The organism is Desulfoluna sp. CLI2B, assembly GCF_056847375.1.
This window is the reverse complement of the sequence record NZ_CP186557.1, coordinates 3193630-3307192: the sequence shown is the minus strand read 5'-3', so window position 1 is coordinate 3307192 and position 113563 is coordinate 3193630. Positions and strand designations below refer to the sequence as shown.

Sequence of the window (113563 nt, the reverse complement as noted above, 5' to 3'; positions counted from 1 at the left end):
CGCGCCCATGCCGCAACCCATGCCCATGTATGCGGCCCCGGCCACCTGCCAGCTCGCAGACCCCAGAATGGGACTGCCGCCCTTTACCATTCTCTATGCCGCTCCCATGATCCGTGGCGGTGCGTCTGCACAGCCGTTGTACGCCGCACCCTCCTATACGCCGGTGCAGGCTTTGTACGCTGCGCCCATGGCACAGGCATCCTTTGCCATGCCCCCTTACGCCGCCCCCTGTAACCCCGCCACAGGTTGCTGCTGTTAACGGCTTTGGGCTGCAGTCACCGGGAGGACCCATGGCTGCAGCCTTTGACCCGGAACCCACATACGAAAAGGATCGGAGCATGGATTATTTGCCTGTTACCGCTGTCTGGGAAATCACCATGGGGTGCAACATGCGATGCGACCACTGCGGGTCGTCATGTGCGGAGCCGTTGCCGGATGAGCTGACCACGGATGAGGCCCTGGCCCTTTGTGACGACCTCAAAGCGGTGGGACTCAAGTGGATTACCCTGTCCGGGGGGGAGCCCCTGACCCGGACCGACTGGCCGAAGCTCGCAGGGCGCCTCACCGCCAACGGCATCAAGCCCAACATCATCACCAACGGCTGGCTGGTCAATGAAGAGATGGTAAAGACGGCCCAGGCCAACGGGGTGGAGACCATTTCCATCTCCCTGGACGGCAACCGTGAAACCCACGACGCCATTCGGAAAAAAGGGGCCTTTGACAAGGTTATCAGCGCCTTTCAGGTGCTTAACGCCTGCAAGCATGTGAGCGCCTCCAACACCACGGTGACCAAGCACAACCTCCACCAGCTCGACGAGATCAAAGAGATCCTCCTGGAAAACAACGTGGACCTCTGGCAGATCCAGATCGGCCTGCCCATGGGGAACATGGCCGAGGACCGGGAGTCCGTGGTGGAGCCTTCGGTCATCGAATACCTCATCGACTACTCCCACCGGGTTACGATGGAGGGACGCATCAAGGTTTTTCCCGCCGATTGCCTGGGGTACTACACCGAAAAGGAGAGCATCGTTCGCCAGATCAGCATGAATGTACCGACAGCCGTGCTGTGGCAGGGGTGCAACGCCGGTAAGCGAAGCTTCGGGATCCTTCACAACGGGGATATCCTGGGGTGCACGTCCATCCGGGATACCGGCATGATCGAGGGCAACATCAGGGAGCGCCCCTTAACGGAGATCTGGAACGCCCCCGATGCTTTCTCCTGGTCCCGCAGCCTTAAAAAGTCGGACCTCGGCGGCCTGTGCGGAGAGTGCGCATACGGCGACGCATGCCTGGGCGGTTGCCCCAACACCCGGTTGACCCTGAACGGTTCCATCCATGCGGAGAACCAGTACTGCGTCTACCACACCACCATGGAGGCCACCCGGAGCAAGCTGAAGGGCTACAACGATCCGGCGGAACTCATGGAGACGGCCTGGGCCTATGCCAACCAGCAGAAGTGGCAGCTCGCCTCCCTCACGTTGAAGCGCGTTTTGGAGCTGGACCCCCAGCGGGTGGATGCCCTGGAGCTGTTCGGGTTCGTGAGCTACAACCTGAACAATTTCACACAGGCCAAGGAGGCCAACGAAGAGGTCCTGAAGATGGATCCGCAGAACCCATACGCCCTCAAGGGCCTTGGCCTGAGCCTTCACCGGCTTAACCGCACCGAGGAGGGCATCGCAAGCCTGCTCAAGGCCACCGAAGCGGCCACGCCCCAGCACATGGATTCTTTTTATGACCTCTCCGTGGTTTACTCGGAACTCAATCAGCCGGGTAAGGCCCGGGAGATTCTGGAAGAGGGTGAAAAAAGATTCCCAGGTTACATCGGTCGGTTCACCGGCGCGGTTCAAGGGGTATACCCGGCGACCTGACGCCACCTGAAGTAAGCCATCAAAGCCTGCGGCATGCTGTTTGTGTGCCGCAGGTTTTTTTTGCTTCAGGGGAACACGGGGCGAGATGTTTTCTCTGGCGGAACATTTTTGAGATGGTTTTGGAGCACTATGACTACATGTGATGTTTTTGTGTGGCCTCTGGGCGGTAACTATTTGGATGGTCATATTAAATTTTTGACAGTACTTTTTGCTGTATAGTAAAACAATGTTGTTATTTTGCTTTTTTGGACGTAATAATGGGGGCGTTTGACTGGTATTTTTTCTTAGGGGAGGAGGTACGTTTCCCGACGGATGGAGATCCTAGGGAAGGCCGGGCGCTTTCGGCCCCTGTGAGGCGCAGGGTATGTCATGTGTTTTGCTTTGCGACTCGTAATTGGATGATGTGGAATGACGGAGGAGACGATGGACGAGCAACAGACAGAGACCACCCAGGAGACACCGATGGATCAGAAGCAGGCCATGGAGGCCATTAAGACGTTCAACCCCCTTACGTTTGCGGGTGTTGGCCTGATCCTTGTTTTTGTTATCCTCTGCTTTATCGGAAGCCTTTCCATCCGCTGGTGGCTGATGGTTCCTGTGGCCGTAGCGGGCGTGGCCCTGTTGATGAAGCAAAAAACCGAGAGTACCGGCCTGGAGTTGCAGGTCTGCACCTATGGTATCTGGGCCATGGTGGCTGTGTTTTTGCTGCGGGATATCATGATGGCCCATCAGGTGGCCACTGTGGTGGACGGCTTCAGCGACGTCATGAACAATTTTAATTTTTAAGTCGCAGCTCCGCACGCTTTTATGATCGCCGTGCACCATGGGAAACTCCATGGGCACGGCGTTTTTGTTTTGGCGGGAAAAATTCCGGACCCTGGCAATCAGCAATCAGCAAACAGGGGACCAGCAAACAGGGGACAGGCTCTTTATGCTGGGCACCCCATGGGGCCTCTTTAGAGGGGGAACAGCTATAACAAACTTTCAAAAAGCCTGCGGCATGGTTTGTACCGCAGGCTTTTTTATGCACGTTGCCCAGATAAGGCATCACCTTATTTAGTCATCAAAGGCAAAGACCAGGGTGGCCAACTCACCTGAGACAGTGTACCCGCCGTGGCAGGTGACCCGTGAGGTGCCTGTCTTCAACACCAAGGCGTTGTGGGCCTTGTCCGGGTCGGGCTGCATGAGGGGGCCGGGGGCTTCCCCGAAGGAGACCTGTTTTGCCATGCACAGGTCGTGGGTTTTCCGGTCCATGATGCAGAGGGTGCCCGAGGTGATGCAGACCTCGGGGCAGTTTCCTGTCTTCCCATGGGAAAAAGGCGCGGGATGCCAGCTGGAAACGGCGTCGTTGCTGTACCGGATTTCGCCAAAGGCCATTTTTCGGGTCTCTTTTTGAAAGATGAGACGGACCGAGGGGGTGCCGTTGGGCAGGGGGTGAACCAGGCTGATCGCCTTGTGCGGGTGGCTTGCATCGCACACCACGAGCTCTCCAGAAACAAGGTGGAGGGATCCCGGGGCCTGGATTTCCTCGATCCCAGGGGCGGCGGCCCCTTCCCGGATGATGCGCTCCAGCCCGTCGGGGGCGGCCGCAGGGGCCACCACCCGGAAGGTTTGCGTGAGAAGGGTCTGGGTGTTGTCCGTGTCCCTGATCTCGATGGTCCACATGCCCGGCACGCATTCGGCTGCCGTCTCAAAGGTCCAGCCAGCGAAGATGCGTCCCTGGCCCATACCGTTTTGAGCCCATTCGGTGCTGGTGACGGCTTTCTGTTCATCCGAAAGGGCGGGGTGGAGAATCCGCACGCGATGGGACAGCACCTCGGGGGCGTCCGCGTCGTTGCATGTGAACCGGATGCCGAAGCTGGTCCCGACCTGGGCCGGTATCAGGAGGGTCTCCTCCAGGAGCCGTGGGTTGTGAGCCATGACCGAGGCACCCGGTGCAGGGGTTTCGTCGCAGGCGTCAGGCTCCAGGACGTAGGGACCGAAGTCCACAAGGGTCAGCCTGGGAAAGGCTTGTGCCTCGGGGGCGGCTTTTTTCGCACGGGCCACCAGGTCACGGATTTTCCTTGAGCCATCGTCTTTAAAGGCCAGGAGAAGGGGCAGGGCCGAGGGCTCTTCGTCGATCAGCTCAAGGGCCTCAAGGCGTTTTTGGGGCTTGAGGCCTGCAAGGCAGGGGACCAGATCCGCTTCCTTTGCCAGTTCCAGAAGAGCCTTTGCCTCCCTGCAGTCCAGGATAAAGGAAAAGAGGCAATGCACAGGGGGATTCACCTGCTTGATGTAGGCGATATACGCGTCAAAGGACCCCTGGAACTCTTCCCAGCCCGCTTCAAGGCCTTCGGGGCTGGTCGCTGCCAGGAAGGTGAGGGCGCGGAGGCGCGTGGGCTCGTCCATGGTCCAGATGAAGTCTTTTATCCTGCAGTCGTAGTAACTCTCCATCTCGAAGGAGAGCTTCTCAATGGCGTGGGCGGCAATGGGGGCCACCTCTTCAAAGGGCTTTTCTCCACGGACATAGGCCAGGGCATCGTCGGCCATGGCGGCTTTGAAGGAATCCCGGGTCATTTCCCGGTGCAGGGTCTCAATCAGCTCAGGGGGGCAGGAGGCCGAGACCACCGCCACACGGGTGCTGTACAGGAAGGAGCCGTACCCCTGGGTCATCTCCCTGAAGAGGATGGGCACGATCCAGGGGCGGAGAAGGGGGACGTATCCGGTGTCGGTCTCCTGGAGGAGAAGCCATCGGTAGCCGTTGTCCCCCGGGTTGGCGGCCTCTTCCAGCGCGGCCTGCTTCAGGGCTTCGGCCTCGGAGGGGACGGGGCTCACCTTCCCAAGGATGGGGGCGCTGGCAGTTGGGTCTGCCACTGACAGGATGGCGCCATGGCTTCGGGCGCGGCTGACGAAGACGCTTTCCGGGCAGGTCAGGCTTGAGTTGAGCACGGTGGCGAGGGTGTCGAAAAAGAGTTCCCGGCCCAGGTCGAATCCGAAGTCGGGAAAGGCTTCCTGGGTGTCTTTGAAAAATTGAAGCTGTGTGGACTTGGGCAGAAGCCCGAGCCCGTCCCTGAGGTCCCGCTTGTTGTTGGCGTGGATTTTTCCGAAGAAGCTGCGGTCTTCCTCGGTCTCCCCTTCGGTGAACATCTCCATGAGGCTGTGGTAAAGGGATGCCTTGTCCTCGTTGTTTTGGCACCGCTCTACCTTCCATGCCCAGATACCGGGTTTTGGGAACTTGAGTCTCTCCAGGTTGTCCTCAAAGGTGATTTCGTCCGTGACGGTGTCCATGAACTCATCGCGGTAGGAGGCCCGGTGGATGAAACTCAGGTTTCGCAGGCTCTTTACCGGGGCCAGATCAGCCATGAGCATCAGGGCGCGAGAAGCGGCTTTGCTGATGGAAAGGGGCATGAGGGCCAGGAAATAGGCCGTGATCTGGATTTTCCGGATGTGGTCGGAGACGCCGGTGAAGAGTTCATAATGGGCCTGTCTGGCATGGCTTCGGCTTTCACGGACCCCAAGGCGGGTTTTCATGATCTCAAGGGCCTCCTCGTGGGTGAGGTGATCTGCCTTGGGGGGCTGGAGCTGGGCCAGCTCCTCGGGTGTGAGCCCCTCTTTGCCCACCTTCATGGCTTTCATGATGAGGTCCCTTGGAGGGGCCGCAGGCTTCACCCCGCAGACGTAGGTTTTGACTCGGTTCCAGTCTGCCAGGGCTTTTTCCAGCTTTTCTGCCTCTTCCTGTGTGGGGCGCATGTGCTCGGGCCGGTTCGGGTCACGGAGCTTTTGGGCTTTTTCTGCGCAGATAAAGCTGGAGTGGTCCTCCACCTCGTCAAAGAAAAAGGGGAGGAAATGGGTCTCCACGTAGGTGACGAGGGTATCGGTGAGGGTGTCGTGGGCGTTTTCGGTGAAGTCGGTGTGAAGCGCGCACGCGGCAAGGGTCATGAGGCCTGGATCTTTGTGGGAAAAGAGATCGGCCAGGAGGGACGTGGCGTCCTCCCGGTGCTCGCGCAGCAGCCTTGTACAGGCGGTGAGGTTTTTGCCGAAGACGTTGTCGTTGTCTCCGGTGAAGGCCTCGAGGTTCTGTTTGAAGGCCTGGCGCCAGTCTGAGCCGTAGCGGGTCTGGAAGTCCGCTTCGGATAGCATCTCCCATTCATCGGTGATGAAATCCACCGTGTCCATGGCAAAGGGCTGTTTACCGAAAAATCGGTGGAACACATCCAGAAATCGGAGGATGCACTGTTCTCCCCGGTCGATCTCTGCGGAGGTGAGGTCCTCGTCGCAGTGGTCGTAGACAAGGTCCCGGATGGTGTGGTGGAACTCTTCAAGGAGGCTGTCGAACCCTCCCACATACCAGGTAAAGGTTTTCAGGATCTTGTGATTGCCTTTTCCGGCCAGGTCCATGGCATCGCAGGGGGCAAGGGTGTCAAGGACCTCAGGTTTATGCCCGTGCTCAACATAAGCCCAGATGGCCTCCCCGTTGTCAAAGGCCCCTTCAATGAAAGATTGCCACTGTTCCGTGGCCTCTCCACGGTAGTAGTAACAGTCGTCGTCATCCTCTTCTTCGGCGGGTCGTGGAGAGACCAGGGGACGACCCAGGAATGCCTCGATTTCGTCGTGAAGTTCCGCTGACTCGTTGTCGGCCTGGTCCCGCACCCCTTTTCGGCTGAGGATTTCAAGGTGGTCGTCTTCATCGACATACTCTTCGCCGCTGGTGAGCATTGTGATGTAAAACGCGTCAATGGGGCGCTCCACATGGTCCCGCTCATCTTCGCTGTACTGAAGGAAAGGCTGGCTGGCAAACCGTTCCTTCATGGCCTCTTTGAAGTAGGCGTGGTCGTCGGGGTGCTTGCGAAGGTGCAGCAGAAGGTCGAGCTCTTCTTCCGATGCATCGATCATCATCCCTTCGGTGTCCATGCCGTGGGAGGCAAACATCATGGTTCGTACCTCGGCGTTGTCACAGTAACAGAAGGCCTTGATGAGGTCCCGGGTGATGCCGCACCGGCGTACGAGCATGGGGAGGTAGCCCAGAATGTAGTCGGCGTGCTCCGTGTCCCAGTAAGGGATGAAGTAGGCCCCCAAGAGATAAGTGTACTCGGGGAACCTGCGCGCAATGATGTACAGGATGTCCACACCGAACACGGCGACATCGTCAATCCACATGGCCGAGGTGTCGTTCTGCTTGCGGGCGTACTCCACGATGGCCATGGCCGCATCCAGGATTTCTGCCTTCAGCTCCGGGTGGTCACAGGCCTTGAGAAAGAGGTGGGTCTCGGAATAGAGAAACTCATCGAGGCGGGTGCTCTCCACGGGTGCGGCCGAGCCCCTTTTGAACCGGTAGACCTCCTCGGCAATGGAGGTGTTATCGATGTCCGAAAGGGTTATGGCCGTTCCGGACTCGGTTTCGACATATATGTTGCAGTAGGAGAACATGTCCTCGGTAAAGGCCTCTTCAGAGCGTATGAGGCGACCGTATGTCCGGAGGCCTGCCTTGATGGACCGGATGTCCTGAGGGTCGAAGGTGATTTTGTTTGTTGTATGAAACTGCTCCATGGAAACACTCCGCAAATGGGCTCAATTCAGATGGCATGACGGTGAGTCATGATGGTTTTTCAATCTCGGGGTAAATGTTTTTTGTGTTCTTCTTGGCAGGGGCTTTTGACCGTGGGGAAAGGGCATGTGAGATGCGTCCGTCAGGTATGGCTCCGGCAAAAAACGACGGACTATAGCAGAAATGAATCGGGGGAGCAAAAGAGAAAGGAAGGGAGTGGTTCATGTTATTTCGACTCCTGATTAAAATAATCCCTTCCTTGCAAATCTATAGAGATATAGCTTAAGTATTATCAGCGTAAGGAATGTGGGCTGGAAAATAAAGGTCCAGGGCTCGATGGCAAGGGCATTTTCAACCCGGTATGTGTGGCGGGGTGGGAATCCGCAGCACCAGAATGGCAGCTCACATCCACGGATTCCAGCCATTGTGTTGTGCCCGGGTCCTGATCATATCAACCTTCGGAGGAGCACATGGAAAAGATTCTGATTGTCGGTTGCAAGAAGGCCATGGATGATGTGTGCATCGGCTGTTCGCGATGCATGGTGGGGTTCAATCGCCGTGAAGGCGAGTTTCAACGGTATGAAGAAGACGCTGAGCTGATGGGGCTCTTGAACTGCGGGGACTGCCCCGGGGCCACCATCGTGACGCGGCTGGCCCAGGTGAACCTGTGGAACAAGCCCATGGGTGAGACCCCCACCAAGGTTCATATCGCTCCCTGTATCACCGACCACTGCCCCCACAGCGAGACCCTGATCAAAAAGATCAAGGCCAAGGCCGGGGTGGAGGTGGTTGAAGGCACGCACCCCTACAAGCCCAGCGATATCTTTTCCTGATTCGGGGCCTGGTCCGGGCGTCGCCCGCAACAACGGTTTGCGGGCGATGTGCTTCGCCTCTTTTCAGGGTGTGCCTCGTTTGTGCGGGGAGGCATCAGTAGTTGTCTTCGTCCATGGCATAAGATTCAAAGTCCTGTTCGATAAGGAACTTCGTGATCATGTCGCTCACCGCGTCCGCGGTGTCCACTCGGTAAATTCCCCTCTCATCTTTCCCGGTTTTGCGTTTGACGTTGGCAACAATGGCCTGCAGGGTGGCTGTGGTGATGCTGATGTTGGCGTTGATGCGCAGCAAATCTTCTCTGTCCGACATTCTGGTAATCCTTTTTCCTGGATGAATAGTATTTTTAGCGCCCACAACAGCGTGTGGGGCGGAACGTGCGCCGTGGCAAAGGAGTATACAGCATCCATGGAAAAAGTCATCCCCACAGGTCTTGGCCCGCAGGGTCAAAGCAGGCAACACTTCAGTTGCCTCCGGCGGGTCGCTTTTTGAAAAAAACTCCGCAAAAACGTTCCGGTAAATAAAAAAAGGTTGGCCCCCGGCAGGGCCGTCGGAGGCATCGACTATTGTTTTTCCTGACTCAGGGGCAGGGTCAAGATGGCCCGGGCGCCACCGTTGGTTCGGTTTTCAAGGGTGATGTCGCCCCGGTGGAGTTCGGCGATCTCTTTGACAAAGTTGAGCCCCAGGCCCGTGCTTTTTTTGTGGTCTTCGGGGCGCTGGAGGGAGAAGAATTTTTCAAAGAGCCGGTCCTGGGCATAGTCGGGAATGCCGGGGCCCCGGTCTTCCACCGAGAATGAGGCCAGGGAGCCCTTTCTGTTTGCAGCGATTCGGATGGTCTCGCCGTGGGCGCTGAAATCAAGGGCATTCTGGATGAGGTTGGAGAGGGCCTGCTTCAGGAGAAACGCGTCCCCTGTCACCGTGAGGTCCGTGTCGATGTCTTGGGCAAGGTGGATACTTTTTTGGGCGACAAGGGGCATGAGCCGTTCGGTGACGCTGTCCACGAGGTCTTTTACAGCCAATGGCTCAGGCTCTTTCAGGCCCTTCATGTTCTCGATGGCCGCCAGTTGGAGCATTCTGTCCACAAGTTGCCTGATCCGCCGGGATTCGTTTTGGATGTTGTTAATAAAGCGCTGGCGCTGCGGCCCGGGCATCTCCTCTTCCAGAAGCTCTGCGGCTCCCTGGATGGCTGAGATGGGGCTTTTGATTTCATGGGTGAGGGTCTGGACGTAGGTCTCCACGTATTTGCGCCCTTCAAGGGCGTCCTTCATGCTTTCAAAGGCCCGCCCCATTTCACCGATTTCACTTCGGTCCAGGGTAGGCAGGGCCGTTTTTTTCCCTTTTCGGACATCGTGGGCATACCGGGTGAGCCTTTTGATGGGCCGCGTGATGAAGAGGATAAGGAAAAAGCCTGCGAAAAGGGCTGCGGTGAGGGCGATGATGCTTCGTTTGATGATTTGCGCTTTGGCAATGCGCAGGAAGCTGTTGATGTTGGTGGTGGGTTTGCCCACGGTGAGGACCCCGGTGATCTGGTCTCCCATGAGGATGGGGGCGGCGACGTACAGCACGGTGGGTGCGTTCGGGTCTTCGCCTTCACGGGTGGACCGTGCCCCGTATTCTCCCTCAAGGGTCAGGGCGACATCCCGCCACCGGGAGTAGTCGGTGCCTGCCGGGGCTTTGTCCAGGGAGTCAAAGAGAAGGCGTCCCCGGTTGTCCGTGATGTAGACCCGCATGTCCACGCTGGTTTTGTTCAGGTGATAGATTTTGGAGGCAAACTCCCGGGCGTAGGCCTTTGTGAAGGTTGCCCGGAGCGTGTCCGGGGCAAAGGCGCCGGTTTCCATGTCTTGGGAGACCATGGCAGCCATGATCCGGGCTCCGTCCACCAGAGACTCTTCCACGCCTTCCAGGTAGCGAACCCGTATGCTCGTCAAGACATCGTGGGTAAGGTAGTAAAACCCAAGGGAGAGGATCAGGGAAAAGGCGATGAGGATCCGGGCCGCAAGTTTCATAGTGTCTCTTTCAGGGAGTAGCCGATGCCACGGTGGGTTTGGATGGGGTCGAGGTCCGGCCGGATTTTTTTCAGCTTGGCGCGGATGTTTTTGATGTGCACGTCCACGGTCCTGTCCATGCTCATGCCCGGTTCGTCCCAGACCCTCTCCATGAGCCTGTCCCTGGAAAAAATCTGGCCCGGGCGGGCAATAAAGAGGGACAGCATCCTGTATTCATATCTGGAGAGGTATAGGGGCTGTGAAAAATAGCTGATTTTATGCCGTGCGTCGTCCACCCGGAAGGCCGCGTTCCCCGATTCAGCTTTGCTTTTAACATCTGCGTCCGGTGTGGTGGCTGCCCCTGTCCTGCGGAGGACTGCCTTGACCCGTGCGGCCAGCTCCCTCGGGCTGAAGGGTTTGACCATGTAGTCGTCCGCCCCGATTTCGAGCCCCACGATCCTGTCCACTTCCTCGGACCGTGCCGTCAGGAAGATAATGGGCACCGTGCGGGTTTTGCGGATGGTTTTGCACAGCTCCATGCCGTTTACGTCAGGCAGGCCGATATCCAGGACGATGAGGTCCACAGGCGATTCATCAAGAATCGTCATCACCCCCATGCCCCCGGTTTCCCACAGGGTTTCGAACCCTTCCGTGGCCAGGGCGTATCGTATGTTTTCCGCAATGGCAGGTTCGTCTTCCACGATCAGGACAAGAGAATTCATACTCTTTTCATATCCACTTCATACTGGGTTCATGTCTCCGGGCGAAAAAGAGGCGTGTGAGGGCCCCGGGGCGACCGGGGATCTGCAAGGGGCCGGCGCATGCCTTCAGGCCTTGGTTTATAGCCTTGGCCGGGGATCATATCAATAAAAAAGCACTGCCAGGAGAATGGACCATGAATCAATTATTTCTGAAGAAAACCGGGATTATCGCCGCGTTGATCGTGATGCTGCTTGTGCCGCTCACCGCCATAAAATCGCTTGTGGGCGAGCGGAAAATACGGAGCAGGGAGGCCATTCGAGAGGTGTCGCAAACCTGGGGCGGGGCCCAGACGGTCACAGGTCCCGTTCTGACCATCCCCTTTGTGGACGAGGAGAATGCAACCCGCTACGTTCACTTACTGCCCGATGTCCTTGAAGCGGAAGGGGCCCTTGTTCCCGAAACGAGGCGTCGGGGAATTTATGAGGTGGTTGTCTATACATCGGAGGTTACGCTGAAGGGATCCTTTGCGCTTCCGGCTTTTTTTGAATGCGAACCGGCCGTGGCAAGGATTCTCTGGGACAAGGCGTTTTTGAGTGCAGGCATTTCGCAGCTTCAGGGTGTTCAGAGCAAAGCCCGGTTTCTCTGGCAGGATAAGCCGTGTCGAATTCGCCATGGCAAGACACCGGGGGCCCCTTTGCAGGGCCTTCACGCCTCGGTGCTACTTGAAAACAGTACCCTGGGACGGGCCCTGCATGCCCAGGGCTCCCCGGATGACAGCGTTCACCCCTTCTCCTTTGAAATTTACCTGCCCCTCCAGGGGGCCGGGCGGCTGAATGTGACCCCCGTGGGCAACACCAATACCGTGGATCTTCGTTCCACCTGGGAGCATCCCGGTTTTCAGGGCCGATATTTTCCCACATCCAGGGAGATCGGCCCGGAAGGATTCACCGCCCACTGGGATGTGACCAGTTACGACGGGACCCTTGCCCGGGCCTGGACGTCGGGCAAGGAGCATACATTCATCTCCTCATCGGCTCTGGATCCCCTTTCCTTCGGGGTGCAGCTAGTCCAGCCCGTGGATTTCTACACCAAGTCCGAACGCTCGGTGAAGTACGCCCTGGTGATCATCACCATCACCTTTTTGACGTTTTTTATTTTCGAGGTGGTGAAAAATCGCCGGATCCATCCCATGCAGTACGTTCTGGTGGGGATTTCCCTCTCCCTGTTTTACCTGCTCCTGCTCTCCCTTTCCGAGCACCTGGGCTTTTCCTGGGCCTACCTTGTTGCCGGGGCCGCGAGCATTTCATCCATCAGCGTTTATTCTGCCGGTTTTCTTTCGGGCAGAAAAGACTCTGCCGGGCTCTTCGCTCTGCTTCTTGCCCTGTTCGGGGTCTTTTACGTCATCCTGCAGCTGGAGCGTTTTGCCCTGGTCCTGGGGTCGGCGGGGCTCTTTCTGGTTCTTGTTGCGGTGATGCTTATTACGAGGAAGGTTGACTGGTATGGTGCCTTTGGCGGTGCCGATCCTCAGGGGTAAGGTTTTGTGGGAGCGGCAGGACGACGAATTTCTCCCCTTAAAGAAGGGTGCCATGCCTGTGGGATGAGTCCTTGCGACGGGGAGGGGGAGGGCGTGTTGAATTATCGTGAATAATGATATAGATTTATCTTTAGCTTGCCGGGTGAGGTATTTTGTGGCGGATTGTCGCAATGGTTCCTCGTCTCCTATTCTACCGGCCCCGTCTGTTTGCCACTTTACATGACACGTCTGTTTTATACCTCTCGTTCGCTTTTAGTCAGGATATGTCACGAAAAATCAGCGGCCTTGTCAAGGGAATACGCGGCCATTGCGGTTGGTTACTCGTGACATGGGTCAGGTCCAGCGTCAGGACGTATGCACCGTATTGCCCGGCATCGTGAATTGCTATCCAAAACATGGTCCGGACGTATTGTGGCCGGGCCATGTTGCGACGGATAGGTCTTTTCGGTTTGTCGAACCCTTAAAAAAGGAGAGTGACTCCCATGACGTTAAGAAAAAAACTGGCCCCGCCGTTTTTTGTGATGTCTGTGCTGCTGGTTTCCTGCTCATCCAAGTCAGCACAAGTCCAGCAGGTTCCCCTGTCGACAGAGGTAACGATCAGCGCCGAAGCCCAGGCCGAACGTGATGAGATTTATACCTTGACGGCCTACGGGGTTGTGCTCAATGACTGGCAAACCGGGGAAGGCGAGAAACGGGGACACAATATCGGATCAGTCCTCGTGAATCCGGAAGGCAAGATCGTGCGCTGGGCAAGAAACTGCAACAGCATCCTTTCCAATGGGACGCAGCATGGGGAGGTTCGCCTGATGATGGGGTATTTGAACGAAGCCGGTGGGTATTCCCTGAAGGGGTTTACGGTCTACACCACACTGGAACCCTGTGCCCAGTGCAGCGGGATGATGATCCTGACAAGTGTCCACAGGACCGTCTACGGCCAGACCGACCCCGGGTTTGGGGGCGCCCTGGAACGATTGGCCCTGGACAGCAAGAAATGGAACGAGAATGGGTTTGAGCCGTATCCGCGAAAGGTGATCTCGGATAAGAGTGAATCCGAATTTTGCGACCGCCTTGACGAAGCATATGAAGAGGCCGGAGGGTCTATTACCAAGTTTTTGTTAACGGATACCGCAAAAAAGATCTTTTCAGAGGCTGTGGAAAAGCTGAACAATTATGAGCTGAGATACCCCGAAGAGAACCGTGATATTTTGGCCCAGGCTCTGGAGACCCTGGCTGGGGTCACTCCGGGAGTTCCCCCTATCTGTATTGAGGCCAAGGCACACTAACCCGAACATTTCACGAGCCCAGTGCGCCCATATTCAAGTCATCAGATATACAGATGTAGTATTTTGTCTTAACGCTCTGATGACGCATAAAATGGGTGCATTAGGCTCGCCCGAAGTGTGACATTTTATTGATAGGGCCTTGTCATTTTCTCATGAAATATCCGGGCTATTCGTGTCCCATGGTTTGTTGCAGGTTGATCATCGACTGCTGGCCGACGGTGATGAGGCCGGACTGGGGCCGGTTGAGGTCCACAACGAGTGTGATAAGCACGGCAAAGGCAAGGGGCAGGGGGACCACCGTGATAATGCGCCGCTTGCCGGTCAGCCCGATCTGGGTCCCCAGGGTCAGCATGGTCAGGGCCGTGATGGCGGCAAGGGCAACCCAGACACTTCGTGGAATACGGTTGTGAAGGGCAACCGTTATCCGTTTTTCGTGCATGTCGATGACCTCGTTGGTGGCCTGAACCATCAGTGAGGTATTTGTGGTGGGGGCTTCCAGGGCTGCCTCTGCGACCTGTTCCCACAAGAGGTCATGGATTACCACGGATTTTTTCACCGCAATGTCGATGTCTTTGCCGCTTAAGGCGGCCTTTAACCGAATCTCGACATAGTTTTTCAGGAGCCGTTTTACTTCCATGCCATGTCGCGTATCAATGAGGTCGGTTCGCAGGTAGGCTGTGCCGATGGCGTTGGCTTCTTCCAGAACGTTTTGTTTTCGGTGGTCGTGCTGGGACAGGGCCATGGAAAACGTGAAGGCCAGAACAAAAGCAAGCATCCCGAGCAAGCCTCCCACCAGGGTCCCCAGGGAGGTCTGGGTGTCCTCCTCCTGGCGGCTTTGCAGGCGCATACCGATCTGGCAGCCGAGTTCGTAACACAGGATCATGAGTATCGCGGTGCCGACATAGAACCAATGGATTGGAAGGGTTTCAAATTGACCAGGGTTCATTTGGATCTCCCATGCTGTTTGTTGGCTGACGCCTGGGTGAGGAATCCTTTTCTATCGAGGAAGATTTTTGTAGAGCACCCGTTCAAAATCTGTCACCAGGGCCATGACGTTTTCATCGTAGTGGGGGAGCAGCTGGCATAGCAGAACGACTCCTATCTGGTGTGACGGATCGATCCAGAAGTGTGTGTTCTGGATTCCGGACCAGCTCAGGGAGCCTGGAGAACGCCCGTCCTTGCTTTTGCCTTTCAGTACCTGAAATCCCAGGCCGAATCCGTCCCGTCCCGCCCTTGCTGGAAACGGACGTGTCATGCCCGGAAGGGCTGCGGGTTGCTCCTCAATGGTGAAACCGTTCAGCTGGTTGCGAGACATCTCAGCAACGGAGGCGGGCGTTACGATTCGGGTCTTACCCAGTTTCCCCTGCCCGAGGATCATCTGGATGAATCGTCCGTAGTCGCGGGCGGTGGAGAGAAGGCCGCTGTCCCCTTGCTTGATGGGTTTGTAGTCTTTGGGTCGGGCTTGCCCTTCCAGTCCTTCGGCGGTTCGCTGGTAGGTTGCCACCAGTCTGTCGTGTTTTCTTGAGGGCAGCTTAAAGGCGGTGTCGTCCATGTCCAGGGGGCCGGTAATACGGGTATCGATGAACGCGGAAAGGGATTGCCCGGAAACCCTTTCGATGATCCAGCCCAGGTAGATGGGCCCCATGCCGTACGTCCATCGGGCTCCCGGGTCGTGGAGCGTAGGGTACTCGTGTGCAGGGGCCGATGTAAGCTGAGAGATGCGAAGCAGCTCGGGGCTGCAGAAGATGTACCCGATTCCTGACGTATGGCACAAAAGGTCCCGGATGGTTATGTCGCGTGAGGCGGGACGGGTCATGATGGTTTCATTTTTATCATCGATTCCCGTGAGAACTTCTAATTCCGACATTTCCGGCAGGTAGTCAGATGCCGGGTCGTCAAGGGAGAGGCGCCCCTCCTCGGCGAGAATCATGATCCCCAGGGATGTGACGGGTTTTGTCATGGAAAAGATGCGGAAAATGGCATCGTCCCGCATCTTTTTTTTACCTTGGGCATCCATGACTCCTGCGGTGCCGGTGTAAAGGATGTGCTCCGCATCGACCACCATGGCAACCACACCGGGAACGCCGTTGCTTTTCACCGCTTCCTGGAGCACCCCATCTAAGGCAGCCCGGGTATCTGCGTTCAGGCGGCTTAGAGGGGGAGGCTCGGTGCAGCCCGCAAGCAGGAAGATGGTGAGGACGAAGCAAAGTCGTTGCATAATCCCTCTTCTGTTCGGCATTGGCGGGTCGTTGCGGATCAGGCAAGTGAAAGGTGTTGCCAGCGTTTCGTTGGGATGGTGGCTCCACGGGCATGGGTGAGGCCGGTAACCCGTGGCTGCCGGAAAACCGGGGCGGGCCCTGGTGGACGAAATGCTGATTTTTTACGGAGAAGGTTGTATCGTGTTGAATGTAAACGAATAATATTGCTCATAGTATCACGGGCGATTCGTTGAAGGCAAGGCTGTTGGGCCGCATGGGCGGCTCTTGCCCGACGGCGGCCCGGTTATTTGCCTATGGAGGTTTCCCAGTGGGCGTGCAGGCCTGCTATATCCGAGGAGCACAGCAAGCCCATGGCGGCGTTGACCTGGGCGTCGCTCCAGTCCCACCATCTCATTTCCAGCAACATGTCGATTTGGTCTGTCGTGAACCGATACCGGATATGCCTTGCCGGATTTGACCCCACAACCGAGTAAGGCTCGACATCTCTGGTGACAACGGCCCGGCTTGCGATGATGGCGCCGTCCCCCACCTTCACACCCGCCATGATCATGGCTTCGGTGCCAATCCACACATCATTGCCGATCACTGTATCTCCGGACCTTTCGAAGCCGTCGACTGCCCCGGAGAAGGCCGGGTTGTCCTGGTAATAGAACGGAAACGTGCTTACCCAGTCGTTTCGATGCCCCTGGTTTCCGGCCATCATGAACACAGCCCCTGATCCGATGGAGCAGTAGCGGCCGATGATCAGCTTGTCGACGTCGTCCCGGTCCGGGATCAGGTACCGGGCACAGTCGTCAAAGCTGTGGTGGTGATAGTAGCCGGAGTAGTAGCTGTGGTCTCCGACAATGATATTGGGGTTTGTTACCTGGTCTTTCAGTTGTTTCCCCACAAAGGGGCTTTCAAAATAGTTCTTCACCGGGTGATTCCTCAAGGGGATTTGATCTATTGGTAAAGGGCGAAAATGGCCCGGCCGATGGACGCAATGGCTTTGTTTAGCTCCTCAAAGGAGGCCGTGGTCTGGGTTAGGTAGATACAGACCACAAGTGGTTCCTCCGGTGCGGGCCAGACAACGGCGGCAATACCTCTGGACCCATGGCCGCCTGACCCGGACCGGTCGGCAATGTCCCAGCTCTTGGGCAGGACCGAGCGAAGCAGGCTTCCTGAGACCTTGTTTCCCCTCATCCAATTTGTCAGCAGGGCCTTGGATGCGTCTGACAGCTCGTTTCCAAGGAGCAGGGCCCTGAGGTTACCCGCCATGGCGTCGGGGGTGGTGGTATCCCTGAGGTCTCCTTTGCGGGCTTCGTTCAGGTCTGGCTCCATGCGGTCCAGGCGCGTGACGGTATCGCCTATGGACCGCGCAAAGGAGGTCAACGCTTCTGGGCCTCCGGTGTGGGTCAGGATAATATTGGCTGCCGTGTTGTCGCTCATGGTCATCATGGCTTCACAGGCCTGTTTCAGTGAAAAGGCCTGCCCGACGTATCGGCTGGTGACGGGCGACCAGGTAACAAGGGCTGTTTTTTCTATGACGACTGAATCGTCGAAGGAGAGCGCCCCGGCTTCGATATCACGAAATGTTTTGGCGCAGGCCAGGGTTTTGAATGTGCTCATGAGGGGAAAACGCCGATCCCCATGATGGCTCCATGATTTTTTGGCTTGGACATCATAGATCGAGACGCCCACGGGGCTGCCAAGGGCCTGCTCGATGTCAGCGATTGTCTTTGTCAAAGATGTCACGTCGGTTTTATTTTCCAATGCGTTTCGGGAAACAGGCTCATGATGCCTTGCACCGATGCATCCCGATAGAATCCCAATAATCAAAAGTGACACGGTCAATTTTAGAATCTTCACTGATTTTTCCTTTGTGTGTCCTGCATATGAGAGAGGAGAGAGCTGCCGGGGAGGGGCCCGCACAGAGGGTTTTTGTTTGTCCCGATGGGGTGTTGGCCATTTTGATGTGCATGGCCCCGTAAAGCGAAAAGGCCCGGGCCAGAGCATATATGAGTAAATGGGTTTGGCATAGCCCGGATATATCACGAGTCGAGTGCGCCCATCGTCAAGGCATCAGGGCTGTAGGCGTCGTTCTCTCCTTCAACGCTCTGATAACACAGAAGATGGGTGGGGTCGGCTTGCCCGAAGGGGACGAAAAACGAGCCATAGACGGTAAATCACATGTTGCATTTATGAAATATCAAAATTTTTCCCAGTAACCAACAAAGATGACAGTTTGTTGGCTTCTCATGACCGTTTTCTCATGAAATATCCGGGATAGGGGCTGTTTTTTGACACGGTGGGCTCTGCATGTAGCGTGATGCTTCCGTGCATCCTGATTCTGTTTTGCATCATAACCATAACGGGTAGGCATTAAAGACTATTGATGTGAAATCGCCCTGCATTGCGATGCCGTGGCGCATCCGGAGCGGTGGGCATGCCATGGCTGTTCTTTTGATGGGTGAGGCTGGTGTGAAAGGGGGCTCTGTCTTCGACGGGGCTGTTTTTAATGGTGATATAGGAAACACTCTTTCTTTACTTAAGAAAACAATACGGCATGGCACAGTCTTTGGAAATATTTAAGGTGAGTTATTATTTTGCTGACCTGATTTGACTCGTGAGGGAACAGTTGCCCGGGGGAAACACGAGACTCTGAGACCGGATGAAAGGTAGACCTGCCATGATCAATGCAACACTGAACAAAAAGATCAGCTTTGCCGTTATTCCCATCGTTTTGTTGTGCCTTTTCGTCTTTGGGGGGACGACGTATGTCTATATGAGCAACCTGATACGGGGGGACTTGTCCGACAATATCCTGAAAACCGTGCAGGAGAAAGCCACGGTGGTGGACGTATGGATCAAGACACACCTCATCGAAACCGAGTCCATCGCCCAGACACCCCAGGCGAAAAACATCAACACGGGATTTGATGAGATCGATGCCTTGAACCGCAACCGGTATCTCTATTTGAAAAAGGCCTACCCCAACGACTATTCGGATATCTACTCCGCCAACAGCCAGGGCGTTTACCATACCATTCAGCAGGATAAAAACGACCAGTCCCTGAGCAGCTTTGTGGGCAACATTTCCAGCCGGGGGTATTTCAAGGACCTGATGGCAGGTGGGCCCTCCTTTGTCACCCCGCCCCTGATCTCCAAAACCACGGGCAAGGCCACGATTTTCATGGTTGCCCCCATTGCCGATGACCGGGGAACGCCCCAGGGTCTGGTGGGGGCCGGCATCCAGTTGAACTTTGTCTCCGAGACCATCGACGCCCTGGGCTTGACAGGCAAAAGCTACGGCATCGTCCTGGCCCAGGACGGAACCATCATCGTGCATCCGGACGCCTCCGTTGTCATGAAGGAGAAACTTGGCGAGATAAGCGGCGGCCGTCTTGGGGGGCTTGATGAATACATGAAGGGCAACCGCACCGGTATTTACGAGTTTTCGGACAGCGGAGAGAGCAAAATAGCGTTTTTTTCCAAGGTGCCGACCACGGGGTGGTCCATTGTGACGGTCATCGATGAGCAGGAGCTGCACTCCAAAGTCTATACCTTGCGGAATTTGCTGCTCGGGTTGACCCTGGCCACCATTGCCCTTGTGGGGCTGGTGATTTTCCTGATCTCCAGGTCCATCTCAAAGCCCGTCAAGCAGGTTGTGGCGGGGCTCAGGGACATTGCCGAAGGGGAGGGGGATCTGACCATGCGCCTGGTGGTGGACACCAGGGACGAAGTGGGGGAGATGGCCAGGTGGTTCAACCTGTTCATGGAAAAATTGCAGGCCATTATCAAGGATATCGGGGCCACAAGCACCAAGGTCGACGGCTCCTCGGATACCTTGATCGATATTTCCGGTAGGCTCTCGACAGGGGCGGAAAATACGGCGGATCGCGCCGAGGCCCTGTCGGGGGCAGCGACGGGCATGAGTGAGAACCTGGCCAATATTGTCGCAGCCATTGAGGAGTCGTCATCCAACAGCACCATGGTGGCATCGGCCGCCGAAGAGATGAGCGTGACCATCCACGAGATCGTGGACAACACGGCCAAGGCCCGGGGGATTTCCGATGAGGCGGTGTCACAGTCCAAAGAGGCCGCCGGCAAGATGGTGGCGTTGCGCCATGCCGCCGAAGAGATCGGCCAGGTCACCGAAACCATCTCGGCCATCTCCGAGCAGATCAACCTGCTTGCCCTCAACGCCACCATCGAAGCGGCTCGGGCCGGAGACGCCGGAAAAGGGTTTGCCGTGGTGGCCAACGAGATCAAGGAACTCGCCGCCCAGACGGCCGAGGCCACCGAAGGCATCAAGGGGCAGATCGAAACCGTCCAGGGCACCACCTCGGAAACCGCAGGGGAGATCGATCAGATCGCCGGGATTATCGAGCGGGTCAATGCCATTGTGGCCACCATCACCTCGTCCGTAAACGAGCAGTCCACGGCCACAAAAGATATTGCCAACAATATCTCGTTTGTCTCCCGGGGGATTTCAGACATCAACGAGAACGTAACCCAGAGCTTCTCCGTGTCCAAGGCCCTGACCGAGGATATCTCTCAGATCAATCAGGAAGCAGGGGACATTGCCGGATCAAGCGCTCAGCTGAGTTCCCATGCGGAACAGCTTCGGGAGATGGCCGCCCGGGTAAACGGAATCGTCGGGCGGTTTAAGGTGTAGCTGAAACGGCAGAACCCTTCAATCGGAAGCAGCGCCATTCCAAAGCCGCTATCATGCGCTCATGCGATCGGTGCCGTAGAGATTGAGGAGCTTTGTACGGGCTATTTTTGCGGCGATGGTTCGTTTGGTCTCCGGGGTCATCTCCATGTCACCCTGCCGGGATATCGGGCCATGGCCGTATGCCTGTTTGACGATCTCTTCATAGGCATGCCTCAACATCTCAAAGGAGTCTTCAACTTCAGGGTACTCCCCCTCCTCGCGAAAGGGCAGGCGGATGACGTTTTTGATCTCATTGTCCTTCAGGTAGGGCGCGCTTGGGATGCAGAGGTAGTGATACCGCTCCGGTACCCATGCCCCGGTCCGTTCATCTTCCCCGGGCAGGCAGAAAGGGCGACGTGCATGGGGGATGCGGGGTATGAGGCTCTTGACGGTCAGGGCATTGACGGCCAGCTCTTTTTCAAAGGGTTCCAGGGTGATGGTGTACGTCAGGGTGGGCCTGGAATTGCCCCTTTTTTTATCGATGCTCCATTGAATACGCACGGTTTTTTCCTTTTGGATTCAGTCTCATTTACAACTGGATAACGTCGCCGAAGGGCGCCCGGTTGTCGCTGTTGCCGGTTTTGACCCACAGCACCGGATAGGGCGGCGGCTGGGTTGGGTAGGAGAGGCACTCAAGGTCGGTGAGGTAGATCAGGCACGACGGCATGAGCCCGTTTTTGGCGACCAGCTCAAAGACCGGACGAAAATCCGTGCCACCGCCTCCTTTGGGGCGAAGGGCCACGGGCAGGTCGCTGCGGCTGAAGACGTCGTACCCTGAAACCTTTGCATCACAGTAAATCACATGGAGGGTGGCCGGGTAGCGCTCCATGATGTCGGATACCTCAGCGCTGAACTGGGCCAGCTCAGCCGGTTCGATGCTGCCGGAGGTATCCACGGCAACGACGATGGTGCTCAGCTCCTGGTTCTGGAGCGAGGGCAGGTAGAGCTCCTGGTGAATATACCGCCTGTTGGGGGAGACCCAGGAGTAATCCGAGCGCGCGGACTGCTCGATGAATCGTGCCAGCATCTCTCTCCAGTTGAGTTTCGGGTTGATCCGGCGATGGATGAACCGCTCCACTCCGGCAGGCAGCTTGCCCATGCCCCGGGCATTGACAAAGGCCTGGGTAAGGGCCTCATTCCAGTCTGTTTCAAGGTCCGGATCTGTTTCTCCTCCCGCAGGGGTGTCCCGGACTTCCCCTGATTTACCGGGATCGCCCGAGGGAGAAGCCTCCTGCGACTCTTCCTCTGATTCCTCCTGGCCTCCGGGGAGGGCCGATGCCTCAAGCTCGGATGTGTCATCTCCGGAGGCCGCCGAGTTATCTCCTGCCTCCGGATCTGATTCCTCTTCGCTTTGTTCCGAATCATCCAGGCCGCGCTCAAGAATGGTGTAGACGGCCTCCGCACTTTTTCCGTCATAGGCATCGTTCAGCAAAAAACCGTCGGGAAGGGTGAATCCGGACTCCAGCAGGATGCCGTTGACTGCATAATCACAGGCCCTGTTCCAGAGGTCGTGGTCCCGGTTCTGCCGACGGGTGTGGTGCCCGCAGGCCGGGTGCATCACCGTATGGGCGGTAAGCCCCTCCAGCTTGTCCGGCGAAAGGGCCCGGACATACAGGGGGTTGTAGCCAAACACCTTGCCATCGGCGGCGCTCGCCGCGACGTTTTCCCTGACCTAACAAGGCGGGAAGCAAAAACGGGTGATTGAGGTCGGCCCAGGGAGTCACGGCCCTCCAGATTTTTAGGAATACGCCATGGTGTCTTTGATCGGTGGGTTCGTGGTTGATGTCGTTATTTTTTCGCCAGGCGGTGGCTAAAAAGTAGTGTCATATTCAGCTTGCCTTCTATGGGTAAATTGGGGTGGGGAAACAGCCTCCGGCGGCCAGGGGATGATCCCCTGAACCCCAGGTTGCGAATGCTTTCCCCCTCGTTCCTCGGTGAAAAACATCCGCGAAGATAGTCATAAAACCACCCCAAACCTGCTTGTCAAACCCAACGCATAATATGGGTAAAGATTTGACAACCGGCAGGGCCGCCGGAGGCATCGTTAACTTGGCAGCCTCCGGCGGGTCGTTTTCTTTCAGAGAGTTACAGGTCTTACATAAGAACCTCTGCATGCTCTTCCGCCCACCGGGCAAACCCATCGGTTTCAACGATTCGATTGTTTGCGCGGGCCGCCTCTCGGATGAGCAGAACGCTGAATTCATCGGGCAACCGGGAGGCAAAGGTCAGCAAGGCATCCATGGTGCCGGAATCTGCCGACAGAGCAAGCATTTCGCACAGGGCAAACAGGACCGCTGGGTCTGTGGGGATATCCACAAGGTTGGGGGCGGATAAAATGCTCTCAGGGTCCGGGAGCTGGTGCCGGATGGTGACATACCCGCAAAACTCGGCAGCGGCGCCTTTGCCCACCGTGCCTGCCACCAGCTCGCTTAGCATGCTCTTTTCCATTCTCCCGCCCATGAGGCAAGAACGTCCAGGACCTGGGAGACGGAAAGGCCTTGTCTGCCCGCTCCGGGTCAAAATCGTGGAGAAGCTTGGGACGAAACCGGATAAAGGAGGTCACCTCCGGGGCGATGTCGTGTGCTTCAGCCCAGGTGAGCCACTCCCCATGGTCCACGCTGAAATCGATATGCACAAACCGGTTGGCCAGAGCAGACGGCATGCGGTGGGTCACCGCCCGGTCCTGCTCCCGGTTCCCGGCAGCGATGATGGCCCAGCCCTCCGGCAGGGTGTACTCCCCGAGCCGCCGGTCCAGGATAAGTTGGTAACATGCCGCCTGGACCAGGGGAGGGGCCGCGTTAAGCTCATCCAGAAAAAGAACGCCGGTTCCCGAACGGGGCAGAAAGGACGGCGCGCACCACGTGGACGTGCCGTCATCCCCGATGCGGGGAATGCCCCGCAAGTCCACCGGATCCAGAAGGATGGCCCGGATATCGATGAGTTCCAGTCCCATGGCGTCAGCCGTCTGCCTGACCACCTGGCTTTTACCGATGCCGGGAGGCCCCCACAAAAACGTGGGTTGACGAATCTGAATGAGGGTTGAGATGGCTGTTGCAATGTGGGACGGTTTCATGGGCTTCCTTTGGTTATTGTAGTGCTTGCGTCACGGTTATGAGATATTTTTTTGATAAATCATATATTTATTGTCTTGCCTTTAAATTTTAGGAAATCCTAACAAATCAGATACTGTGTGATTTTGCAATGCTTTTTTCTCAGGAAATCGAAAAGGGGTCCTGTGGGGTAAGCGCTTCAAGGGTGGGCTCGTCGAGCAGGAAACACGTTGATCCACTGCCTCGCCTGTATGGATCTCAATGCGGTTCGGCCTGGAATTGTGAAACGGACTGAGGGTCAGCGCTGGTGCGCCGCCTGACCCTTAAACCTGGTTCCTCGGTTCAAACCGCGCAACATTTGGCCTTTTTTTGTGGCGGACACGATGTTATGGCGCATGGTTCTGTTATGCCTTAAACGCCGCATAAAAAACTATCTCATTTTGGTAGTTTGCTGGGAGAAGGAAATATTCCGAGTCACCGCACAAAGGGGTTGGTTTGCGTGCGATGCTCGGGCAATGGAGGGCTGAGCCCTTGCAAGGTGGTGTCTGTCGTTATTTACGGAAAATGGGCTGTACGACTCCGATTAACCTTAGTTGGCAGCCTGTATTGTTGGCCTGGTTTTTCCGGTTGGGGCTATTGTCACCTGTCCTGCTATTCAATTCCCTGGGATTTCAAAAAATATTTTGCCAGGGTCGGAGACTCTTCCACCATGTTGTCCACATCCCAGAGAGGGATGTCGCTGGGATCGGAAAGTTTGGGGGGATCAGGAGGTGTTTCCTGACAGTTGTCGGGCATCTTCGCGCCTTTGATGAAATTGACGACTTTTGAACCGGTGGCCTTATTGAACCATGTATTTTGAATATTGAGTGTTTCCATATCAGTAGCCTCGCTTGACTCGGAGTTTGTAATAGCCGTCTGTAAAGCCTGTCAATTCGGTGTAAGAGAATGAGTCAATCTCGATTACATCCGGCATAATCGTGGCTTCTGCACCCACAGAGTTGTTAGACGACAAAAATCTGTCCCTGTGAAGCCTTCTTTTATAGATATCCTCCAAATTTCTTTTCCAAAATATTTCTACAGATATATTGCCTGTTTTAAACAGGTTCGGTAAACGGTACTTTGAATTAGCGCTTACAGGGAACCACGGCGTCTCATACTCATCACCGACTGGGGTAAGTTCCAGATCAACGATTAGACCATCTGTGATCGTGCAGCCGCCGAGCAGGAGCTTGTCGTTTTTCCAATTCTCAACATCCGTTACAAAGCTCTCCCTGGCGGTCAGGTCCAGTGAGCCATCACGGAGCAGAACAATATCGTACTCGCCGTCCGGTTCTGACTGCGGGTAGACAACGTTTGCAGTCTTGCCGATTATGGTGTCTTTGTTGCCATAGTCAGCATCGAACCCATCAGAAACTGTTGCTACAAATGGGTCTTTCTCTGTAGCTTTAATCTGTAAAGACTTTCCAGTTGGGAGTCCCCCTGTTTTTCCGAAAACCATAACAAGATATTCCGATGTATCCCCCCAAGCCTCCGGCAGACCAATTATAGAATCCGTTACAGTAGGTTGTGCAGAGGACGTATATGTATCTTCGGCATTCGAGCTCTGCAGTAGTGTAAATTTATCCCAACCACGGCTAACGCTTTGCGAATACCAGTTGCCACCTCCGTTTGTGTGCTTGAACAAAAAGGATTGGGGGTTTTCTATGCCGCAGTCAAAGCTCTGCCCCCCCTTGAGCAATACGCATGCCGTTGACCCACGTACTCCAGTCATACCGGGGTGAATATCACTGAGATCATCTCCAAACCAGCCGTAGAAAATATAATCTCCATTATTTCCATTTATCTGGGGGTTATCGCCAAGAAAAATTTCTGTTTGGGTAGCGAGCTTATTGTTAAAAGCCGAACTGCTGTGACTGATCTGGCTAGTATCATTAAGGATCAAATACTGTGTTCCGGCGAGTTTATCAGACTGAACCCACCACTGGCCTGTAGCGTTTATTTGTTTGAACCAACCCATAACCAATTTTTTGCCCATGGGATGCATCAGTGTTCTGGGTACACCGCCTTTTCCTCGATATTGGCACATGGCGAATCCGGTCGCAGGATTAATATGCCATGTCTGTGTTTTGTAATCTTGGTTATCTACGACATTCGATGCAGAGTGCTGGTAAAGCTGAGTCTCAAGGTACTGCCTTAAGTTACCCGTCAAATCATCATAAGTTTCCCCTTGAACCTTCGTTAGGACCTCGGAGGTGTATTGGACCTTTATACCTTTAACTCCTCCGTCCAAGGAGCTACCATCGGAATGATAATTGTTAATTCGTATTCCAAAAAATGTTCGTGGGGTGTTAAAAACGATAGTTAAACGCTGATTCTTGGTTTTACCTATAGTTGATACCCAACCACCATTAGCACTACCTGTTTTTGAGGTTGAAGTGTCGAATGCCGCACTTGGATTCTCAGTGTTCTTAGCACTGCTCGCATAGGCCACAAAGTCTGATGTTGTTAGAGGTAAAATATTTCCATTGATATCTAAAAACTCTACGGAACGTAAACCAAGTACGTTTTTTCCGTAGTTATCTTTACAGTCAAACGTAAGACTTCTTGCTGTCGTCTCAGGCGAAACGATATTAGTCGTTTGAAAGGCGAGGACGTTGTTACCTGCGGTAGAGTTTGTGTACGTGTTTGAACCCGCAATATAGCCGGTATCCGTAAAAGCAGACACAACGTTTTCAGATTCATCATCGGTCACAGAGCTTACTGTTGCGAGAAAATGAGAGGCCCCCCGAATAGAATCGATTACGTATCTATCCCCACGGGTGGTTGGGCAGCATGGCATAACCATTCCGCCATTTTCTCCACCAGCGAAGGGCATTCCCAAGTCAACTTGTAAATTAGCCTGATCGTTGCCCTTATAATCAACCGAATCCATCCCCTTCACCTCGGTCGCCTCAACCGAAATACCCTCGCCGTAAGACAAAACAGCCTGCCTGACCCCCGTATTGACCACTTTCTTTTCAAGCGTCTCCAGCGCCTCTTTCTGCACAGCGATCTCGTCCACAGTCATTTGGTGAGCCTGGCGGATATCCACATGGGCTCCATCATTCCGGTTATGCTCGGAGATGGCCGTTGTGCAGGCTTCCCGGATGTCCTGATGCGCCTGGCTGTCTTGGTTGTGGTCGGAAAGGGCTCCCATGGTGGCATGCACGGAAGGGGCAATGGCAAGGGAAATAACCGCCTCGTTGCTCACGACCATGGGTGCGGTGATGGTGTGGGTCATGGTGCCCTTGGGGGAGTCCTTGCCCACCTTTTCCAGATCCGGGTGTTGGCCGATGCCGATGACGGTGTCGCCCGCCAGAATGGCCACTTCGCGGATCATCCAGCTGCCGGTTTCGGGCTTTGTCTCGGGGATGCTGACGCCGAACTCCACGACTTTGCCCGAAGGGACGTCCGGGGCATCCACCATGTCAATGGTGTCAATGGGCTGGCGGTAGAGCTCGTTTACCAGCATGGTGCTGCCCGAATGGTCGGGCGTCTGGCCGCCGCCGTCCCCGATGGCGATGTGGGTGGCTTTGATTTTGGTTCCGGATGATTCAGCCTCTTGAATGGCCTGAAGCCCGGCAGGGGTCCATCTCAACATGGTCTTCTCCTTACAGTCTGATATGTGTTTTGACGCGAAGGCCGGCTGCCGCAAATATTTGGGCCGGTGTCTGTGTCCTGGTGCTCACGCGGGCGAGTTTGGCCGTGGCGGCCTTGGCCCCGTTGATGACGTCTCGGATGGCGTCGTATTTTTTCCTGTCCATGGGGGCATTTGCAGGAACCGACACCTCAAATTCGGCCCACCTGGTGCTGTCCACGGGTTTCATGGAAGAGAGGGTGCACCCTTCGTGGCCATAGTGGTCCAGGATGCGTTCCACGCCGCGGTGCCGGCCTGCCATGCGATGCCAGGCCCAGGCGTCAACCACCCGGGTCCGGTACTGGTCAAAGGTTTCGGCGGGGTGCTTTCGGATGCCCCTGGATTGTGCAAAGGCGGGCACAAGCTCGTCATCGCAGGTTTTGGGGTTCATCTGGTCCCGGGCCCACACGATGTCGGCGCACGCATCGTCAAAGGCTTTTGCCATGCCCTTGAGGATGACGGCCACCGGGCCGCCTGCAAGGGCGGGGCGGAAGCGGAGCTGGTTGCGTATGTACTTCCAGAAAAGGGCCATCTATGCCTCCGGTTCCGTTACATGGGCCAGGGCCAGGCCGGTGAGGATGGCCAGGCCGTTCTGGCCCACGGTGATGTTTGCGGTGGGGGCGAGCCACTCCACCTCTTTGATGTGGGGTGAGACGTTCATGATGGCCCCCACAACGCGGTCCTGGGTCATGTCTTCGCCCACGCCGAACATATAGTCCTCCTGGGCGCTTTCGTCCGGCTTGGCAAAGAGGGTGCGGACGGCTGATTCCGCCTTGGGCCGGATCTCTTCCCACACGGCCTCGGGCTTCAGGTGGAGAACAAGGGAGATGGCCACATGCACGGGGCTGGGGGCCAGGACCTGCCAGTCGTCGTTCTGATGGGCGTTGGGGGCGATGGCCTCCCGCACCTTGTCAAGGAGCTCGTCGGTGGGCATTCCGGCCATGCCCCGGATGACGATATCCACCGTGCCCTGGCCCCTGGGGTGCTGGTCGTTAACGGCCACGTCCAGAACGCCGGGAACAGATGTTGCCCACCTTTTGTAGGCGTTGGAGGAGTAGCCGTCGTTGCCTTTCCACTGGAGCCTGTAGCGCTCTTTGAGGCTGGTGTCGGACTCGGTGTCCACCCCTTCGGTGAGCAGCCAGCCGGACCGGTTGGTGACGGCATCCACCCCGGGAACGGGGGTGACGATGACGGAGATCTGGCCGGGGGTGACGTTTGCAGAGGCCCCGTAATCTTCGGACTCCACGGGCACGGCCACCTCGTTGTCTCCGTTTTGCATGACGGCATCTTCGGTGGTCACGAACCGGTGGACCTTGCCCGTGCCGTCGGGCTGGGTCCTGACGATGCGTCCTTTGGCAATGGAGACGTTGCCGCTGCTTGCCTCCCTGGTGAAGTGCACCATGCCCTTTGCCTTGCCCATGGCCTGGCGGGGGGCCTCAACCTGGTCGGCGTGGAGATCCAGCCACGTGCCGTGGGACTCTCCGGGAATCCCCAGCCGCACCTGATCGGCAAGGAGCAGGTACACCTGGTGCAGGCTCCAGCTCATTACCTCCAGGATGCCTCTCACCACGCCTTTGTTGAGGTTCATCTCCCGGGGAAGCCACCCCTTGGCGATGTATTCGTCGTGTACGTCAGATACCCTGCCGAGCATGGCAGCATGGTTTGAATGTTTTAGAAACTCGTGGAATGGGAACAGCCATCTTTGATCACTACCTCCATGGTTGCGGGATCGATTCCGATCACCAGATTGTTCATGTGGGACTGGCCGATCCATTGCCAGCTGGCTTCGGCTTCGATGCCTTTTTCGTTCCAGGAGCGGATACGGCAGGTTTCGCTTCCGGCCTCCACCCTGGGGTCGTTTCTTAAGATGCGCCTCACTTCCGCGGTGAAGCCCATGCGATGGGTTTCCGTGTTTTCGTCCTTGATCCAGTGGTAGATCCGGCCACCGTAGGTCTCATCGTAGAAGAGGGTTCCCACAGGGGTTTTCAGGGCCTCTCGGATATCCTGAAGGCCGGTGTCTACGTCCTCGGTGAGCACGAGTTCACCGTTTGCGGCGATGAGGGCATGGCCCTGGCCGTCCAGCTTGATGTCTTGTCCGAAGATATGTTCCATTATGCCACCTTGTATGTGCCGGCACTGGACCCGCCGCTTACCGTGACCTGGGCACTTGACGTGATGTGGGCCACCACGGCGTTTGCCACGGCCGTCGCCAGTTTTTCGGCCCAGGCATGGTCGCCTGCTACCTCGATTCCCTGGGCGGTCATCTCACCGACGATCAACCCTTTGAGTGCGCTGTTGCTCAGACTCATCTTGTTGTTCTCCTTATTTCCCGGCAAAAACCGTTGAGGACACATCCCCGTGGGGAAGGCCCGTAAAGTGGCAGATACAGGCTCCTGTCACCACGCCCGTACCCTGATTGAGCTTGATGAGCGGGGCATCCACGGTGGCCTCGCTCCCCGCCTTGACCGTCCATTTGTCCCCGGCCTCTGTCTCCACGCTGGCCGAGGTGAGGGTCACGATCCGCTTGTCCGCTTCGATCTCGATGGAGACCCCGGGTTCCAGCTGGATGATGAAGGCCCCCAGGTCGCATTGGGGGGCCTTGTTGCCCTGCCACCTGAAATTGCCGATGCGGGGAAAGTTGGGGTCTCCGTCGTAGTATGAAAGATCGCGGGTACCCGGGGCAGGGGGGCAGACCACGCCGCGTAACCGCCCAAAGCACCGGGATCTCCACCTTGGGGATCACCGGCTCGTCGGGGTCCGGGGTTTCATCGTTTAAGAGCGGTTGCACATCGGCCCAGTACTGCCCGTCGCTGGGATAGCTTCGGACCACCTCGGCCTTGCGCACCACCCGATAGAACTTGCGGAGGTTTGGCCGCACCAGCTCCACCGCCTTTTGAAAAAGCCGAAAGAAATCATCAACATTGGAAACGGTCATACGATCCTCCGTAGGAAAGAAAGGTGCGCACAGAGCGGGGACGAAGAACGTGTGTCACGGCGTCGGCCATGAACAGCCCCTGGACCCCTTTCCGGGTGTCGTTTAATTGAAACTGCATGCCGGGCTGCATCCAGGGCGTGAGGAAGGTTTCCACCTCGCTGGGCCCTTCGGTGCGTACCTTGTGGCGAATGATGCCCCCGGCCGTGGCAATGATCGGGACTGCCCCCTCCCTGGGGGCGCCGGACAGGACCAGGGCCCCGTTTTCAAGCCGCAGGTAAGACCGGCTCAGGTTCTGCGAAAAGCCGCTCTCCAAGCTGTGCATCACCCCCATGATCGCTCCCCGGACAGGGCTGCCGCTGACGCTCATGCGCGGAATGAGGGTGTCGGGCAGGTCCACATGCCCCACCGGAAGCCCGGAGGCGGCAAGTATGCGCCTGGCAAGGACATTCGCCGGTTCCTCAAACCACGATTCCGTGAGATGCGTGGTCAGCAGGGCGCGCTCCGGGCCGTCGGCATGGATCACCACATGCTCCCTGGCCGTTAAGGAGGGCGCCCATCGGGTGACGGTGCCGGTGAAAACCCCCGGGTCCCGGCCCCGATACCCGAACCGAACGGAAAGGGACTGCCCTTTGTCCAGGGCCTGATGCACCTCGCCCATGGGGTCGGGCACTGCAATGCTGGCCTGGGTCAGCACGGACCGCCGCGATGCGGTCACCACGCACTCCGGGCAGCGGGTGACCCGCTTTTCCCCAAGGAAGATGTCCAATTGGATGCCTGCAATGACTCCCATGGCTACCTCCCAACATTGATTTTAAGGGACAGTTCCGGCTCTTTGGCCGTGGTACCGGGCGTCTTGTTCTCCGCCTTTCCAGAGGCCCCTCCGGCTTTCGGAGGTTGGGCCTGGTTTTGGATGGGCGGGTTGTGCTCGGTAAACGACAAGGTGGCCTTGATCGTATCTGTTTTGTTGTCCTCGCTGGATTGCAAGCGTTTGAATACGGCATGGTCGATACCCCATGCCGAGATGTGGTGGTTGGCGATGGTAAATACCTTTGGGTTTTTCTTTTTGTTGGTCCCTTTGAAGACCGCTACGAGCTTTTTCAGTTTGTCGTAGCAGGTGCCGTTTTCGTCGCTCACCAGGACCAGGGACAGGGAAAAATCCGAGTCTTCCCATCCCATGGGGAGTTTGGTGGTGCCGGGTTTGCCCTCCTCTTTGGGTTCATCGAAGATCACCTCGCCCCCTATGGAGAGACTCGACAAAATCCCGGGGACAGTCACCCCACCCAACGACACCTCACCATCTGAAAATTTCAAATACCCATCCATCAGTCCTGTCCTCCGTAAGAGCTCACCAGTGTCTGCAGGGCCTGGACAAAAGAGTCCGCGTCCGACACATCGGGGAGCTGCACATGCAAATGTTCAATAACAACCCTGGAACCCTGGCTTCGCACCTCACCGCTTTCAGCGGCATGCTGCGGGCCGCTGGCACCTTCAGCCGCCTGTTCGTATGGGGTGGCAACGGCCGGAAGGGAGCTGATGCCGGACGTGTATTGCCCGGGATCGGCCATGGCTGTGCCGAGGGTAAGGCCAACTCCGACTGCCGCCCCAGCGGCCCCTTTCCCCAGTACCGACGTTGCGCCCCGGACTCCTGTGGACAGGGTATTCACCATTTGTGAGCCGGGAACAGTGAGCTTCGCCAGCGACCCCTCTTTGTCGTCCGAAGAGGAGAACCAGTTGCGAATTTTGCTGAATCCTCCCTTGATGATGGTAAAGGGCATCATGACGGCACGTTTGATGCCCGATGCCAGGGAATGCATAATCTTCACGCCGATTTCGGCCAGGTTGATGTTGGACAGGAAATTCTTGACGCCGTTAAAGCCTTGGATGATCCATCCTAAAGGCGTCAGGTTGAGAAATGCCCACTTGATGCCGTTGCCGATGGAAGCTGCATGCTCCACGATCCAACCGGCAGCGTTGCCAATGCCTTCCCCAAGCCAGACAAATGCCGAGAACAAATGGCCCACCACCTTGATGCAAAGCGTAAAGGGGCTAAGAACAAGACGAACGGCCCAGGCCAATACCTGAAAGGCCGAGCCAACCACAACGCCCACGATGGCACCGAAGGTCTGCCAGTTTGAAACGCTTGTGGACTCTGCCGCACCGAAAAGGGCGCTCGTCACGTAGCTGATGATTTTCCACAGGGGGCGGAAGGCACCCGTCACGGTATCGATGATGGGGGTAAATATACTCCCGATTCCTGCCATGGTGGTGACCATGGCGTCCCAGGCTGTGTCCCAGGCCACCTTGATGCGATAGATCACGCGACAGATCGTGGTAATCACGCCGACCAATCCGGCCGCCTGCACGTCCTTTGCCAGTTGGCCTTCAATGGTGCCGATGGTGCCTGATAAGCTTTTAAAAACGGAGATGACGCCCTGGACAATCAGTGTCAAAGGCTTGAAAAATTCGGCAATCTTGTCCCAGAAGGCAATGATCACAGCCCCCAGCGCGATAATGCCCATGGCAACCAGGCCGATGGGGTTGGTTAGAAGCGTTGCGTTGAAAAAGCCGAACGCTGCCGTAACCAAGGTCAGCACCCCGGGTAAGTACGCCAGGACGATGGCGACGGCGGAAAATCCGCCGGCCATCAGCAGGACCGCTTGTCCGATGGGGTGGGATGCCAGGGTCGTTAACCAGCCCACCACCGTGATAAGTGCGTCCGTTAAAACTTTTAAAATCGGGGTGAAGGCACTGCCCACCACGATGGAAAAGTTGGTGGTTGCTACCCCCAGGATTTTGAGGGACCCGTTGAGGTTGTTAAGTTTTGCCGTGGCCATTTCCGCTGCACGGCCTGTGTCGTTGTCCGCCGCTTTGCCAAATTCCTTGAGGCTGCCGATCCCCTCATTTAACAGGGTGTTGACAGGCTTAAGGGCTTCCTCACCGAAGATGGTTGTCAGCGTGGCGGCCTTTTCAGCCGCTTCCATGCCGGCAAGTGCTTTCTCAAGGCCCCCCAGCATATCCAAAAGATCTCCGCCGGATGCTGTGGGACTAAAATCTATTTTTTTGAGGGCTTTTGCTGCGGCATCTGTCGGCGCGGTCAGCTTTTGGAACATGGTGGAGGTTGTTTTGCCCACACTTTCCGCCTTGATACCGGCTCCGGTCATGGTGTTGGTGATGGCCGCAAACTCGGCAAAGCTGACCCCGGTTTTGCCCACCGCTGTCCCGGCATTGTCCAGAGCCGTGCCGAGCTTTGCGAGGTCCATGCCCGAGGCCGATAACGATGCGAGGGTATCGGCCACCTTGCCCGAGTCCTCGGCTTTTATGTTGAAGCGATCCATGGCTGCGGAACTCATCGAGACCGCTGCGCTCAGGCCGCACTGGGCCGCCGTAGCCAGGTTCAGGATATCCGGCAGGGAGCCGACGATCTGGTCGGGTTCGAACCCGCTTTTGCTGAGCTCCTCCTGGGCCGTCACGATTTCCCCGGCGGCAAACCCCGTTTTGGCCCCCAAATCCAGGGCGCTTTGTTTCATCAGGGCCATTTCGCTGGCGCTGGCCCTTGAGACGGCCCCCAGGCTCGACATCTGGGCCTCGAAATCGGCTGCCACCGAAATGGTGGGAGACAGGACGGCAAGGAACATCTTCGCTGCAAGGGCGAAGGGCATCATTTTTTTTGCGATACCCTTGAAGCCGTTTCCGAATTCCGTGCCCGCCTTTTTCGCCTCATCGAAGGCACTTTTTATTTCATTTAAGGAATTGACGGTGGATTCAGCCATTCCCATGTCTTGTAAAATGCTAAGCGCTTCCACTAACTGACTCCTCCTATTAGGCGCTGCAACGATTCAAGGTGTCTCTTCTCCAACCATTCTGCCCGGGCCACCTGGGAGGCGAAGGTCTCCAGGTCCTCCGCCGCCTCCTGGCCGAGCCAGTGGGAGATCATGGCCTCCCACTGGTCCATGGGGTCCAGGGTTTCCCGGGCGCGCCGGATCAGTTTCCCAGGTCACCTACTCCCACGGCCCCCATGATGGCGTTGCCGAAGGTGGCGGCCAGGCCGGGGTAGGTCTTGATGTTGGCGGCCAGGGCCTCTTTTTCGTCGGGGTGCACAATTTCGGATACGAAGTTGCCGAAGGCTTTCATGGCGTCTTTGCCGGCCCCTTTCTGGGCGCGGGAGATCTGGGGTCGGTTGGGGCGTTTGAAGTGGTGCCTGATGGTCACCTCTTTTCCGGCAAACCGGTCGTTGAAGGTGTGTTCCATAAGGGTGTAGCCTTCGTAGGAGGTGGATGCTTCGGGTGCGGTTGTATTGGGGTTTTCTGTGGTCATGCGTTGTTCTCCTTGGATGATGTAAAGCCTCAGCCTGCCTCCGGCAGGGCTGCCGGAGGCAGACATGGGCTGAATCGTTACCGGTTCGCCCCATGCAAGGGCATGGGGCGGTTGGGGTTAAAGGGCTGCATCTCCGCCCCACTTGATGGGGGCGAGGATCTTGAAGTCGAGTTTCACCTTGCCGGTGGCCGACTCGTCCTGCTTGGCGCTGGTGTCCTGTTTGGTGATTTTCACCTTGGGCAGGGTGTCGGTGACGGTGTCCATGCCCTCGTCGCCGTAGCTCACGCTGATGGGAAAGGGTTCACCCTTGTAGACGCTGCCGCCAAGCTTCTTGCGAAGGCGTTGAAACTCCTCCCTGAGAAGGCTCATGGATCCCGAGGCGCTGTAGTTCTTGCGTCCGTATTTCGTTGAAATGCTGCCTTTGCCGTAGACGAGATCGATTTCCCGACTGTCGTTGTAGCTGATCTCTTCGATATCGATTGCCGTCGTGCCGTTAAGATCAATGGTTACCGATTCCCAGTCATAGGTGTTTCCGTTGATGGGCATTAAGCCACCTCCAGTCTCGGATCCTGACGGCTGCCCGCGTACACGTACTGGGCAAAGAGTCGGATCTCTCGGATAATGGGCAGGCCGATGAGGGTAAACTCAACGGCAACCCCGTTGTTAACGATGTCCTGGCCGGCGGGGATCTCCACCTTGGAGGCGGCCAGCTCTTGGGGTCTTGCTGCGATCATGGTGCCGTGGGCTCCTTCGATGCAGGCTTTCAGATAGTTGAGGCCGCTGCCTCCGTTGTCCGCCAGGGTGGGGTCCCCGGCTTCGTCGTACATGCTCTTGAGAGCTGCCATGCGGGAGAGCCGCACCGCCTTGAAGACGGTTCGCACCACCTCTTCGTACTGGAAGTCGCTGGTGGGATCGGCCAGGGTTCTGGAGTCCCCCCAGTAGGCGGAGGAGAGGCCCGCATAACGCTTGGCCGTCAGGGCGCCTGCCTTTTCCAGGATCTTCTGGTGGGCTTCGTTGAAGTCCTCGTCCAGGGTCCCCTGGGAGATGCCGCCGTCTTTGACGCGGCCCGTGGCCCGGCATACCGGAATGGAGAGCACCCGACCTGCCTGGAGCCCGGCCCAGTTGCGCATCAGGCGCTTGCCCGAGGGGTCCGACACCTCGCCGTAGGCCGCGCACACCTGAACAAACCGGTGGGCGTAGCTGTCCAGCTCGGCCTTGCAGGCCGCGGTCCAGTCATCCACGGTTTCTCCGTCCTGGGGCAGGCGATAGGCCATCTTGAAGTAGGTGGGGCGGTGGAGGTTCCACAAGGCATCGGCCTTGGCACCGGCTGCCGCCCAATCGCTGCTGTCCGAGGGCCCCACGATGAGGACGAACTCCACGTCATAACGTTCCAGGGGTTTCTCAAGGGCCGCCATCACCCCGCTGATGCTGGGCACAGGGGGAGCCAGGCGGCAGGTGTACACCGTGCCGACGGTCATGTTCGAGGCGGGAACCGTGATGGTTACTCCCGTGGAACCGGCGGCAATCAGGCCGTCGGCGGGGAGGGTGCGTTCAACATCCCAGGAGTCGCCGCCGTCCAGGGAGAGCTGGTAGGTGCCCTGGTTCCGGCCACCGGCTTTGACGATCTTCAGGACCAGCTCACCGGCTGCCTTTACCGTGCCGGCCACATCGATGTCCGGGCCTGTGCCGACTTTCTCCACAGGGCCGATGGGGGTGCGCACGGTGACGCTGTAGGTGTCGCCCTCTTTTTGTTCTTCATCCGAAAGGACCAGGGTGGCCCCGGAGTCCCCCAAGGTGACCTGGCCGTTGGCCGGGGTGGCTTCCGCCGGGGCGAAGGTCTTGCCGCCGTCCAGGGAGAGCTCGCTTGTGGCCGTGCCCAGGGAACCGGCGGTTTTGATCTTCAGCACCGCGTCCAGGTTGCCTGCGGGAGAGCCTGTTGCCGTTGCGGAAGGTCCTGTGCCCGTGTGGCGCACGCTGCCGATGTACCCGCCGGAGAGGCCTTCAACAGGCACGGCGATGACCACAGGCTCCTGGCCCCCTGTTGCAAATACGTCCTTGAGGGTGTCCACCAGGGGGCCGACACCCAGGAGACCTTCGAGGTCCGAGTGCTTGCCGAGCAGGTAGGCCTTGCCCACGGTGCCCTTGGAGCAGACACCGGTCACAATGGCCGTGCCCGATACCCCGCCGGGAGCAAGGCCGCTGGCCCCGTCCACCAAAAATTCCAATACGTCGCCCATAATCGCTCCTTACACGATTCGGCCACCGCCCAGGGGGCGGTTGCGGAACCGTTTCAATGCGTCGTTAAACGCGGTTTCGGTAATCTGTTTGCCGGGAGCCCAGCCTGCGGCCTGCATCAGTCCTGCAAGCTCCCAGGACGGCAGGGCGCTTTTGTCTGCCAGCGCCGCCAGATCAAGCTCCTCTTCCTTTGCCTTTGTCTGTTGTTTTTTGGCCATTTAAGCCTCCTTGGTTTGGGGGGTGAACTGCACCTTGCGGATCAAGGGCAGGTCGGTCTCTTTACAGAGCATCCACTCAAAGGTGAGGTGAAGGCTGTTGCTCCGCCTCACGAACACCTCCGTCCTGTTGCCGGTAAAGCCTTCCCGCGTGGCCTTTTCCACGCGTATCTGTACAAGGTTGTTGTTTGCGTCCGTACGCTTGGGGGGCAGGGTGACGATGAACGCGTTGACAAATGCGTCCAGCCATGACTCATCGTCTGAGATCACCTCGACTCGCACGGGGAGCCGGCCCGTGTAGACCCGGTTGCGGACACGCTGATGGGTCCCTTCCGGCAGCGTCCACTTGGCAAGGGGCCGGGGGGCGTACATGAAGGTTTCTGCCAGGTACTCAAGCTCAATGCGCTTTTTGGGATCGATGGGGGACGGCTTGTTCGGCTTGGCCATCACGCTGTCTGCGCTGAGCCCGCACTGAACCGCCGCTTCCCTGATCCATGTTTCCGCCTGCTGTCTCATGCCACCCCCATGCTGTGCCTTGTTTTGTCTAAGGTGTTGAGTGCTTCCATCACCTGAACATCCTCCTTAGCTGCTTTGCGCCTTGGGGAAGGGATCAAGCTTGCCCTCGCGGATGGCAGCAAGATCGGCCTCCGCCCGGTTGCGCTCGTGGAGAAGGGGCAGCCACTCGTTGTCGGTGTCGGCCTCGGACGTCACCAAGGTTGTCACCGCCGCCACGGTTCGCCAGGCCGAAAGGGCCGCGGCAATGCGGCAGAGGGTGGCCGAGGAATCGGAGGCCGCATACCCGCCTGCAAGAAGGGCTTCGTCGATCTCTCCATTCACTGCATCCACGGCACGGTTCGTGACCCCGGGGCTTTTTTCCTCCGCCACCGACAGGTAAGCTTGCAAAACGTACAGGGTCAGGTCTTCCTGTGTGCACCAGGCCATGGCTATGCCTCCTTCTCGGAAATGTTGATTCGTTTCATGTCGTGCTCCTTCGTTGTTGACGCCTGTACTATCCCACGGGTGGACGGGGGCATGGGTTTCAAGCGTTTTACTCTTAATGCATGGTTCCGGCGGCAAGGGGCTATGCCCCTTGACCCCAGGTGCGCACATGCTCTGCACCTTCGTTCCTCTGGTGCGTCACATGTGCTGACGGGCTGCGCCCGTGAGTATTGGTCAGGTGCACTCTGTGCACCATGATCGGGTACCGTAGGTTTGCGGGATTACCGGGGCATCCGCGTTATGCCAGGCCTTCATTCCAGTGCACGGAGTGCACCCTACAAACCCCGGCACTCCGGGGGGTAAAGCCAACAAGGGCGGCGACTTTGTTTGTTACCGCACCAAATGGCCCACAGCCCGTGGCGGGGCACCGGAATTTTGGGGTGATGTGGTGAAATGCGCGGAGAGCAGGGGGGCTTTTTGTTTGCCAGGTCTGGAAGCGAGTGCCGAGGGTGTCCTCAAACCCGCTCCTTATAAATGAGGTAAAAGCGTGGCCCCCGGCAGGGCGCCGGGGGCCTTTTTCAATTTATGAGAATCGGTTCATCGTTTGCATCCATCGTTGAGGAGGTATTCCTGGATCATTTCAACGGTCCCTTTGACGCCGTCCATTTTCCCTGAGAGCCCGGCGACCTCTTCGGCCACGTCGTTGATGCGGTCGTAGACTGCCGCCAGGTCTTCGTGGGAGAGGGCATGGGCCATGTTTGTCTCCAATTTGGTGACACGCTCGGCAATGACCGACACCTCCTGATGGACCCCTTTGATTTCCCGGGTCTTGGCGTTGAATCGGCTGCCGAGCCACACGTACGCCCAGATGGCGAGGGTGAGGCCGTACTGGCCCGCGTCAAACCAGAACCGCAGGGCTGAATAGTCCGTCGGTTGTGTGCTCACCTTTTCTTCCTTTCATGCCGGGATTCGCAGGAGACGCACCGCACGCAGCCCGGCATGGCCTGGCGCCGTTTCATGGGGATAGGTTCACCGCAATCCACGCATTCGGTGAGGGATTCGGCGGCGGGGGACCGGACCATTGCAAGCTGGTTGGCTATGGCGTTGCGGTTCAGGTGGTCGGCGTAATCGTTTGCTTTGTCGCAGATATCCATTGCCTTACGCCCTCCCCAGCTTCAGGTTGCCTGCAAGGCCCTTGGACGCCATGCGGTCTCCGAACCACCAGGTGACCGCTGTCACCGTGAGGTACAGCACAATGTTGATGGTGTCCGAAAGGATGCCTCCGGCCATGGCCGGGGTCAGGGCGGGGCCGTTTACCGCTTCCAGGAGCTGCCACGCCTTTGCCGTGATCCAGGTGGAGACGCCCAGGAGGTAGGCGGTTATCCCGGGCCGGGCCATGGATTTAAAGGCATCGGCCAGTCCGAAGAACAGGGCCAGGAGCACCCCGAAGGGCACGGTGAGGCATTTTGCCCAGCCTGTCATGTCCAGGAGCCGGTCCATGTAGCCGCTGTCAAAGATGCGCACCTGGCCTGCTTTCTGGCTCTCGGTAAAGGCCGCCACTTCGGCCATCTCGATCTCTCCTGCCACCCGGGTGCGGGTGACCCTGATGTTGGCTTCGGCCTCGGCCATCATGGCTTCGCTCTCTGCCTCGACCATGGCCACGTCGTGTGCCCGCTGTCTGTCCCGGTCGTCCATCTCCAGGGCCTTGATTTTGCGTTGGTTGTACGAGGACCAGACGGTGCCGATAAGCCCGGTCAGTCCACCGAAAAGGGTCGTCAAAAGGGTTCCTTCAAGCATGGTTGTTTTCCCAGGGGTCGATGATGGTGATCTGGGCGTCCCGGCCCGCCATCAGGTTGTTGAATTGCCTCACCGTGGCCCGTGACACCAAGACGGCCCGCTGGCCGTTGAGCCAGCCCATGCGCCTTCCCAGCAGCACGCATCCCTCCACATGGGTCTTGAGCCCCTTGCGGATGTCCCCGGCATAATTGCCGGAGTGAACGAGGATATACGTGCGGTGGGGAACCTGGCGGATGTGGTAGGTGGCACGCCTGGGCGTGACCCGCCATGCCATGGGGTAGGTCCCGGGCGGGATGCACGACACGTTGGGTCGATTCTCCCGCCAGGGCAGCTCCAGGGTGAAGCAGGCAAAGCCAAGCTCGGGGACCGTCAGGATGCCTTCGGTGCCCTGGTCGGATTGGCGCAATCGGGTGAGGTATAGGGTGAGTGTTTTTTCCATGAAGGTATAAAAACACAGAAAAAACAGAGGGTGGGTTTAAAGGGTTTTAACGTATTTTGACTGGCTCCCAGGTGCCCCCACCTGGCCGCCGGGGGCAACTGAATGGTTCAGCGTTGGCCCTGGTGGGCGGCCCGGACAGGCCGGTATACCCATCTAATCAAAGGACCGCTTATGCTGGTCTCGATCTTTTCGCAGGGACCGCTGCTTGCTGATGATGTTGTAAATCTGTGCCGTGGTTAGCCCGGTCTTTCGGGAAAGCTCACGCTGGTTGCATCCGTCAAAGAGCCGGAAGATCATGGCATCCCGGATGGCCCGCTTTAACTTATCGTCCCTGGGAAGGTAGACGTTTCGCCCGCCCAGGTAGTGGGCAATGACCACGATGACGTTTTGGGACCACTCCAGGGCCTCCTCCGGCTCCATTTTGGCCCAGTCCTGGAAATGATCATCCACCACATCCACCAGTTCGGCCAGGAGGGTGGGCCACAGGCGCTGGTCATCCCTCACCGACGGGTCCAGCCCGCTCAGTACCTGCTTTGCATCCATGGTATTCAGGATCGATGGCTTGATTGTTCTGGCCTTTCGTTTCATCTCTCCTCCGTATTCTGCTGTCTTGCCAGGGCAGGTCATCCCGTCCTGCGATCTCCCGTACGTGTTTTTTTCGCCTATCCGCTACACCGCCGCCAGGGCCAGTGCCACAGGCTTGTAGGCTTCGGTCTCTTCATCCCGCTCATACACCCGCAAATAGGGTTTTGTGTCGGCCACTTTCATGCTGTCCGTGATGGCCTCCATGGCTTTTTTCCATTTGGGGTGTTCAATCTTCAGCTGGCGAAGGCCCAGGACGCGGGAGGTGCTTACCTTGCCTTCGGAGTCCGTTTTAAAGGCATGGTCCACAAGGGCCTTTACCTCGCTCCGGCTTCCGTCCGTCCATTCGTGGATGCACTCGTCAATGAGCTCCTTGGCTACCTGAAGGCGCTCGTCAAAGACGATGTAATCGGCCATGGCGCGTTCGACCCGGTACCGTCCGTCAAAGGAGTGAAGGGTGACGTTTCCTTTTTTACCACCGATTTTTACCCCGTACTTCTCACCGGAGAGCTGGACAAAGGCCGCCGTGTCCGCCATGGCCCTGCCCTTGAAGTCGGCCAGGACCTTCTGGGTGGCCTTGGCTCTCTCAACGATCTCTTTGACCAGGTCGTCCCGCATCAGGTCCAGTTCCTCTACCTGCTCCATGGGGACCAGGTGGCCTTTCATGTCCTTCATGTATCCTTCAGGTACCTGCATCACTCTTCACCTCCATTGATCAATTAGGTCTTCGGCCCGGTCCGGGGCCTTTCGGGCGGCGGCAATCTCTGGGAGCGCCTTTTGTCTGTACAGCGGCCAGTTCACACTCATCGTTTGATTCTATGGTGGTCGAATTGGATCTTCCACCAGCTTGGCCGTTGTGACGGAATACACTTTTGTGTTAGTGTTTCTTTGATTCGGTTACAATTTGACCTACACATGAAATGTATGATTGTGCAGGCTGCTGGGTTGTGTACACCGTGGGTTGATTTATCGCCCACAAAACTATTCATGTCAAGTGTATTTTTGGCGATGAGGTTTAATTTTTAGTGTACTCAAGGCCCCGGTATGTACATAATGAATAATAATTGCTGGTTACACTTCAGGTTTATTTTTGAGCGTGCCATTGCATCTTAAGTTTAAACGGTTGCAACCGGTTTGGAGGCGCTATGGATTCGGTAAAGGCCATTGATAGAATCATGGAAGCCACTGGTTTAAGCTCGCAAAGAGAGCTTGCGGATTTGCTGAATGTTTCTGTTCAATCTATTTCGAATCAAAAGAAGAAAGAGGGGATTCCGGCCCCCTGGCTCCTGACTCTCTGTGACAGCCATGACCTTAACCCCAAATGGATAAGGGATGGCGTGGGGCCGAAATATATTGGCAGGGACGGTAAGGATGGGAGCGCAGGCCATCAGCCTGAAGAGGAGTCACAGCAGGTCAAGCCGCCGTGCGTTCGCCAGGAAGGCCGTATTGAAGAGGATGAGAACGGGGAGCTGAAGGTCCCCGTCCTTGAAGCACCCGAGGTGGATCACTACGACTACATCCCCATGGTTGAGGCCCAGCTGTCGGCAGGGGGGGGCTCCTTCATGGCCAGCGAGCGGATCAGGGATTACTATGCCTTCCGCAAGGCTTTCATTGCCAACGTCGCCACATCAGTGAAAAAGCTTATCCTGATGCGTGTTTCCGGTGAGTCCATGGAGCCCGAGATCCGAAACGGGGCCACCGTCATGATAGATTTGGGCCGCAGGCACATTAAAAATAACTGCATTTACGCCCTGGGCCTGGAGGACACCATCATAATAAAAGAGCTGGAGCGTATCCCCGGGGGCCGTGTCCGCGTCATTTCCAAAAACCCCCAGTACCCCGCATACGAAGCCGATGCCAAGGCCCTGCGTATCATTGGCCAGGTGATCTGGGGTGATCGCATGTATCCCATCTAAACGACCATGCCTTGGGCATTGGAAAACAAAAAAGCGGCTCCGGGAAACTCCCCGGAGCCGCTTAAAAACGAGTTCATTACAGTCTGTAAAAAAACGGTTTTCCTACCTTCTTTTCCCGCCAATCCTTGGCCCGATGGCTGAAATTCAATGACTGTGCTTCCCGGTAGCGGGTTTACCTTTTTCCCGACCCCTTTGATTCCTGCTCCTGTCGGATTGCTGAAAGCGCGGACGAAACAATACCGGTTGGCACGGCAACCAGTCCCAGGCCCAGCATTAGAACAACAAAGGTAAACATCCGTCCACCCGTGGTGATGGGGTAAATATCCCCGTAACCCACCGTCGTAAGGGTTGCCACTGCCCACCAGAGGCAGTCAAAGATTGAGCGAAACACCTCCGGCTGTGCCTGATGCTCAAAGTGGTAGACACCCACCGCTGCAAGGTAAAGCATGACCATGCTGCCCACGGTGAAAATCAGCAGCTCTTCCTTGGCCAGGGCAATGGCCTTGCTGAACCGCAGGAGAGCGCTGTTGTATCGAGCCAGTTTCAAGAGCCTGGTCAGCCGGAGAAGTCTTAAAATCCTCAATGTCCGAAGGTCCACGGCCGGGGCAATATAAAAGGGGAAAATCGCCAGGAAATCCACAATGCCGTAAAAGCTGAAAATGAATTTCAGGCGATGCTCGGCGGTGTAGATCCTCCAGAGGTATTCGATGGTGAAAATGCCTACGACACATACCTCGGAATACCATAAAAATCGACGCATACCCGCAGATAAGTCCGGTATGGTTTCAATGGAAAAGCAGACAACTGAATAAAGGATAAGAAGGGTTATAAACAGGGATACGGACGGGGCATCCTGCTTGTGTGTTTCGGTGCTGCTTTCCACCGGAGCTATCTGCTGTGGCTTCATTCTTTTCCTCTGTAAGATTTCAAGACATGATGTTACTGATTGGGTCTTTGGCTGACGATGAATTATTTATCTTTGTTGTTTTATGAAAGATAATGGGCAGGGGCAACAACTAAATGAAGAGTGACTATGGTTTTGTGTGGGGTAGGATTCAGTGATTTGAAAATGCAAAATGTAAATCAGCGTTTGCTGTTTGATTTTCTCACCCTTCGGGCGAGCCGGTGGAGGGCGAAAGGTTTCGGCAGGCATCCGGGTCAGTGGATGTTGTTTCTACTGTTGTTGAAATGAATAAATACAGACCATTACGTTAAAAAAATGTTGACACGCAGGCGGGATGAAATTATGGTGAGTCGTAATAACTAGTTATTGTGGGAATCAAGAAGCGACCCGACAGGATGCTGGAACATCCTGCCAGGCCTGACCAGAACAACCTTACAAGGAGGTCGTCATGGCTAAGCGGTTTTTTACACCACCCCCCGATCCATTTCAAGTCGTATTTTCCTTTATGCGCATCACATCGCGCACCTTTTACCTGCACAATTACCGGTTCAAATGGCCAGTGAACACGTGCGTTTCTGACTGACGGCGGGGGAAGACGCCTCTTCGGAATTCTGCGCGTATTCGATCTGCGCTGGTGGCAGCGGTGCTGCGTCTTTTTCCTCATGTTCTCACCGAAGAGGTGTTTTCCCTTTTTCCTTTTTCAGGGCAAGCCTGTTCCCTCGCTGAGGGGCGGCTATTCCTTATAAAAAACATTTGTCGCGCGTTGGTTTGCCTTCCTTCGGGGGCGTGAACGAGCAAGACGCCACGGATGCGCGATGAAGGCGGATCGTGATGAGGGGATCAGGGGATGGTCTCTGCAACAGCCTGAAGATGCGGGCCCTGTCTGTTTTCCTCTCACCAGAATAAAAGGAGGTTGTCATGGCTTTAACCGATATGGACTCTTCTCCAGGGATGTTTGAGGGCACCGAAATTTCGGAATTGTGCGACTCCATCAAGGACATTCACCGCCTGCTGAGGTCCGTCGGATCCTTTTATGCGGAGCTGGATGCCGCGGAAGCGCCCGGGGGCAACGGCCTTCAGATCGATTTCAAGAAATGGGGCATCCGAACCATCACCGAGGACCTCCTGGCCCGGCAATATGCCAAGATCGATCGGATGGCGGCAATCTATAAGGAAGAGCAGGAGAGGATGATGGGTAGATAGGGCCCACACGCATCGAACAGGCCGGTGGCCAGGCGGAGTCAGGGAGATGGGCCGTATTGGCTTCTTCAGGTAAAAGATCGCAGGTTTCTGGGGGCGGCTGAAGCAGCAGGTCGCCAGCTTCACCGAGCCGGGGGATACTCGGTATGTCCACACGTACAAATAACACGGCCCGGCTATCTGGTTTTTGCTGTTTGCCTGGCTCCTTTGCTTTGTTTTTTGGGGGGAAGAGTTTCTTAGTGTTGAATAATATAGATATACTTTTTGCTCTTTGTTCTATACGCTATGTTTGAAAATGGTGGGTAAGGTTGTTTATAGTTTGAGGATGTTGAGTGATGTTTAACTTTGAAAAGTAGGATATGATGAAAACACTTCGGCTTGCTATTTTGACGGCTTTTATTCTCCTGCCCTCGCTTGTCTTGGCGGGAAACTGTGACAACCCAACAAATGATTTTGATGGCGTCTATTGTCTCACCAAAAATTATCTGGCCGTAGATACCCGGCTCAATGAAACGTATGGTGAATTGATTTCCTTTCTGACCGATGATCAGAAAAGACAGCTAAAAAAAGAACAGATCCAATGGATGAAAGAGAGAAATGCGACGTGCTCTATAGATCATGAGGGACGTTTTTTCATTGATCTCAACCTTGCCACGCAATCAACTCTATCTCGTTTGTCATATTTGAACAAAGAGCTTCAGCGATTCAAAAAATCGGGGGACGTCAGCCTTAGCGCTCCTTCCGATACCAGCAAACCATTGGACCCGCCTCCCTTGAATTTGCCACGGCCGTACAAAGTCAGCACCTTTTCAGCCATGTATTTTAACGGGACGGACCATGTGAGTTCCGAAACGGTCACGCATCCTTCCATTAATTATGAGAATGACGTTTTTTGTAAAATTCCTGCCAGCAGCTTTGAGGCCGTTTGGGAGGCGAACATTGACGCCCAGGAGGCATGCAGCCTGCCCATATCGTTCGCTTCGACAACACACGGTATGGCTGCCTTTTTTTTGGATGATGTGTCCATACCCAACGGGCTGGATTCCAATGGGAGCCTGTCCATTCCCCTTGAAACCGGAACGCATCGTCTGCGAATTGAGTACAAAAACCATGGGTACAGAGCAAATTTTAACGCAGCGGTGGTGAACTATCCCGGTGCATCCAGCAAAGGCGACCTCCAGGTATTTTTTGAAAAAGCGTTAAGTAATTCAGCCAAGTCCGTTCACATTTCAGGTGAAACCACCACCGATTATAACAATAATGTCCATGTATACTTACCCGACGAGGGCCCGGTTTTTTTTGTTCTCGAGAGCCAGACATCGATTAACTGGACTTTTTATAATCAGAGCGACGTCAGGGTAAGCGGTGTTCTTATCTGCTGTGATTCCGGAGCCTCCACAGTAACGGGGATCCGCGAAGACACACCTGTATATCACGTGGAAGCAATTGATCGATCCGTGTATCAAGGCATGCTCCCGGAAGCATTTGATTATGAGTATAAAGAGAAAAATATGCTTCGGGCTGATTTCTCGTATTGATGTGGCCGCTCCCCACTGAAAGCACGAGGTTTCAGTGGAAACGATGGATCATTTAAGCGTAAGCTGAAAGAAAAATATATGATGAGTGAAAATCAAAAAAAGGGATTGTTGGCCGTCCTGCTTGTTACCCTCTGCATCCTGCTGGTCCCTCAGTTCGTAAAATCAAAGGCTCCGGAAACCCCGAAAGTCAAACCAGAAACCGTGAAATCCGATCTGCGGACATACCTGGAAGGGTTGCAGTATGATAAAGGCTCTTCGGTTAAAGCGCTTGCCTACAACCCCACGTGCGGAATGCTGGGTGTGGGGTATGAAAACGGAATGGTTGAGTGGCATGATACCAGCGGAATGAAAGCACCTCAAAACTTCAAGGCACATGACATGCGGGTGAGCAACATCGCCATCTCAGATGACGGTGCCATGGGCTTTACAAATTCTTATTTTGACGATGCAACGAGAGTTTGGGATCTCAAGACAGGGTCTTTGGTAACCACAATTGCCGATGCGCGTATAGCGTCAATAATCTATGAGGAAACTAGAGATTATAAGGTCGTATTTGCATGCGGCACAGACCGCGTAAAGATATTTGACACCCGATGGGGTATTTATGACGATACTTATAAATTCGAGGCCTCTGCTACATCAATGGCTTTGAGTTCTGACAGACGCTGGCTCTCCGTGGGCTCTTCGGCGGGTGGTATTGATGTCTGGGAAGTGACGCGTCAGGGCGATAAACCTGTTCTTGTGAAACAGGGGGCCATACAACCCTATGAAAAAGGGAACTGGATCATCAGCGTTACATTTAACGATACATGCGACAAACTCTATACCGTGACACAAAAAGGCCAGATCGACAGCTGGCGTGTCCCGGGCCTTGAGAGAGAATATCATTTCGTGTCGGGTATCAAGCATGCCTATTCCGCCGTTCCCTTAGGGCGGCCGAACTCAATTATCCTGATGGGCTCTAAAGATAAATGGGGACAAGGATATAGCCACGGTGAGTTGATAGACTTGGACAAGGGAAGCAACAGGCTTGTTTTTAAACGTGTCGCATCACACTGCGTTCCACTGCTCTTTCCTTCCATAGCCGCGATGGTTGCCTCCGGGAAAACAAATCATCTTGTTCACGCTTCCCTTCTGCGTCAGGGTAATGAAGACGATGGCAGGCCGTCGGCGCCAGGCACAGGCCGGAGGGGCGATCGCGGCTGCATATACAGAAACAATCTCCGGATTGTTTTTGTGTTTTACCTGCAACCATGCACTGAAATGCCCCGAAGAGAACCGTGATATTTTGGAGCGGGTTCTGGAGACCCTGGCAGGTGTTTTTTCGGGTGTGCTCGTTATCTGCCTTGAGCCCAATACAGACTGATCTTGGAGAACAAATCCGGCGGGTATTATCCGGGCCTGCCGGGTTAGCCGCCGATGCTTCGCCTTAACCGGTTATCGCCTTCGTTTGCAATACGTTCAAACAGGGAATCGAGCTGGGGAAACACATCCCATCTGTCCTTGTGAAGGTGACCTGCGATAAGGTCAATGACCTTAAGCTCCAAGGCATCAATGCGTTTGCCTTTCCAGAGTGTGTCAGCCAGCGCAAGGGTCAGCTCTTCAAGGGAGCATTCCATTTTATTCCAGCGGCCGTGGGACAAACAGCACCGGGCCAGTTCGGAGACACCCCCTGGTCAGAGTAGTATTTTTTCACCCTGGGTATGTTTATGGTTGAACCGGGCGTCGACATCTCTTGGGGGTGGACGATTTTTCCTATGTCATGGATCAAAACCGCGGTCTGTACAAACTCGGAATCGACGGGAACGTTCAGTTTCTCAAATGTGGTCAGAAGCGCGTTTGCCGCTTCACCCACCAGCTTGGCGTGGGTGATGAGATGGCCGGGTGCTCCCATGGTTTTCAGCAGTTCAAATGCGTCTGTCTGTGAATGCAGCAACGAGGATTCTCCCGAAGTCGTTCGTTTAAGAGTGTAGCCAATGACGGTTTGCCTGTCTTTTACCCGTGGCTGCACGCAACGGCCTGGAAATGATGATACCCCTGCTCGTCCGGGTCTGCCATGGCCACCCAACCCTGGGGGGTGTTGGTGAGGCGGATGCGTGTTTTGACGGGCTGGCCGTCGGGGCGCGTGAGGTTGCACGGCCGGGTGGGTTTCATGGAGAGCAGGCTGATGAGCTGGGTGCGGGTGAGCTCCCTGCCGAAGAGGGTTTTCCAGATGACAAACCGGCAGCCGCCTTTGTCAGCAGGCCAGTTGGCGCAGCCAAAGCCTCTCTTGCCTTCGATGATGGTGCCGCCGCAGGCCGGGCAAGGGGGCAGGGGCTTCTGGGGGGCGTCGGGCCTGGGGGTTCTGGGGGCAGGTGGTTGCACCTGTTTTGGTTCGGAGGCAGGGCGCTCCGAGGCCCAGGGCACGGGGCCGTCGTTTTTTTTGCCGCTCTTTTTGGGCTTGGAGTCGAAGTCAAAGGTGGTTTGCCAGGTGCCCTCTTTCTGCACAAGAACGATGGCCGCGGAGAACCGCTTTTTCTTTTTGGAGAGAAAGCCGTTGTAGGGGCCGGATTTTTTCGTGCGCAGGAGGTGGCCCACCATGTTGGGGCTTAGCGTTTTGCCGGCCATTTTTTTCCAGATGGTGAAGCCGCAGGTGCAGGTGTAGTTTTTGTAGGCTTCAATCACCTCGCCCCCGCAGGCCGGGCAGCGGCCCACCACCTCGCCGGTCTTTTTGCGGGAGGCCGGAGCCTTGCCTTCCATGGCAAGGGTTTTCAGCTCTTCCATGGACTTTTCGACGAAGCCTTTGATGGCGGCAAGGAAGTTGTCGTGTGAGCCGTCGTTTTCCCCCAAGGCGATGCGGTTGAGGCTCATCTCCCAGCGGGCGGTCTCTTCAGGGGAGGTGAGGACCTTGCTGACGGCAGTCTTCTGGAGCATCTCCACCAGGTAGCAGCCCTTGTCCGTGGCGTTGAGGGTTTTGCCTTCGCGTTTTGCGTACTCGCGGGTGATGAGGATCTCTAGGATCTGGGCGCGGGTGGACTGGGTGCCGATGCCGATCTCTCCACGGAAGAGGTCCTTCATGGCCTTTTCCGATACGTAACGTCCCGGGTTGGTCATCTCCTTCAAAATCAGGGCGTCGGTGTAGGCCGGGGGTGGGGTGGTCTCCTTTTTTTCCGGGGCCACCTTCTGTTTGTGGGCGGGATCCCCCTTGGCCAGGGGCGGGATGTGGGCCTCTTCCTCTTTTTTTGCTTTCACCGGCCATGCCGCGCGCCAGCCCGGAGACAGGATGATCTTGCCCGTGGTCTGGAAGGTCTCCTGGGAGAACCCGGTGACGATCTTTATGTTCTCGTAGTGGCAGTTGGGGTGAAAGGCCGCGGCAAACCGCCGGAGCACCAGCTCAAAGATCTTGGCCTCGTCCGCCGATGCGCTGGGGGGCAGGTTCTTTAAGGGGATCAGGGCGTGGTGGTCCGTGAGCTTGGCGTCGTTGAAAACCCGCTTGTTGGAAAGGGAGATGCGTCCGTGGTCCACCCCTTCAAACAGGGCCGGGGCTGTCGGGGCGAGCTTTTCCACCAGCTTTTTGACCATGTCCAGGTTCTGGGTGCCCAGGACCCGGGAGTCGGTGCGTGGGTAGGAGAGGCATTTTTTGTCCTGATAGAGCCCCTGGGCCACGCTCAAGGTCTTTTTGGCCGGGAATCCGAACCGCTTGTTGGCCTCCTGCTGGAGGTCGGTGAGGGAGAAGAGAAAGGGCGGGGGCTCCGACTTTTTCTCCTTTTCCGCGGAGAGTACCGTACCCGGTGCGTTGTCGCCGGTGAGCCGCTCCACAAGGGCTCTGGCCGCCTCAAGATCGAAGAGGCGCGTCTCCTTGCCCTTGAACCAGGTGCCGATCCAGGTGCCCTTCTCGTTTTGAAAGTGAACTTTTATCAGAAGGTAGGGCTCGGGCTTGAAGTTCTCCCGTTCCCGTCGTCTCTGCACCAGAAGGGCCAGGACCGCCGTCTGCACCCTGCCCACGGAGTAAAGATCCCCCAGGCGCACGGTAAGGGCCCGGGTGCCGTTCATTCCCACCATCCAGTCCGCCACCTGCCGGTAGTACCCCGCACGCCAGAGGCGGTCGTAGTCGGTGATGGGCTTCAGCTTATTCAGGGTGCTTTTCACCACGGCAGGGGTCAGGGCCTGGCTTGTCCAGAACCGCATGATCCGCCCCTTGTCCGTAAAGCCCGCCTGCAACAGGATGGTCCGGGCGATGACCTCACCTTCGCGCCCTGCGTCCGTTGCGATGATTACCCGAGAGAGTCCCGGGGTTTTAAGGAGCTTTTTGATGACCGAGAGCTGCTTGCCGCTTTTTTTGATGGGCTTGTACTTGAAAGGCTCCGGCAGGATGGGCAGGGTGTCCAGGGACCATTTCTTGAAGGAGGGGCTGTAATCCTCGGGGGCGAACAGCTCCACCAGGTGGCCCACGGCCCAGCAGATCAGGGTGTCGTTGCCCTCGAAATAGCCGTCGCGCTTTGTGCGGACGCCCAGGGCCTTGGAGAAGTCAACCGCCACGGAGGGCTTTTCGGTGAGGATGAGAGTGGTCATAGAGCTGTCATAGCGTAAAATCCTGGAAGAGGGAACGCAAAAAGAAGGTGCTTAAGGTGGCTTTGTTGTGGATAGAATGATTTCTCGTCATCCTCCTTGATTGAATCGTGTTTCGTCTATTTCGCCGGTTCAAGGTCGCCAGGTCGCCAGGATTGGTCAAACCATGCCTCGGTTGGGCCATAGATACGGAACAAGAGGTTGAACCCCTTTCCCGGAATCGTCTGGATCCAGTTATTCTCCCATCCTTCAGGTGCTTTGGCTGCAAAATGAACAGTTGTGGTGCCAGTCTGCATTCATCCGGATCCCTTGCTTTTGCCATTGAAGCCTGCTTCTGGTGGCGGCCTGGTGGCTGAGCATGAAGCCTGTGACTGTGCATAGACATGAAGGACCAGAATGCTTTAGCGAACGCTTTCAGCAATAACGTCCAGTGGCTTCAAAGGGTCAGTAAAAGTTTCCCTTCATCACGGGTGCCCACTAGGTAGACCGACCCTTGCCCCACCTTGGTTGTGACCATATCCGGGGTAATGCCGGTAGCCATGAAGTGGAACACGGTACGCTCGGTAACCGAAAGCACACCGTTTTCATCTTTGAATTCATGCCCCTCAATGAGTGGGGTGAACCACTGGCGGTTGTCGTAGACCTTCACGTGGTCTGCCGGAAAGAAGTTAGCGCCGCGGGCTTCAGCGGTCGCAATTTTTGCCGCCTCTTTGAAGATGCCCTGCATCCTGGCATCCGGCTTAAATTCCACACCTTTTTCAATGCCAAGATCCTTTGCGATTCCAAGCCACTCTTCGTTCCAGAGGGCTGTGGGTTCGTATTGAATCAGAGCATTGATTTCACTGAAGAACTTATCGTTCATCGCGTGGACAGTATTGTATTGAATGCCCGTAATGTTAATGAACTCCGTTTTCTGCCCCGGCTTGTTATACGGGTACAGTTTCATAGTGTCCTTGAGCGCCTGGACATTCTTTGGGACATCGGCCTTATCACCGACAATGCGGATCAGTAGCCAATGCTGATAGCCTATACTCTCGATGGGAATGTAGCCAACCGGAATATTACCTTTATAGCTGGAGTGGTAGACAAAATATTTGCCGCCTTTGCCTTGGTCCTTTGGATGAGGAAGCCCGATGCGTCCTGTGAATTTAAAGGCCGCATTATCAAGTAAGCCTAATACGGGTGTGCCAACTTCAAGCACAACAGGGCCGTCTTTGACGTCTATCTCGCTGCTGACGTAAGGGGTCGTTGTGTTGGCCGTCAACCAAATGCTTTCAGCTGTCAACATGTTCTCGGAGACAGCGATAGTCTGGTTGGGCTTCATACCAATGCTCTCGTGCCCGACTAACAACCCCTGTATAGAAGCGATGGGAATGCCGGACAAAAACAGACGAACCGCGTTAGCCGTATCCACGAAATCACGGGTCTTGCTGTACGTCTTTTATATAGAGACGCCGTCTATAAGTCATTTCTCCAAGATATTCAGACACCACACGGTTAGGTGTGATGATTTCATCTGGAACTTTTGCTCTGTACTTTGGAGCCGCAGCCACCGTTACGGGCAACATCAGCAGGGCAAACATCACTGCTATCATCGTCTTCTTCATCTAAGTTCTCCTTTTCTTTGTCCGTCTTTTGAATTCTATGTTCCGTCATTTCGATGGGGTTGTGGTTTCTGCTTTCTCCTACAGCTAACGCTACACTTCACCGTAAATTTGCCAAAAACGTAGACATGTTAGAAGTAGAGGCTCCCAAGCACAATATAAATAGGAAACCCTAATGAAAACGTAATATTTTAACGAAATGTAAATCATTAAAATCTTCAACGAGGCGGATGCTGGTATTTCTCTGAGGTAGATTTGCCGCAAACAAGGTATCTCTAACCTGAATATTTCATGAGAAAAAGATCGCTTTGGTGATGTGAGAATTATTACAGTTGGTTGTCTATAAAAATGAAACATTTCAAAAATGCAAAATGTAATTCACCACTTTCTGCTCGATTTGCTAACCCTTCGGGCGAGCCGAGTGCACCCATCTTCTGCGTTATCAGAGCTTTGAGGTAAACAACTAAAACTGAAAATCGAAGTGCGGTGGTATGAGTGCTTCCGGTTTAAAGCGTATGAAAGAAATGAAGCAAGAGCTATCACAACTCAAGCGCATGTTCGCTGACATGGCCCATGAAAACTAGGCTCTGAAGGATCTGATTGAAAAAAGCTTTAAGGCCGTCGGAGAAACGGGAGGCTGTGAGCTACCTGATTGCCGCGCACCAGCTGTCCGTGAAGCGAAGTTGTCGTTGTCTATGGTTGTTTCGGTTGGCCATTTATAAAAACTTCAAGACGAAGCATCGCGATACCGAGGTCATTGAAGCTATTCATGCGATTATAGACACGCATCAACGCTGGAGCTTTTGGGAAATGTTCCAAGCCTTGCGCAAGGAGCACCGTTGGAATTACACGCAATTATATCACATTTTCCACTGTATCAGGATAGTTGTCGCCAAATTAATCATTGGGGGCGTTGAAGGTTGACATGTGTTATTCACAAATGTTCAGAGACAAAATGATCCGAAGAATGACCGGAACGACCGCTATCATTGAAGTCTTTTATAATCGTATAAGAATACAAAAACGGTTAGGGCATCGATCCCCAGTTCACTACAAAACCAGACAAGTTACAAAATGCGGCATAATTTGTGTCTGCTATTGCCAACAAGGGTCAGTGACAACTACCTTGACACCTGATGACTCACAATTTATTTAAGCGGTTCAAACAGATACTCCAGCCCGTTCACCTTGATCTCATAGACCAGCCCCAGCATCTCCCCCAGCTCCCCCTTGGGAAATCCCTCCTGGTGGAACCACACCACATAGGGCTCGGGCAGGTCCACGAGGAGGACACCCTGGTATTTTCCGAAGGGCATGGGGGTTCTGGCGACTTTGAGGAGCATGGTGGGGTCGAAGGTTGGGCTTTGCATGGGGTTGATCCTTATAAATATTAAATCTGATGGCTTCACACTATGAGTTACCGAAAATACCCCGGCTTTGGAAGGGCGTTGCGCAAGATGACATGAAAAAGCGCTCCCTTCAAGGGGCCGCGGCTTGCTTTCTGAAGGGCGCGCTGATAGATTTCCACCATCCATCATCAAAAGAGGGTGTTGGGCGGTTTTGTTGCAGGCCCATTCGGTCGGTCTGTTTTGGGTCACGGGCACAGCCGTGGGCTGTTTTTTATGTTTCGGGGTTTTCATCGTGTTTGATGCAAAGCGAGGTGTTCGGGTTTTTGTTTTATGGATGTGTGCGGTCGTGTGTATCGTGTTGCCCGCGCCCCGAGCCGAGGCCCAGGAGCCTCCCCACAAGAACATCCTCATCCTGCACTCCTTTCATAAGGGGCACGTCTGGAATGACAGCATCTCACAGGGCATCGACGCCGGGCTGGCGCGTGCGGACGCTTCGTCCATGGTTCTCAGTGTCTATTACGAGTACATGGACGCCGAACGGTTCGGCAACGCAGGCCAGGCGCGCCGCCTGGCCGACTTTCTAAACCAGAAATACCGCCAAATCCCCCTGGACGTGATCATCGCCACCGACGATTCGGCCTTCCGCTTTCTGTTGGATGAAAAAAAGAAGATATTTGCCGACACCCCGGTGGTTTTCTGCGGGGTGAACTACTTTGAAGAGTTCGAGATGTTCGGCCACGACCGCTTTACCGGGGTGGTGGAACGCATCGACATCCTGGAGACCGTCCGCACCGCCCTTCGCCTTCATCCCAGGACCCGGGAGATCCTGGTGGTGGTGGACCAGACCGACACCAGCATCGCCATCCTGAAAACCATCGTCACCTATTTCAAATTCATGGACGATCCGTCCCTTTTCCGTTTTATCCCGGCCATGAGTATAGAGGAACTCCAGGAGGAGGTGAGCCACCTGCCTGAAGACACGGTGGTCCTGTTTGTCAATTTCACCGTGGATCGCACCGGCCGGACCTTTTCCATGAAGGAGGGCCTCCGGCGGGTGGCCCGTGCCTCCAGTGCCCCCATCTACACCTTCTGGGACAACTACCTGGGGTACGGGGTGGTGGGGGGCATGATGGCCAGCGGCAGCGCCCACGGAGAGAAAGCCGCCGAAATTGCCCTGGGCCTGTTGTCCGGCACGTCGGTCCAGGCCGTGCCGGTGTTCAAGGAGAGCCTCAACCGCCATATGTTCGACTACACCCTCATGGAGCGGTTTCATATCAAAGAGGCGTCCCTTCCGGCCGGGACCGAGGTGATCAACGTCCCCTTCTCCTTTTACAGCACCTACAAAGAGCTGGTGTGGGGCATTGTCCTGAGCATCGCCGGGCTGGGTATGGTTATCCTGGTGCTTGTGGTGAACACCTTTAAGCGGAAGAAGGTGGAGACCTCCCTGACCTATTACTCCAACCAGTTGCGCGTCTTGAACTCCATCGACCGTGCGGTGCTGGACGGGAGTTTTTCTTCGGAGACGGTGCAGGATGTGCTTCGGTATGTGCGGGACCTGTATGACTGTCGCTGGGCCTGTGTGGTCTCCTTTGATTTTGAGAGGGCACGGGCCACGGTGGTGGCTGTGGACACGGCCTCGGGGCACGGGGTGCCCGAGGGGAGCGCCTATCCCATCGGGGAGTTCCATTCCGATATCCTGGCCAGGGGACGGCGCATGACCGTGGCCGGGGACGAGGCGGAAAAAAACGCCCTGCTTTCCGGTTTTCAGCAGTCGGAAGGGGGCACGGACGGGTATGTGAGCGTGCCCCTCATGGCCAACGAGGAGCTCATCGGGGCCTTGAACCTCTGCCGGTTCGACCAGCCCGGCCTGCCCATCGAGAACCTGGATATTGTCAAGGAGGTGGCCACGTCCCTTGCCGTGGCCATCCAGAGCGTGAATCTCATGGAGGCCACCCTGCGGCATGGCCACGAGCTGGAGCGGCTTTCGGCCAAGGTGTTTGAGATGCAGGAGACCACCTGCCGTAAGATCTCCTTTGAGCTCCACGACGAGATCGGCCAGGCCCTCACCGCCGCCACATTGAACCTTGCGGCCATGAAGAAGATGATCGCCTCAGGGGTCGGTGCCAACCTCACCGGGCTCCTGTCAGACACAGAAGAGATCGTCAATCGCCTGTATGAGCAGGCACACGACCTCTCCATCAACCTCTGGCCCCCCATGCTGCGGGACTTTGGTCTGGGGCCCACCTTAAGGTGGTATCTGAGCCGCATCGGGGAGAAGGTGGATATCCCCCTGATCCTTGACGCCCCGGACTTTTCGGAGCGGCCCTCCGAAGAGATCGAAGCCGCCGTCTACAGGCTGGCACAGGAGGCCCTGAACAATATCGTCAAACATGCCCGGGCCACCCGGGTGACCATCTCTTTGAAGCGCCGCACCGACGGGATGATCGTCTTTACGGTGGAGGATGACGGGGTGGGGTTCGAGCCCGAGGCCGTGGCCTCCGGGGGAGACATGAATCACAAACTGGGGCTTCTGGGCATGCGCGAACGCATCGCCTTTCTGGGGGGACGGTTCACGCTGTGGTCCAGCCCGGGCCAGGGGACCTCCATCACCACGGAGATTCCGTGGAAGGCAAAGAAGGAAGAGACAACATGAGCAACATCAAGGTGCTGGTGGCCGAAGACCATACCATCGTCCGCAAAGGGCTCTGTGCCCTGCTTCATGCGGAGCCCGACATCGAGGTGGTGGGGGAGGCGGAGAATGGCCGGGAGGCCGTAAAGATGGTGGAGCAGCTCGTCCCGGATGTAGTGCTCATGGACATTACCATGCCGGAGCTCAACGGCATGGACGCCACGCGCCAGCTGAAAAAGAAGTTTCCGGAGCTGAAGATCCTGATCCTCTCCATGCACACCAGTGAGGAGTACATCTTTGAGACCCTCCGGGCCGGGGCCTCCGGGTACCTGGTAAAGCGGTCTGCCACCACCGATCTTATCCAGGCCATCCATGTGGCCCATAATGGGGAGTCCTATCTGAGCCCGGATATTTCGAGCAAGGTGATCACCTACTACGTGAAGCAGAAGGAGGGTGGGGGAGCCGCTGAACCCGAGGGTCTCGACAAGCTTTCGGACCGGGAGCGGGAGGTGCTCCAGCTCATCGCCGAGGGGCACGCCAACCGGGACATCGCCGAGCAGCTCTTCATCAGCCCCAAGACCGTGGAGGCCCATCGCGCCAATATTCAGCGAAAACTCAAGATCTCTGGTACGGCCGAGCTGACCAAGTACGCCATTATCAAGGGGCTTGTGGAGCTGGGCCTGTAACAGAGTCTGGGGAGGGGATAAGAGTAGGCGCGCCGCACGATGGTATGGCGCGCCTCCGGGGCAGGGCCTCCGGCAGTGATGCCGGAGGCTTTTTTGCGTCTAAAGGGCCGCTGTGTAGATCCCGACGACGTCCTCAAGGGTGGGGCGCCTGGGGTTGGTAACACCGCAGGCGTCTTTCTGGGCGTTCCCCGCCATGATGGGCAGGTCCTCTTTTTTAACCCCAAGCACGGTGAGGTTTTCGGGGATGCCGATGTCCCGTGAGAGGGTCTGGATGGCGGTCAGGGCGGTTTCGGCTGCCTCGCGGGTGGAGAGGCCCTCCACGTTTTCCCCCATGGCAATGGCAATATCCACGTAGCGATCGAGCCTTGCGATGAGGTTGAATCGGGAAACATGGGGCAGCAGGATGGCGTTGCACACCCCGTGGGGCAGGTCGTAGTACCCGCCGAGCTGATGGGCCATGGCGTGGACATGGCCCAGGCTGGCGTTGTTGAAGGCCATGCCCGCCAGGTATTCGGCGTAGGCCATTTTGTCCCGCGCCTCGATGTCCTCGCCGTTGGCAACGGCCGGGCGAAGGTAGTCGGAGATCAGCTCGATGGCCTTGAGGGCGCAGGCATCGGTGACGGGGGTGGCGATGGTGGAGACGTAGGCCTCCACCGCATGGGTGAGGGCGTCCATGCCTGTTGCCGCGGTGAGGGACGAGGGCATGCCCACCATGAGGAGGGGGTCGTTGATGGCGATGGCCGGGGTCACGCGCCAGTCCACAATGGCCATCTTCACCTTCCGCGAGGTGTCGGTGATGATGCAGAACCGGGTCATCTCGCTGGCTGTTCCGGCCGTGGTGTTGATGGCGATGAAGGGGGGCATGGCCTGGGTGGACTGATCCACCCCTTCGTAATCGTGGATGGTTCCGCCGTTGGTGGCCACGATGCCGATGCCTTTGCCGCAGTCGTGGGGGCTGCCCCCGCCCAGGGTGATGATCATGTCGCAGCCGCTCTCCTTGAAGAGGGCCACGCCGTCTGCCACGTTCTTGTCCGTGGGGTTCGGGACGGTGTCGTCAAAGAGAACGACCTCGGAGCCGGTCTCGGTTTTGATGAGGTCCGTGATCTGCGCCGTAAGACCGGCGTCGGTGATGCCCTTGTCCGTGACCAGCAGGGGCTTTTTGGCGCCCAGGGTTTTGATCTGTTCTCCGAGTTGCTTATGGGAGCCTACGCCCATGAGGGTGACGGTGGGAATATAAAATCCGTAGACAGCATCTGATTGTGCCATGATGGATACTCCTTTGCGTGTGTAATGATGGCAGTTGGTTTTTTGACCACGCCTAGCGTGGTGATGTGTTGTACTGCAAAAGCAGGGCCGAAGTCTGGGTGTTTTTGCCCTGGTGGCCCTGGATTTGGCGCTGATTTTACACAACAGCGTGAATTCGCAGGGAACAGGCGTTTGAAAAAAATGTGGGCGTCGGTGGCGTGCAGAAGGGGGCGGGGTGGGAGCGGAAGAGGGGCTGTATCATTGTGACCCGATTGGATCCGGGCAGTGGGACAGTTTGATACGGCCGGGGGAACCCGGCCTCTTCCTTACAGGGCTTCGGCGTCCTTTGCCATGCCTTCGTCCACAATGGACTGGATTTTTTCAAGTATGCGCCTGGCCTCCATTTTCGGCATCAGGGGGCTGACCTCCTTGACCCAGAGCTGCTTGATTTTGATCACCTCGGGGAGCTTCAGCCAGGTGTCCACCTCTTCTTTTGAGGCAAAGGCGACCGAACAGCCGGACGCTCTCTGGGCTGCCACCGTTTCATCAAGCATGGGCTTATAGAGCGTGGCAAAGTGGCGTTTGGAGTTGGCCGAGGCCGTGAGGATGATCTCCTGGAGCTCTTGGGGCAAGCGATTCCACGTGTCGATGTTGATGGTAACATGGAAGGGGACGGGGTTCCAGAATTCTTTGAATACCAGGATGTTGGGTGCCACCGTGTCGAGGCCTACGCGGTGGATGGCGTCGATGTTGGTGTAGATGCCTTCCAGGGCATTGGTCTTCAGGGCCATGTAGGTATCTGCCCAGGGCAGGGAGACGGGGACGGCGCCGACACCTTCCAGAACCTTGAGAAGCCAGCGGCTGGATGCCCGGACTCTGCGGTTCCTGAAATCGCTGAGGGAAGAGACGGGCTCGGTAAAGGCCCCTGCAATGGGAAGCACGGAGTAGGTGTAGACAATTTTCTGGTGGTATTTCAGAAATTCGGCGTTGAGTTGGGGGATGTTGTCGTAGATGGTGTCGTAGACCCACATGCGGTTGGTGTAATCGGCAGGTCCCTGCTGGAACAGGGTAATGGCGCCGTTGACCACCAGGCGGCCGGGGTAATAGTTGATGTTGACGTGCCCCATGTCCACGGTGCCGTCTTTGACCCCTTCCAGGATCTCTTTGTCTTTGAGGTAGGATTGTTCCCAGAAGACCCGGATGTGGATTTTTCCCCGGCCCAGGCGTTCCACTTCATCCACAAAGGCTTTTTCTGCCATGCCGCGCAGACCCACCGGGGCGGTGTTGGTGGCGTAGGTCAGGGTGACGGCCCCTTCCCCGAAGCTGGGGAAAGGGCGCCCCAGGGCCACGGCGAGCAGGATGAGGATACCCGTCGCGACCTGTGTTGTCGTTGGCTTTTTGGCGGTGAAAAAAAGAGGCTTCATCGTTACGGCTCCATGTGGTGGTCATAAACACCCGGCGTCCCACGACCGGGCATTTACTATAGTAGATCCGTATTGTCATCACACCTTCTTTTTCAGGCCCACGGCTGATTTCTATTCCACGGACCCTCAAGGTAGGGGAAATCCACCCCGGGTGTCCATTGGGGAAACCCCTAAAAAGGTTGAGAGATTCCCCTATTTTGCTGATAATATAGATTTTTTATCAAGTTCATCAGTTTTTGCTTGCAATCATTCTCCATTCGGATAATGATTTTTCATGTCATCACATTTTCCATCCCACTGCGCACCCGAATAGTTCCCACGCGCCTTTGCAGGCGCTTCGATGCGAACCGGGCCTGCCAGGGCTCCGTCAGTTACCGGACGGGCCTTTGAAGCAGGCTCCCTGATTTATTCTATCCCACACGTCAAAGAGTTCGTGCCTGAACAGCCCGTGGGCGTTGCCGGTTTGATGCCGGTGCTTGGGTTCGGGTACGGGGTTCGGCCTGCACCGCCGAACGTATCCTGTCGCTTCGCGATGCACTACACTTAGGAGATGAAGACGTGAAATTGAAATTGTATCACAAGATTATCATTGGTCTGGTTGCCGGTTTTTTTGCCGGGATCCTGTTGGGAGACAAAGCTGAATACCTTAAGCCCATCGGGGATATCTTTATTCGATGCCTGCGGCTCATCGTGGTTCCCCTGATCCTCTCCACCCTGGTCACCGGCGTCACCAGCGCCGGGGACCCCAAGAAGATCGGTTCCCTGGGCATCAAGACCGTGACCTACTTCATCGTGACCACCTTTTTTGCCGTTGTCATCGGCCTGGTGGTGGCCAACGGCTTTCAGCCGGGCGCGGGCCTGGCCCTGGGTGAGGTGAGCGAGATCGCAAGGCCCGACAAGGTCTCTCCCATGCAGATGATCGTCAACATGGTTCCCCTGAACCCTGCCGAGGCCCTGGCCAAGGGCAATGTTCTCCAGATCATTATCTTTGCCCTGCTTTTCGGTGGCGCCCTCTCCCTTGCCGGTGACAAGGGCAAGCCCGTGGCCGATTTTTTCGCGGCCCTTGCCGAGGTGATGTTCAAACTCTCCGACATCGTGATCCGCATGGCCCCTTACGGGGTGTTTGCCCTTATTGCCTGGACCTCTGGCAAGTTCGGCCTGGCCATTCTCATGCCCATGGGCAAGCTCATCGTGGCCACCTTGATTGCCAGCGTTCTCCACGTGCTCATTGTCTACACCGGAGCCGTCAAGTTCCTGGCCCGTGTCAGCCCCATCCACTACTTTAAAAAAGTTTTCGAGCCCGCCCTGGTGGGCCTGAGTACCTGCAGCGCGGCCGCGGCCTTCCCCTTTACCATGCGTGCCCAGAAGCAGCTTGGGGTCCCCGAGCGTGTCTCCGGGTTTACCCTGCCCATGGCCCTGACCATCAACATGGACGGCACCGCCTTGTACCAGGCCGTTGGCGCCGTGTTTGTGGCCAATATCTACGGGGTGGATCTCACCATTGCCCAGCAGGCGACCATCGTCATGACCGCGGTGCTGGCCTCCATCGGCACGGCCAGTATCCCGGGCGGCGGCCTCATCATGCTGACCCTGGTCCTTGAATCCGTGGGGCTTCCCCTGGAAGGCATCGCCATTGTGGCGGGCATCGACCGAATCCTCGACATGTTCCGCACCACCACCAACATCTTCGGGGACAACTCCTCCGGTCTTGTTGTGGCAGCCCTTGAAAAGGATCTGGACCGTGAGATCGCGTCCACGCCCCTGAGTGACATGGAGATCGAGGAAGTCTGATAACGGATTCTGATTTCCGGGGTTTCCCAAAAAGCCCTTCGGTGCATGCCGCCGAAGGGCTTTTTTTATGGGGGCTTTTGCTTTGCTTTTACAGCGTCTATCTTTCCGGGTTTATGGTATAATAACACCGTAAGACCACACGCCGTCACATGCTTCATCCGGTCCTGCTTTGTTGACTGGGCTTCTCTCCTTTTTTTTCATGCTCCTTTCCCACAGGTTTCGACCCCTTGTGTGGCCATGAACCGTTCACCGGCCTATCGGGCGGGCCCTTCGCCCCCCGGAGAGGCCGAATGACGACCCGAAAGGAGGGCACATGTACAACAGCAAACAAATTTGCGACAGGATCCGCAGCTTTTACCCGGATTCCGGTGAATGCGACAAAGACCTGCGCATCACCTACAACAAGGAGGAGCATGCCTGGCTGGTGGAGGCTTCGGGGTGGAAACGGCCCATGAAGACCTATGTGGAAGAAGCGGACGTGGATGCCTGCCTGTCTCGCGGCCATTGTGTGGGGCTGAGTTTTCAGGTGGGACAGATGCGGGCAAACGCCGGGGGCGGAAACATCGACGAATCCTGATACCGGGCCTTTTCAGCATGTCCGGGAAGAGACGGTGGGTGGGTCTGAGTGCGGGCCATGACCCCGGACGCAGGATGCCCGGTGAAGGGAGTCCTGCGTCCTTTGGGTCACATTAATGTGACTGTGTCAGGATCTGGCTGAGGAAGAGCTGGGTGCGGTCGTAGGTGGGGTTGGTGAAGAACTCCTGTGGGGGCGCTTCCTCGATGATCTCCCCTGCGTCCATGAAGATGACCCGGTCGGCCACGGTGCGGGCAAACCCCATTTCGTGGGTGACGCAGACCATGGTCATGCCCTCTTCGGCCAACTCGGTCATGACGTCCAGAACCTCCTTGATCATCTCCGGGTCCAGGGCGCTGGTGGGCTCGTCAAAGAGCATGATGCGCGGGTTCATGCACAGGGCCCGCGCAATGGCGGCACGCTGCTGCTGGCCGCCGGAGAGTTGGCCGGGGTACTTGTGGGCCTGGGAATCGATATGAACCCGGGCCAGAAAGTCCATGGCCATTTTTTTTGCCTCTTTTTCCGGCATCTGCCGCACCCAGGTGGGGGCCAGGGTGAGGTTCTCCAGAATGGTTAGGTGGGGAAAGAGGTTGAACCCCTGGAAGACCATGCCCACGTTTTTCCGGATATCGGTGACGTTTTTCAGGTCCCGTGTGAGCTCGGTGCCCTCCACGGTGATGGTGCCCTGCTGGTGTTCTTCCAGGCGGTTGATGCACCGGATCAGGGTGGACTTGCCGGACCCCGAGGGGCCGCAGATGACGATGCGCTCTCCCTTGTGGACGCTCAGGTTGATGTGCTTGAGCACGTGGAAGTGGCCGTACCACTTGTTGAGGTCGTTGATCTCGATGACGACGGGTTGAGTCATGGTAAAAGCCCCTTTGCTACCAGGCGTTGTGTTTTTCAATGGATCGTCCGTACCGGCTGATGGAAAAGCAGATCACCCAGTAGACCAGGGCGCAGAAGACGTAGGCTTCGGCTTCGTAACCGAGCCAGTCCGGGTCCTGGGTGGAGGCTTTGATCATGCCGAGAAAATCGAGCAGGCCCACGATGATGACCAGGGAGGTGTCCTTGAACAGGGCCACGCAGCGCCCGATGATGGACGGGATGACGTGGTGAAGGGCCTGGGGCAGGACAATGAGGCGGGTGGCCTGCCACTTGGTGAGCCCTGTGGAGAGGGCTGCTTCCATCTGGCCGGGGGGAATGGCCTGGAGGCCGCCCCGGATCACTTCGGCGATGTAGGCCGACGAAAAGAGGATCACCCCGATCTGTACCCGGAGGAGGTTGTTGATGGTCACGCCTTCCGGGAGAAAGAGGGGGAGCATCACCGAGGCCATGAAGAGGATGGTGATGAGGGGAACCCCCCGGATGAGTTCGATGAGCCCCACGCACAGGGCTTTCACACCGGCCATTTCGGAGCGTCGCCCCAGGGCCAGGAGCATGCCCAGGGGAAGGGAGATGAGGATGCCCACCACGGCCAGTCCCATGCTGAGCATGAGGCCGCCCCAGAGGGACTGGTCCACAGATGTCAGGCCCATGCCCCCGTTGATGATCCAGAAGACGGGCAGGGGCAGGGAGAACCAGAGGATGGCCAGGGTGCGTGCGCTCACCAGCCTGAAGAGGGTAAGGATCACAACGCCCATGAGAAGCACGAAGGAGGCTACGGGTCTCCAGATATACTCCCCGGGATAAATGCCCACCATGAGCACGCGGAATTTTTCCACCACAAAGGCCCAGCAGGCCCCTTCCCGTGCCGCGCCGCAGGCGGCTTTCGTCACCCAGGACGCTTTGAATATCGCCCAGGAGAGAAGGTCGGGGATGGTGTTAAAGAGCAGGAGAAGGGCCAGGATGGTCAGGACCGTGTTGAGTTTGCCGTTAAACAGGTTCTGACGGATCCAGCCGATGGGCCCGGCCACGTCCAGTGGCGGCGCCTCCGCCGGTCTTGGGGTGAATGTTTTTATCGGTTCAGCTTCTGCGGGTATCATAATCACCACTTCTTTGTTTCTTAAACATGCACATAAACGCGCATTGACAAGTTGGGGCCCGGGGCATTTTTTCCTTAGCCCTTAGCCCTTAGCCCTTAGCCCTTAGCCCTTCAGCCATTAGCCTTTAACCCTTATCTCCCAATCAACTGCACCCTCGCGTTGAGCCAGTTCATGAACAGGGAGATGACCAGGTTAATGCACAGGTAGACGGACATCCACATGACGATGATCTCGATGGCCTGGTCGTTCTGGCCGATGACGGTGCCGCCTACGGAGACCATGTCCGGGTAGCCGATGGCCACGGCAAGGGAGCTGTTTTTCACGAGGCTGGCGTAATCGTTGGTGGTGGCGGGGATGGTAACCCGCAGGGCCTGGGGCAGGATGACCCGGCGCATGATAAGGCCTTCGGGCAGGCCCAGGGCGTGGGCGGCGTCAAGCTGGCCTTTGGCAACGGACTGAATGCCGCTGCGGACGTTTTCTGCGATAAAGGCGGCGGTGTAGAGGACCAGGCCGATGACCAGGGCGCAGAACTCCGGTCGGATGACGGAGCCTCCCCTGAAGTTGAAACCCTTGAGCACCGGCATCTCCAGGCTGGCCGGCAGGCCCAGGAGCAGAGCGGCCACAAGGGGCAGGCCAAAGGTCAGGGCCAGGCCGATGCGGACGGTGGGCAGGGCGCGGCCTGTCTCTTTGCGCCTTTTCGTGGCCTTTCGGTGGACGATGACCGAGGCGATAAGGCCTATGGCAAAGGCGGCGGGGATGAGCCAGAAGCCGCTCTCCGGAATGAGCTTGGGAAAGTAGATCCCCCGGTTGTTGAGGAAAAATCCCATGCCCCAGTGAAGGCTTTGCCTGGGGGAGGGAAGGGCCGCAAGGACCACCCCGTAGGTGAAAAAGAGGATCAGCAGCAGGGGGATGTTGCGAAGCACCTCCACGTAGATCTCGGCGAGCCGCGCCACGAGCCAGTTGCCGGATACCCGTGCCACGCCCACCACCACGCCGATGAGGGTGGCCAGCACGATGCTGACGGCGGAGACATACAGGGTGTTGAGGACCCCGATGAAGAAGGCGTAGCCGTAAGTGTCGGCCGGAGTGTAGGGCAACAGGGCGTCGCTGATGGGCATGCCCGCTTCGTAGGAGAGGAATCCGAAGCCGGAGGCGATGTTCCGGGACGCGAGGTTGGCCTGTGTGTTCACAAAAAGCATATGGCAGAACCAGAGAATCCCCCCCATGACAAGGAGCTGTATGAGGATGGTCCGGCCCTGCGCTTTGGACAGGGAAAGCAGTGGTTGTTTCATGAAAATGACATCTTTGTACGCTGGTGGTGATAACGATGGACGGGCAACGGAGAGCCTGGCTCTTCCGAAACCTGCAAGCCTCCGATGAACCGACACCGGAGGCTTGGGTGGTCAAGGGCTTGTCTTTGCCTTGACCCTGGGGCCGGGACAGGTCGGCAAGGGCCGGAAAAGGGAAAAACCCTTCACCGGCCCTTGATTTCTGTCGCGGACGCTGCGTTGTCAGGTGCAGATGCGCACCGGACTTATCGGATGGGCATGGCGTACTGCAGCCCGCCTCGCAGCCAGAGGTTGTTCACGCCCCTGGGGATGTCCAGGGGGGTACCGGGGCCGAAGTGGCGGTTGTAGATCTCGCCGTAGTTGCCCACGGCTTTGATGGCGCGGACCAGCCACTCTTTGTCGAGGCCGAGGTAGCTGCCCGTGTCCCCTGAGGTGCCCAGCATGCGCTTGACAACGGGGTTCTGGGAGGTGGCCTTGATCTTGTCCACGTTGGCGGCGGTGATGCCGTTCTCTTCGGCGGCCACAAGGCCGTTGATGACCCAGGTCACGATGTCTTTCCACTGGTTGTCCCCGTGGCGGACCAGGGGAGCCAGGGGCTCTTTGGAGATGACCTCAGGCAGGATGGAGTGGGCCTTGGGGTCTTTTAAGGTGGAGCGCAGGGAGGCCAGCTGGCTGATGTCGGTGGTGAAGCAGTCACAGCGGCCGGAGGCGTAAGCGTTGAGGGCTTCCTTTTTGCCGTCGAAGACCACGGCTTCCACCTTGATGCCGTTGGCGCGGGCAAAGTCGGCGAGGTTGAGTTCGGTGGTGGTGCCTGCGGTGACGCAGACCGATGCGCCATCAAGCTCCCGGGCGGACCTGACGCCGAGTTTGTTGGGGATCAGAAAACCCTGGCCGTCGTAGAAGACGACGTGGGTGAAGTCAACGCCCTGTTTGCCGTCCCGCTTGAGGGTCCAGGTGGTGGTGCGGCTGGTCAGGTCCACCTGACCGGAGGAGACTGCCACGATTTTCTGCTTGGAAGCCAGGGGCACGAATTTGACCTTGGTGGGGTCCCCCAGGACAGCTGCGGCCACGGCGCGGGCCATGTCCACGTCAAAGCCCACCCAGGTGCCGGTGGAGTCGGGAATGGAGAAGCCGGGAACGCCTTCGCTGATGCCGCAGGTCAAGATGCCTTTGGCTTTCACATCTTCCAGGGTGCCTGCGAACACGGAGGCCGACATCATCAGAACAAAAGAAATGATCGAAAAGAGTAGAGCTGTTTTTTTCATAACACGATCCCCAATAAGTGAATAAATAGTTCGAACCTGACACCGATAGTAGATATGGGAACAGCCCCTTAAATTCAATCCTAAATTAGGTTTTGAGTCATAATGTTCCTTTAAAAGCCGGGGAAGTGCGCTTGATGTTCCTTGAAAGGGAAGGTACTTGGCGTACCATTGGCGGGTCTGTTCGGGAGTACTGACTAGTTGTTCCGGTGACGCAAATGAGGGCGGGATCATGTGTGGAAGTCCGGGCCGTTTGTACGGGCCGTGAACCATTTTCATGTTCACGAAAACCAAAAAATAGGGTAAAGAGTTTAGACTGTCGAAGATTCCCAAGCAAACCGAAACAGCCGTTGGTGCGGCCCTGCTTCGTGTGGGGTGCATGCAGAAAATAGCGGCCCCCTGTGTCGCAGGAGGGGTGTTTTGCGGGGCGTCATAACCAATCCATCCTCATTAGGTAGGGTGCCTCACTTCGGTGAGGAAGAGAAGAATGCAGGTGTGAAATGGCTGACTACGATAAGTCTCCGTATGGCTGGAGTGAGGGCGACGGTGTCTCCCTCTACAACAAGATCAAAGAAGATCTCAAGACAGCTATGAAAACAAAGGACACCGCTGCCCGGGACACGTTCCGTCTGATTATGGGGGAGTTCCCCAAGCTGACGGTTGCCATCACCCTTGAGAGTGGCAAGAAGACCACCCGGGTGAAGAATCCCGATGAGATCACCGACGAGGACCTCCAAAACATCATCCGCAGCCTTGTTAAGTCGGAGAAGACGGTGCTGGAGGTCAAAGGTGAGGCCACCTCGGCCTACCTTGAGCTTCTTCAGAGATACCTTCCCCGCATGGCCGATGAGGCCGAAATCAAGGCATGGATCGACGCCAACGTCGATTTTTCATCCCTGAAAAGCCCCATGCAGGCCATGGGGCAGGTGATGAAGCATTTCGGCAAGCTGGCCGACGGCAATCAGGTAAAGGAGATTCTCAAGGAGATGTGCTAAATGAGAGAAAAGGTCACAGAGGTGATGCAGCGGATTGCCTTTCTGGAGAAGGACCTGGATCTCCAGAAGCACATCCTGCGTGCCTTGCCTGCCGATGAAGAGGCCCAGGGCCGGGAGGTCCTTTCGGCCATTGCCGAGATCAAGGGGAAGATCGATGCCTGTCGCCAGGAGATCAAGGCCCTGGATCCCGAGGAATACGATCGGATGATTCGGTTTGAGGGGGCTGCTGCGGCGTTTAAAAAGGCCGCCGAGGGTCGTGAGTTTGTCTCCGTCATCGATCTCAACACCCACGTGGAATGCCGTATCGAGACCGTGGATGGCTCGTCCATCGATTGCCTGGTCAAGGCCCGCGACACCACCGGAGAGTGGCTCATCATGACCGTGGACGGCGACGTCATGACCCTGGGGGCGGATCAGGTTCCGGAAGAAGGGGCCTAAGGCGGTTTTTTGGAGCACACGAATCGGGCGTCACCGACGGATTTGCCGGTGACGCCGATTGACGATGCCGTGGTGCGCCCCGCCATTGGGGGGCGGTGCCGTATGGAATCCGTCTGTGCGGGCGTTTAGTAATGGGGCGGCTTCTCGTTGGAAGGGGCGCGCTCCATGCGGGTGTCTGCGATCTGAGACACCTTGTCCAGAAGGAATTCCACCGCGTTTTTAAGCCGGTCGATCTCCCGCTGCTGCTCAATGACCACGCTGTTGAGCTCGTCAATGGTGTGCTCCTGAAAGGCCAGTTTGGTCTCGATGTCCATCAACCGATCCTCACTCATGATCGCCCCCTTTCATTTTGAGTTTTTTGCAAACCATAAGGTATGTTTCCCGCCTCGTTTGAGCCGTGCCTTGACGCGGACTTCCTCCACGGCAAGGCCGCACCCTTTGAGTCGCTTGGTAAAAACCGGGTCGGCGTGGGCCGACCAGACCCCCAGCACGCCGCCGGGAACCAGATGCCGTTTGGCAGAGAGAATCCCTGCTTTGCTGTAAAGGCTGTCGTTTTCGCTTCGGGTGAGGCCGTCCGGGCCGTTGTCCACGTCAAGGAGGATGGCGTCCCATGGGCCTTTTTCTTTGATGGCGTCAGCCACATCTCCCACAAACACAGAGGCCCGTGGATCGTTTAAGGGGTGTCCGGCCAGGTGGCCGTAATGGTCCCGGTTCCAGTCCACCACCTCGGGCACCAGCTCCGCCACGGTAACGGCGGCATCGCTTCCCGCATGGTCCAGGGCCGCTCGCAGGGTGTAGCCCATGCCGAGGCCGCCCACGAGAATCCGGCATCCGTCGCAGGCGCCAAGGCGGTTTATGGCCTCCCGGGCCAGGACCTCCTCGGAACCGTGTGCACGGCTGTTCATCAGTTCGTATCCGTCGGTGCGGATGGAGAACTCATCCTGCCGCCTTGTCAACCGAAGGGTGTCGCCCCCCGGTACGTCAGCCTCTCCCAGAAACTCCCAGGGGATCATTGTACGTGTCCTTTGTCTTCCTGCCTGCGGTGTGGCGCAATGGCAGGAAATAAAACCAATTACGGTAAAAATAGCCTTCGGCCATGGGTGACGGGCCTTCCGGCCTCTGTGGTGTTCCATCCGGGATGTCAGGATATCACAGGGACGGGGTCAGGAAAACAACCTCAAGAAGGTGTCGCCCACTGCCATGGGCTTCGGGCAAAGGTCTTCTTTTACAGGGAGGCGGCAAAAATGACAAATGATTTCATGGGACGCACGGTTTGCGTGCCCTGTTTTTGAGGCCTGGGGGCCTGATTCCGGAAGAATGCCTGAAACGTACCCCGTATATTCACCTTGACAAGCGGATCGGTTCACCCCTAGTCTTGACATGGCTCTCTCCTTCTCCTGCAACCTGTGTTTCGCAGACCTCTTCACCAGCCTTCTCCCGCCGGACTCGCTCCGGTGACAGCCCGTCTTCCAGCTTCAATGACAATCATGGACCCCTTTTTTGCGATGATAAGGAGACGTGTATGGACAAGATCCGTTTTGACGACCAGGTGGTGGTGATCACCGGGGCCGGCTCCGGCATCGGTCGGGCCTATGCCCATGCCTTTGCGTCCCGGGGAGCCCGGGTGGTGGTCAATGACCTCGGAGGAAACCGGGACGGCACGGGAAAGGCGCATGAAGCCGCAGACAAGGTAGTGAGCGAATTGGCGCAGTACGGGGGCGGCGCCCGTTCCTCGGACCTTACCAACTCGGTGGCCAGCGCCCGTGGCGGCGAACGGATCATCGCCACGGCCGAGGACGCCTTCGGCCGGGTGGACGTCCTTGTAAACAACGCGGGTGTTTTACGGGACAAGAGCCTTTTGAAGATGACCGAGGAAGACTGGGAGCTTGTGGTGGATGTCCACCTCAAGGGGGCCTTTTGCGTGACGCGCCCTGCCTTTGCCCTGATGAAAAAGAACGGGTACGGCCGGATCATCAACACCACCTCGGGCTCGGGCCTTTACGGCAACTTCGGTCAGTCCGCCTACATGGCGGCCAAGATGGGGGTGGTGGGGTTGATGCACAGCGTGGTGGCCGAAGGGAGCAAGCACAACATTCTCTGCAACGCCATTTCTCCGGTGGCGGCATCCCGCATGACCGACGACGTGATGCCCCCCGAGATCCTTACCAAGCTGAAGCCCGAGTTCATCGCCCCCCTGGTGCTCTACCTGGCCTCCCAGGAGAACCGGGAGACGGGGATGATTTTTAACTGCGCGGCGGGCTGGTTCAGCCGCACCGCCATCTGCTGTGCCCCGGGGATCTGTCTCGGCGATGCGGAGCGTCCCATCACCCCGGAAGAGATCCACGCCAACTGGGAAGGCATCACCTCCCTTGAGAATGCCGCTCCCCTGGGCTCCGTGGTGGATTCGTTCCGGTTCATGGCATCGCTTTTTTAAAATACGATCTCCAGGATGAGATTGGCGAAGCCCTCGTTGTCCCGGACCTTGTATCCGGCCTCCACCGGCCGCACGACAATGACGCTGCCGTCCGGGGAAGGAGCCGCAGAGCCCGGATAGTTCACCAAATCTTTGGTTTTTTTACAGCAACCTTTCGCAATAATAGTCTATAACTCCGATCGGTCGTTTTCTCGTAGAATATCCGGGCCAGGGCTCCGAGTTTGACACCTCGCACCGGTCGGGGTATACTGATTTCATGGAATAACGCAGTGTTCTGTCCCATCTCCGGCGATTTCGGTACCGGATTTCCTTCCCATGTTTTTCTCCTTGCCCCTTCCGCATCAGGTCTCATTGGTTTCCCCTTAATACAGACGAACGATGCTTGTTGATTCACCGGGAACACTGGATGATCAATGCCTCGGAAACGCCCGGCAAGGGCGCGATCCGATCCAGGGGGTGCCATGGAAGATATGTATACGATCCAAGATGAAAAACGGGTGGTCACGTTAAAGGGGCGACGCTCCGGAAGCGAGCGCCGCAACACGGGCTCGGAACCTCAGGCCAGTGAGGCGCCGTCGGACCGCAGAAAGGGGCTTGAGAGGCGACACCGGCGGGTGCTCTCCTCCAGGGAGGTCCTGTTCGAGCGCATCAGCAGCCTCACCAACGGCATTGCCCTCCTGGCCGTGGGGCTCTTTTTTCTCCTTACCGGGCTCACCTTTCTACCCGTGGTCGGGCTCTTTGTGGGTGGCTACATCATCTACAAGAGCTTTGCCGTCATGGCCGAGGTGCTGCACAAGGTGCAGTAGGGGGCACGGTGTCGGAGGGCTTTTCCCTTGAAGGAGAGCCTTCGGTCTCGTATGTAGGGGAGGGCAGCCTGAAACGTGGGGTTCAAGGCCGCCCGCCAACCCCAACCGAGAGACGTGAGACGTTCCGTGAACCCAGAAAAAAATCAGGGATCCTTCCTGATCCGAGTGGCCTTTTTTTTCCTTTTTCTCCTCTTTTTCATGGTGATCCATTCCGTGGGCTCCGTGTGTGTCGCCCTTGCGCCCGTTCCCAAGGTGGTGCGTCTGGTGCTGCACATGGCAGGGGAGGTGGTGAATCTCGTTTTTTTTGCCTTCAGCCTCTTTCTTGCCCGGGAGGCCGGCATCGCTTTTGTTCAGGAGCGGTGCTTCTTTTTTGAGGCCATGGGTGTGGCGTTCAAGCGAAGCTTCCGGCTTCTGCCGTTTGTCAACGCCCGGGAACCGCTTTCCGAAAAGCCACATCCCATGGATTCCACCGAGGTGCCGGTGAATACCCTGAGCAGCCGGACACGCTTTGATTGATGCCTGTCCCCGGGAACCGGTGCCATAGAAAATCCCGGCGGCAGCCGTCATGAATCTCCTTGAAATCAGCACGGGAATCGACTACACCTTCCCTTCACCTGCCCCACAGGCCCGGGCTTTTGTTTGCCGGCGCCGGGAACCGTGGGAGCCGCCCGGGGGATGAGCCGCCGGACATGCATGCCCGAAAGGGGAAAAGGTTGGTCTGGCGATGCGCCGTGATGTGAAATCAAATATTGTCAAACTCTATGTGATCAAGATCTCCAAGTGGCTGATGCTCACCGTGCCCATTGTGTTTCTCTTTTACCGGGAGAACGGGCTGGGCACCCGGGACCTTTTTCTGCTCAAGGCGGCATACTCCTTTGCCGTGGTGCTGATGGAGATTCCCTCGGGATACTTCGGGGATATCTGGGGGCGTAAGGTCTCTTTGGTCATCGGCAGCGTCATGGGGGCCGTTGGTTTCGGCCTGTACAGCGTGTCTTCCGGGTTTTGGGGTTTCCTTGCCTGCGAGATGATCCTCGGGGTGGGCCAGAGCTTTATCTCGGGGTCGGATTCCGCCCTTCTTTACGACACCCTGGAAGAGCAGGGGCTGGGCAATACCTACCTGAAAGAAGAGGGCCGCCTGGTCTCCATCGGCAACTACGCCGAAGCCATCGCCGCTCCCATCGGGGTTGGGCTTGCAGCCTTAAGCCTTCGGACTCCTTTTTATTTCCAGGCAGTGGTGGCCTTTTCCGCGGTGCCCGCGTCCCTGCTCCTTTTTGAGCCCCAGCGGCGACGGGTCATTCAAAAGGGAAATTTTACCCAGATTTTTCAGATTATCCGCTATGCCCTAACCCGGAACACGGGCCTTAAGTGGCGCATCGTCTATTCGTCCGTTATCGGTACGGCCACCCTCACCATGGCCTGGCTGATCCAGCCCTATTTCGTGCACCTGTCCGTTCCCCTGGCCCTCTACGGGTTGTTTCTCCCTGCCCTGAACCTGACCACCGGCTTTGTCTCCATGACGTGGAAAGGCCTGGGCAGGCCGGCTGGGGCGGGACCTAACCGTCTTGCTCATCGCCTTTTGCATCGGGTCAGGCTATCTTTGCCTCAGTCTGTTCTCCACCATCTGGGCCGTGGCGTTTCTTTACCTTTTTTATATGGTCCGCGGGGTGGCCACCCCGGTGCTTCGAAACTACATCAACGAGTCCACCCCTTCGGAGATCCGGGCCACGGTCCTGTCCATCCGAAGCCTCATCATTCGCCTCTCCTTTGTGGCCGTTGGGCCGTTTCTGGGATGGTATGCCGATGGGTACGGTATGTCCGCTACCCTGCTGGTGGGCGGGACGGTGTTTCTTGCCGCCGGGCTCTGGACAGGCCTGCAGCTCCGCAAGGAGGCCCCGGGTAATGCCGTTGAGCCCTTTCTTGCCGATGACGGTGTGCTGCCGCCGTCCCGGTGAACGAGACGATTTGCACGGCCTTGGAAAAAGGGTGGAGTGATCTTGGTCATACCGTTTTTGGTCGAAATGAGTTATAAAAAATGGTCTTATTTTTATGAATGAAACATGAGGAAAGGTCTTCCCCCCCATGGAATCACAGAAATTGACCGGCATCGCCATTCGACTCCTGGCCCTTTTCTATGCCGTCAAAGCATTTTTCGCCATTCCCGGTGTCGTGGGCAATTACTTTATGTCTAAGGATGCCCTGCGGATGCTCCCCGGAGACGAGGCCTTTGCCATGGCCGCCCGGGTGAGTGCCTTTGCCCAGCTCAATGCGTTTCTGCCCTTTGTGATGCTTCTTTTTTCAGGGGTGCTCCTTGCCAAGGCAGATACCCTGGCGCAGGCCTTCAACCCCGTGCCCTTTGAGCTGCCGTCGGCCCCTGAAGTCACCCCCGCGGCCCTTGTGAAGGGGGCCTTGTTTCTCCTGGGGCTCGTGGGTATCGGCTTCTCCTTTCATTACCTGGCGGCCTTTGGATCCACCTGGGCGGTGTACGGAAGCAAGGTGGCTCTTTTGGAGACCTCGGCCAAGGTTCGCCTTTGGTCCGGGTGCGTGACCGGAGGGCTTTATCTGGCCTGCGGCGTGGGACTGCTCCGGTATGCAGGGGTTATTGCGCGCCGGGTGTTTCCCGTGGGCACATGAGTCGGTCCCCGTGGCAGGGCCGACGTGGCAAGGTTATTCAATACGGTAGGTTCCCTTCGACCCAAGGGATGATGACGAAAACGAGGGTGTGTATGAAAAAACGACGAATTCTGCTGATCTGTGTTCTGTGCCTTTTCTGGGCCCAGGGGAGCCTGGCTGGCACCCCGGCACCGGCGGACAAGGATGGCTTTCCCGGCGGGTACAGCCAGGAACGGTTCCTCACGGACAAAGCCAAGGCGGATAAAGGCGATGCCGGGGCTCAGTTCGTGATGGGCTACCTTTACCATCGCCAGGTGGTTGATTTTGTGAAGGCAGACAGCTCCAAAGCGTTTGCCTGGTACCAGAAAGCCGCCCTTCAGGGGCACCTCCAGGCCTGTCAGATGCTGGGCCTCATGTACCAGAAAGGGGACGGCACCAAGGCAGACCCGGAAGCGGCCAAGCGCTACTATCAATATGCCGCGGATCGTGGGCTGGCCGAAGCCCGCTACGGCCTGGGCCTGCTCTACGCCGAAGGGGTGGGTGTTCCCCGTGACGAGGAGCTGGCGATTTTCTGGTTCAAAAAGGCGTCCCGGCAGAATTTTTCCCCGGCCTGTGTTGCCCTCGGCGTGATGTACGCAGGGGGACGGGGCGTGAGCAAGAACATGGAGGCGGCCTTCAACTGGTTTCTGCGATCGGCGGAGCTCGGCAACAGCGAAGGCATGTTGAGGGTGGCGGGGATGTACCGCACCGGCATCGGGGTTCCCCAGGACATCGGGATTGCCATCCGCTGGCTGGAGGAGGCCCTCAAGGTGAAGACCCGGTCCTCCCTGCTTGCCACCAACGATTTGGCCTGGATTCTGGCCACCTGCCCGGACGTGACCTACCGGGACAGCAAGCGGGCCCTGGAACTTGCCGAACACCTCGTGGCCTCGGGCGCGACCCAGCCCAGCGCCCTGGATACCCTGGCAGCGGCCTACGCCGCCAACGGCATGTACGAAAAAGCCATCCATGTTCAGGAGGATGCCATCAAGAAGCTCGATGAAACCGGTGAAAAGGAGCTGGAGGCCCCCTTGCGGGAGCGGCTGGAGCTTTACAAGGCAGGAAAAGCCTGGGTGGAACCGCTGAAAAACGTAACCCAGGCGGAAAAAAAGTAACGGGAAGGCCAGACAATCGCGGCCCTGTTTTCACTGAGGCCATGCAAAAGCCCCGGGTTCATCGAACCCGGGGCTTTGTTGTTTTCTGGGGCGGTGGGCTTACAGCGCCAGCTTTTCTTCCTGAAAGTCCGTGAACTCCAGGACAATGTCCTGAAAGGCCTGCTCGGCGGCCAGGAAGGCATCCACCACCTCGGGGGCAAACTGGGTGCCGCGTCCCCCCTTGATGATCTCCACGGCCACCCCGTGGGAGAAGGCCGGCTTGTAGCTCCGGTAGGTCACCAGGGCGTCGTAAACGTCTGCCAGGGCCATGAGGCGTGCGGCAATGGGGATCTCCTCTCCGGTGAGACCGTCGGGGTAGCCGCTGCCGTCCCAGCGTTCGTGGTGGCATCCGGTGATGTCGCAGGCAATGTCCAGAAAGGGGGCCGACAGGCCCAGGAGAGTCTGTGCGTTGCGAAGGGCATCGCGTCCGTGGAGCGTGTGGCGTTTAACCCGTTCGTACTCCTCATCGGTGAGTTTGCCGGGTTTCAGGAGCAGGCTGTCCGAGACCCCGGCTTTGCCCAGGTCGTGCAGGGGCGCGGCCCGGAACATCATCTCAATGGTGTCCGGGGTCAGGATCTCCCTGTAGCCGGCGGTCTGGCTCAGCTCCTGGGCCAGGACCTTGACGAAGCGGGAGGTGCGCCGGATGTGATTGACGGATTCGTTGTTCCGCGTTTCCGCAAGGGACCCCATGGCCAGGAGAACGACGTCCCTGACGGCGGTGAGTTCGCGGATCCCTTCGGTGTCCTCCTGGGCCGGTGACTCTTCAAGGGACCTGAGGACAAGGACCGGGACGTTTTGGTCGGCCCCGCTGTTTTTGAGTTGTTGGCTGATCTCCCTGGCCTCGGCATCGGCCGAGCGGGTGTCCAGGAGGATCAGATCCGGGGGGGCGGCGGACCCCGCGAGCTGCAGTGCCGCCTCACTGGATGTGACGGTGCGGGTGGTGCATGTGTCCTTGAGCAACCCCAGGAGCCGCTGGGTGGTTTCGGGCATGTCATCAACAATCAACACGGTTTTTTTCTCCATCATGGCGTGTCCTCCCGGGAAAGGATTGATGCGTTAAAAAAACAACCTGTGCGTGAGATCGTCTTGCGACAACTTTGATAATATCATTCTGAATTCAAAGGATAAAGGAAAAGCATGCATCCGGTGGGCGACGGCCCGGGGGTGTTGACAGCCGACGACGGCGTCGAACCTGGGCCGCCGGGTTTTCAGGCGGTCATGGAAAAGGAACGCTGGGCCTCGAGGAGAAGCCCTTCGGCGGTGCCCGGCATGCCCGGAGGGAGCATGCCGATACCCGCCTCCAGGGAGAGGTTGAAGCGGAAGGCGTTGAACACAAAGTCCCGCTGGGTGATGGCATCGGTAAACCGGTGGGAGATACGCGGGACCTCCGGGTCGGTGATGCCGCTCAAGAGGACGGCAAAGGTGGCGTTGTCGAAGCGGGCGGCCAAATCGTCGGAGCGGGTCATGTCCCCCAGCAGGCTCCCCACGATGCCCAGGACCATGTCGCCGGCCTCGGTGCCGTACGTGGCGATAACCTCTTCGAAACTGGTGAGGTGAAGCAGCAGCAGGGCGAGTCCCTGGCCCATGCGGTGGGCACGCTTGACCTCCCGGTGAAGGAGGTTTTCAAAGCACTGGCGGGTGTAAAGGCCCGTGCAGGGGTCTCGCAGGGAGGCTTCGTCGGCCCGGTCCATGGCCGCCAGGGTGGAGCCTGAGACCACGGTGTCCAGGGCGCGGTGAAGCAGGGTACGGATGAGGTCCGGGGTGATGCTGGCGCGATCCAGCACCTCCAGGGCGCCCTGGCGGATGAGGCGTGAGACGGTGAGCTCGTCGGTTCCTTCGGTGATGATGACAAAAAGCGGTCGCTGGGCAGGGGGGGTGAGGTTCCGGGCCAGGTCCTCGGCAGCGCCGTCCGGTAAGGGGCGGGAGATGAACAGGAGGTCCCGGCTGTTTTTTTCCAGGGCTTCTTTGGCCCCCCTGGTGTCCTCCACACAGGTGACGTCCAGGCGGTCCAGGGTGTTGAGGGCCTTCACCAGCGGAGAGCCTTCACGGCCGTCCCTGCCCACCACGAGAATCCGGATGGTCTGGTCCAGGTCGATGATGGAGGAGACCCCGGGATACTCCCGGGTGTCGTCCACCTGGAGGGTCTGGATTTTGCGGATGATCCCTGCGATGCGGCGTCCGGACTCCTCGATGCGCTCCATGTAAAGGGGCAGCTTGTCCGGGGCCTCCCTGTGGATGTTCATAAGCTGGATGTTTCCCTGGAGGGCCATGAGGGGCTGGCTCAGTTCGTGGGCCATGGCCCCGGCCATCTGCAGCAGCACCTTCAGGCGCTCTTCCCGGAGCTTTTTCTTCTGATGGACCTGGATCTGGGAGTTGGCCTCCTTCAGGGTATCCACGGTCTCGGAGAGTTCCCGGGTGGTGGCCAGGAGGGATTGCTGGTACTGGTGCAGCTCCAGGAAGACGTTGACCTTGCGGACGAGGGTTTCCGGGTCCAGGGGCTTGGAGAGGTAATCCACAGCCCCGGCGTCGTAGCCCTTGAAGATGTGCTGGGTATCGGTGTTGATGGCGGTGACAAAGATGATGGGGATGCGGCAGGTGTCCGGGTTGCCGCGGATGAGCTCGGCGGTCTCAAAACCGTCCATCTCCGGCATCTGTACATCCATGAGGATCAGCGCCACCGGGTGGTCCAGCAACAGCCCCAGGGCTTCGTTGCCCGATGTGGCGGTGAGGATGGTGAGGTGGGGACGGGCCAGCACATGTTTGAGGGCGAGGAGGTTCTCCTCCAGGTCGTCCACCAGCAGAATCTGTTGGGTTGCATGGTTCATCATGGGGTAATCACTCCGGTTGCGTCGATGCCGGGGGCATGGCCCGGCGACATCGCAGGCTCACTGCAAGGGGTCGCAGGGGACGGTGTCTCATTTTTCTGGTAAATCTTCTCCTTGCCAGCCACCGGGACCATGCGATCGGCCCAGGAGGTGATGCTCATGGATTCACCGGTTCCCAGGCAGAAGAATCCGTCCGGGGCCAGGCTGTCGAAGAAGGTGCCGATGACCCGGTTGCGCAGCGGGGGGCTGAAGTAGATCAGGACGTTGCGGCAGAGGATCAGGTCCATCTCTCCAAAATGGCTGTCGGAGACCAGGTTGTGGTCGGAAAAGCGGATGGTGTCTTTGATGGCCCGGTTCATGATGACGTTGTCGTACCGGGCCGTGTAGTGGTCCACCAGGCAGCCGCACCCCCCGGAGAGCAGGTGGTTTCGTGTGTACGTGCGGATGCTTTCGATGGGGTAGATCCCCTCCCTGGCCGTGCGCAGGACCCGCTCGTTAAAATCCGTGGCGTAGATGCGGAAGCGGCCGGCAAGCCCCTCTTCCTGAAGGAGGATGGCCATGGAGTAGGCCTCCTCTCCCGTGGCGCACCCCGCCACCCAGACCCGGATAAAGGGGCGCTCTGCGAGCTTGGGCACCACGTGTTCCCGAAGGGCTTTGAAAAAGTGAGGGTCCCGGAACATCTCGGTGACGTTGATGGAGAGGTCGGCCAGCACGGTTTCAAAAAAAGACCGGTCGTTCAACACCCGGTACTGCATTTCAGAAAAACAGGTGAGTCCCGATCGCTTCAGGCGGCTTTTCAATCGCCTGCACAGGGAGCCTGCGGCGTATTGCTGAAAATCGTAGCCGTACTTCCGGTGGATGGCGTACAGCAGGCACGCCATTTCAATGGCCTCGTTGTCGGTGAGGGACGGAGCCGTTGCCATGGGGTCCCCTTTACACATAGAGCCAGACCCGGAGCATGGAGAGAAGTTTGTCCGGGTCCACGGGCTTGGGCATGTAGTCGTTGGCCCCAGCTTCGATGCTTGCCGTGCGGTCTTCGGCCATGGCCTTGGCCGTCAGGGCGATGATGGGCAGCTCCTTGTGTTCGGCGTCTTTTCGAATGGCCCGAATGGCCTGGTAGCCGTCCATTTCCGGCATCATGATGTCCATAAGGACAAGATCCACATCCGGGGTCTCCTTAAGGCGGGTCAAGCCTTCCCGGCCATTTCGTCCCACCACCACATCCATCCCTTTTTCATGGAGAAGCCGCTTGAGGGCAAAGACGTTTCGCATGTCGTCATCCACGATGAGGACCTTGCGGCCGCTGAGGATCGACTCTTTGTCGTGGCACAGGGGGCGGTCCTGGTTCATGGGTCTCGGCAGGGTGGATTCCACCCCGTGGAGGAAGAGGGTGGCCTCGTCCAGGTTTCGGTGCATGGTCTCAAGGCCCGCATCCCCGGCGGGATGTTCTCCATCCTGGGCAGTTACGGAGCCCGAGGCCGTAGCCCGGTGGGTTGCGTCGATTTCAGAGAGCACTTCGTGCAGGTGCTCCAGGCTCACCGGTTTGGCGTGGAATCCGGCGACCCCCATGTCCATGGCTTTTCCCTTCTGGTCCCTGGAGGAGATGACGTGCACGGGGATGGCGGAGGTCACCGGGTTGGTTTTGAGCCGGTCGAAGACGTCCCATCCGTTCATGCGGGGAAGGGTGATGTCGAGGATGATGGCCGTGGGGCAGAAAAAGTCGGCAAAGTGAAGGCCTGTCTCCCCCTCTTCGGTGACCAGGGTGTCGAAGCCCTTTTCCCGGGCCAGCTTGACGAGAAGGGAAGCAAAGGTCACATCATCTTCGATGATGAGCAGGGATTTGTCCCCTGGCTTGGGCTGCGTTGCAGCGGCCTTTTCAGAAGGCCCCTCAAAGGGCGCGGGTGCCGTGGCTCCCCTGGCGGGAATGGTCGCAGGGGTGATGGGGGAAACCTTTGTGGCCCCGGTGCAGGGAAGCAAGAGGGTAAAGCAGCTGCCGACTCCCTGCTCGCTGGAGAGGTGGAGAGATCCCCCCAGGAGGCCGGAGAGCTCCCGGGAGATGGTCAGGCCGAGGCCGGTTCCGTAATACTGTTTGCTTTCGGTGCCGTCCACCTGGCAGAAGGCCTCGAACACATGGGCGTGCTTCTCTTTGGGGATGCCGATGCCCGTATCGGTGACGCGGAAGGCCAGGGCCGAGTGGGCAGGCAGGCTTGTGCCGGACGGGAGCTCCTGGGGGGAGGGGATGGTGATGCCGAGGCTCACCGAGCCTGTGTCCGTGAACTTCAGGGCGTTGGTCAGAAGGTTCTTGAGGATCTGTTCCAGCCTCTGGCGGTCGGTCTCAACGGTATCGGGCACATCCGGGGCAAGGCTCAGGGTAAAGGCGAGGCCTTTTTCTTCGGCCAGGGGCTGGAACATGCGCCGAAGGCTCTCCACCAGGGCGGACAGGGGCGTGGGGGAGAGGGTCACGGTCATGCCGCCCGCTTCGATTTTGGAGAGGTCCAGAATCTCGTTGATGAGGGTCAGGAGCTGAGAGCCGGAGGAGTGAATGGTTCCGGCAAACTCCACCTGGTCGTCGGTGAGGTTTCGCTCCGTGTTCTCTTCCATCATGCGTGAGAGCAGCAGGATGCTGTTCAAGGGGGTTCTGAGTTCGTGGGAGATGGTGGCCAGGAACTGGGACTTGTAGCTGTAGGAGAGTTCAAGGTCCTTGGCCTTCTGGCGGATCAGAACCCCGGCCTCCTCGAGCTCTATGTTTTTCTTTTTGATGCTCTCCTTTTGCTCTTCCAGCTGCTGGGTCTGCTCTTCGAGTTCCTGGTTGATCTGCTGGAGTGTCTCCTGCTGGAGTTCGAGCTCTTCGGCCTGTTTGCGCGTCTGGTGCAGCAGGGCTTCGGTGCGGATGCGTCCCTGGGTGGAGTCCACGGCCACGGCGATCTGCTTGTTCATGAGGTCGAGGAACCTCAGGTCCTGGCGGGAAAAGGGGCCCAGGCCCGCCAGTTCCACCACACACAGGCTTTTTTCGTTGTGGAGGCAGGGCTGAATGACCACTTCACAGGGGTATGCATCCAGAAGCCCGGAGTGGATGGGCAGGTAATCTGCGGGCACATCGGTGATGCGCAGCCGGCTGCCGGAAACAGCCGCCTCCCCCACAAGGCCTTCGCCCAGGGGGATGGGGGGAGCTTCACCGTCGGGGGCAGCCCCGGCAAATCCGCCGATGCAGATGAGAACGCCTTCGTCCACGAGATAGATCCGTCCGGCCTGGGCATCTAAGTAGTTGGACAGGAAGTGGATGATCTGTCTGCCGAGCTCCTCCATGGAGAGGTCCCCCTGGATGCGCCTGTGGAATTCGCTCTGGCCGATGCTGAGCCAGTTCTGACGCTGGATTTTTTTCCGGGACCGGGAGAGCTCCTCGTTGACGCTGTGGAGGTGGTCCCTCTGTTTTTCCAGCACCTCGTGCTGTTTCTGGAGCTCCTCACGCACCCGTTCATGTTCTTCGATTTCCCGGGTGAGCACCTGGTTGGTCCGGGTCAGCTCCTCTTCGTTGGACTCCAGGCGCTTTTTGCTGACCGTGGTCTCAGCAAGGCGTTTTGTCATGTGGTTGAAGTCCTGCATGAGCTCACCGATGTCCCCGGAGGCGTTGTTGTCCAGCCGGATGGTGAAATCGCCGTTGCGGATCTGGTGGGTGGCGTGTTTGAGCTGGTTCACGGCGCGGGAGAAGTAGGCGCTTGCCCAGTTGGCCAGGGCAAGGACCACCGGAAGCCCCAGGAGCATGCAGAAGAGGATAAATCGCTTGAAGGTGCTGAGAAGATGCTGGGCCCGGTTAATGAAGTAGAGGGCCGTACCCTTGGACGTCTTCCGGGTTTCCAGAAATGAGGGGGCCAACTCGTCCATGTTGATGACCGTTGCCACGGCCATGGGCAGGCCGTCAGCCGTGGTGCGCATCACCGGGGCGATGAAGGTGAACTTGCGGCGTGTCTGACCCGACTCCTCCTTCCAGGAAAAGTAGCCCGAGGCGTATTTTCCCCCGAGGCTTGAGGAGATGATGGAGAAAAATTCATCGGAGGCTTCGTCGATGTGTGCAACGGAGGTGTTCTCCAGGTCCTTGATCGGGTGGAAGAGGGTGGTGCCTTCCCGGGTGTCGATGAGGGTGGTGTAGCCGTTTTTTTCAATGGGCTGAAGGGCAATGCTCCGGAACCGGGGATCCTTCTGGAGATCGCCCAGGCTGAGGGTGGGACGCAGCTCCAGGTAGAGTTCGATCTGGAGGGCCACGTCCATGGATTTTTGACGGACGCTTTTGGCCAGTGTGTCGGTGAGGAGCTGCTCGCGTTGCTGTTGCAGATCTCCCAGGCCCTTTTGGATGGTCTCGTTCGTCCGTTGGGGAAGGTCCCGGGTGATGAGGGTAATGGCAATGCCGAAGATGGCAATGGGCAGGATGCCTGCGATGAAGGTGATGGCCATCAGCCTGGAGCTGTATTTTTTGGGAAACAACTGGATCATGTATTTTGCAGCCTTCGGGGACCGGGGGGGCCCAGTCGGTGAGGTTATTCGTAAATGTTGTCGGCCATCAGGATCGCGTTGCGATGGATGGGGATGCTCAGGTCTCTGGCTTTTTTCAGGTTGATGGTGAGTTCATGGAGCTGGGGGCTTTGCGGGTGAATGGAGCCCGCGCTGAGCCCGGCGAGGATTTTTTCCACCGGGCTTTTGATCTGTTTGCCGGTCTCTGCAAAATTGCAGTGGACGGCCATGAGGGTAAAGCCCTGTTTGACCTGTTCCCCGCCCACGCCGATGAGGGGGGTCCCGTCCTTGTCGGTGACGGCGGTGATGCGGCGCATGTTGGAGGGAAGGTTGAGGATGGCGTCGGCCGGGATATAGATGGCGTCCGTGGTGCCGGACAGCTCTTCGGCCCGTGCGGCCAGGGTGTCCAGATCAGATTTTTCAATGGCCACCTTGACCACCTCCCAGCCCAGGGAGCCTGCAGCCGCGGCCGCTTCGTGAGCCGTGGCCGTTGCGGCAAGGGTTTCGGAGCAATAGAGGATCCCCAGGCGAGAGAGCCCGGGCATGATCTGCTGGGCGGAAAGGAGCTGGATGCGGGCCGGAACCCGCATGCTGACGCCGGTGAGGTTGGGGCCGAAGCCCGTGGTGTCCGGGATGATGCCCGTTGCGTCCGGGGCCGCCACCAGTGTGTAGACAATGGGAAGGTCGGGGGCCTCCTCCATGGCAAGGAGGGTGCCTGCGGTGCCCAGGGTGATCAGAAGGTCCACCTTCTGGCGTTTGAACTCCCGGATGGCAGACAGGGCCATTTCCCGGCTCTGTTCGGCGTTGTGGATGGTGAGGGTGAGATTCTCTCCGTTTTTGAGCCCGATGGAGGCCAGGCCCGACTGGACTCCCTCCCTGGCGAGGCGGAACGGGGGAACCTGTTCGGTCCACTGCAGGACACCGATGTGGGGACCTTTGCGTCTTTCCAGGTCAATGACGCCTCCGGAGACGACAACCAGGGCAAGGATGACAGCGGTCAGGTAGATCAGATGTTTGTTCACGCACACTCCAGAACATGGGCCGGTCGGGTCCCAATGTCCCGGTGGCCTCGCAAAAAGTCGATGAAACGGTGTTGATACGCTGCGTGCCGTGACTTGGCCTGCGTGCAGCGTACACAATTTTGTCAACGAGGGGGGGCAATGCCGACTTTTTGACGAAAGCATTATTCCTCTCATTAGAGGAATCGACAATTGTCTAAAAAACTGGAGCAAAAAAAACAAAAAAAGGCAGGATTTTCTCATCGGTTCTTCAACGGGTGAGCGGAGAGGGAAAGGGGGGCGGCGATACGAGGGGAAAAAGCCGGGGGGAGCCGTTTTTGCAAACGCTCTCCCCCGGCTGTTCTGTCTGTGGGGTTAAGCGGCGTTCTCCAGGGTCTTGACCATTTTTTCGCCGATTTTCTCGGCGGAGAGGCCGAAGAGTTCATCAATGGGAACCAGCTCTAAATAGGCGTCGTCCCAGGTATGGCCCATCTCCTGGACGATGTTGCGGATACGTTCGTGCTTGCCGCCCAGGGCCTTGGATTTGCTGTGGAGGGGAATGCGCCCCTCCTTGAATGTGACGTTGATGGAGAGGATGAATTCGATGACGTTGGCATTTTGGGAGAGAACCGGGATGATCAGGGTGTTCTTGTCGTCCTTGTTCCCCTTGCCGATAAAGACATTGCCTTCCCGGACGATGATGCTTTTGGTCCCCTTGAGTCGCGGATCGCTCTCCACCCTTGAGGTGGTGTGGGTGAAGATCCCGTCCTTGTCCACCAGGGAGATGGTGGTCTCGGGGGTGGCCTCGCCCAGGAGGTTGAGGCCGTCGATGCGGTAGAGCAGGGAGCCCTTGATGCCGGAGATTACCCCTTGCAGGTTTTTCAGAACCAGAACATTGGAACTGGTGATCTGGGGCAGGGTGATACCCCGGTGGTTCAGGGCATCGAACAGGATCCCTTCGAAGGTCTCGGTGATGCGGCTGGTGCCCACGGTGACGGTCTTGGCCTGGTGCTTGATGGCGTCCACGGGCCTTGCCATGGCGTTGATGGCATTGGAAAAGCAGCCGAAGAGCTTGTCCAGCATGTTGGACGGGGTGCCCTTGCAATCGAAGTCCAGCTCAAAATCCGCCGACGGGAGCTTGCCCGCGAGGTATTTCAGCAGCAGGGTGATGTCCGAGGCGGTGTTGAAGCCCAGGATGGGAGGCAACTTCCATTGCACCGGCTGATCGCGCAGAACCGCTGGTGAACCTTTGGTGATCTTTTCACGGAAGGCCTTCTCAAGAATGATCTCGTATAGGTTCATCCCTTTGGCCTCAAAGGAGGTGATGACCTTCTGCAGCTCCTTGCGGTGCTCAAAGATTACGCGGGAGCCATCGTTGATGGCAAGGGCCGCGTAGTAGCCCCAGATGTGGCCGGCCAGGGTGTTGATGATGGGGGCCAGGTGCTCGGAGACCTGGGGCACGTGGAAGATACTGGCCGCATAGTTGTTGAAGCGCTCCTCCCCTTCGCTGGCGATGACGATGGGAACGGCTTTGTGGGCGTGGAAGATGGCCGTGTCCTTGATGATATCGCCCAGGACGCTCTCCCGGGTGCCGGCGGCACAGACAATGATCAGGGGTTCGGAGGAGAGGTCGATGTGCTTTTTGTCCTCCACGAAGTCGCTGGAGATGGTTTTGTAGCAGAGCTCGCTGAGCTTGATGCGGATCTCGTCGGCAGAGGCCTTGTTGGCACCGCTACCCACCGATGCCCAGTAGGTGCGGCTCACGGCATGGGTGAAGGCCGACGCCTTGATGTCCTCGACCATGTCCAGGACTTTTCGCATTTTTGTGGGCAGGGCCAGCAGCTCGCGGATCTCTTCGGAGATGAATCGGGCATCGCGTTTTTTTGTCTGGCCGGCCAGGTGAAGTCCGATGAGGGCACCTGCCACGATCTGGCTGTAAAAGGCCTTGGTGGAGGCCACGCTCATTTCGATGTCGCGGCCGCTGCTGGTGTAGACGACGCCGTCCACTTTGAAGGTGAGATCTGAGTCGCGCCGGTTGACGATGGCCAGGGTGGCGGCTCCCTTGGCCTTGACCATGTCCACGGCCAGGTTGGTGTCCGTTGTGGTGCCGGACTGGCTGATGGCGATGACCAGGGCGTCGGCCATGGTGTCCCCGTCGCCGTCGCCCATCATGAACCCGGAGAGCTCCGAGGCTTTCAGGGGACAGACCTGGATGGCGGGGTCTCCCAGGTAATGGGTGAAGAGGTGAGCAATGGCCTGGGCCGCAATGCCTGCCGTGCCCTGGCCCACGAGAAAGACGCGCTTGATGGTTCCGTCCTTGATGCGGGCGATGGTGGCCTCGGGGATGGCGCTGTCGTCGAGCATGGTCTTGCAGAGCTCTTTTTTCCCGTCGATTTTCCAGCGGTTCTGCAGAGTCTTTTCCACGGAAGCGGGAGACTCGGAGATCTCCTTGAGGAAGTAGTGGGGAAAGTGCTGGCGGTCGATATCCCGGCTGGTGATCTCCGTCTCCATGACGGATTCGACGGTGACGGGCACCTCGGTGCCGTCGTAGTGGTAGGAGCGGATTCCGGCCTGGGCGCCTTCCAGGCGTGCCCTGGTGCCGTCCAGGACCACGATCTGGCCGGAGACGGGCTTGCCGTCTTTTCCGGTGATGGTCTTTTCGCCGTTAAGCTTGATGTAACGGGGGGTTTCCTCTACGAATCCGTACACCTCGGAGACGGCGATGTAGTGGTCTTCGGCGATGCCCACGAAAAGGGCCTGGCCGCTTCCCTTCTGGGCAAGAAAGAGCTTGCCCGGGGCCAGGTCTGTCTGCATGGTGATGGCGTGGGACCCATGGAAATCGTTGACGGCAAGGCGAAACGCTTCCTCGATGTCGTGACCTGCCTTGAGGTAGGTCTCGATCTGCATGGGGATGACCTTGGTGTCTGTGGTGATCTCCTTTTGGAGGGTGTCGAACCGGTCTTCGTACTCTCCTTTGAGGGAGGCGTGGTTGTCGATATCGCCGTTTAAGCTCACGTGGATGATGCCCGAGCGGGGGATGCGACCGTCGGTGTTCTGGTTGTCCACCGGGTGACAGTTGGCGTCGGTAATGGCACCCACCGAGGCCCAGCGTGTGTGGGAAGAGACCGTAAAATCGCTGCGTTTGAAGGTTGCCGCCACTTTGAGCAACAGGTCGTTTCGAATCTGTCTCCGGAGAAAATCGACGTTGTCGCCCAGGCTGCCGATCTCTGCGGCCCGTTTGTAGACAAAGGCAACGGAGGTGCTTTTTCCCCTCTCTTCCACTGCAATGGTGTTGTTGAGGAGGGTGTCGCCCTGGGACCGCTCGTTTAAGGTCTCTTCCAGGCCTTCAGCCTGAAGGAATTCCCTGAGCTTGGTCCATGTTTTCGCCGGGAAGGTGAACATCACGGAGATGCCTGCAGAGTCGCGCCCCCGGACTTCAAGGCGGTTGATGGCGTTCAAGGTGGTGTTGATCTTTTTGAAGGGTACGATCCATCCGTTGCCGGACTGAATCAGCTCGGCCCCGGCGAGGTCCCTGACGCTTCGGACGTTGGTGAGGGTCTCCTGGGTAAGGGACCAGGAGATATCCCGGAGTCCTTCCAGGGCATCGGCCACGGCATCGGTATCGGCCGGGGAGAGAAAACCCGCCTGTTCGGTGAAGGCCGCTTCTTCGCGGGTGAGGAGTTCGCGGATTGTCGTCGCGGCTCGGGAGAGGGCCTCAAGCTGGTCCTGGTTCTGCAGGAGAAGGGAGAAGAGGTGGTCCTCTTTGAAACGGCAGGCCTCGTTGTACAGGGCGGTGACCTGCTCCCGGCCGCCCAGGTAGTCGGTGGCGAGTTCGTCGCCTGCGTTGATGACGGCGTCGAGCCCCTTTGCGGACAGGATAGCGATGGCCTCCCCAAGGGTGGGGACGGGCCCCTCCGCAGGGCCCCTTTCAAAGGAGACAAGGCCGGCAAGGCCGCAGTTCAGGGTGTTGGGGGCATTGGGGAAGAGAACCCAGGCATGTCCGGTGAGTTCCTGGGGGCGCCTGCCGAAACAGATGGGGGCATTGAGCAGGGAGCGCAGGGTGGTCCAGGGTGTAGAAAACGTCCTTTTCATGGTTTAGATTCTCCAATGGTTTTATATCCGGGCGCCGCAAAGGACGGGCGCGTGGTTTGTAAAAAACGTACCGATTCATCTTGCTGCTGCCTCCTGTGGCTCTGCCGGAGGCCAACCATTTAAAACCCTTTGATAAACAGGCCTTGTCTAAGCCGTTGAAGGCTCCGCCGAAGTAATTTCGACATGTTCGCACCTGTATCAGGAAAATTTTTTGCGGAGCTTTTTATCAAAAAAACGAATGCATCACGGGGTCTGGATGGGGTCCGTGGCGGTTGTCGTTCTCATGGTTACGGAACGCGCTATCTTTTGAGTTATACCACAGCTTGAGGGCCAAGGTCCCCAAAAAAACCGGCCCCGTTTCTCCTGGCCGTTGGGTGGCTCAGCTGTCGCCGGGGGAGGTGGCCTGCCGGGCTTCGGCGATGTGGGAGCTGTCAGGTTCAGGGGGGTGGCTGAAGTAGCAGGTGATGGCTTTTCGCGCATAAGCGCTGGCCCGGGTCCCTATGTACGCCTGGTGCCCCACCACCACGGCGATGGCCATGGATCGCCCCGTTTTTTTCTCTTTGGCAAATCCCACGAACCAGTCCACGCGCACATCGCGGGCCTTGTTGGAGATGGACCCTGTTTTTCCGCCAAGGGTGAGGTTTTTCAAGACAGGGTCTCTGCGGTACCCGGCAAAGCTTTTGCGGGCCGTGCCGGAGCGGATGGTGCGCTGCATGAGCTCATTGAGGGTGGAGGAGACCTGCTGGGGCACGGCGCGACCCAGGGTCGGCGGGCGAGGCACGGAGAGCTCTTCGCCTCCGTCCGTTGTCACCGAGTCCACGAGGTACGGAGCGGGGATCTTCCCGCCGGTGACGGCTGTGGCGCCGATGAGGGCTCCGTGGAGGGGAGAGATCCGGGTTACCCGGTTGAACCCGCAGGCAACTTCCGCCCACTGGTAGGGCTCTTCCCCGATGGCAAGGATACTCTTTTCCACGGGCAGGTCAAAGGCGATGTCCTGATTGAAGAGAAACCGGTCCGCGTATCCCGACAGGTTCTCTTTCTTGAGCTTGAGGGCGCCCAGCTTGCCGAAGACCGGGTTCACGGACTGGGCAAAAGAGTCCCGAAACGAGATGGTGTTGGTGTACTTGTTTTTCTTCTCGTTGAGCTGTCGCTTGTAGAGGGTGTACTTCCCCCCGTTGAAAGAGAGGGTGCTCCGGGGGGTCAGGCCCAGCTTTTCTGCGGCGGCTGAGGCGGTGATGATCTTGAAGATGCTGGCGGCGGGGTAAGCGGCTTCAAGGCTGGGGTTTGTGATGCCCTCGTCCTTGCTGAAGCCGGCCATGGAGAGAATACGTCCGGTGGCCGGGTCCATGGCCACTGCAGCCACATAACGCGGTGTGCCGCGTTTTCGGGCAATATTGCGTTTGAATTCACTGATAAGAAGGGCCTGGAGCTCCAGGTCCAGGGTGGTGGTGACCGTGAGCTCCTGCTCTCCCTGGATAACCTGAAGCACCTTGTGATCCAGGTGGGCCAGGGACTTGGGGGCAAGAAGGCCTTTCAGGTTGTCCTGGCTGAGAAGGTTGGGGTTCTCTTCCGGGGCAGGGGGCGCAGCCGTGAAGGTCTCTTTGACCCGAGGCGCCACGACGATGGCCAGGGCCACGACAAGGGCCACCAGGGCGCCGCCTGCAAGGCCGCGCAAGGCGCCTTTTTTAAAGCTTTTGGATCGTTCTTTGATCTTTTGGCGTTGCTTCAGGCTCTGCTGGTAAGCTCGCCAGTCCTGTTTTTGCTGTCGCATAGGTCTCGTCGGAGGTGTCGTGATAGTGTCAGGCGCCCCAAAACCAAGCATACAAGGGCAGCAGGTGTTGAACCGGCTTCGCGAGCCGGGATGCGTCAGCCCGAAGGGCCTTCGGGCTGACGCCGTGTCCATGTCTCCATGCCTTTTTTCGTCAAGGCGGCGAAACGATTACTTAACGGGTGTTCCCGGCTTCAAACCCTCCACATCAAAGGTGGCAAGGGAGAGGTTTTTGCGCTTGGTGGCGGCCAGGAGCATGCCCTGGGACTCCACGCCCATGAGGGTGGCAGGGGCCAGGTTGGCAACCACCACCACCTGGGTTCCCTTGAGCTCTTCCGGGGTGTAGCTTTTGGCGATGCCCGCCACCACGGTGCGGGGCGTGCCTTCCCCCAAGTCCACGGTGACCTTGAGGAGCTTGTTGGCCTTGGGAATGGGCTCGGCATCAAGAACCGTTCCCACGCGCAGGTCCAGGTTCTGGAAGTCGTCGAAGCTGATCTCCGGCTTCAGGGGCGTTGCCAGGGCCTTTTTGGCCGGGGCGGGCTTGTCCTTGGCCTGGGCCTTTTCAAAGGCCTTCAGGTCGATGCGGGGAAAGAGCGCCTTGGCCTTGGTGATGGCACCGCCCGGGGCAAGGGCGCCCCAGTTCTCAAAGGAGGAGAGGAGCATGGGGGTGTCCCCTGTGCCCAGGTGTTCCAGCATGGCCTTTGCCGTGCCCGGCATGACCGGGGAAATGAGCCCGGCCACCACCCGGAGACCTTCCAGGAGGTTGTACATGACCGTCTTCAGACGCGGGGCCTGGGCCTCGTCTTTGGCCAGGTCCCAGGGGGCTGTCTCGTCCACGTATTTGTTCATGCGGCCCACAAAGGTCCAGATCCCTTTCAGGGCCCGGTCAAAGGCGAAAAGGGGCATTTCGGTGCGGAAGGCCTCGCGGGCAGCATCCGCGTCGCCGGCCAGGGAGAGCTCGTCCATGAGGGCGGCATCGGGCTCGGGAACCACCCCGCCGAAGTACTTGAAGCTCATTGCCACCACTCGGGAGAAGAGGTTCCCCAGGTCGTTGGCCAGGTCGTAGTTGATGCGCTTGACAATGGCCTCTTCCGAGAAGTTGGAGTCGTGGCCGAAGGCCATGTCCCGCATGAGGAAGAACCGATAGGCGTCCACGCCGTAGGTCTCCAGCAGGTAATCGGGGCTGGCCACGTTGCCGAGGCTCTTGGACATCTTGGCGTCGCCCATGTTCCAGAACCCGTGGACGTTGAGGGTGTTGAAAGGGGAGAGGCCTGCCGCCTTGAGCATGGTGGGCCAGTAGATGGCGTGGGTCTTGAGGATGTCCTTGGCCACGATGTGCTGCACCTTGGGCCAGAAGGTGGCGAATTTGTCGTCTTCGGGATATCCCAGGGCCGAGACGTAGTTGAGCAGGGCATCGAACCAGACGTAGGTGACGTAGTTTTCGTCAAAGGGCAGGGTGATGCCCCAGGTGAGGCGTGACTTGGGCCGGGAGATGCAGAGATCCTCTAAGGGCTCCTTTAAAAAGGAGAGCACCTCGTTGCGGTACTGTTTGGGGCGGATAAAGTCGGGGTTGGCCTCGATGTGGTCGATGAGCCACTGCTGGTACTTGCCCATGCGGAAGAAGTAGTTGGACTCCTTGATGCGCTTGGGCTCTTTTTTGTGGTCCGGGCACTTGCCGTCCACCAGCTCACGTTCCAGGTAGAAACGCTCGCATCCCACGCAGTAGAGGCCCTCGTATTCCGAGTAGTAGATGTCGCCGTTGTCGTAGATCTTCTGGAGGATGTCGGCCACCACCTTCTTGTGGCTTTCGTCGGTGGTACGGATAAAGTGATCGTTTTCAACGGAAAGCTTGGGCCACAGGTCCCTGAAGAGGGCGCTGATCTGGTCGGCGTACTCCTTGGGGCTGCACGCGTTGGCTTCAGCCGCCTCGGCGATTTTGTCCCCGTGTTCGTCGGTGCCGGTAAGGAAAAAAGTTTCGGCGCCGAGCATTTTGTGGAAGCGGCTCACCACGTCGGCTGCGATGGTGGTGTAGGCATGACCCAGGTGGGGCTTGGCGTTAACGTAGTAGATGGGCGTGGTAATATAAAAAGGATCGGTCTGGTTCATGGATCTCATCTCTGTTGGTTCTGTTCTGGGTCGTGCCCGCAGGCTCCGGCTGCGCAAAGGGGCCTGAAGGCACCGGGCGGGCAGTCGTGACGGCACCGCCGGGTGCATGAAGGGCGCCTTGCCGGGTAAGGCTTCTTATCCTCTGGGTTTGTCCGGTTTGACGTTGTCCAGGTCGGCTTCGTACTCGCCCCCCTCATCGAGCCTGACGGTGAGGCGGTTGCAGATGACGTTGTGACGGATGACCTTGCCGCGGCCCTTGTCCGTGGTGACGAATTTTCCCACCTTGGGATAACGCTCTTTGAGCTTCTTGTAGGTGGCGTCTTCAAAGGTCAGGCAGCACATGAGCCGTCCGCAGAGGCCGGAAATCTTGGTGGGGTTGAGGGAGAGTCCCTGCTCCTTCGCCATTTTGATGGAGACAGGCTCAAACTTCTCAATAAAGGACGAACAGCAGATCTCCCGGCCGCATCGCCCGAGGCCCCCGCACATTTTGGCCTGGTTGCGGATGCCCACCTGGCGCATTTCAATGCGCAGGCGGAACTGACGGACAAGGATCTTGACCAGCTCGCGGAAGTCCACGCGTCCGTCGGCCGTGAAGAAAAAGGTGAGCTTGCTGGCGTCAAAGGTGCTTTCCACGGCAAAGAGGTTCATCTCCAGGCCGAGTTTTTCCACCTGCTGCTGGCAGAAGTCGTGGGCCTCGGTTTCGAGAAGGATGTTCTTCTCCCGCTGCCTGACGTCCTCTTCCGTGGCCAGGCGAAACACCTTTTTCAAAGGGCTGCCGGTCTCTTTTTTTTCCAGGGGTTCCGGCGGGGTGGCCACCACCCCTAAGCCGAGCCCCTGCTCGGTGGTGACGATCACCTTGTCGCCCACGTTGAGGACATAGGGACCGCTGTTGAAATCGTATATTTTTCCGGCCGGTTTGAACCGAATGCCGACTACTTTTTCCATAGGTCTGTGCCACACTGCTTGGGTGAAAAAAGGCTGCTTGCCGCATGGGCATGCGGAAAAGCACGTATGCCCCTTCGTGCACGGCGTAAGTAAGGCTGCGGTGCAGCCTGCCGAGGCAAAGGGGCACGACAATTGGGGGAAGCCGAAAGCGATCAGCTCTGCATCAGCTTCAACGCCATCACCTCCAGGGTGTGCCGCAACACGGTGTTGCCGTCGATGCGCTGAAGGGTGTCCCGGAGCGTGTCGGCCATGGCGGTGAGCCGCGGCATCTCGAATCGGGCCGCATCGGCTTCCAGCTGCGGCATGAGGTCGCGGTTTACCACACGCCCGGGGTCCAGTTTACAGACCATCAGGTCGTGGAGGTAATGCCCGACCAGTGAGAGGGACCGGATGGCCTTCTCTTTGTCCCTTCCCAGCACCTCGGCAAAGGCCAGTGCATGGGAGAGATCTCCCCGTCCCGGCAGGGGCAGGGCCGTAAAGAGCCAGTTGCGCTGTGCAAGCCAGGCCTCCACGCCGCCTTTCCCCGAAACCATCTCAAGGGCCCGGGCATAGCTGCCGTCACTTAAGGCGGCCACTGCTTCGGCCTGCTGCCGGGGCAGGTCCGTCTCTGCCGTGAGGCATCGGACCACGGTTTCCTGCTCAAGGGGCCGAAACGCGACGAGCTGGCAACGGGACAGGACCGTGGGCAAAAGCTCCGAAGGCTGGCAGGTGGTCAGGATAAAAAAAGTCCCGGCCGGAGGCTCTTCCAGCACCTTTAAAAGGGCGTTGGCTGCCTCGCGGTTCATGTGGCCCGCCTCCCGGATCACAATGACCCGATGGGTTGCCTCCAGCGGTTTTGCAAGCAGAGTATTGCATAGATCACGGATCTGCGAAAATTCCAGCACGGGTGCCGTCCGGCTCGATAACCCGGATGTCCGGGTGGCTTCCGGCCTCGATTTTACGGCAGCTTCGGCAGGTGCCGCAGCGAAGGGAGAAGAGGGGGTGGCACTGGGGCTCCGACGGTGTGTCGGGGCTTTGGCAGTTGAGGATCTGGGCCAGGGTAAGGGCTGCTTCGGCCTTGCCGGTTCCGGCGGGGCCGGAGAAGAGCAGGGCGTGGGGGAGGGTGTCGTGACGTGTCATGGACAGGAGGGCGGAAAGTGGCTGCTCCTGTTCTGGGAAGTGTTCTAACATAGATGGTGCCACCTGTGAGTATGATGACGCGGGGTCTCCGGGTGAAAACCGCCATTTTTCTCAAAAAAAAACGGCACGTGACTCGGGACGGCTGTGAGGCGGTTGCCTTTGCCGGCCGTCCCGGCAGTGCCTTGGCTGTCCCGACGGGAGTCGGGGACACCGCCGAGCCGTTGTCGGCGGGCGGTGCCATACCCGGAAAAAGGGGCGCTAGTAGTCCACGCGCTCCTTGAGCTCCTTGCCGCACTTGAAGAAGGGCAGCTTTTTGGGGCTGATGAGCACTTTGTTGTCACTTTTGCAGTTGCGGCCGGTGTAGCTCTTGTACTCTTTGACGTAAAAAGAGCAGAGGCCGCGAATCTCTACGCGGTCTCCGCGGGTCAGGGCGTCGGTCATTGAATCAAAAAAGATCTGTACAACCTCCGCAGCTTCCGCTTTGGAGATATTGGCTTCGTTTTTCAGTGTGGAGATCAGCTCCAGTTTATTCATACATCCTCCTTAGAATACTAAGACTTATCTTTCAATCTGGACGCCTCGCGGGCGTTGCATCGCTCTTAAATAAACGTAAATCCATAGCAAGTCAAGGGGTTATGGAGAAGTTTTGAGCGGATTGCGGAAAAAAGTGAAATCCCCTGATTTTTCGACGGCCCCGTCCCTCGGGGATGCAAGGGGCGGGGCGTTCTAAACCTCGTTTTACGGGACGCGTTCGATGTCCGTGTCGGAAACATGGACCGCTGCTGACTGCCCCAGGATATCAATATTGACGATGACCCGGCCCTGGCCGAGGTTTTTGGCAAAGATGCCCGTGATCCCCTCAAAGGGGCCCCGGGTCACAATGACCGCCTCCCCTTCCAGGAAGGTGGCGGCGGTGAAGATCTCTTCCCCGGCGGAGACCATGATCTGAAGGGAGGAGAGGGACTCCTCCGGGATGGCCACCGGTCCCCGGGTGCTCCCCAGGACGCGGACCACGCCGATGGTCTTCAGGATGGAAAGGTGGTTCTCAGGGGTAAGCCCCGCCTTGACAAAGACATAGCCGGGAAAGATGGGGACATCCAGGACCACACGGCGGTCCTTTCGCCGGCTCGGCTTTTTCATTTTGGGGAGAAAGGTCTCAAAGGACTTCTTGGTCAGGTTTTCGAATACCACATTTTCAAATCGACTCCGCGTGTGAAGGGCGTACCACATCTCATCCGTCGGGGTGATAATCGTCATGTGAAGATCCTCAAAAAGGTGTCATGGGTGGCGCGCCGTTCTCCCAATAAGGAGGGTACGGCGCGCAGTTCTGTTGTCTTGATCAGTTGGCGTCGTAGCTGCTGTCGAAGCCGCCGAGGCCGGTCAGCTCCACGCCGAAGACGATTTTCGTGTCGTCGGTGGAGTCTTCATACCGGGTGAACAGGGACCAGCATGAGGAGGTGTAGGTGACGCCTACGGATTTCTTGATGTCTTCGTTTTCCTCGATGTCCCGCTCGTAGTCGCAGTCCAGGGTGATGCGGTCAAAGAGGCCCGTTTTAAACCGGGCCACAAGGCTGTTGGTGGACTCGTAGCTTGTGGACGGGGTGATGCCCAGGCTTTCGTGGATGCTCTCCAGGGGGTCCCGCTTTTTTCGGTGGCTGATGCTGAAGAGCCTTGTCTCTTCGGTTCCCATGATCAGGGCGGTGTTCTGGGTGAGCATTTCGGATTCGTACCAGCTCCAGGTGCCGTCAAATTTGAAGTAGAGGTTCATGGCCGGGTTGAAGATCAGCTCGGCGTAAAAGGGCCTGAAGGGTTCCTGGGTGAGGCCGTTGCGCCATTTGGTGGGGTCGGACTCCTGCTCTTCCTGGATATCATAGGTCTGGGAGATGGTTCCGGTGAGGAGATCCCGGTAGACGGGGATACCCTCGCCGTTTTTCTTGGAGGTCAGGATGGAGTCCAGCTTCAGGGTGATCTGGTTTTTGCCGTCGATTTCGTCAATGGAGTCAAAGCGCGGGTACTCGGACTCCTCCAGGCGATCCTGCCAGTCGTAGGTCAGGGTCGGCTTGATTCGGTGGCGGGCCTTGTCCGCCCAGTCGGCATCTGTGTTGAAAATCCGGTAAAACTCCGTTGAGATGTCCGTGGTGAACTCGGGAACGGCGGCGGAATGGGTCCCGGAAAGGGCATCGGATGAATCCTGTGTGTCGATATCCCACCAGAGGCCTTTCACCCCTGCGCTGGGATCCACGGAAAAGGCGCCCACCTTGAAGGGCATGTAGACCTTGGGCAGGACGTAGGTGCGCTCGCCGTCGTAGAGGGCGTCGGTGAGGTCTTCCCGGTAGAAGCTGGTGGCCCCGCCCGTGACGGAGACCTGGAGGGGCGTGGTGCCCAGGGCGGTCCGTGACTGGGTCATGGTGAGGGTGGGCAGCTGCTGGAGGGTGGAGTCCTCGGTGTCCTGGGAGCGGGCCACGACGTCATCGTTCCAGATGCCCGCGAGGCTGGCGGTGAAGGCGTTGGTGGTTTTGGTGACCGAGAGCTTGTTGGTCCTCACCGTGTCGGTGTAGTCATCAAGGGTACGTCCCATGAACTCTTCCATCTCGTCCTGGGTGGCTTCGAAGCCTCCGGGGCCGTCCTTGAACTCCCTCAGGTAATCCTGGTCGCTGACCCAGTCCAGATCGAGTTTGGCTTTGAACCCGCCGCCGAGTTCCTGGTCGGCCTTACCGCGGAACCAGTAGCGGTCCGTGTTGGTGCGGTCCGGGGAGCCGTCGTATCCGTAATCGGAGTTGGCGCTGGTGCCGTCGTCGATTTTCTGGTCGTCGAGGCCTTCGACGGAGAAGATCCCCCTGGACAGGGCGCTTGCCATGTACCGGAACTCAACGCCTCCGCGGAGGCCGCGTTCGGTCATGTAGTTTGTGTAGACCGTGGCGTCCATGCTGTCGCCCATGGTGACGAACAGGGGCTGGATGATGTCCAGGCCTTTGCGTGAGGAGTAGCCCACAAGGGGTGCCAGCAGGCCTGTCTGCCGTTTGATTTTAACGGGGAACAGGAGGTACGGGGTGTAGATTACGGGGAGGCCGGCCGTTTTGAGCATCACGTGGTGGGCCGTGCCGTAGCCTTCGATGGTGATGTCCAGCTTGCGACCGGTGATGGACCGAACCAGTCCGGCCTTGCTGTCGCAGGCGGTGATGCGCGACCCTTCGGCGGGCGTCGTCCTCACCCTTCGGCAGCGGGTGCGCCGGGATCACCAGGTACGGTGATGCTTGATGAACACCTGCTCGTCGTGATGGTGCTTGGCGAGTCGATGGCGCAGGCGATGGGCGGCCTCCGGGCGGCCGTCTTTGTCGGTCTCCAGGTCATCGCCCTCGGCCTCGGCAGTGCCTTCCTGGATGTGGTAGGTCACGTGGTCGGCGTGGAGGGTCACCGAACCGTCGGTGACCAAAACGTTGCCTTCGGCGACGTAGACCCCTTTGGCCGCGTCATGGGCCAGGCTGTCCGCGGTGATGTTTACCGGGGCCTTGCCGGGCGTGGGGGCGGCAGAGGCGGATTGAACCGTAAGGGTGAGGATGCTTAGCAGGAGAAACCATGTGAATCTGTGCGGAAAGACCATGTTGAAGCGTGCCTGTGTCGTCTGTCACCCCCAATGACTAAGGGGCTGGGTTGAGGTCTCCGGCCGGTGACGGCCCAGGGTGCCCCGGTGGACGGGCCCTGTGGGATCCGACCGACGTCGAGGCGTCGAAGAACAAGTGTGGCTTTGATTTTTCCCCGGCCATCACGTATGATGCCCTCGAAAAAAGTCACGGGCTGAAAACGCCCTGCATCTCCTCATTGCCTGAGGAAGAAGATGCCGTGGCGTTGAAGAGTATTGCTGAATTTACCGGGTGCGTATACCGTTGCCCTGTGGGTCGGTCCGGCCCCTGTCCTTTAGACGTGCCGACGGGACGTTTTCGAGACCACCCGAGTTATAAACCCCGAATACCCTGAAAAGTCAAGTTGAACATGGGGCGGGGACTGTACGGCACATGCCGCATTGCGTGGAAACGAAGCCACCGGAAATGAGTTGAGGAACGACTATGCTGATTACCCTTGAAGGGATTGAGGGCTCTGGGAAGAGTACTCAGATAAAACGGATAACGGCCCACCTGGAGAAGCTGGGGCGCCGGTGCATCACCACGCGGGAGCCCGGAGATACGCCCATCGGTAAGAAAATTCGGGCGATCCTTCTGGACCCGGAGAACCGTGAACTTACCTCCCTTGCGGAGCTTTTCCTTTATGCGGCCGACCGTGCCCAGCACCTGGGGGAGCGGGTTCTTCCCCACCTTGAGGCCGGTGACGTGGTGGTGAGCGACCGCTTTTTCGATGCCACCACCGCCTACCAGGGATATGCCCGGGGCCTGGACCTTGAGGTGATTGAGAAGATCCACGGCATGGTGCTTAAAGGGCTGCGGCCCGACCTGACCCTCATCTCCGGACTCCTCGAGGTGGGCCTGGGACGGGCCATCTCCGCCATTGAGGCGGGGGACCGCACCGTTGCTGAATCCCGGTTTGAGCAGGAGGCCCTGGCCTTTCACGAGAAGGTCCGGGCCGGCTACCTGGCCCTTGCCCACCGTGAGCCCGACCGCTTTGTGATTATTGATGCCACCCTCTCTCCCGATGAGGTAACCGAGGCCGTGGCACGGGCCATTGATGAACGGCTCGCCCGAAGGGTGAGAAAATCGTGAATTACATTTTGTGTTTTTGAAATGTCTAATTTTTTCACAGCAACCGCCTCTAATAGGTTTGAATAATTGCAAATAGCCCTTTTTTTTATGAAATATCCGGGCTGAGGGATGAAAAGAGCTGAGACCATGACGACCCATACGATTCTGGATGCCATCGGCAACACCCCCCTTGTGGAGGTGACGCGCTTGAATCCCAACCCCCGCGTGCGTATCCTTGCCAAGCTTGAGTATGTCAACCCCGGTGGCTCCATCAAAGACCGCGCCGCCCTGTCCATGATCGAGTATGGGGAGAAAACCGGGGCCCTGACCCCGGACAAGACAGTCATCGAAGCCACCAGCGGCAACACGGGCATCGGCCTGGCCATGGTCTGTTCGGTGAAGGGGTACCGACTGAAGCTGGCCATGAGCGAGGCCGTGAGCGAAGAGCGCCAGAAGATCCTTCGCGCAAGGGGCGCTGAGATTGTCCTCACCCCGGGCCACCTGGGCACCGACGGGGCCATCGACGAGGTCACCCGGCTTGTGGCCGAACACCCGGAGGCCTACTATCGCAGCAATCAGTACAGTTCCCCGGCCAACTGGATGGCCCACTACCACGGCACCGGCCCGGAGGTCTGGGCGCAGTGCGAGGGGCAGGTGGATTGCGTGGTGGCCTCCATGGGCACCACCGGGACCCTCATGGGGCTCTCCCGGCGCATGAAAGAGTACAGGCCGGAGATTCGTATTGTGGGGGTCGAACCCTATCTCGGCCACGGCATCCAGGGTCTCAAGAACATGAAGGAGGCCAATGAGCCCCCTATTTATGAGCGCAGCCGCCTGGACGAGAAGGTTAACGTCGAAGACGACGAAGCTTTTGAGATGACCCGGCGCCTTGCCGCAGAAGAAGGGCTCTTTGTGGGCATGAGCAGCGGGGCGGCCATGGTGGCCGCCGTCAAGGAGGCTGAGGCCATGGAGTCGGGGACCGTGGTGGTGATCCTGCCTGACGGCGGGGAACGGTATCTCTCCACGCATCTCTTTTCCGTCAAGGACAAGCCCGGGCCTATGCTGTACAACACCCGCACCGGTCGGCGGGAAATGTTCGCCCCCAAAGATCCCGGGGTGGTGACCCTTTATTCCTGTGGCCCCACGGTCCATCAGCGACTCGACCCTTCCTCATGCGCCGCTTTCTCTTCTCGGACCTTCTCAGCCGCTATCTGGGCTACCGGGGGTTTGCCGTTCGCCATGTGGTGAACATCACGGACCTGGACGACAAGACCATTGCCGGTGCTGCGGAGCAGGGCGTGCCCCTGGCTGAATTTACCCGTCACTGGATCGACTTGTTCCACAAGGACCTTGCCGCTTTGACCATCAAGGCTCCCGAAGCCTGTCCCAAGGTGAGCGATCACGTGGATAAGATGGTATCGGTCACCGAGGAGCTCCTTAAAAAAGGAGTGGCCTACGAAAAGCTGCGGTCCGTCTACTTTGACATCTCCCAGGTGGAGACTTACGGGAGTATGTCCGGGGTGGATCTGGAGAAGATCCGCCTGGGGGCCACCGTGGACCTGGATGAATATGAAAAGGAGAACCCCCGGGACTTTACCCTTTTTAAACGCACCCGGGGCCGGGAGCGTGAGATGGGTGTGAGCATTGCCACCCGGTGGGGGCGGGTTCGGCCCTCCCTCCACGTGCAGTGCGCGGCCATCTCCATGGCGTTTCTGGGGGGCGGTTTCGATATTCACACCAGCAGCCGGGAGCTTTTGTTCCCCCACCATGAAAACGAAGAGGCCATAGCCCGGGCCCTCACCGGCGAGCCCCTGGCCCGGTTCTGGCTCCACTGCGACCGGGTTCTGGTCCGTGGCCGCAAGATGGCTGGCAACGGCGAACGCATGACCCTGGAGGATATTCGGGGCATGGGCTTTGACGGTCGTGTCCTGCGGTACTGGCTTCTGTCCGGGCACTATCGCAAGCCCCTGAACTTTTCCCGGGAGCGCCTGGAGGAGGCGGCCAAGGCCCTTGCCAAGATTGATGCCTGCATCCATGCCCTCATGGCGCGGGAGTCCGGGCGTCCCTTCACCGACCTGGACCAGGTTGTCTACGATATCCGGCGGGGCCTCATTGATGCCATGGACGACGACCTCAACGTGTCCCGCTGCCTGGCGGTTATATTTCGGGCCATCCGGCGGATCAACGCCCTGTTGGGCGATGGCTGGATCGACGCGGACGGCGCCCGGGAGCTTCTCAAGATTTTTCGGGATGTGGATCAGGTCCTCGGGGTCTTTGACTTTTCGGATGAAAAGGGGACCTGCCGCGATGAGGTGGCGTCCCTGGTGGCTGAGCGGGACCGGGCCAGGGAGATGGGGGCGTGGGACCGGGCCGATGCCCTGCGTGACCGTCTGGAGGCCATGGGGGTCACCGTTCGGGACGCCCGGGTCGACGAAGGTGGCGATTTTGCCGTGCACGGTACATGGGTCTTGATGCCGCAGCAAGCGGCGCATACCTTAAAGAAAGATGATTTAACATCGGAGGATTACTGAATAATGATGCGCGTGGACCATACTTTCCCCATACCCATATGAGCGATGCCGTGGCCCAGGTGCTGACGCCGCTGTTCGACGAGGTGGTCATCACCAAGGCATCGACCGCAGACCCTGTCCCCGACGGGGTCACAGCCCTTGGTCCCTCCCCTGAAGAGGAGGCGCGCCTGTGTGCCCTGCTGGCGGACTGGCGGCAGTTCAGCGGGCTCCATGGGGAGGGGCTTGCCACCTATGCCCGTGGCCTGGGCCAGCGGGTGGACCCTCTGGATGAGTTGCTCGCCTCCCAGATCAAATGTGAGCTCCAGCGCCAGATCAAGGGCGATACGGCCCGCAACGAGGGGGCCGATGCCGTGACCACGGCCCGGGCCCTTCTCAGCCTGGCCGCAGAGTATGACCTGAGGCACCGGGATCTGGATGACGACCTGTGCCGCATCGACGCCAGGCAGCAGGCGCTTCTGGATACCTTGAAAGGAGAGGTGGCGGAGGGCCGAAGCCGTCGAATCCCGCGAGAAAAGGCGGCGGGGAGGTGAAGATGATGCAGCGCCTCTCTGCCTGGGGGAGCCTCTTCACAGCCGAAGGGGAGGCCTGCCCGGACCGCCTCTTTGTCACCACCAGCCGGGAAGCCCTGGATCTGGTGGCGGAGCACGGAGGCATTGCCCTGGAAGAGCTCGGGGTGCTCCGGGGCGTGGGCCTGAGGCGCGAAAGCCTGGAAGCCCTGTTTGCCGGGGACCCTTCGGGAGTCCCCCTGGAAACGGGGTCCGATGACGGTGGGGTGCCCGTCACGTTCACGATATGCATCGCTCGTGGTGAACACCCGTATAATCTATTTAACCGGTTTGCTCGCGGGACAAATGTTTCCCTGCAGAATCGGACTGTTCAAGGTTCTGAAATAAAAGAAGATGTGGTCTTCGTCTTGGCGGAAGAGATTGCCCCTGACTAGTGATTGCGCAAGGGGCTTTTTATGGATGCTACTTTTTTAAAAACCATATTGACAGCCCCTGAAAAATATATAATGAATAGATCTGACTTCGTCAGGACAGATTATTTTCAGGCGTTTTCAGCCTGATTTTAGTTTGGGTGAGAATATAACTGAATATTTTTTAAGGAGGCTTTAAGATGGGTTTCGAACCTAAAGTAGATGTCGACAAGTGCACCGGTTGCGAAGAGTGTGAGCCACGCGACCGCAGGATATTTGAGATGAAGGACGGCAAGTCCAGCGCTGCAAACGCAGAAGAGTGCCTTGGCTGCGAAAGCTGCATTGAAGTTTGCGAATCCGACGCGATTACTGTTGAAGAAAACTAGTTGACGTTTTTTTCATGAATCCCCGACGTGCTCCGGCGCTGTCGGGGATTTTTTTTCCCGCCCCTTTCGTACACGCCTTTCAGATCCTCTTTTGAAAACACGTGGTTTTGTGCTTCCGGCACCTGCAGAGGGTGAACATCCACCTTGCCCGGGAGAGCATTTTGTGATACGTCGGTTTTTTATACATATCTCTTAAAAGCGGAATTGTTTGGTTTATGAAACAGTATGTCATTGATGAACTGAGACCCGAGGATTACGACAAGATCAAAGCCTGGTTGGACGACAACCTGGAGAGATCGGCCCTGGGAGATCTTTACTGGCTTCCCCTGGACAGCGGACTGCTCAATGACGTTCAGCGGGAACACACGGACTGCGCCCCCCATGTTTTTGCCCTGGAGTTGGGGCCCACCAGCCTTTCCTGCGAACTGCTTGTCCGGACACGAAAAAAGGTCACCTGCCCCTGCATCGGCTACGCGACAGATCAACAGTTTCTCTGGCTTGTGGGGCGCATGGACGAGCTCTTCCAAGCGGCCGGGGTCCTCTGTTAGCGTCATGGACCCTTTCGCTCCCCGTGCCGACGGCATGGGAGACACGCAACACCCATCTTTGCCGTCTTTGGCTATGGATGGCCATTATCATACACGTTTGACAAGATCATCAATCAACATCACGAGACTGGGTGAATAGATGGAACACAATGTATCACCGGAAGGCGACAAGGCCTTGAGAATCATTCCCCTGGGAGGACTGGGCGAGATCGGGCTCAACATGATGGTGATTGAGTACGGTGATGACGCGATCATCATCGACGCCGGGCTGATGTTTCCGGAAGATTACATGCTCGGTATCGACATCGTGATTCCGTCCATGGATTACATCAAGCAGAACGCCTCGAGCATTCTGGCCGTGATCCTGACCCATGCCCACGAAGACCACATCGGGGCACTGCCCTACCTTTTAAAAGAGGTGGACATACCGGTCTACGGCACCTCCTTTACCCTGGGCGTGGTGCGCAGGAAGCTGGAAGAGCAGGCGGGCCTGGGCTCCTCCTCCCTCAATGTTTTCCACGCAGGGGAGCTGCTCCGCATCGGTCCCTTTGAGGTGGACCCCATCCGGGTGAGCCACTCCACGGTGGACGGGGTGGGCCTTGCCGTACGGACCCCCCGGGGCGTGATTGTCCACACCGGCGACTTCAAGATCAACCTGTCGGGCAACGAGTCCACCATGACCGACGTCAACAGCTTTGCCCGTTACGGGGAGAAGGGGGTCCTGGCCCTTTTGTCCGACTCCACCAACGTGGAAAAACACGGCTACACCATCTCCGACGGCGAGGTGGCCGATTCGTTGAGGCGCATTGCCTTTGACGCCGAAGGGCGTATCGTGGTGGCCCTGTTCGCCTCCAACGTGGCGCGCATCCAGCAGATCGTGGACATTGCCGAGAAAAAAGGCTGCAAGGTGGTCTTCTGTGGACGCTCCGTGGAACTCACCGTGAAAATTGCCCGGGAGCTGGGGTACCTTCATATCCCGCAGGGGATGGAGCTGGACATCCGTCGCAGCAACGATTTCCCGGCCAACCGCCTGATCCTCATCACCACCGGGAGCCAGGGAGAGCCCATGAGCGCCCTGGCCCGCATGGCCGCCGGAAACCACAAGCACATCAAGATCCGGAAAGACGATACCATCGTCTTCTCATCCAAGATCATCCCGGGTAACGAGAAGGCCATCGCAGGGATCATCAACACCATCTATCGCCTGGGCGCCAACGTGGTGTACGAAAAAACCGCGCCGGTGCACGTGTCGGGCCACGCCCATCAGGAAGAGCTCAAGACCATGATGCACCTGACCCGGCCCCGCTACTTTATCCCCATCCACGGCGAATATCGCCATCTGGTGCACCACGCCCGCCTGGCCGAATCCGCAGGCATTCCCGAGGAAAACGTGGTCCTGGCCGAGAACGGGGACATCATCACCTTTGACGACGACGGCGCTCGCCTGGACGGCAAGGTGGCCACAGGCCGCGTGCTGGTGGACGGCAAAGGGGTGGGGGACGTGGGGCGCAGCGTCCTGAAAGAGCGGCAGATGCTGGCCGAGGACGGACTGGTGGTGGTGACCATCGTGTTTGACGAAGAGACCGGGGTCATTGTGTACGGCCCTGAGATCGTCTCCCGGGGGTTTGTCTTCTGGACGGCCACGGGGCACCTTCTGGACGACGCCCAGTGCGTCATCCTTGAGGTGGTGGAGGAGGTGGGCATGGACGCCCCCAACCGCACGGATCTCATCCGGTCCAAGATTCAAAAGGCGCTGCGCCAGTACTTCAACTTTACCATCAAGCGCCGACCCATCATCGTTCCCGTCATCATGGAGCTGTAGATTCGGATGCGAAAAGAGATCACCGGTACCCTCCTGTTTTTTCTTGTGGTGTTGACCCTGATCAGCCTGGTTTCCTACAACTGGACCGACCCGTCCATCAACCATGCCGGGGCGTCGTCCGCCCATGTCAAGAATCTCTTCGGGCTCCTGGGGGCCCACATCGCCGGGTTTCTCATCGGGCTCGCCGGTATGGGGGCCTTCTGGATCCCGGTGCTGCTGCTCATCGCCAGCGTCCATTTCCTGAGCAACCGTGAGGGAAAGAGCCTCTATTTTATCACCGGGGGCGGCGTGATCCTGGTTTTTGCCACCGGTACCCTCCTGGCCATGGTCTCGGGCCTTGACTACTATATCCTCTTTGACAACCGGTTCCCCGCAGGGGGCCTGATTGGGAGCATGCTCAAAGGGGCGCTCCTGAAATACACCAACCTCACCGGCGGGCTCATCATTATCAGCGTGGCCATTTTCATCGGCCTGATCCTCTCCACCGGGTTCTCCTTTATTGCCCTCTACCACTTTATGAGGGGGCGCTGGAAAAAAGCACAGGAGCACAGGGCGCGCCGTAAGGTAAAAAAAGACCTGGAAAAGAGTGTGAAGACCGCCAAGGTCAAGGAGAGAAAGGCCAACCGCAAGGTGGCCAAGAGCACACCGGCCGATGCCTGCGAGGTGAAGATCAAGAGTGTCAAGCCCAAAAAGGCCCACACCGCCACCGTGGCCCAGCAGGCTGAGTTCAGCTTCATGAGCCCCGGCGAGACCAAGGGGTACCGGCTCCCCACCATCTCGTTTCTCAATGACCCCGTCGAAGAAGAGGGTGCGGTCATCGACAACGAGAGCCTGCGCATGCTGTCGGTTCAGCTTGAGAAGAAGCTGGAGGACTTCGGGGTGATGGGCAAGGTGTCCGAGGTTTCCCCCGGGCCTGTGATCACCACCTTTGAATACAAGCCCGCCCCCGGGGTGAAGATCAACAAGATCGTGAACCTGGCCGATGACCTGGCCCTGGCCCTCAGGGCCATCAGCATCCGCATCGTGGCCCCCATCCCCGGCAAGGACGCCATCGGCATCGAGGTGCCCAACGATGTCCGGAGCAAGGTGTGGTTCAAGGAGATCGTCACCTCCAGCAGTTTCATCAAGTCCAAGTCCCCGCTGTGCATGTGCCTCGGTCACGACATCGTGGGCAATCCTGTTTCCGCCGAGCTCAACAAGATGCCCCACCTGCTCATCGCCGGTGCCACGGGCGCGGGCAAGAGTGTGGGCTTAAACGTCATGATCTCCAGCCTGCTGTTCAAGTCCACCCCGGACGACGTGCGCATGATCATGGTGGACCCCAAGCGCATTGAGCTCTCCGTCTACGACGGCATCCCCCATCTCATCACCCCGGTGGTCACGGACATGAAAAAGGCCACCAACGCTCTGTTCTGGGCCGTTCGGGAGATGGAGCGGCGCTACGAACTCCTGGCCCAGTACAAGGTCCGGAACATCGACCAGTTCAACAAAAAAGCCGAGAAACTCGCCCAGGAAGCCAAGAAAAAAGGGCCCGCAAAACCGGCCCCCCAGGATGCCGAAGGCGCCCAGGTACCGCCGGAGCCCACAGAGCCTCCGGAGAAGCTCCCCTTTATCGTCATTATCATCGACGAGTTGGCCGACCTCATGATGGTGGCCTCCCGGGACGTGGAGGTGGCCCTGACCCGCCTGGCCCAGATGGCCCGTGCATCGGGTATTCACATTATCCTGGCCACCCAGCGGCCCAGCGTGGATGTCCTCACCGGTATCATCAAGGCGAACTTTCCCACGCGTATCTCCTTTCAGGTCTCCTCCAAGACCGACTCGCGGACCATCATCGATGCCAACGGGGCGGAGAACCTCCTGGGCATGGGGGACATGCTCTACCTGCCGCCGGGTACGGCCAAGCTCATGCGAATCCACGGGGCCTTTATCTCCGATGACGAGCTCAGTGAGCTTATCAGTTTCTGGAAGGCGCAGCAGGGACCGGGCTACGACTCCTCCATCCTCGACACGCCCCCTGAGGCGGCTGCCGCCGAAGGAGGCGACGAGGAGTACGATGAAAAATACGACGAAGCCGTGGCCCTGGTGACCCGAACCCGGCAGGCTTCCATCTCCAGCGTCCAGCGTCACCTGCGTATCGGATACAACCGGGCCGCCCGCATCATCGAGGCCATGGAGCGTGACGGGGTCATCGGCCCTGCCGACGGCTCCAAGTCCCGGGAGATCCTGGTGGCATCCTATGACGAGTAGGGTTTTCTGCCGGGTGACATTATTTCATTGATGTGATCGGGGCATCCCGTCAAGGGTGCCCCTTTTTTTATCTGACATTTGAGGAAAGTTGGTGTTGTATGGCTTTGGACAGATCATTGATCGACAGCGTAAAAGGCTTTTTGAGTATTGAAGAGGGCACACGCCTTTACACCCTTGCCGCCGAGGCGGCAAAGATGGGGCCCTGCCTTGAGATCGGCAGCTACTGCGGCAAATCCACCCTCTGGATCGGCGAGGCCTGTCGCCAGGCAGGCAGCGTGCTGTTTGCCGTGGACCACCACCGGGGCTCGGAGGAGCAGCAGAAAGGGGAGATGTTTTTTGATGCCGACCTCTGGAACGCCGAAGAGGAGAAGGTGGACACCTTTGCCGTATTTCGAAACGCCATGGACCGGGCCAACCTCAATGACACCGTGGTCCCCATGGTGTCGAAGTCCACGGTGGCTGCGCGGTTCTGGGCCACTCCCCTGAGTCTTGTGTTCATCGACGGCGGGCACACCTACGAGGCCGCTTACAACGACTATGCCTGCTGGGCAAGGCACGTGGTCCCCGGCGGTTACCTCCTGATCCACGACATTTACGACTCCATCGAAGAGGGGGGGCAGGCCCCCCACCACATCTATAAAATGGCCGTTGCCTCCGGGCAGTTCGAGGTGCTGGAACGCACGGGCTCCCTCGGCGTTCTTAGGCGCTACCCCTGTGGGGTGCTTCCGGCGGATCTCCCGGAAAAAGATTATTAGGTTTCAGCGAGCCCGGACAGCGTTGCTCCCCACCGGACACCCTTGGGCATAGGCCGATGGTGCAACGCTGACCGGATTCCAGGCGACTGATGCCTCTCCGTTGCACTCCACGGCGGTGTGCCCCTCCTTGGGCATGAAGGGTGTTGCTCACCTGTGCTCACTCTGATAAACTATGTCCATCTGCGTGGGCCTCACCCGGGGCCCTGCACCGGGCTGTAAGACATGACGCCCCTGTTTTTCCCTCCTTTCCGAGCCTCTGCGCTGCGTTGTTTTCGACTCGCCGAGTCCTTCGTGTGTCATTTCCTTTTTTACCTTTCCATGGGTGGGATGCCTTGACGGATATCCCTTTGTTAACAAGAACCGATCCGGGTATCCGGCCGCTGTGAGCGGACGGCCCTCACCTTCGGGCGGTTTTGTTTCCCACTGTTCAGGCTGTCACACAACCCAATCTGCGAGGTGGTTACGATGGTCGAGTTCATCTACGGTTTACTGGAGAGCGTCGGGTTTCACCATCCCCTGCATCCGGCGGCAACCCATATTCCCATGGGGCTTGTGATGGGAGCCCTGATTTTTCGCGTGACAGCCATCCTTTCCCCCATGAAGGAGCTGGCCAGGACCGGTTACCATTGTGCGGTGCTGGGACTACTGGGCACACCACCCACGATCATTGTGGGGTGGATGGACTGGCAGCACCGGTACGGGGGAGAGTGGGAGTACCTCATCGGCTTGAAAATGGTACTGGCCGTGATCCTTACGGTGCTTCTGATCCTCATCGTGGTTCTGGACGATCCCGAGACACCGCGGGTGGACCTGCGGAGCTTTTTGTATGTCTTGGGCATTGCCAATGTCATCGGCTTGGGATTCTCCGGTGGCGAACTCATTTACGGTTGACGGAGGATGCTATGAAACGGTTGGCTTTCTGGATCATGCTTCCGGTCTGTTTCTTGTGGGGCAGTTCCGCCCTTGCGGCTACCCATCAATTTAGGTACACCCTTGAAGACGGCCCCATGACGTTCAGCTGGACGGTGAGCGGGGAGACCCTCCACGTGAAACTTACGGGCAGGACCACGGGCTGGGTAGGAGTTGGCTTTAACCCGGAAAAGATGATGAAAGGCGCGAACTTCATCATGGGCTATGTGAAGTCCGGGAAGGTCAAGGTCACCGATCACATCGGAAACACTGAGCGCAACCACAAGGCCGACACAAAATCCGGCGGTGAAAACAACACCACCGATATTGCCGGTTCCGAAAAGGGCGGCGTCACGGAGATCTTTTTTACCATCCCCTTGAAGACCGAAGACGCAAACGACACGGACCTCGATCCCGAAGGCGTGACCACGGTGCTGCTGGGCATGGGAGGCGGCCGGGACAGCTTTCGCTCTGTCCATAAATTCAGGTCGGTGCACCAGGTAACCCTGTCCACGGGTGCTTCGGAGAAAGTCAAGTGAGCCGGGCGGCGGCCATGGCCCTTTGTGTGCTGGTCCTTGTGGCGGCTGGGGCCTCCCGCGGTCTCTCCCAGGATGAGATGGACCATGGGGCTTTGCACCATGGCGACGCGCCCATGGTCATGGTGGAGTCGTCGACGGCCGTGGATGTGGGGGTGGATGAAAAACCAGGCGATACCCTCTACACGGAGGGCAAGCTCTGGAATGAAAAAGGGGAGGCCGTCAACCTCGAAGAGGTGCTGGACCTTCCGACCCTCCTGATTCCCGCCTATTACAATTGCCCTCGGTCCTGCAGTCTCCTGCTTGCGTCCATGGCCACGGCGATTCGGGACCTGGACCTTTTTCCGGCCATGGAGTACCGGGTGGTGACCTTGAGCTTTTCACGGGAAGAGACCCCTGCGGATGCTGCACGGGCCAAGGCCCAGTACATGAACATCCTGGGGGACGGCTACCCCGAGGAGGCCTGGACCTTTCTGGTGGGTGACCCCGAAAGCATCGCACGGATCTGCGATTCCATGGGCTACCGATTTACCAATTAATAACCCCTATGCCCACCCCAATGTGGCCCTTGCCGTGGCTCCCCGGGGAAAAATCATCCGATACCTTTACGGACCCGACTTTCTGACGGCGGACATCAAAATGGGATTGCAGGAGGCCGCCCGCGGCATGGCGTCGGTCTCCATCCGCAAGGTGGTGACCTTCTGTTTTGACTGGTTAAAACTGGGGAGCTACGTGCTGAATATCTACCGGTCCATGGGTACCCTGATCCTCACCCTTGTGGGGCTCATGTTCCTCTACCTGGTGCTGGGGCCCAAGGGGCGGCGAAGGGAGAGGGTGTAGGAAGGCAGGGGATAGGAAAAGCAGGTAAGAGGTCATAGGTGAGAGGTCATAGGCAAGAGGTCATAGGTTATAGGTGAGAGGGGGGATGGAGAATCGCCCTTTTTCATGTTGTGTGGATTGCTATTTAAACGGAGATCGGAGATCAGAGATGGAACAGGTTCCCTCGTTTTTCGAGACACCGGCACCGCCCCGCTTCAAGGGCGTGCTCTCCTGGCTTATCACCACGGATCACAAGCGCATCGGGCTTATGTATCTCTTCGTGATCCTTTTCTGGTTCGTGGTGGCCATGTTCCTGGGCGGGCTGATGCGCCTGGAGCTGATGTTCCGCGGCGAGACCCTCATGGGTGCCCAGTCCTACAACGCCCTGTTCACCCTCCACGGGGTGATCATGATTTTTCTCTTCATCATCCCGGGCATTCCGGCCATCTTCGGCAACTTCATCCTGCCCATCCAGCTCGGCACCGACGACGTCTTTTTCCCCAAGCTCAACCTGCTCTCCTGGTATCTTTACGTCATCGGCGGGGTCCTGGCTCTGTCCACGCTGTTCATCGGCGGCCCACCGGACACGGGCTGGACCTTTTACGTCCCCTTCAGTGTGGGCACCAACAGCAATGTCTCCACCGCTGTGTTTGCCGCCTTTGTGCTGGGGCTGGCCAGTATGCTTACGGGCATCAATTTTGTTACCACCATCCACCGGATGCGAAGCGAAAAGATGGGATGGCTCCAGCTGCCCCTGTTCTCCTGGAGCCTTTACGCCACCAGCTGGGTTCAGATCCTGGCCACGCCGGTGGTCTCCATCACCTTGCTTTTGATCATCGTGGAGCGTTTCCTGGGGGTGGGGCTCTTTGACCCGGACAAAGGGGGGGATCCCATTCTTTACCAGCATCTCTTCTGGATGTATTCCCATCCGGCCGTGTACATCATGATCCTGCCCGGCATGGGGGTGATCTCCGAGGTGATGGCGGTCTTTGCCAGAAAGCCTGTTTTCGGCTACAAGGCCATGGCCTTTTCCAGCCTGGCCATTGCCGTGGTGGGCTCCCTGGTGTGGGCCCACCATATGTACACCAGCGGTATGAGCGATACGGCGGTGTTTGTCTTTTCCCTGCTGACTTTTCTCGTGGCCATTCCGTCGGCCATCAAGGTGTTCAGTTGGGTGGCCACTCTCTACAAAGGGTCCATCCTCATGACCCCGCCGCTCTTTTTCGGGCTCTGTTTCATCTACCTGTTTTCCGTGGGCGGGCTCACCGGCCTGGTCCTGGGGGCCGCCGGTCCCGATATCCATGTTCACGATACCTATTTTGTGGTGGCCCATTTCCACTTCACCATGTTCGGCGGCACCGGGTTTGCCTTTTTTGCGGCCCTTCATCACTGGTGGCCCAAGATGTTCGGGCGGATGTATGACTTTAAGGCGGCCTACTGGGCGGCGGTTTTGGTGACCTTTGGCTTTTTCCTTCACTATGTGCCCATGTTTGTGCTGGGGCTCCAGGGCATGCCGCGGCGCTACTACGACTACCTGCCCGAGTACGAGGCCGGTAATTTTGTGGCGGGCTTTGGTGCGGCTTTTATGCTGGCGGGCCTCGTGCTGATGCTGGCGAACCTGATGGTGTCTGTCAAACGGGGCAGCATTGCTGCCGCCGATCCCTGGGGCGGAACCACCCTGGAGTGGACAGTGCCGTCGCCGCCGCCGTTGCATAATTTCATCCAGGACCCGGAGGTCCCGGATTACCCGTATGATTTTACCGGTATCGGTGCCGTCAAGGCTAAGGCCGGTGACGCGGAGGTCTCATGAGGCAGGCCACGGATCACAAAGGAAAGCGTCTCGGCATGTGGCTTTTTCTCTATACCGAGATCATTCTCTTCGGCGGGCTGTTTGTGCTCTACGCCGTCTACCTTGCCAAGTACCCCGGGGATTTTATTCAAGGGGGAAAAAGTTCCTAGGTTCCGGCTCTTTGGCGCTGCCAACACCCTGATCCTCCTGGTGAGCAGTTGTGCCGTAGCCTCGTCCATTACCGCCGTGCAGAGAGACCAGAAAAAGCTGGGGCTGATCCTTGTGGGCGCCACCATTTTCTGCGGCCTCGTGTTTCTGGTGAACAAGTACTTCGAATGGGGGCACAAAATTCATGAGGGCATCTACCCGGGTTCCGATGACCTGGTATACGGAGAGCCGGGCCGCAATATTTTTTTCGGGCTCTACTATGTGATCACCGGCCTTCACGGCCTTCATATCGTCATCGGCATGACCGTTCTCACCGTGGCCTTTGTGCTGGTGTCAAGGGAACGTATCACGCCGGAAAATCACGTTTTCCTGGAAAACGCCGGGCTCTACTGGCACCTTGTGGATCTTGCCTGGATCTTTATCTTCCCACTTTTTTACCTGGTCCTTTAAGGAGAGACCCATGCACATTGCATCCTACGGACGGTTGATGGGCGTCCTGGCCGCGCTCATTGTCTTGACCGGGGTCACGGTGGCGGCCTCGTATGTGGACCTGGGCCCTTTGAACGTCTGGGTTGCCCTTGCCATTGCCTCCACCAAAGCCTCCCTGGTGCTGCTTTTTTTCATGCACATCGGCATGGAGGGGCGCCTGGTGGTGGCTTCGTTTCTCAGCACCATTTTTTTCCTGGCCATCATGATCGGTTTTACCTTCTGGGATGTGGCGTTTCGGATGCCCTGAGTGGTGAATAGTGAGCAGCAGATAGTGAATAGTGAGTACTGAGCCGGTACGGTTTCCCCTTTTCCCAAGGAGTGCATTATGCCCATGGACAACAACCCGGTGGCTCTGGTGGACCGGTCCTTCTATTTTATCATTGGGTTTTCCTTCCTGTTTCTTTTTGCCATTACCGTGGTGATGATCTGGTTCGTGATCCGGTACCGAAGGAGCCGGAACCCTTACGCATCGGATATCCGGGGCAATGTGTGGCTGGAGCTTGCCTGGACGGTGATTCCAACGGGTATCGCCATTGCCATGTTTGTGTCCGGCTGGCAGGCGTATACGGGGCTTCGGAATGTCCCGGACGGCGCCCTGGAGATCAAGGCCTACGCCCAGATGTTTTCCTGGATCTTTGTCTACCCCAACGACAAGGAGACCGAAAACGAGCTGGTGGTCCCCGTCAATGTTCCGGTGAAGATCACCCTGACATCCGAAGATGTGCTTCACAGCTTTTACCTGCCCTCATTCCGAGTGAAGATGGACGCCGTCAAGGGGATGGACACGCGGGCCTGGTTTTTCCCCGACAAAGAAGGGGAGTTCGTGTTTCACTGCACGGAGTTCTGCGGAACAGGCCACTCCACCATGGACGGCACACTGACCATTGTTTCCAAGGAGGCCTACGAAGCATTTCTTGAGGAGGAGGACGACGATGAGTGACCGCAGGACGTGCAACCGAACGGAAAGCACGGGACACGGCGGTTTCAACCAAGAGATGGAGATGGCCGTGGCAGATACGAATCCCCCACCCAGGATCGCTCCGAAGGGAAGGGTGCTCTCCTTTTTTCTCCTCTCCAAAGCCTTTCTCTCGGCCCACATTGGCCTGGCGGCCGCCGCTGGCTGCCTGTTTCACCCCGACGGCGGGGTCATGCAGGCTTCCATGGCCTGGGTGGGGGTGACCATGACGGCCATGGCCGGTGCCCTGGTGAACAACATCCAGGATCGGCTCCAGGATCAGGAGATCCCTCGCACAAGGTGGCGCAAAGAGGCCCTGGAATCCGCCGGGGTCCTTGCCCTGCTCAAGGGCGCGGGTCTCATGGCCGTCCTCGGTCTCATGCTGGTGGTGGACGCAGG

General features: G+C 57.9%; 110 protein-coding genes and 3 pseudogenes (2 of these 113 running past the window's edge). 46 read left to right on the top strand and 67 right to left on the bottom strand.

Going from position 1 to position 113563, the window contains the following annotated elements:
* From ACOYW2_RS15565 to ACOYW2_RS15555, 3 genes are all read left to right on the top strand, one after another.
* Positions 1–259 carry the 3' end of a protease inhibitor I42 family protein gene (locus ACOYW2_RS15565; protein WP_482767061.1) on the top strand. It extends 902 nt beyond the left edge of the window, so only the last 259 of its 1161 coding nucleotides appear in the window; its start codon lies off the left edge, out of view; its stop codon occupies positions 257–259.
* Positions 260–290: 31 nt separating this feature from the next.
* Positions 291–1868: a radical SAM protein gene (locus ACOYW2_RS15560; RefSeq protein ID WP_482767060.1), complete on the top strand. Its 1578-nt coding sequence runs from the start codon at positions 291–293 to the stop codon at positions 1866–1868.
* A gap of 408 nt (positions 1869–2276) precedes the next feature.
* A complete protein-coding gene (locus ACOYW2_RS15555) occupies positions 2277–2654 on the top strand; it encodes a hypothetical protein (protein ID WP_482767059.1) in 378 nt (125 codons plus the stop codon).
* 270 nt (positions 2655–2924) lie between these two features.
* On the opposite strand, the gene ACOYW2_RS15550 is transcribed toward ACOYW2_RS15555, so the two are convergent.
* Positions 2925–7394, bottom strand: coding sequence for a DUF3859 domain-containing protein (locus tag ACOYW2_RS15550; protein WP_482767058.1), 4470 nt, complete (start codon positions 7392–7394; stop codon positions 2925–2927).
* 468 nt (positions 7395–7862) lie between these two features.
* Here ACOYW2_RS15550 and ACOYW2_RS15545 point away from each other — a divergent pair, with 468 nt between their 5' ends.
* A complete protein-coding gene (locus ACOYW2_RS15545) occupies positions 7863–8225 on the top strand; it encodes a CGGC domain-containing protein (RefSeq protein ID WP_180143070.1) in 363 nt (120 codons plus the stop codon).
* Positions 8226–8319: 94 nt separating this feature from the next.
* On the opposite strand, the gene ACOYW2_RS15540 is transcribed toward ACOYW2_RS15545, so the two are convergent.
* The 3 genes from ACOYW2_RS15540 to creB form a co-directional block, all read right to left on the bottom strand.
* Positions 8320–8535, bottom strand: coding sequence for a hypothetical protein (locus ACOYW2_RS15540; RefSeq protein WP_482415575.1), 216 nt, complete (start codon positions 8533–8535; stop codon positions 8320–8322).
* Between the two features lie 251 nt (positions 8536–8786).
* Positions 8787–10229, bottom strand: a complete 1443-nt coding sequence (gene creC, locus ACOYW2_RS15535; RefSeq protein WP_482767057.1) for a two-component system sensor histidine kinase CreC — start codon at positions 10227–10229, stop codon at positions 8787–8789.
* A complete protein-coding gene (creB, locus tag ACOYW2_RS15530) occupies positions 10226–10930 on the bottom strand; it encodes a two-component system response regulator CreB (protein ID WP_482767056.1) in 705 nt (234 codons plus the stop codon). Before creB ends, creC begins: the two co-directional genes overlap by 4 nt.
* A 173-nt stretch (positions 10931–11103) precedes the next feature.
* On the opposite strand from creB, the gene creD reads away from it, so the two are divergent.
* Both creD and ACOYW2_RS15520 read left to right on the top strand, forming a co-directional pair.
* The gene (gene creD, locus ACOYW2_RS15525; RefSeq protein WP_482767055.1) at positions 11104–12444 is read left to right on the top strand and encodes a cell envelope integrity protein CreD; all 1341 of its coding nucleotides are present in this window, start codon (positions 11104–11106) and stop codon (positions 12442–12444) included.
* A 482-nt stretch (positions 12445–12926) separates the two neighbouring features.
* Positions 12927–13727, top strand: coding sequence for a nucleoside deaminase (locus ACOYW2_RS15520; protein ID WP_482767054.1), 801 nt, complete (start codon positions 12927–12929; stop codon positions 13725–13727).
* A 166-nt stretch (positions 13728–13893) separates the two neighbouring features.
* Here ACOYW2_RS15520 and ACOYW2_RS15515 read toward each other — a convergent pair whose 3' ends face one another.
* The 4 genes from ACOYW2_RS15515 to bla all read right to left on the bottom strand — a co-directional run bounded on the left by ACOYW2_RS15515 (position 13894) and on the right by bla (position 17941).
* Positions 13894–14673: a bestrophin-like domain gene (locus ACOYW2_RS15515; RefSeq protein WP_482767053.1), complete on the bottom strand. Its 780-nt coding sequence runs from the start codon at positions 14671–14673 to the stop codon at positions 13894–13896.
* Between the two features lie 51 nt (positions 14674–14724).
* Positions 14725–15945 carry a serine hydrolase domain-containing protein gene (locus ACOYW2_RS15510; RefSeq protein WP_482767052.1) on the bottom strand — a complete coding sequence of 407 codons (1221 nt, stop codon included), beginning with the start codon at positions 15943–15945 and terminating at the stop codon, positions 14725–14727.
* A 284-nt stretch (positions 15946–16229) separates the two neighbouring features.
* Positions 16230–16862, bottom strand: a complete 633-nt coding sequence (gene catB, locus ACOYW2_RS15505) for a type B chloramphenicol O-acetyltransferase (protein ID WP_482767051.1) — start codon at positions 16860–16862, stop codon at positions 16230–16232.
* Positions 16863–16888: 26 nt separating this feature from the next.
* Positions 16889–17941, bottom strand: a complete 1053-nt coding sequence (gene bla / locus ACOYW2_RS15500; protein WP_482771037.1) for a class A beta-lactamase — start codon at positions 17939–17941, stop codon at positions 16889–16891.
* Positions 17942–18614: 673 nt separating this feature from the next.
* Here bla and ACOYW2_RS15495 point away from each other — a divergent pair.
* Positions 18615–20603, top strand: a complete 1989-nt coding sequence (locus tag ACOYW2_RS15495; protein ID WP_482767050.1) for a methyl-accepting chemotaxis protein — start codon at positions 18615–18617, stop codon at positions 20601–20603.
* A 51-nt stretch (positions 20604–20654) separates the two neighbouring features.
* Here the strand turns inward: ACOYW2_RS15495 and ACOYW2_RS15490 are convergent, their stop codons facing one another.
* From ACOYW2_RS15490 to ACOYW2_RS15360, 27 genes and pseudogenes are all read right to left on the bottom strand, one after another.
* Positions 20655–21143, bottom strand: a complete 489-nt coding sequence (locus ACOYW2_RS15490; protein ID WP_482767049.1) for a hypothetical protein — start codon at positions 21141–21143, stop codon at positions 20655–20657.
* Between the two features lie 28 nt (positions 21144–21171).
* The gene (locus tag ACOYW2_RS15485) at positions 21172–21537 is read right to left on the bottom strand and encodes a VWA-like domain-containing protein (protein ID WP_482771036.1); all 366 of its coding nucleotides are present in this window, start codon (positions 21535–21537) and stop codon (positions 21172–21174) included.
* Between the two features lie 42 nt (positions 21538–21579).
* Positions 21580–22293 (bottom strand): annotated as a pseudogene (locus ACOYW2_RS15480) (DUF2201 family putative metallopeptidase); the annotation flags it as partial.
* A 443-nt stretch (positions 22294–22736) separates the two neighbouring features.
* Positions 22737–23078 carry a hypothetical protein gene (locus ACOYW2_RS15475; protein ID WP_482767048.1) on the bottom strand — a complete coding sequence of 114 codons (342 nt, stop codon included), beginning with the start codon at positions 23076–23078 and terminating at the stop codon, positions 22737–22739.
* The gene (locus ACOYW2_RS15470; protein ID WP_482767047.1) at positions 22984–23715 is read right to left on the bottom strand and encodes an AAA family ATPase; all 732 of its coding nucleotides are present in this window, start codon (positions 23713–23715) and stop codon (positions 22984–22986) included. Before ACOYW2_RS15470 ends, ACOYW2_RS15475 begins: the two co-directional genes overlap by 95 nt.
* A 628-nt stretch (positions 23716–24343) precedes the next feature.
* Positions 24344–24568, bottom strand: a complete 225-nt coding sequence (locus tag ACOYW2_RS15465) for a hypothetical protein (protein WP_482767046.1) — start codon at positions 24566–24568, stop codon at positions 24344–24346.
* A gap of 1 nt (position 24569) precedes the next feature.
* Positions 24570–27332: a phage tail-collar fiber domain-containing protein gene (locus tag ACOYW2_RS15460; RefSeq protein WP_482767045.1), complete on the bottom strand. Its 2763-nt coding sequence runs from the start codon at positions 27330–27332 to the stop codon at positions 24570–24572.
* A 10-nt stretch (positions 27333–27342) separates the two neighbouring features.
* A complete protein-coding gene (locus tag ACOYW2_RS15455; RefSeq protein ID WP_482767044.1) occupies positions 27343–27900 on the bottom strand; it encodes a phage tail protein in 558 nt (185 codons plus the stop codon).
* Positions 27901–29019, bottom strand: a complete 1119-nt coding sequence (locus ACOYW2_RS15450) for a baseplate J/gp47 family protein (RefSeq protein ID WP_482767043.1) — start codon at positions 29017–29019, stop codon at positions 27901–27903.
* Positions 29020–29039: 20 nt separating this feature from the next.
* On the bottom strand, positions 29040–29480 hold the full coding sequence (locus tag ACOYW2_RS15445) for a hypothetical protein (protein ID WP_482767042.1): 441 nt from the start codon (positions 29478–29480) through the stop codon (positions 29040–29042).
* The gene (locus tag ACOYW2_RS15440; protein ID WP_482767041.1) at positions 29480–29677 is read right to left on the bottom strand and encodes a hypothetical protein; all 198 of its coding nucleotides are present in this window, start codon (positions 29675–29677) and stop codon (positions 29480–29482) included. The genes ACOYW2_RS15445 and ACOYW2_RS15440 overlap by 1 nt, the downstream gene beginning before the upstream one ends.
* A 13-nt stretch (positions 29678–29690) precedes the next feature.
* Positions 29691–30065, bottom strand: a complete 375-nt coding sequence (locus ACOYW2_RS15435) for a hypothetical protein (RefSeq protein WP_482767040.1) — start codon at positions 30063–30065, stop codon at positions 29691–29693.
* A 218-nt stretch (positions 30066–30283) separates the two neighbouring features.
* Entirely contained in the window at positions 30284–31093 is an 810-nt protein-coding gene (locus tag ACOYW2_RS15430; protein WP_482767039.1) for a hypothetical protein, read from the bottom strand.
* Between the two features lie 2 nt (positions 31094–31095).
* Positions 31096–31614 carry a hypothetical protein gene (locus tag ACOYW2_RS15425; protein ID WP_482767038.1) on the bottom strand — a complete coding sequence of 173 codons (519 nt, stop codon included), beginning with the start codon at positions 31612–31614 and terminating at the stop codon, positions 31096–31098.
* Between the two features lie 11 nt (positions 31615–31625).
* Positions 31626–34073: a phage tail tape measure protein gene (locus tag ACOYW2_RS15420; protein ID WP_482767037.1), complete on the bottom strand. Its 2448-nt coding sequence runs from the start codon at positions 34071–34073 to the stop codon at positions 31626–31628.
* Positions 34074–34284: 211 nt separating this feature from the next.
* Positions 34285–34617, bottom strand: coding sequence for a DUF6848 family protein (locus ACOYW2_RS15415; RefSeq protein ID WP_482418924.1), 333 nt, complete (start codon positions 34615–34617; stop codon positions 34285–34287).
* 117 nt (positions 34618–34734) lie between these two features.
* Positions 34735–35163 carry a hypothetical protein gene (locus tag ACOYW2_RS15410; protein ID WP_482767036.1) on the bottom strand — a complete coding sequence of 143 codons (429 nt, stop codon included), beginning with the start codon at positions 35161–35163 and terminating at the stop codon, positions 34735–34737.
* A complete protein-coding gene (locus ACOYW2_RS15405) occupies positions 35163–36854 on the bottom strand; it encodes a DUF2586 domain-containing protein (RefSeq protein ID WP_482767035.1) in 1692 nt (563 codons plus the stop codon). Before ACOYW2_RS15405 ends, ACOYW2_RS15410 begins: the two co-directional genes overlap by 1 nt.
* A 9-nt stretch (positions 36855–36863) precedes the next feature.
* Positions 36864–37070 carry a hypothetical protein gene (locus ACOYW2_RS15400; RefSeq protein ID WP_092215598.1) on the bottom strand — a complete coding sequence of 69 codons (207 nt, stop codon included), beginning with the start codon at positions 37068–37070 and terminating at the stop codon, positions 36864–36866.
* The gene (locus tag ACOYW2_RS15395) at positions 37071–37583 is read right to left on the bottom strand and encodes a hypothetical protein (protein ID WP_482767034.1); all 513 of its coding nucleotides are present in this window, start codon (positions 37581–37583) and stop codon (positions 37071–37073) included.
* A 66-nt stretch (positions 37584–37649) separates the two neighbouring features.
* The gene (locus ACOYW2_RS15390) at positions 37650–38009 is read right to left on the bottom strand and encodes a hypothetical protein (RefSeq protein WP_482767033.1); all 360 of its coding nucleotides are present in this window, start codon (positions 38007–38009) and stop codon (positions 37650–37652) included.
* Positions 38010–38603: 594 nt separating this feature from the next.
* Positions 38604–38951 carry a hypothetical protein gene (locus ACOYW2_RS15385; RefSeq protein WP_482767032.1) on the bottom strand — a complete coding sequence of 116 codons (348 nt, stop codon included), beginning with the start codon at positions 38949–38951 and terminating at the stop codon, positions 38604–38606.
* Positions 38948–39160, bottom strand: coding sequence for a TraR/DksA family transcriptional regulator (locus ACOYW2_RS15380; protein WP_180143124.1), 213 nt, complete (start codon positions 39158–39160; stop codon positions 38948–38950). Before ACOYW2_RS15380 ends, ACOYW2_RS15385 begins: the two co-directional genes overlap by 4 nt.
* A 4-nt stretch (positions 39161–39164) precedes the next feature.
* Positions 39165–39803 (bottom strand): hypothetical protein, encoded by a 639-nt coding sequence (locus tag ACOYW2_RS15375; protein ID WP_482415603.1) that lies wholly within the window; start codon positions 39801–39803, stop codon positions 39165–39167.
* Positions 39796–40242: a DUF5675 family protein gene (locus ACOYW2_RS15370; RefSeq protein ID WP_482767031.1), complete on the bottom strand. Its 447-nt coding sequence runs from the start codon at positions 40240–40242 to the stop codon at positions 39796–39798. Before ACOYW2_RS15370 ends, ACOYW2_RS15375 begins: the two co-directional genes overlap by 8 nt.
* Positions 40243–40395: 153 nt before the next feature.
* On the bottom strand, positions 40396–40830 hold the full coding sequence (locus ACOYW2_RS15365; RefSeq protein ID WP_482767030.1) for a Mor transcription activator family protein: 435 nt from the start codon (positions 40828–40830) through the stop codon (positions 40396–40398).
* A gap of 81 nt (positions 40831–40911) precedes the next feature.
* Positions 40912–41520: a DUF3164 family protein gene (locus tag ACOYW2_RS15360; protein WP_180143133.1), complete on the bottom strand. Its 609-nt coding sequence runs from the start codon at positions 41518–41520 to the stop codon at positions 40912–40914.
* A 449-nt stretch (positions 41521–41969) separates the two neighbouring features.
* Between ACOYW2_RS15360 and ACOYW2_RS15355 the strand changes: the two are divergent.
* Together ACOYW2_RS15355 and ACOYW2_RS15350 are read left to right on the top strand one after the other, a co-directional pair.
* A pseudogene (locus ACOYW2_RS15355) lies at positions 41970–42158 on the top strand (helix-turn-helix domain-containing protein); the annotation flags it as partial.
* 3 nt (positions 42159–42161) lie between these two features.
* Positions 42162–42740, top strand: a complete 579-nt coding sequence (locus tag ACOYW2_RS15350) for a S24 family peptidase (RefSeq protein ID WP_482771035.1) — start codon at positions 42162–42164, stop codon at positions 42738–42740.
* Between the two features lie 172 nt (positions 42741–42912).
* On the opposite strand, the gene ACOYW2_RS15345 is transcribed toward ACOYW2_RS15350, so the two are convergent.
* Entirely contained in the window at positions 42913–43647 is a 735-nt protein-coding gene (locus ACOYW2_RS15345; RefSeq protein ID WP_482418916.1) for an ion transporter, read from the bottom strand.
* Between the two features lie 915 nt (positions 43648–44562).
* Between ACOYW2_RS15345 and ACOYW2_RS15340 the strand changes: the two genes are divergently transcribed.
* From ACOYW2_RS15340 to ACOYW2_RS15330, 3 genes are all read left to right on the top strand, one after another.
* On the top strand, positions 44563–44847 hold the full coding sequence (locus ACOYW2_RS15340) for a hypothetical protein (RefSeq protein WP_482767029.1): 285 nt from the start codon (positions 44563–44565) through the stop codon (positions 44845–44847).
* 356 nt (positions 44848–45203) lie between these two features.
* Positions 45204–46382 carry a lysozyme inhibitor LprI family protein gene (locus tag ACOYW2_RS15335; RefSeq protein WP_482767028.1) on the top strand — a complete coding sequence of 393 codons (1179 nt, stop codon included), beginning with the start codon at positions 45204–45206 and terminating at the stop codon, positions 46380–46382.
* 78 nt (positions 46383–46460) lie between these two features.
* Positions 46461–47666, top strand: coding sequence for a WD40 repeat domain-containing protein (locus ACOYW2_RS15330; RefSeq protein ID WP_482767027.1), 1206 nt, complete (start codon positions 46461–46463; stop codon positions 47664–47666).
* A 125-nt stretch (positions 47667–47791) separates the two neighbouring features.
* Here the strand turns inward: ACOYW2_RS15330 and ACOYW2_RS15325 are convergent, their stop codons facing one another.
* The 6 genes from ACOYW2_RS15325 to ACOYW2_RS15300 form a co-directional block, all read right to left on the bottom strand.
* Positions 47792–48001, bottom strand: coding sequence for a hypothetical protein (locus ACOYW2_RS15325; protein ID WP_482767026.1), 210 nt, complete (start codon positions 47999–48001; stop codon positions 47792–47794).
* On the bottom strand, positions 47977–48318 hold the full coding sequence (locus ACOYW2_RS15320) for an HD domain-containing protein (RefSeq protein WP_482767025.1): 342 nt from the start codon (positions 48316–48318) through the stop codon (positions 47977–47979). The genes ACOYW2_RS15325 and ACOYW2_RS15320 overlap by 25 nt, the downstream gene beginning before the upstream one ends.
* A 59-nt stretch (positions 48319–48377) precedes the next feature.
* Positions 48378–50933 carry a DNA topoisomerase III gene (gene topB / locus ACOYW2_RS15315; RefSeq protein ID WP_482767024.1) on the bottom strand — a complete coding sequence of 852 codons (2556 nt, stop codon included), beginning with the start codon at positions 50931–50933 and terminating at the stop codon, positions 48378–48380.
* Positions 50934–51049: 116 nt separating this feature from the next.
* Positions 51050–51226, bottom strand: a complete 177-nt coding sequence (locus ACOYW2_RS15310) for a DUF1214 domain-containing protein (RefSeq protein WP_482418908.1) — start codon at positions 51224–51226, stop codon at positions 51050–51052.
* A gap of 140 nt (positions 51227–51366) precedes the next feature.
* Positions 51367–52254 carry a DUF1254 domain-containing protein gene (locus tag ACOYW2_RS15305; RefSeq protein ID WP_482767023.1) on the bottom strand — a complete coding sequence of 296 codons (888 nt, stop codon included), beginning with the start codon at positions 52252–52254 and terminating at the stop codon, positions 51367–51369.
* Positions 52255–52348: 94 nt separating this feature from the next.
* Positions 52349–52537 carry a hypothetical protein gene (locus ACOYW2_RS15300; RefSeq protein WP_482418906.1) on the bottom strand — a complete coding sequence of 63 codons (189 nt, stop codon included), beginning with the start codon at positions 52535–52537 and terminating at the stop codon, positions 52349–52351.
* Between the two features lie 636 nt (positions 52538–53173).
* Between ACOYW2_RS15300 and ACOYW2_RS15295 the strand changes: the two genes are divergently transcribed.
* Positions 53174–53458 (top strand): hypothetical protein, encoded by a 285-nt coding sequence (locus tag ACOYW2_RS15295; protein ID WP_482767022.1) that lies wholly within the window; start codon positions 53174–53176, stop codon positions 53456–53458.
* A 224-nt stretch (positions 53459–53682) separates the two neighbouring features.
* On the opposite strand, the gene ACOYW2_RS15290 is transcribed toward ACOYW2_RS15295, so the two are convergent.
* Positions 53683–53904: a DUF3820 family protein gene (locus ACOYW2_RS15290; protein ID WP_180143147.1), complete on the bottom strand. Its 222-nt coding sequence runs from the start codon at positions 53902–53904 to the stop codon at positions 53683–53685.
* A 325-nt stretch (positions 53905–54229) separates the two neighbouring features.
* On the opposite strand from ACOYW2_RS15290, the gene ACOYW2_RS15285 reads away from it, so the two are divergent.
* Complete coding sequence (locus ACOYW2_RS15285; RefSeq protein ID WP_482418905.1) at positions 54230–56536, top strand: ATP-binding protein; 2307 nt, start codon at positions 54230–54232, stop codon at positions 56534–56536.
* Positions 56506–57198, top strand: a complete 693-nt coding sequence (locus ACOYW2_RS15280) for a response regulator (RefSeq protein WP_482418904.1) — start codon at positions 56506–56508, stop codon at positions 57196–57198. The genes ACOYW2_RS15285 and ACOYW2_RS15280 overlap by 31 nt, the downstream gene beginning before the upstream one ends.
* Positions 57199–57297: 99 nt before the next feature.
* Here the strand turns inward: ACOYW2_RS15280 and ACOYW2_RS15275 are convergent, their stop codons facing one another.
* A complete protein-coding gene (locus tag ACOYW2_RS15275) occupies positions 57298–58464 on the bottom strand; it encodes an iron-containing alcohol dehydrogenase (RefSeq protein ID WP_482415614.1) in 1167 nt (388 codons plus the stop codon).
* A 305-nt stretch (positions 58465–58769) separates the two neighbouring features.
* A complete protein-coding gene (gene dctP / locus ACOYW2_RS15270) occupies positions 58770–59867 on the bottom strand; it encodes a TRAP transporter substrate-binding protein DctP (RefSeq protein ID WP_482767021.1) in 1098 nt (365 codons plus the stop codon).
* A 558-nt stretch (positions 59868–60425) separates the two neighbouring features.
* On the opposite strand from dctP, the gene ACOYW2_RS15265 reads away from it, so the two are divergent.
* Positions 60426–61658: a dicarboxylate/amino acid:cation symporter gene (locus ACOYW2_RS15265; RefSeq protein WP_482415616.1), complete on the top strand. Its 1233-nt coding sequence runs from the start codon at positions 60426–60428 to the stop codon at positions 61656–61658.
* A gap of 313 nt (positions 61659–61971) precedes the next feature.
* Complete coding sequence (locus tag ACOYW2_RS15260) at positions 61972–62235, top strand: hypothetical protein (protein ID WP_482415617.1); 264 nt, start codon at positions 61972–61974, stop codon at positions 62233–62235.
* Positions 62236–62347: 112 nt separating this feature from the next.
* Here the strand turns inward: ACOYW2_RS15260 and ACOYW2_RS15255 are convergent, their stop codons facing one another.
* From ACOYW2_RS15255 to ACOYW2_RS15240, 4 genes are all read right to left on the bottom strand, one after another.
* Complete coding sequence (locus ACOYW2_RS15255) at positions 62348–63097, bottom strand: amino acid ABC transporter ATP-binding protein (RefSeq protein WP_482415618.1); 750 nt, start codon at positions 63095–63097, stop codon at positions 62348–62350.
* 16 nt (positions 63098–63113) lie between these two features.
* The gene (locus tag ACOYW2_RS15250; RefSeq protein ID WP_482767020.1) at positions 63114–64214 is read right to left on the bottom strand and encodes an amino acid ABC transporter permease; all 1101 of its coding nucleotides are present in this window, start codon (positions 64212–64214) and stop codon (positions 63114–63116) included.
* A gap of 131 nt (positions 64215–64345) precedes the next feature.
* Positions 64346–65506: an amino acid ABC transporter permease gene (locus ACOYW2_RS15245; RefSeq protein WP_482767019.1), complete on the bottom strand. Its 1161-nt coding sequence runs from the start codon at positions 65504–65506 to the stop codon at positions 64346–64348.
* 242 nt (positions 65507–65748) lie between these two features.
* A complete protein-coding gene (locus ACOYW2_RS15240) occupies positions 65749–66708 on the bottom strand; it encodes an amino acid ABC transporter substrate-binding protein (protein WP_482767018.1) in 960 nt (319 codons plus the stop codon).
* Positions 66709–67265: 557 nt separating this feature from the next.
* On the opposite strand from ACOYW2_RS15240, the gene ACOYW2_RS15235 reads away from it, so the two are divergent.
* Together ACOYW2_RS15235 and ACOYW2_RS15230 are read left to right on the top strand one after the other, a co-directional pair.
* Positions 67266–67760 carry a GatB/YqeY domain-containing protein gene (locus ACOYW2_RS15235; RefSeq protein WP_482415621.1) on the top strand — a complete coding sequence of 165 codons (495 nt, stop codon included), beginning with the start codon at positions 67266–67268 and terminating at the stop codon, positions 67758–67760.
* On the top strand, positions 67761–68198 hold the full coding sequence (locus ACOYW2_RS15230) for a hypothetical protein (RefSeq protein ID WP_482415622.1): 438 nt from the start codon (positions 67761–67763) through the stop codon (positions 68196–68198). It abuts the gene before it with no gap.
* Positions 68199–68323: 125 nt separating this feature from the next.
* Here the strand turns inward: ACOYW2_RS15230 and ACOYW2_RS15225 are convergent, their stop codons facing one another.
* Together ACOYW2_RS15225 and ACOYW2_RS15220 are read right to left on the bottom strand one after the other, a co-directional pair.
* Positions 68324–68530, bottom strand: coding sequence for a SlyX family protein (locus ACOYW2_RS15225; protein ID WP_180143182.1), 207 nt, complete (start codon positions 68528–68530; stop codon positions 68324–68326).
* Between the two features lie 12 nt (positions 68531–68542).
* Positions 68543–69211: a spermidine synthase gene (locus tag ACOYW2_RS15220; protein WP_482767017.1), complete on the bottom strand. Its 669-nt coding sequence runs from the start codon at positions 69209–69211 to the stop codon at positions 68543–68545.
* Positions 69212–69720: 509 nt separating this feature from the next.
* Here ACOYW2_RS15220 and ACOYW2_RS15215 point away from each other — a divergent pair.
* Entirely contained in the window at positions 69721–70632 is a 912-nt protein-coding gene (locus ACOYW2_RS15215) for an SDR family oxidoreductase (protein ID WP_482767016.1), read from the top strand.
* On the opposite strand, the gene ACOYW2_RS15210 is transcribed toward ACOYW2_RS15215, so the two are convergent.
* Entirely contained in the window at positions 70629–70757 is a 129-nt protein-coding gene (locus ACOYW2_RS15210; RefSeq protein ID WP_482767015.1) for a hypothetical protein, read from the bottom strand. The genes ACOYW2_RS15215 and ACOYW2_RS15210 overlap by 4 nt on opposite strands.
* A gap of 336 nt (positions 70758–71093) precedes the next feature.
* On the opposite strand from ACOYW2_RS15210, the gene ACOYW2_RS15205 reads away from it, so the two are divergent.
* From ACOYW2_RS15205 to ACOYW2_RS15180, 6 genes and pseudogenes are all read left to right on the top strand, one after another.
* The gene (locus ACOYW2_RS15205) at positions 71094–71438 is read left to right on the top strand and encodes a hypothetical protein (protein ID WP_482767014.1); all 345 of its coding nucleotides are present in this window, start codon (positions 71094–71096) and stop codon (positions 71436–71438) included.
* Positions 71439–71564: 126 nt separating this feature from the next.
* Entirely contained in the window at positions 71565–71954 is a 390-nt protein-coding gene (locus tag ACOYW2_RS15200) for a hypothetical protein (RefSeq protein WP_482418895.1), read from the top strand.
* A gap of 208 nt (positions 71955–72162) precedes the next feature.
* Positions 72163–72948: pseudogene (locus ACOYW2_RS15195) on the top strand (MFS transporter); the annotation flags it as partial.
* A gap of 52 nt (positions 72949–73000) precedes the next feature.
* Positions 73001–73390, top strand: coding sequence for a hypothetical protein (locus tag ACOYW2_RS15190; protein WP_482771034.1), 390 nt, complete (start codon positions 73001–73003; stop codon positions 73388–73390).
* A gap of 127 nt (positions 73391–73517) precedes the next feature.
* Positions 73518–74069, top strand: a complete 552-nt coding sequence (locus ACOYW2_RS15185; RefSeq protein ID WP_482418893.1) for a hypothetical protein — start codon at positions 73518–73520, stop codon at positions 74067–74069.
* A 92-nt stretch (positions 74070–74161) separates the two neighbouring features.
* Positions 74162–75202 carry a tetratricopeptide repeat protein gene (locus tag ACOYW2_RS15180; RefSeq protein WP_482767013.1) on the top strand — a complete coding sequence of 347 codons (1041 nt, stop codon included), beginning with the start codon at positions 74162–74164 and terminating at the stop codon, positions 75200–75202.
* A gap of 99 nt (positions 75203–75301) precedes the next feature.
* On the opposite strand, the gene ACOYW2_RS15175 is transcribed toward ACOYW2_RS15180, so the two are convergent.
* The 15 genes from ACOYW2_RS15175 to ACOYW2_RS15105 all read right to left on the bottom strand — a co-directional run bounded on the left by ACOYW2_RS15175 (position 75302) and on the right by ACOYW2_RS15105 (position 97201).
* Positions 75302–76267 carry an HD-GYP domain-containing protein gene (locus ACOYW2_RS15175; protein ID WP_482767012.1) on the bottom strand — a complete coding sequence of 322 codons (966 nt, stop codon included), beginning with the start codon at positions 76265–76267 and terminating at the stop codon, positions 75302–75304.
* Between the two features lie 182 nt (positions 76268–76449).
* Positions 76450–78069, bottom strand: coding sequence for a response regulator (locus ACOYW2_RS15170; protein WP_482415632.1), 1620 nt, complete (start codon positions 78067–78069; stop codon positions 76450–76452).
* A complete protein-coding gene (locus tag ACOYW2_RS15165; protein ID WP_482415633.1) occupies positions 78066–78989 on the bottom strand; it encodes a CheR family methyltransferase in 924 nt (307 codons plus the stop codon). Before ACOYW2_RS15165 ends, ACOYW2_RS15170 begins: the two co-directional genes overlap by 4 nt.
* A gap of 10 nt (positions 78990–78999) precedes the next feature.
* Positions 79000–82554, bottom strand: a complete 3555-nt coding sequence (locus ACOYW2_RS15160; protein ID WP_482767011.1) for a response regulator — start codon at positions 82552–82554, stop codon at positions 79000–79002.
* Between the two features lie 44 nt (positions 82555–82598).
* Positions 82599–83594 (bottom strand): ABC transporter substrate-binding protein, encoded by a 996-nt coding sequence (locus ACOYW2_RS15155; RefSeq protein WP_482767010.1) that lies wholly within the window; start codon positions 83592–83594, stop codon positions 82599–82601.
* Between the two features lie 351 nt (positions 83595–83945).
* The gene (locus tag ACOYW2_RS15150; protein WP_482767009.1) at positions 83946–87662 is read right to left on the bottom strand and encodes an SIS domain-containing protein; all 3717 of its coding nucleotides are present in this window, start codon (positions 87660–87662) and stop codon (positions 83946–83948) included.
* 379 nt (positions 87663–88041) lie between these two features.
* The gene (locus ACOYW2_RS15145) at positions 88042–89433 is read right to left on the bottom strand and encodes a penicillin-binding transpeptidase domain-containing protein (RefSeq protein WP_482767008.1); all 1392 of its coding nucleotides are present in this window, start codon (positions 89431–89433) and stop codon (positions 88042–88044) included.
* A gap of 168 nt (positions 89434–89601) precedes the next feature.
* Positions 89602–91536: a methionine--tRNA ligase gene (gene metG / locus ACOYW2_RS15140; protein ID WP_482415638.1), complete on the bottom strand. Its 1935-nt coding sequence runs from the start codon at positions 91534–91536 to the stop codon at positions 89602–89604.
* Positions 91537–91671: 135 nt separating this feature from the next.
* Complete coding sequence (locus ACOYW2_RS15135) at positions 91672–92481, bottom strand: PSP1 domain-containing protein (RefSeq protein WP_180143215.1); 810 nt, start codon at positions 92479–92481, stop codon at positions 91672–91674.
* A 152-nt stretch (positions 92482–92633) separates the two neighbouring features.
* Positions 92634–93365: a DNA polymerase III subunit gene (locus ACOYW2_RS15130; protein WP_482767007.1), complete on the bottom strand. Its 732-nt coding sequence runs from the start codon at positions 93363–93365 to the stop codon at positions 92634–92636.
* The gene (locus ACOYW2_RS15125) at positions 93340–93651 is read right to left on the bottom strand and encodes a hypothetical protein (protein WP_482418881.1); all 312 of its coding nucleotides are present in this window, start codon (positions 93649–93651) and stop codon (positions 93340–93342) included. The genes ACOYW2_RS15130 and ACOYW2_RS15125 overlap by 26 nt, the downstream gene beginning before the upstream one ends.
* Positions 93652–93858: 207 nt before the next feature.
* The gene (locus tag ACOYW2_RS15120) at positions 93859–94134 is read right to left on the bottom strand and encodes an HU family DNA-binding protein (protein WP_482767006.1); all 276 of its coding nucleotides are present in this window, start codon (positions 94132–94134) and stop codon (positions 93859–93861) included.
* Positions 94135–94338: 204 nt separating this feature from the next.
* On the bottom strand, positions 94339–94857 hold the full coding sequence (gene nusG / locus ACOYW2_RS15115) for a transcription termination/antitermination protein NusG (RefSeq protein ID WP_246317822.1): 519 nt from the start codon (positions 94855–94857) through the stop codon (positions 94339–94341).
* An 82-nt stretch (positions 94858–94939) separates the two neighbouring features.
* Positions 94940–96811: an LPS-assembly protein LptD gene (locus tag ACOYW2_RS15110; RefSeq protein ID WP_482767005.1), complete on the bottom strand. Its 1872-nt coding sequence runs from the start codon at positions 96809–96811 to the stop codon at positions 94940–94942.
* 24 nt (positions 96812–96835) lie between these two features.
* Positions 96836–97201 (bottom strand): LptA/OstA family protein, encoded by a 366-nt coding sequence (locus tag ACOYW2_RS15105; RefSeq protein ID WP_482418879.1) that lies wholly within the window; start codon positions 97199–97201, stop codon positions 96836–96838.
* Between the two features lie 463 nt (positions 97202–97664).
* Here ACOYW2_RS15105 and tmk point away from each other — a divergent pair, with 463 nt between their 5' ends.
* The 20 genes from tmk to ACOYW2_RS15005 all read left to right on the top strand — a co-directional run.
* On the top strand, positions 97665–98312 hold the full coding sequence (tmk, locus tag ACOYW2_RS15100) for a dTMP kinase (protein ID WP_482767004.1): 648 nt from the start codon (positions 97665–97667) through the stop codon (positions 98310–98312).
* Positions 98313–98438: 126 nt separating this feature from the next.
* Positions 98439–99539 (top strand): PLP-dependent cysteine synthase family protein, encoded by a 1101-nt coding sequence (locus tag ACOYW2_RS15095; protein ID WP_482767003.1) that lies wholly within the window; start codon positions 98439–98441, stop codon positions 99537–99539.
* On the top strand, positions 99464–100822 hold the full coding sequence (locus tag ACOYW2_RS15090; RefSeq protein WP_482767002.1) for a DALR domain-containing protein: 1359 nt from the start codon (positions 99464–99466) through the stop codon (positions 100820–100822). The genes ACOYW2_RS15095 and ACOYW2_RS15090 overlap by 76 nt, the downstream gene beginning before the upstream one ends.
* A gap of 50 nt (positions 100823–100872) precedes the next feature.
* Positions 100873–101352 carry a hypothetical protein gene (locus tag ACOYW2_RS15085; RefSeq protein WP_482767001.1) on the top strand — a complete coding sequence of 160 codons (480 nt, stop codon included), beginning with the start codon at positions 100873–100875 and terminating at the stop codon, positions 101350–101352.
* Between the two features lie 2 nt (positions 101353–101354).
* Positions 101355–101762, top strand: a complete 408-nt coding sequence (locus tag ACOYW2_RS15080) for a hypothetical protein (protein WP_482767000.1) — start codon at positions 101355–101357, stop codon at positions 101760–101762.
* Positions 101763–101938: 176 nt separating this feature from the next.
* On the top strand, positions 101939–102124 hold the full coding sequence (locus ACOYW2_RS15075; protein WP_482418872.1) for a 4Fe-4S binding protein: 186 nt from the start codon (positions 101939–101941) through the stop codon (positions 102122–102124).
* Between the two features lie 215 nt (positions 102125–102339).
* Positions 102340–102672, top strand: coding sequence for a hypothetical protein (locus ACOYW2_RS15070; protein WP_482766999.1), 333 nt, complete (start codon positions 102340–102342; stop codon positions 102670–102672).
* Between the two features lie 139 nt (positions 102673–102811).
* Positions 102812–104494 carry a ribonuclease J gene (locus ACOYW2_RS15065; RefSeq protein ID WP_482766998.1) on the top strand — a complete coding sequence of 561 codons (1683 nt, stop codon included), beginning with the start codon at positions 102812–102814 and terminating at the stop codon, positions 104492–104494.
* Positions 104495–104500: 6 nt separating this feature from the next.
* Positions 104501–106744: a DNA translocase FtsK gene (locus tag ACOYW2_RS15060; protein WP_482415646.1), complete on the top strand. Its 2244-nt coding sequence runs from the start codon at positions 104501–104503 to the stop codon at positions 106742–106744.
* Between the two features lie 98 nt (positions 106745–106842).
* On the top strand, positions 106843–107499 hold the full coding sequence (locus ACOYW2_RS15055; protein ID WP_482766997.1) for a class I SAM-dependent methyltransferase: 657 nt from the start codon (positions 106843–106845) through the stop codon (positions 107497–107499).
* Between the two features lie 465 nt (positions 107500–107964).
* On the top strand, positions 107965–108390 hold the full coding sequence (locus tag ACOYW2_RS15050) for a DUF2231 domain-containing protein (protein ID WP_482415648.1): 426 nt from the start codon (positions 107965–107967) through the stop codon (positions 108388–108390).
* 11 nt (positions 108391–108401) lie between these two features.
* Positions 108402–108947, top strand: a complete 546-nt coding sequence (locus ACOYW2_RS15045) for a DOMON domain-containing protein (protein ID WP_482770960.1) — start codon at positions 108402–108404, stop codon at positions 108945–108947.
* Complete coding sequence (locus tag ACOYW2_RS15040; protein ID WP_482423625.1) at positions 108944–109483, top strand: thioredoxin domain-containing protein; 540 nt, start codon at positions 108944–108946, stop codon at positions 109481–109483. Before ACOYW2_RS15045 ends, ACOYW2_RS15040 begins: the two co-directional genes overlap by 4 nt.
* 100 nt (positions 109484–109583) lie before the next feature.
* On the top strand, positions 109584–109784 hold the full coding sequence (locus ACOYW2_RS15035; protein WP_482423624.1) for a hypothetical protein: 201 nt from the start codon (positions 109584–109586) through the stop codon (positions 109782–109784).
* Positions 109785–109932: 148 nt separating this feature from the next.
* Positions 109933–111573, top strand: coding sequence for a cytochrome c oxidase subunit I (locus tag ACOYW2_RS15030; RefSeq protein WP_482415651.1), 1641 nt, complete (start codon positions 109933–109935; stop codon positions 111571–111573).
* On the top strand, positions 111570–111722 hold the full coding sequence (locus ACOYW2_RS15025; protein WP_482770959.1) for a hypothetical protein: 153 nt from the start codon (positions 111570–111572) through the stop codon (positions 111720–111722). The genes ACOYW2_RS15030 and ACOYW2_RS15025 overlap by 4 nt, the downstream gene beginning before the upstream one ends.
* A gap of 40 nt (positions 111723–111762) precedes the next feature.
* Positions 111763–112170 (top strand): cytochrome c oxidase subunit 3, encoded by a 408-nt coding sequence (locus tag ACOYW2_RS15020; RefSeq protein WP_482770958.1) that lies wholly within the window; start codon positions 111763–111765, stop codon positions 112168–112170.
* Positions 112171–112180: 10 nt separating this feature from the next.
* Positions 112181–112456: a cytochrome C oxidase subunit IV family protein gene (locus ACOYW2_RS15015; protein WP_482415653.1), complete on the top strand. Its 276-nt coding sequence runs from the start codon at positions 112181–112183 to the stop codon at positions 112454–112456.
* A 78-nt stretch (positions 112457–112534) separates the two neighbouring features.
* Positions 112535–113149 (top strand): cytochrome c oxidase subunit II, encoded by a 615-nt coding sequence (coxB, locus tag ACOYW2_RS15010; protein ID WP_482415654.1) that lies wholly within the window; start codon positions 112535–112537, stop codon positions 113147–113149.
* A protein-coding gene (locus ACOYW2_RS15005; protein ID WP_482423621.1) for a UbiA family prenyltransferase crosses the window boundary here: on the top strand, positions 113142–113563 show its start. It continues 529 nt past the right edge of the window; only the first 422 of its 951 coding nucleotides appear in the window; it begins with the start codon at positions 113142–113144; its stop codon lies off the right edge, out of view. Before coxB ends, ACOYW2_RS15005 begins: the two co-directional genes overlap by 8 nt.

Bases quoted from the DNA above. Each gene is read 5' to 3' on its own strand.
- ACOYW2_RS15065 (WP_482766998.1), top strand. From the start codon at position 102,812: ATGGAACACAATGTATCACCGGAAGGCGACAAGGCCTTGAGAATCATT.
- ACOYW2_RS15145 (WP_482767008.1), bottom strand. From the start codon at position 89,433: ATGCGACAGCAAAAACAGGACTGGCGAGCTTACCAGCAGAGCCTGAAG.
- ACOYW2_RS15340 (WP_482767029.1), top strand. From the start codon at position 44,563: ATGGCTTTAACCGATATGGACTCTTCTCCAGGGATGTTTGAGGGCACC.
- ACOYW2_RS15465 (WP_482767046.1), bottom strand. From the start codon at position 24,568: ATGGAAACACTCAATATTCAAAATACATGGTTCAATAAGGCCACCGGT.
- ACOYW2_RS15430 (WP_482767039.1), bottom strand. From the start codon at position 31,093: ATGGGAGTCATTGCAGGCATCCAATTGGACATCTTCCTTGGGGAAAAG.
- ACOYW2_RS15380 (WP_180143124.1), bottom strand. From the start codon at position 39,160: ATGGATATCTGCGACAAAGCAAACGATTACGCCGACCACCTGAACCGC.
- ACOYW2_RS15220 (WP_482767017.1), bottom strand. From the start codon at position 69,211: ATGATCCCCTGGGAGTTTCTGGGAGAGGCTGACGTACCGGGGGGCGAC.
- ACOYW2_RS15235 (WP_482415621.1), top strand. From the start codon at position 67,266: ATGGCTGACTACGATAAGTCTCCGTATGGCTGGAGTGAGGGCGACGGT.
- ACOYW2_RS15030 (WP_482415651.1), top strand. From the start codon at position 109,933: ATGGAACAGGTTCCCTCGTTTTTCGAGACACCGGCACCGCCCCGCTTC.
- ACOYW2_RS15260 (WP_482415617.1), top strand. From the start codon at position 61,972: ATGTACAACAGCAAACAAATTTGCGACAGGATCCGCAGCTTTTACCCG.
- ACOYW2_RS15105 (WP_482418879.1), bottom strand. From the start codon at position 97,201: ATGGTCTTTCCGCACAGATTCACATGGTTTCTCCTGCTAAGCATCCTC.
- metG (WP_482415638.1), bottom strand. From the start codon at position 91,536: ATGAACCAGACCGATCCTTTTTATATTACCACGCCCATCTACTACGTT.
- ACOYW2_RS15095 (WP_482767003.1), top strand. From the start codon at position 98,439: ATGACGACCCATACGATTCTGGATGCCATCGGCAACACCCCCCTTGTG.
- ACOYW2_RS15250 (WP_482767020.1), bottom strand. From the start codon at position 64,214: ATGATACCCGCAGAAGCTGAACCGATAAAAACATTCACCCCAAGACCG.
- ACOYW2_RS15205 (WP_482767014.1), top strand. From the start codon at position 71,094: ATGGAAGATATGTATACGATCCAAGATGAAAAACGGGTGGTCACGTTA.
- ACOYW2_RS15405 (WP_482767035.1), bottom strand. From the start codon at position 36,854: ATGGGCGACGTATTGGAATTTTTGGTGGACGGGGCCAGCGGCCTTGCT.
- ACOYW2_RS15370 (WP_482767031.1), bottom strand. From the start codon at position 40,242: ATGGAAAAAACACTCACCCTATACCTCACCCGATTGCGCCAATCCGAC.
- ACOYW2_RS15090 (WP_482767002.1), top strand. From the start codon at position 99,464: ATGCGCCGCTTTCTCTTCTCGGACCTTCTCAGCCGCTATCTGGGCTAC.
- ACOYW2_RS15410 (WP_482767036.1), bottom strand. From the start codon at position 35,163: ATGCCCATCAACGGAAACACCTATGACTGGGAATCGGTAACCATTGAT.
- ACOYW2_RS15170 (WP_482415632.1), bottom strand. From the start codon at position 78,069: ATGATGAACCATGCAACCCAACAGATTCTGCTGGTGGACGACCTGGAG.
- tmk (WP_482767004.1), top strand. From the start codon at position 97,665: ATGCTGATTACCCTTGAAGGGATTGAGGGCTCTGGGAAGAGTACTCAG.
- creD (WP_482767055.1), top strand. From the start codon at position 11,104: ATGAATCAATTATTTCTGAAGAAAACCGGGATTATCGCCGCGTTGATC.
- ACOYW2_RS15510 (WP_482767052.1), bottom strand. From the start codon at position 15,945: ATGCAACGACTTTGCTTCGTCCTCACCATCTTCCTGCTTGCGGGCTGC.
- ACOYW2_RS15175 (WP_482767012.1), bottom strand. From the start codon at position 76,267: ATGATGGAGAAAAAAACCGTGTTGATTGTTGATGACATGCCCGAAACC.
- ACOYW2_RS15550 (WP_482767058.1), bottom strand. From the start codon at position 7,394: ATGGAGCAGTTTCATACAACAAACAAAATCACCTTCGACCCTCAGGAC.
- ACOYW2_RS15015 (WP_482415653.1), top strand. From the start codon at position 112,181: ATGCACATTGCATCCTACGGACGGTTGATGGGCGTCCTGGCCGCGCTC.
- ACOYW2_RS15450 (WP_482767043.1), bottom strand. From the start codon at position 29,019: ATGCTCGGCAGGGTATCTGACGTACACGACGAATACATCGCCAAGGGG.
- ACOYW2_RS15360 (WP_180143133.1), bottom strand. From the start codon at position 41,520: ATGCAGGTACCTGAAGGATACATGAAGGACATGAAAGGCCACCTGGTC.
- ACOYW2_RS15225 (WP_180143182.1), bottom strand. From the start codon at position 68,530: ATGAGTGAGGATCGGTTGATGGACATCGAGACCAAACTGGCCTTTCAG.
- creC (WP_482767057.1), bottom strand. From the start codon at position 10,229: ATGAAACTTGCGGCCCGGATCCTCATCGCCTTTTCCCTGATCCTCTCC.
- ACOYW2_RS15495 (WP_482767050.1), top strand. From the start codon at position 18,615: ATGATCAATGCAACACTGAACAAAAAGATCAGCTTTGCCGTTATTCCC.
- ACOYW2_RS15245 (WP_482767019.1), bottom strand. From the start codon at position 65,506: ATGAAACAACCACTGCTTTCCCTGTCCAAAGCGCAGGGCCGGACCATC.
- ACOYW2_RS15230 (WP_482415622.1), top strand. From the start codon at position 67,761: ATGAGAGAAAAGGTCACAGAGGTGATGCAGCGGATTGCCTTTCTGGAG.
- ACOYW2_RS15310 (WP_482418908.1), bottom strand. From the start codon at position 51,226: ATGCAGACTGGCACCACAACTGTTCATTTTGCAGCCAAAGCACCTGAA.
- ACOYW2_RS15300 (WP_482418906.1), bottom strand. From the start codon at position 52,537: ATGAAGAAGACGATGATAGCAGTGATGTTTGCCCTGCTGATGTTGCCC.
- ACOYW2_RS15515 (WP_482767053.1), bottom strand. From the start codon at position 14,673: ATGAACCCTGGTCAATTTGAAACCCTTCCAATCCATTGGTTCTATGTC.
- dctP (WP_482767021.1), bottom strand. From the start codon at position 59,867: ATGAAGCCTCTTTTTTTCACCGCCAAAAAGCCAACGACAACACAGGTC.
- ACOYW2_RS15540 (WP_482415575.1), bottom strand. From the start codon at position 8,535: ATGTCGGACAGAGAAGATTTGCTGCGCATCAACGCCAACATCAGCATC.
- ACOYW2_RS15060 (WP_482415646.1), top strand. From the start codon at position 104,501: ATGCGAAAAGAGATCACCGGTACCCTCCTGTTTTTTCTTGTGGTGTTG.
- ACOYW2_RS15070 (WP_482766999.1), top strand. From the start codon at position 102,340: ATGAAACAGTATGTCATTGATGAACTGAGACCCGAGGATTACGACAAG.
- ACOYW2_RS15185 (WP_482418893.1), top strand. From the start codon at position 73,518: ATGGAATCACAGAAATTGACCGGCATCGCCATTCGACTCCTGGCCCTT.
- bla (WP_482771037.1), bottom strand. From the start codon at position 17,941: ATGCTCTGGCCCGGGCCTTTTCGCTTTACGGGGCCATGCACATCAAAA.
- ACOYW2_RS15125 (WP_482418881.1), bottom strand. From the start codon at position 93,651: ATGTTAGAACACTTCCCAGAACAGGAGCAGCCACTTTCCGCCCTCCTG.
- ACOYW2_RS15080 (WP_482767000.1), top strand. From the start codon at position 101,355: ATGATGCAGCGCCTCTCTGCCTGGGGGAGCCTCTTCACAGCCGAAGGG.
- ACOYW2_RS15395 (WP_482767034.1), bottom strand. From the start codon at position 37,583: ATGAGACAGCAGGCGGAAACATGGATCAGGGAAGCGGCGGTTCAGTGC.
- ACOYW2_RS15520 (WP_482767054.1), top strand. From the start codon at position 12,927: ATGACGTTAAGAAAAAAACTGGCCCCGCCGTTTTTTGTGATGTCTGTG.
- ACOYW2_RS15135 (WP_180143215.1), bottom strand. From the start codon at position 92,481: ATGGAAAAAGTAGTCGGCATTCGGTTCAAACCGGCCGGAAAAATATAC.
- ACOYW2_RS15180 (WP_482767013.1), top strand. From the start codon at position 74,162: ATGAAAAAACGACGAATTCTGCTGATCTGTGTTCTGTGCCTTTTCTGG.
- ACOYW2_RS15335 (WP_482767028.1), top strand. From the start codon at position 45,204: ATGATGAAAACACTTCGGCTTGCTATTTTGACGGCTTTTATTCTCCTG.
- ACOYW2_RS15545 (WP_180143070.1), top strand. From the start codon at position 7,863: ATGGAAAAGATTCTGATTGTCGGTTGCAAGAAGGCCATGGATGATGTG.
- ACOYW2_RS15035 (WP_482423624.1), top strand. From the start codon at position 109,584: ATGGGATTGCAGGAGGCCGCCCGCGGCATGGCGTCGGTCTCCATCCGC.
- ACOYW2_RS15400 (WP_092215598.1), bottom strand. From the start codon at position 37,070: ATGGCCAAAAAACAACAGACAAAGGCAAAGGAAGAGGAGCTTGATCTG.
- ACOYW2_RS15055 (WP_482766997.1), top strand. From the start codon at position 106,843: ATGGCTTTGGACAGATCATTGATCGACAGCGTAAAAGGCTTTTTGAGT.
- topB (WP_482767024.1), bottom strand. From the start codon at position 50,933: ATGACCACTCTCATCCTCACCGAAAAGCCCTCCGTGGCGGTTGACTTC.
- ACOYW2_RS15455 (WP_482767044.1), bottom strand. From the start codon at position 27,900: ATGGCCCTTTTCTGGAAGTACATACGCAACCAGCTCCGCTTCCGCCCC.
- ACOYW2_RS15255 (WP_482415618.1), bottom strand. From the start codon at position 63,097: ATGACTCAACCCGTCGTCATCGAGATCAACGACCTCAACAAGTGGTAC.
- ACOYW2_RS15305 (WP_482767023.1), bottom strand. From the start codon at position 52,254: ATGAAGCCCAACCAGACTATCGCTGTCTCCGAGAACATGTTGACAGCT.
- ACOYW2_RS15150 (WP_482767009.1), bottom strand. From the start codon at position 87,662: ATGAAAAGGACGTTTTCTACACCCTGGACCACCCTGCGCTCCCTGCTC.
- ACOYW2_RS15555 (WP_482767059.1), top strand. From the start codon at position 2,277: ATGACGGAGGAGACGATGGACGAGCAACAGACAGAGACCACCCAGGAG.
- ACOYW2_RS15375 (WP_482415603.1), bottom strand. From the start codon at position 39,803: ATGCTTGAAGGAACCCTTTTGACGACCCTTTTCGGTGGACTGACCGGG.
- ACOYW2_RS15415 (WP_482418924.1), bottom strand. From the start codon at position 34,617: ATGACCACAGAAAACCCCAATACAACCGCACCCGAAGCATCCACCTCC.
- ACOYW2_RS15215 (WP_482767016.1), top strand. From the start codon at position 69,721: ATGGACAAGATCCGTTTTGACGACCAGGTGGTGGTGATCACCGGGGCC.
- nusG (WP_246317822.1), bottom strand. From the start codon at position 94,857: ATGACGATTATCACCCCGACGGATGAGATGTGGTACGCCCTTCACACG.
- ACOYW2_RS15160 (WP_482767011.1), bottom strand. From the start codon at position 82,554: ATGATCCAGTTGTTTCCCAAAAAATACAGCTCCAGGCTGATGGCCATC.
- ACOYW2_RS15075 (WP_482418872.1), top strand. From the start codon at position 101,939: ATGGGTTTCGAACCTAAAGTAGATGTCGACAAGTGCACCGGTTGCGAA.
- creB (WP_482767056.1), bottom strand. From the start codon at position 10,930: ATGAATTCTCTTGTCCTGATCGTGGAAGACGAACCTGCCATTGCGGAA.
- ACOYW2_RS15560 (WP_482767060.1), top strand. From the start codon at position 291: ATGGCTGCAGCCTTTGACCCGGAACCCACATACGAAAAGGATCGGAGC.
- ACOYW2_RS15290 (WP_180143147.1), bottom strand. From the start codon at position 53,904: ATGCAAAGCCCAACCTTCGACCCCACCATGCTCCTCAAAGTCGCCAGA.
- ACOYW2_RS15445 (WP_482767042.1), bottom strand. From the start codon at position 29,480: ATGGAACATATCTTCGGACAAGACATCAAGCTGGACGGCCAGGGCCAT.
- ACOYW2_RS15120 (WP_482767006.1), bottom strand. From the start codon at position 94,134: ATGAATAAACTGGAGCTGATCTCCACACTGAAAAACGAAGCCAATATC.
- ACOYW2_RS15330 (WP_482767027.1), top strand. From the start codon at position 46,461: ATGATGAGTGAAAATCAAAAAAAGGGATTGTTGGCCGTCCTGCTTGTT.
- ACOYW2_RS15440 (WP_482767041.1), bottom strand. From the start codon at position 29,677: ATGAGTCTGAGCAACAGCGCACTCAAAGGGTTGATCGTCGGTGAGATG.
- ACOYW2_RS15050 (WP_482415648.1), top strand. From the start codon at position 107,965: ATGGTCGAGTTCATCTACGGTTTACTGGAGAGCGTCGGGTTTCACCAT.
- ACOYW2_RS15325 (WP_482767026.1), bottom strand. From the start codon at position 48,001: ATGGAATGCTCCCTTGAAGAGCTGACCCTTGCGCTGGCTGACACACTC.
- ACOYW2_RS15365 (WP_482767030.1), bottom strand. From the start codon at position 40,830: ATGAAACGAAAGGCCAGAACAATCAAGCCATCGATCCTGAATACCATG.
- coxB (WP_482415654.1), top strand. From the start codon at position 112,535: ATGCCCATGGACAACAACCCGGTGGCTCTGGTGGACCGGTCCTTCTAT.
- ACOYW2_RS15165 (WP_482415633.1), bottom strand. From the start codon at position 78,989: ATGGCAACGGCTCCGTCCCTCACCGACAACGAGGCCATTGAAATGGCG.
- ACOYW2_RS15420 (WP_482767037.1), bottom strand. From the start codon at position 34,073: ATGGCTGAATCCACCGTCAATTCCTTAAATGAAATAAAAAGTGCCTTC.
- ACOYW2_RS15045 (WP_482770960.1), top strand. From the start codon at position 108,402: ATGAAACGGTTGGCTTTCTGGATCATGCTTCCGGTCTGTTTCTTGTGG.
- ACOYW2_RS15345 (WP_482418916.1), bottom strand. From the start codon at position 43,647: ATGAAGCCACAGCAGATAGCTCCGGTGGAAAGCAGCACCGAAACACAC.
- ACOYW2_RS15475 (WP_482767048.1), bottom strand. From the start codon at position 23,078: ATGCTAAGCGAGCTGGTGGCAGGCACGGTGGGCAAAGGCGCCGCTGCC.
- ACOYW2_RS15275 (WP_482415614.1), bottom strand. From the start codon at position 58,464: ATGGCACAATCAGATGCTGTCTACGGATTTTATATTCCCACCGTCACC.
- ACOYW2_RS15470 (WP_482767047.1), bottom strand. From the start codon at position 23,715: ATGAAACCGTCCCACATTGCAACAGCCATCTCAACCCTCATTCAGATT.
- ACOYW2_RS15025 (WP_482770959.1), top strand. From the start codon at position 111,570: ATGAGGCAGGCCACGGATCACAAAGGAAAGCGTCTCGGCATGTGGCTT.
- ACOYW2_RS15460 (WP_482767045.1), bottom strand. From the start codon at position 27,332: ATGTTGAGATGGACCCCTGCCGGGCTTCAGGCCATTCAAGAGGCTGAA.
- ACOYW2_RS15390 (WP_482767033.1), bottom strand. From the start codon at position 38,009: ATGGCCTGGTGCACACAGGAAGACCTGACCCTGTACGTTTTGCAAGCT.